This is a genomic window from Streptomyces sp. NPDC028991, assembly GCF_055564775.1.
Genome location: NZ_JBVHVP010000001.1, coordinates 452970 through 568312, shown reverse-complemented (window position 1 = coordinate 568312; position 115343 = coordinate 452970). Strand labels below are relative to the sequence as shown.

The following is a 115343-nucleotide window of genomic DNA, read 5'->3' as shown; positions in this document are numbered from 1 at the left end:
ACGAGCCTCGACGCGAGGTACCCCTCGATCTGGTCCAGCGACACGCGTTCCTGCTTCATGGTGTCCCGCTCCCGCACGGTCACCGCGTTGTCGTCGAGCGTGTCGAAGTCGACGGTCACGCAGAACGGCGTACCGATCTCGTCCTGGCGCCGGTAACGGCGCCCGATCGCACCGGCGTCGTCGAAGTCGATGTTCCAGTTCTGCCGCAGCGCCTGGGCGAGCCCCTTCGCCTTGGGCGACAGCTCCGGGTTGCGGGACAGCGGCAGGACGGCGACCTTCACCGGCGCGAGGCGCGGGTCGAGGCGCAGCACCGTGCGCTTCTCCAGCTTGCCCTTGGCGTTCGGGGCCTCGTCCTCGATGTACGCGTCGAGCAGGAAGGCGAGCATCGCGCGCCCGACACCGGCCGCCGGCTCGATGACGTACGGCGTCCAGCGCTCGCCGGCCTCCTGGTCGAAGTAGGAGAGGTCCTGGCCGCTGGCCTTGGCGTGCGAGGAGAGGTCGTAGTCCGTCCGGTTGGCGACGCCCTCCAGCTCGCCCCACTCGCTGCCGCCGAAGGAGAAGCGGTACTCGATGTCGGCGGTGCGCTTGGAGTAGTGGGAGAGCTTCTCGGCCGGGTGCTCGTACCAGCGCATGTTCTCTTCACGCATGCCCAGGCCGGTGTACCAGTTCCAGCGCTGCTCCATCCAGTACTCCTGCCACTTCTCGTCCTCGCCCGGCTTGACGAAGAACTCCATCTCCATCTGCTCGAACTCGCGGGTGCGGAAGATGAAGTTGCCGGGCGTGATCTCGTTGCGGAAGGACTTGCCCATCTGGGCGATGCCGAACGGCGGCTTGCGGCGCGACGTGGTCTGCACCTGGGCGAAGTTGGTGAAGATGCCCTGCGCGGTCTCGGGCCGCAGGTAGGCGACGGAGCCGCTGTCCTGGGTCGGGCCGAGGTGCGTGGAGAGCAGACCGGAGAACTGCTTGGGCTCGGTGAAGGTGCCCTTGTTGCCGCAGTTGGGGCAGTTGAGGTCCGCGAGGCCGTTCTCCGGGGCGCGGCCCTTCTTCTCCTCGTAGGCCTCCTCCAGGTGGTCCGCGCGGAACCGCTTGTGGCAGGAGGTGCACTCGGTCAGCGGGTCCGTGAAGGTGGCGACGTGGCCGGAGGCCACCCAGACCTCGGGGGCCAGGATCACGGACGAGTCGAGACCGACGACGTCCTCGCGCGAGGTGACCATGTAGCGCCACCACTGGCGCTTGAGGTTCTCCTTGAGCTCGACACCCAGCGGCCCGTAGTCCCAGGCGGCGCGCTGACCGCCGTAGATCTCACTGCACGGGAATACGAAGCCACGGCGCTTGCTCAGGCTGACGATGGTGTCGATCTTGTCGGCGGCCACGGTGCTCTCTTCATTACGACGACGGGCGACGAAGCGAGATGCTTCCAGAGAATGCCTCAGGTTACCGGCGTGGACTGCCCCTCAACCAAATCGGGGGCCCACCTGGCCGCCCGCCCTCCGAACCGCCCGTTTGTTGACAACGGTTTCCATATTTGTTGAAAATGAATGCCATGAACGTACGACGACGCCACATATCCGGCATAGCAGTCACCGCGGCCGCCGCGCTCGGTCTCGGGACCCTCTCCGCCTGCTCCAGCGACAGCGCGGCGGCGGGCAACACGGACAAGTTCGACGTCGTCGCGTCGTTCTATCCCATGGCCTTCCTCGCCGAGCAGATCGGCGGCGAGCACGTCAACGTCAACAGCCTCACCCAGCCCGGCCAGGAGCCGCACGACCTGGAGCTCAGCACCAAGCAGCGCGCCCAGCTCGAGGAGACCGACGCGGCGCTCTTCCTCAAGGGTCTCCAGCCCGCCGTCGACGAGGCCATCGGCCAGTCCGGCGTCAAGACGAAGATCGACGCGGCCACGCTGACCTCCCTGGAGGAGCACGGCACCGAGGTCGGCGGCCACGCGCCCGAGCACGAGGACGAGCACGCCGGTGAAGAGCACGCCGAGGAGGAGCACGGCCACGACCACGGCGCCGAGGCCGGTGGCGAGGACCCCCACATCTGGCTCGACCCGGTCAAGTACGCCGAGGTCGCCGAGGGCGTCGGCAAGGCCTTCGAGAAGGCCGACCCCGACCACGCCGCCGACTACAAGAAGAACACCGAGGCCCTGGTCGAGAAGCTCGGCGACCTGAACACGAAGTTCGAGACCGGCCTGAGGGACACGGACAGCAAGGTCTTCATCACCACGCACGCCGCCTTCGGCTACCTCGCCGAGCGCTACGGCCTGACCGAGGAGGCCATCAGCGGCCTCAGCCCCGAGTCCGAGCCCAGCGCCGCCCGGGTCAAGGAGCTTGAGAAGATGGCCCAGGCCGACGGCGTCTCCACGGTCTTCTACGAGACGCTCGTCAGCGACAAGACCGCGAAGACGGTCGCCAAGGACGCGAACCTCAAGACGGACGTCCTCGACCCGCTCGAGGGCATCACCGACAAGTCCCGCGGCGACGACTACTTCCAGGTCATGGAAGCCAACCTCAAGGCCCTGCGAACGGCCCTGGGAGCCAAATGATCAACTCACCGGAGGGCGGCATGAGCGAGCCCGTCAACGAGCCCGTCGTCTCGCTGCGCGGAGTCCGCGCCGAACTCGGCTCACGCCCCGTCCTGCGCGGCATCGACCTCGCCGTGGGAAGCGGCGAGGTCGTGGCGCTGCTCGGCGCCAACGGCTCGGGCAAGTCCACGGCCGTGCGCACCGTCATCGGCCAGGTGCCGGTGACGGCCGGGGAGGTCAAGCTCTTCGGCACCCCGCGCCGCCGCTTCCGCGACTGGGCGCGCGTGGGCTACGTCCCGCAGCGCACCACGGCCGCGGGCGGCGTCCCCGCGACGGTGACCGAGGTCGTCTCCGCCGGCCGGCTCTCCCGGGCCCGCTTCGGCGTCCTGCGCAAGGCCGACCACGAGGCCGTACGCAGGGCCCTGGAGCTGGTCGGCATGGCGGACAGGGCCAAGGACTCGGTGAACGCCCTCTCCGGTGGCCAGCACCAGCGCGTACTGATCGCCCGCGCGCTCGCCGCCGAACCCGAGCTGCTGATCATGGACGAGCCGATGGCGGGCGTCGACCTGGCCAGCCAGGAGGTGCTGGCCGCGACCCTGCGCGAGCAGGTCTCCACCGGCTCCACCGTCCTGCTCGTCCTGCACGAGCTGGGCCCCCTGGAGCCCCTGATCGACCGGGCCGTGGTGCTCCGCGACGGCTGTGTCACGCACGACGGCCCGCCCCCCGAGGCGGTCGGCCAGCACGCGCTGCCCGGCCACGACCACGTACACCCGCACGCACCGGCGGGCGCCGAACCGATCCGCACAGGACTGCTGAGCTGAGAAGGCCCCCATGGAAATCCTGAACTACGCCTTCATGCAGCGGGCACTGCTGGCCGCCGTCCTGGTCGGCATCACCGCCCCCGCCGTCGGCATCTACCTGGTCCAGCGCCGCCAGGCCCTCATGGGCGACGGCATCGGCCACGTGGCGATGACCGGCGTCGGCCTCGGCTTCCTGCTCACCTGGTCCCCCGTGTGGATGGCCACCCTGGTCGCCGTGCTCGGCGCGGTCCTCATGGAGCTGATCCGCTGGTACGGCAAGACCCGCGGCGACATCGCCCTCGCCATGCTCTTCTACGGCGGCATGGCCGGCGGCGTGATGTTCATCAACCTCGCGCCGACGGGCTCCAACGCCAACCTCAACTCGTACCTCTTCGGCTCGCTGTCGACGGTGAGCGAGTCCGACGTCACGGCGATCTGCGTGCTGGCCGCCTTCGTGGTCCTGGTCACCCTCGGCCTGCGCCGCCAGCTGTTCGCGGTCAGTCAGGACGAGGAGTTCGCCCGGGTCACCGGCCTGCCGGTGCGCGCGCTGAACCTGCTGACGGCCGTCACGGCGGCGGTGACGGTGACGGTCGCGATGCGCGTCGTCGGCCTGCTGCTGGTGTCGGCGCTGATGGTGGTCCCGGTGGCCGCCGCCCAGCAGCTCACCCGCAGCTTCGCCGCCACCTTCGCGGTCGCCGTCGCGATCGGCGTCAGCGTGACGATCGGCGGCACGGTCACGTCGTACTACCAGGACGTACCGCCCGGCGCGACCATCGTGCTGCTCACCATCGGCGCGTTCGTCCTGCTCACCGCGCTGGCGGCGCCGATGGCCCGGCGACGCGCGCGGGCGGTCACCCTGGCGCAGGCCGCCGCGGATCCGGCGGAGTGCAAGATTCCGGCCACCAGGGGGGCCATCGACGAGGTCGGCGTCTGACTGCCGGCCGGCCGGGCTGGCACAATGGCCCGGCAAGCCGCAGACGGCAGACGTGAGGAGGAACCCGGTGACGACCGCTGGACCGCCCGTGAAGGGCCGCGCCACCCGGCAGCGGGCCGCCGTGTCGGCGGCCCTCCAGGAGGTCGAGGAGTTCCGCAGCGCTCAGGAGCTCCACGACATGCTCAAGCACAAGGGCGACTCGGTCGGGCTCACCACGGTCTACCGCACCCTGCAATCCCTCGCCGACGCCGGCGAGGTCGACGTCCTGCGCACCGCCGACGGCGAGTCCGTGTACCGCCGCTGCTCCACCGACGACCATCACCACCACCTGGTCTGCCGCGCCTGCGGCAAGGCGGTCGAGGTCGAGGGCCCCGCGGTCGAGAAGTGGGCGGAGGCCATCGCCGCCGAGCACGGCTACGTCAACGTGGCGCACACGGTGGAGATCTTCGGCACCTGCGAGGACTGCGCGGGTGCCTCCGGCGGCTGAGCCGTGGGGCCGGGGCTTCGCCCCGGGCCCTCTTGTCGGCCTGAACGGCCTCGTCCTCAAACGCCGGACGGGCTGGAGCCTTCCGTCCCCTCCATGGCGAGGAGTTCCTCGTTCGGGATCGCGCCGCCGAAGCGGCGGTCCCGGGAGGCGAACTCCAGGCAGGCCCGCCACAGGTCGCGGCGGTCGAAGTCGGGCCACAGCACGTCCTGGAACACCATCTCGGCGTACGCGCTCTGCCAGAGCAGGTAGTTCGACGTCCGCTGCTCCCCGCTCGGCCGCAGGAACAGGTCCACGTCCGGCATGTCCGGGTAGTACAGGTACTTCGCGAGCGTCTTCTCGTTGACCTTCGACGGGTCGAGCCGCCCCGCCCGCACGTCCTCGGCGAGGGCCTGCGCCGCGTCGGCGATCTCGGCGCGCCCGCCGTAGTTCATGCAGAAGTACAGGGTGAGCCGGTCATTGTCCTTGGTCTGCTCCTGGGCGACCTGGAGCTCCTTGGCGACCGACTTCCACAGCTTGGGCATCCGCCCGACCCAGCGCACCCGGATCCCCAGCTCGTCGAGCTGGTCGCGGGTCTTGCGGATGAAGTCCCGGTTGAAGTTCATCAGGAAGCGCACCTCGTCCGGCGACCGCTTCCAGTTCTCGGTGGAGAAGGCGTACAGGGAGATGTTCTGCACGCCCATCTCGATCGCGCCCTGGAGCACGTCCAGCACCCGCTCGGCACCGACCTTGTGCCCCTCGGTGCGGGGCAGCCCGCGCTCCTTGGCCCAGCGCCCGTTGCCGTCCATGACGATCGCCACATGCTCCGGTACCAGCTCACCGAGGTTCGGGGGCCGCGCGCCGGACGGGTGCGGCTCCGGCGTCCTGTAGTCCCGGCGCTGACGCCCCAGGAACCCGCGTACGGCCATGTGTCTCTCGTCTCCTTCAGGATTTCTCTACGTATCGCAGGGAGCGCAGGCCGCGCTCCAGGTGCCAGTGCAGGTACGCGGACACCAGCCCGCCGCCCTCCCGGACGTACCGCGGCTCGCACGCGTCCGCGGTCTCCCAGTCTCCCGTGAGCAGCGCCCCGAGCAGTTCCAGGGCCTGCGGCGAGGGCACGACGCTGCCGGGCACCCGGCAGTCGGCGCAGACGGAGCCGCCCGAGCCGACCGAGAAGAACCGGTTCGGACCGGGCAGGCCGCACTTCGCGCAGTCGCCGAAGGTCGGGGCGTACCCGTTCACGGCGAGGGAGCGCAGCAGGAACGCGTCCAGCACGAGGTTCGGCGCGTGCTCGCCCCGGGAGAGGGTCCGCAGCGCGCCGACCAGCAGCAGGTACTGCTGCACCGCCGGCTCGCCCTCGTGGTCGGTGAACCGCTCGGCCGTCTCCAGCATGGCCGTCCCGGCGGTGTACCGCCCGTAGTCGGTGACGATCCCGCCGCCGTACGGCGCGATGGTCTCGCTCTGCGTGCACAGCGGCAGCCCGCGCCCGACCAGCTCGCTCCCCTTGGAGAAGAACTGCACGTCCACGTGCGAGAACGGCTCCAGCCGCGCCCCGAACTTCGACTTCGTCCGCCGCACCCCGCGAGCCACGGCGCGTACGCGTCCGTGACCGCGCGTGAGCAACGTGATGATCCGGTCCGCCTCACCCAGCTTCTGGGTGCGCAGCACGATGCCGTCGTCGCGGAACAGACTCATGGGGCCCATTCTCGCGCATCCTTCAAGGCACCTCGCCACGGCTTCGGGCGTTGGTGTACGCCGTCGCCGCGCTGAGCCGCTCGGACGGTGTGGCGTGGCGTACGTCACCCGGCTCGGCGTCCCACTCCCGGCCCCCGCCGTACGGGCGCATCTGCACGTACGGCCCCTCGTGCCCCATGACGACGCCGACCCGTCCGCTGCGGGTGTCGACGGCGTAGGACCCGATCGGCGGCATCATCGCAGCGCCGCCGCGAGCCGCTGCGCGGTCTCGACGGAACACCGCCCCAATTCGACGAGTGGACAGGGTGCCTCCCGCGCAAGACTCACCGGGTCGAGCCCGAGGGAGGGAAGAGTAATTCCTGCCTCCGCGAGTGCTGCGCGCAATTCTTTCACCGTGTCCTCCGCTTCTTCGACGCAGAGCGCCGAGTGTGGTGCTTCCACCGTGCTCCCCTTCCCTTTACGGTTTCACGCTTCGTGTCCCCAGAATGCCGCGTCGTGACTACACTCGGCAGGAGTACGTGCACTACAAGTGCGGTTCAGTACAGGGTGGTTGGTTATGGCCAATGGTTCGCGGCAGGCGGCGTGGGAGTTCTTCGGAACGGAACTCAAACGTCGGCGGGAGGACGCGGGAATCACCCAAGTGGAGCTTGGGGCTCGGGTTTTCGTGTCCGGGGGTTACATCGGACAGTTCGAACAGGCAATTCGGAAACCGCAGTTGGATGTGGCTCAGCGGATTGACGAGTCACTACAAACCGACGGTTTTTTCGAACGGCTTTGGCGCAAGCTCATCAAGGAGCAGCGGTTCGCGGAGTACTTCGCGCACGCCGCGGAGCTGGAGCGGCTGGCGACGGGCATCTGCGAGTGGGCGCCTTCAGTCGTGCCCGGGCTGTTGCAGACGCCGGAGTACGCTCGCGCCATCTATTTCGCAAGCAACCCGCTCTCCCCGGACGAGTACGTAGAGGAGATGGTCGGCCTCCGCATGGAGCGGACGCGGCTCCTCAAGGACGCCGCACGGCCCGTGTACTGGGTGCTTCTGCACGAGGCCGTACTCCGCGTTCAGGTCGGACCGCCCGCAGTGATGGCCGAGCAACTCGAGCACATCGCGGAGACGGTACACAGCCGCAGGGCCCTGGTCCTGGTAGTGCCCTTCTCCGCCGGGGCTCATCCGCAGATGGGCAAGCTGACGAGACTGATGGAGTTCGACGATGCACCCCCGACCGTCTATACAGAGGCCGTGCTGTCGGGCAATCTGCTGGACGATCCGGCAGTAGTGAAGCAGGTGCGTGCGGATTACGATCTTCTCAGGGCCGCAGCACTGACACTGAACGCGTCCCTGGCCATGATCGAGGCGGCGGCGGAAGGCTACAGACGATGCGCGGGTACGACCTGACCAACGCATGCTGGCGCAAGAGCAGCTACAGCGGCGGCAACGGCGGCGAGGAATGCCTGGAGGTCGCCGACGGAGTCCCCGGCCTCGTGCCCGTCCGGGACAGCAAGGTGACCGGCGGCCCGGTGGTCGTCGTCGGGCGTGCCGCCTGGACTGGATTCGTACGTTTCCTCGTCTGACGGCCCGGCCGGTCCGGGAGAACCCCGAGCCACGCACTGGGGTAATCGCCCCTCTGACTCAGGTTGTTGCCCGGATGGGGAGACCCCCGCGGAACCGCGAGGCTCCTCACATGACGCAGCCCACGCGCATCCTCCGTAACGCCGCCCTCGTCGGCGTGTCCACCGCCCTCCTCGGCATCACCGCGCCGGCCACGGCCTCCGCGACCGGCGGCCCGTCCAAGTCACTCACCTGGACCGCCTGCGAGGGCGGCGCCGTCGACCCTCGTCAGCAGTGCGCCACCCTCCAGGTCCCCATGGACTACGCCGATCCCGACAGCCCGCTCATCGACATCGCCGTCTCGCGCATCCCGAGCGAGAAACCGGACGCCCGGCGCGGGGCGCTGCTGCTCATCGCCGGGGGGCCGGGCGGCTCCAGCCTGAACGACCCCTCGGGGAAGGGGCAGAAGCTGCCGCAGGAGGTACGGGACACCCACGACCTGATCGGGTTCGCGCCGCGCGGCCTCGCCCCGTCCACCTCCGTCAGCTGCGGGCTGGAGTACGGCGACCTCGCCACCTCCAGGCTCCGCCCCTGGCCCGCCCCCGACGGCTCCGTGGACGGCAACATGGTCACCGCCCGACGCATGGCCGACGCCTGCGCACGCAACGGCGGCGAACTGATCCGGCACCTCAGCACCGCCAACGAGGCCCGCGACATCGACCGGCTCCGGGCCGCGCTCGGCGAGCGGAAGCTCTCCGCGTGGGGCGTGTCGTACGGGACGTACGTCGGCGCGGTGTACGCGCAGCTCTTCCCGCACCGCACCGACCGCATCGTGCTGGACAGCGTCGACAACCCCGACCCCGCCCGCGTCTCCCGCGCCTGGCTGGCCGGGCACGAACAGGGTGTCGAGGACACCTTCCCGCACTTCGCCGCCTGGGCTTCGAAGCCCGGCAACCCCGACCGCGTGGCGCGCAGGGCCGCCGACGTGCGGCCGATGTTCCTGCGGCTCGCCGCCCGGCTCGACCGCGAGCCGATCCCCTGGCCCGGCGCCAACCCGGAGGAGCTGAACGGCAACGTGCTGCGCCAGGCGATGCTGGACGGCCTCTACCGCCCCGGCCGCTACCCGACGCTCGCCAAGCTGATGCTGGCCGCGCGGAAGGGCACCGTGCCGCCCGCGCCCGAGGCGCCGCCCGAGGCCGCGCTGCAGAACGTCGCCGCCGTGGGCGCCGGGACGCTCTGCAACGACGTCGCCTGGCCGAAGTCCGCCACGGTGTACCGGAAGGCGGTCGCCGAGAGCCGCGCCAAGTTCCCGCTGACCGCGGGGATGCCCCGCAACGCGATGCTGTGCGCCGCCTGGCCGTACCCGCCGCGTGAGGCGCCGGTGCGGATCACCGACCGGGGGCCGTCCAACATCCTGCTCGTCCAGAACGAGCGGGACGTCGCCACCCCGCTCAGCGGCGCCCTGAAGATGCGGGAGGCGCTCGGCCGGCGCGCGGTCATGGTCACCGTGGACTCCACCGGCCACGACGCCTACCTCGCCGAGGGCAACGAGTGCGGCGACCGCACCGTCTCCCGCTTCCTGGCGACCGGGCAGCGGCCGGACGCGGACACCTACTGCGACTAGCGGACGCCCGGCGCCACCAGCCCCGTCTCGTAGCCCACGATGACCAGTTGGGCCCGGTCCCGGGCGCCCAGCTTGCCCATGATGCGGCTGACGTGGGTCTTCGCGGTCAGTGGGCTCAGTCCCAGGGAATCGGCGATCTCCGTGTTGTTGAGGCCGCGCGCGACGAGCGTGAGCACCTGGCGCTCGCGGTCCGACAGGCAGTCGGGGCCGCCGCCGCCCGCCACCGGAGCGGAGGGGCTGCGCAGGAAGCGCTCGATCAGCCGTGCCGTCGGGCCGGGCGACAGAAGGGCGTCGCCCGCCGTCACGGTGCGTATGGCGTCGAGGAGTTCGGCGGGCTTCGTGTCCTTGACCAGGAATCCGGAGGCGCCCGCGCGGAGGGCTTCCACGATGTTGTCGTCGGTGTCGTAGGTGGTGAGGACCAGCACCTTCACGCCCGCGAGGTCCTCGTCGGCCGCGATGAGCCGGGTCGCCTCGATCCCGTCCAGGTCGGGCATGCGGATGTCCATGACGACGAGGTCGGCGCGTTCGGCGCGGGCCAGTTCCACGGCCTGGCGGCCGGTGCCCGCCTCGCCGACCACCTCCATGTCCGGGGCCGACGCGACGAGCAGGGCGAACGCGGCACGGACGAGGTTCTGGTCGTCCGCGAGCAGCACTCGTATGGTCATCCGTCTCTCTCCGCACTCCAGGTCACAGTCGTCAGGGGCGCGGCGGACGCCAAAGGCACCGGGGACGGCGCCGTCGGCGTCGGCAGTACCGCCGTCACCTCGAAGCCGCTGGCGCCCCCGGCCCGCGGCCCGGCGTCGAGTGTGCCACCCACGCTGCGGGCCCGCTCGCGCATGCCGACGAGACCGAAGCCGGGGGTGCCGTCGGGGTCGGGTCCGGTGCCGTCGTCGGTCACCGCCAGGCGCAGAGCGCCCCGCTCGGCGTGTACCCCGACGCGGACGGACGGTTCCGGCCCCGCGTGGCGTACGGCGTTGGTCAGCGCCTCCTGCACGATGCGGTAGGCGGCAGCGCCGACCGCGGGCGGGACGTCGTCGGCGCGTACCGACAGGTCCACCCGTGCTCCGGCGAGCCGGGCGGCCTCGGCCAGGTCGGGCAGGCCGTGCAGTCCGGGCAGTGGGCCGCGGGCGTCGGGGGCGCCCTGCTCCCGGAGGACCTCCAGCGTGCTGCGCAGTTCGCCGCGCGCGGTCCGGCAGGTCTCGGCGATGTCGTCGAGGGCCTTGGCGACGGCGGCCCGGTCCAGGCGCCCGGGGTCGGCGGTCAGGACGTGGGCGGCGACGGAGGTCTGCACGCCGATGAGGGTGATGCTGTGCGCGAGCAGGTCGTGCAGGTCCCGGGCGACGCGCAGGCGCTCCTCGGCGACGCGGCGCCGGGCCTCCTCCTCGCGGGTGCGTTCGGCGCGCTCGGCCCGTTCGACGATGGAGGCGACGTACTGGCGGTAGTAGCGGACGTCTATGCCGCAGAACAGGACGGCCACGACCCAGCCGGTGATCCGCAGCAGTTCGACCATGCCCTCGGGGTTGGTGAGGGCGTTCATGGTCAGCCCCAGGCCGATGACGGCGGCGCCGATGGCCAGGGTGCGGCGCACGGTGCCGGTCGTGGCGATCGTGTAGAGGGCCACCATGGTCGCGGGCACGGGAGCGGAGTGGTTGTGGTCGAGGGCGTGGAAGGCCGCGATCGGGGCGGCCACCAGGCAGAGCACCAGCAGGGGGCGGCGCCTGCGACGTGCCAGCGGCGCGTGGCAGGCGACCAGCAGGATCCAGCCCGCCGCGTCCGGGCGGCAGCCCTCGTCGGTGAGCAGCGCGATGCAGGCCGCCGCGGTGAAGAGGGCCGCGGCGAGCATGGTGTCGTTTCGGTCGCGGTGCGGGGCGGCGAGCGGGTCGCGGTTGACGACGGCCATGACGCGCTCGCCGATACGGGGCCGGGGCGCTGACTCGGTGGTTGCCTGCACGCGTCCATCCTCCGTGACGGGTCCGCCCCTCCGGGAGGGGAGGGGCGTACTCCGGTCGTCGGACGCCTCAGACACCGACGGGCTCCCGCTCTCCCGCCGGCACCGGCTCCTCGGGCGCCCGGGACAGCCGGCCCGGCCACCACACCCGGCGGCGCAGGGCGACGCTCGCGCTGGTGACCAGGTAGGTGCGGACGAGGAAGGTGTCGAGGAGGACGCCGACCGCGATGACGAAGCCGAGCTCGACGAGTTGCACCATCGGCATGTTGGTGAGCACCGCGAAGGTGGCCGCGAGGACGAGTCCGGCGGAGGCGATGACGCCGCCGGTGGTGCGCAGCGCGGTGAGCGCGGCCCGCGTGGGTTCGGCGCCGTGCAGGGACTCCTCGCGCATGCGGTGCATCAGGAAGATGCCGTAGTCGACGCCCAGCGCCACCAGGAAGACGAAGGACAGCAGGCCCAGGCCCGGGTCGGTGCCCTCGAAGCCGAACAGGGGGCCGAAGACGAGTCCGCCGATCCCGAGGGCGGCGCCCCACACGGCGACGACGGCGGCGACCAGGATCAGCGGCGCGACGAGGGACCGCAGGAGGACGACCAGGATCAGCAGGACCGAGAGCAGCACGATCGGTACGACGATGGCGGTGTCCCGGGCGCTGGTGTCCTCCAGGTCGATCTGCTGGGCGCTGGGACCGCCGACGTAGGAGTCGTCGAGCGTGTCGCGCAGGGCGTCGATGGTGGCGGTCTCGGCCGCCGACTGGGGCGGGGCGGAGGCCAGTACGGTCAGCTCGGTCCATCCGCCGCCGCTGCGGCCCCGCTCGGCGCTCTTGACGCCGCGGGTGTCGCGGGCCTCGGCGAGGGCGGCGTCGGCACGGTCGGCGGGGGTGATGACGGTGATGGGCTGGGTGCCCCGCTCCGGGTAGGCGGCGGCGAGGGTCTCCATGGCGGCGATCGCCTCGGGCCTGGTGGTGAAGGAGTCCTCCTGCTTGAGGGAGCCGGGGAGGTTGAGCGAGCCTAGGGCGAGGGCGCCGAGGAGTACGGCGCCGCCGGCGAGGACGGTGCGGGGACGGCGTTCGGCGGAGCCGCCCATCGCGGTGAACAGCGACCTGCGGGCCTTGGGGGTGCTGCCGTAGCGGGGTATGAGGGGCCAGAAGACGCGGCGGCCCAGCAGGACCAGGAGCGCGGGGAGCAGGGTCAGCATGGCGGCCAGCGCGCACAGCACGCCGACGGTGCCGAGCGGGCCCATGCCCCGGCTGGAGTTGAGGTCGGCGGCGAGCAGGCAGAGCAGTCCGGCGGCGACGGTGCCGGAGGAGGCGAGCACGGCGGGACCGCAGCCGCGCAGGGCGGCGGCCATGGCGTCGTACGGGCGCTCGATGCGGCGCAGTTCCTCGCGGTAGCGGGAGATCAGCAGCAGCGCGTAGTCGGTGCCGACGCCGAAGACGAGGATGGTCATGATGCCGGTGCTCTGGCCGGAGACCGAGGTGCCGAACCACTGGTTGAGGCCGTAGGCGACGCCCATGGAGAGGTAGTCGGCGATACCGGCGACGGCGAGCGGGACCAGCCACAGGAACGGGCTGCGGTAGATGAGGATCAGCAGGAGGGCGACGACCGCGGCGGTGGTGTAGAGCAGCGGTCCGTCGAGGGAGTTGTAGACCTCGGCCGCGTCGGTGGCGAGGGCGCCCGCGCCGCCGACCTCGACGCTCAGCCCGGCGCCGCCCTCGGCGACGTCCCGTACGGCGTTGACCAGTGCGTCGCGGGCCTCCTCGTCCTGGCCGGGCTCGGTGCTGGCGACCGGGTACACGAGGGTGGTGCCGTCCTCGGACGGGATGCCGGCCGGGCGGTCGGTCAGCCGGTGCGCGCCCGCGATCTCGGCGATCTGGTCGGCGGCGGTGGCCTTGTCGGCGGCGGTCAGTCCGGCGTCGCGGTGGTAGACGACGACCATCTCGGTGGCCTCGCCGCCCGGCAGCCGGTCCTGGATCTTCGCCACCTGGGTCGAGTCGGCGCTCGCCGGCAGGTAGTCGACGGCGCGGTCGCGCTGCACGTCCGACAGTTGCGACGCGAACGGCGAGGCGATCGCCAGTACGGCGATCCACAGTCCGAGCACCAGCCAGGGCACGGCCCGCCGTCGCCGGCCGCTCGTCCCCCTGCCCGTCCCCTCGCTCGTCCCCCCGCTTGTCCTTGCTGCCCCCATGTGACGGGCTCCCCTCCGGTCGGATGTCTGGGTAGGTCTCCAGACTTCCGGTGGCGGGGCGCCGATACGTCGGGCCCGAGGGCGAGTCGGCGGCTACTGCCCAGGGTGGCGCCCGGCCGCCGTTACTCCCCGGGGAGTACGCGGGAGCGGGGCGGCGATCAGGCCCGGTCCACCATCCAGTTGCCGTCCTGCTCGGCGTCGACCCGCACCTCGAGTTCACGCAGGCCCATGCCCGCGTCCCAGAGTTCCCTGAAGCGCTTGAGCCGGTCCCGCACGTAGTCCTGGCGCGCGGTCAGCCGGGTGCGGACGTTGACGTCGCGCAGGTCCTGCTCGATCTCGAACGACACCTCCTCGTCGTAGAGGATGAAGTCGTTGGTGGTGCCGCGCTGGAGGTGCGGGGGCAGTTCGGGCAGGACCGCCGCGCGTACGTCGATGCGGCGCAGTTCCTGCTCCTCGCACAGCCGCAGCAGCCGGTCGTCGAGTTCCCGGGCGCTCTCGAGCAGGAACAGCCGGCGTACCGACACACCCTGTTCGTCGATCGCCGCCTGCTGGGCGTCGAGGTAGCGGCCGGCGGGCTCGCTGTTCCAGAACTCGCGGTCGACGGAGGTGCTGGTGGCGCAGATGGATTGTTCGGCGGCGCGGGTGAGGGTGAGCATCCAGTCGTGGTTCTCGCCGGGGCACTCGGCGCTCTGGTTGGTGAGGTCCGCCATGTGACCGACCACCCGCGCCATCTCCAGGTGGACGAAGGTGTGCAGGATCGAGGGTTCCGGCAGCAGTACGTCGGCGAAGCCCTTGGCGAGGTCGGGCACGCTGTCGATGCGGGCGCGGTCCAGTCGCGGGTAGGGCTCGGCGGGCCGGTGGTCCACCTGGGTGACGTGGGTCTCGACGAGCTGCTTCACGTCCTCGGTGTGCCGGGTCAGACCGGTTTTCAGCTCGTCGTCGTACCGGTTCAGTCCTTCTCGTACGGCGGCGGTGTTCTCGGCCAGTGCGCTCTCCACCCGGCGGGTGTGTTCCTCCAGCCGGATGTGACCCGGCCGCGGGGCCAGGCCCAGCACGTACTGGACCAGCACCGCGGCGCCGGCGCAGAGCACGGCGGCCACGAACTGCCGCAGCGTGCCGTCCTCGGGGCTGAGCAGGGCCGTGACGCTCCAGAAGAGGGCGCCGACGACGAGGGCGACCAGCAGCATGCGTGCCCATGGGGACTCCCCCCTCAGGTCGGCCGGGCCCGGTGTACGGGCCGTGTCGTCGGGCTGGGGTGACTGTGCCGTGCTCATCTCGCTTCTCCCCCCGTTGGGATACGCGTCGGATCGGGGTGCGGGGATGTGCGTGGGAGGTGCCGGCGCCCGGTCAGGGAACCGCTTCCACCTCCCGGTGGGGCGCGGGAATGGCGTGCAGCGTGAGCTGGTCGCGGATGCGCTGCACCAGGGCCTGCCACTGCCGCGTGAAGCCGGGCCGTTCCTCCAGCGGGTCCCAGAGCGGAGCCAGTTCCCCGGCCACCCTGGCGCGGGGCATCCACAGGTGCAGCAGATGGTCGACGGCCGGGCGCAGCGTTCGGACGACGGCGGTGGCGTCCTCGGCGGCCCCCGTGCCGAGGCGCAGGCCGTCGAGCATGCGGACGACGGTGGTGAGCAGCCAGTCGTGCAGGGCCAGGTCGCCGCAGAGCGCGGCGAGGTCGGCGCCGGTGGTGTCCTCGGGCACGCGCAGGCTCACGGTGCGCAGTTCGTCCTCGGCGAGGGTGAACCGTTCGATGGACGGGCCGTCGCCCGGGTCCGCGGGCAGGGCGGCCCAGCGCAGCCGGGTGGGGCGGGACCGGAAGGGCGGGCGCTGGTCGAGCAGGGCGTGGCGCAGCAGCCGGGTGAGCAGTCCGTCGGCGATCAGCCCGACGTCGAGGTCGCCGTGGCGCGGGCCGTCGAGCACGCCCCGCGCGACCGCCTCCTGGCTCGGCTTGCCGAGCGGCTCGACCACTCCGGGGCGTACCAGGTACTCGCCCCACGGCCGCCGCTGGTCGGGCCCGGTGGCGGGGACGCGGAAGTGGGCGGAGGTCTGCAGGACGCGCCCCTCGGTGAGCGCGGCGTGTGCGGTGACGGTGCCGACCGCGCGGATCCGGGCGCCGTTGGCGCTGGGCAGCGGGCAGTCGACGCCGGTGAGGGTGTCGGGGGAACGCGCGTAGAGGCCGGGGCGTTCGGAGAGCAGGACGCGTTCGTCGGCGCGCAGGGCCAGGAGTTGGGCGGCGGACCGGCTGTCGAGGGCCTGCCGGGCGGGCAGCAGGCAGGTGCGGACCTCGCCGCAGGCGAGTGCGGCGCGCGGTGTGCTCTCCCGCGGCGCCATGTCAGAGCCCCGGGTAGTAGACGTAGGAGACGCGGTCGGCGACCGAGTCGGGGACGGGTGTGCGTTCGCGGCCGGAGCGTTCGGCGACCTGTGCCAGTGCTCCCGGGTCGACCTCGATCTGGTCGAGGATCACGCGGACGGCGTGCTCGACGGGGAGGAAGCGGGTGGGCAGGACGGAGCAGGTCCGGTAGGCGGCGAAGGGGTCGGCGCGGTCGTCGAGCCGGAGCAGGGAGGGCAGTTCGTCCCAGTCGTCGGGGAAGCCGGTGGCGGTGTGCGGCTGGGGGACGAGGACGGGCTCGCCCTCGTCGCGCAGGAGTCCGAGGCGGGCGAGCTGCCACACGGCGGCGAGGAAGGGGCAGGACCAGGTGCGGTGCCCGTCGGCGTCGTCGCTCCACAGTTCGACGTCGAGGAAGACGGAGTGGCGGCGGGCGGCGGTCTCCCGGGGCGGCTGCCAGGCGGTGGCGCGCTTCATGGCCTGCGGGGCGCGGGCGACGGGGCTGCGCTCGCCGTTGGCCAGCCAGCCGGTCTGCGCGGCGGGCGGGCGCAGTCCGTAGCTGCCGGGCGGCGGCGACTCGACGATGCGGCCGGCCACCGCCTCGGCGACGGGCACCTTGCCGGCGGTGGCGCAGCCGGACTCGCGGGCCAGGTAGTCGATGCTCAGCCCGGCCCGCTCGGCCTCCGCGAGCAGCATGGGGACGACTTCGGCGGGGGTGGAGAAGCGGGTGAAGTAGTCGTCGATCAGGAAGCAGGTGCTGATCCGGGCGCGTTTGCCGCCGGCGCGGGCGGTGGCGGCGGTGCGGGCCGCGTCCACCCAGGGGCGTACTTCGGTGAAGTGCCGGCGCAGGCGTTCGGGGCCGGCCTCGAAGTCCTCCATGTAGAGGTGGCCCAGCTCCAGGGAGAGGTGGGCGAGCGGCACCGACTGGGTGCGTGGCTCGGCGGCGGTCTCCCGGAACACCGCGTCCGTCATGGCCGCCCCCAGTGCGAGTCGTCCGTCAGGCGCCGGGCGATCTCCTCCAGCGCCTCCAGGGTTTCCTTGTTGGCGATCTGGGTGGAGAGCACGTCCTCTTCGGTGATGAGCTGCTCGCGCCACTGGAGTATGGGCTCCAGCGGTACGACGCCGAGGACGACGCTGTCGCCGATGCGGTGCTCGGCGGCGAGCCGGCGCAGCGCCTCGTCGCAGGCCTGCATCCAGGCGGCCTGGGCGGGTGAGCCCTGGGACCACAGCGGCGAGTCGGGGTCGGGTACGGCGGCCCGTACGAAGCGGACCGCGGCGCGCAGGCTCTCCTCGTCGTGCCCGCGTTCGACGCCGCCGCCGATGATGCCGTGGTCGGCGTGGACGAGTCCGGAGGCGGCGATGACGTGCTGCCGGGTCCAGCGGTGGAAGACGAGCCAGCGGAAGGGGATGTTGCGCATCCGGGGGTGGGCGGTGGCCGCGAGGACCATGTCGACGGCGTAGCTGCGGCCGGCGCTGAGGTCGACGACGGTGACGTCGAACTCGCCGTTGAGCCGCAGCAGCAGGTCGATGCACCGCTCCAGGGACTCCTCGCCGACGGCGAACTCGCCGCCCCCGGCGTCGCCGGGGAACAGGACGAGGCGGCCGGACTGGTTGGGGCGGGCGCGCAGCAGGGGGTGCTCGGTCTGCCGCCACACGTCGATCCTGGCGGGCTCGGCGGTCTCGCCCTCCAGGTAGGAGTGGAGGCCGCGTTCCACGGTGCCGCGCATCGCGCCGGGCACGTCGAAGACGGCGGCGGCGGTGGGCGAGCCGAAGTCGAAGTCCACGTAGGCCACGTGGTCGCCGGTGAGGGCGCGCTGGTACGCCAGGTTGGCGCTGGTCACCGAGCGCCCCGTGCCTCCTTTGTCGGAGGCTGCGAAGACGAGCACCCTCACACCTCCTGCGCGGCGGCGCCCCTGGCCTGGGCCAGGGTGTCGAGTTCCTGGAGCACGGGCAGGGCCAGGGCGAAGGCGGTGGCGGGCCGGTCGTCGACGAGGCCGCGGGCGTGGTCGAGGCGGCTCTCGATGCTCCGCATGGCCCGGGCTCTGCTGCCGTCGGCGGCCGCGGAGGCCTCCAGTTGCTCCTTGCCGAACAGGTGGGTGGCCTCGCTGAGCAGTTCGCGGGCCAGTTCGGCCAGTTCGGGGCTGCGGATGGGCTGCTGCTCGTACAGGTTGCGGGCGGCGACGAGGCATTCGGTGACGCGCTCGGTGATGCTCCAGGACATGCGCTTGCCGACGTCGTGTGCCTCTGGGAAGACGGCCTGGACGTTGTCCCACAGGCCGGCGCCGTCGTCGTCCTCGTCGATGCGCCGTGACCACAGGTGCTCGAAGGTCTGCTCGGACAGGCGCAGGAGCCGGTCCTGCGCGCCGATGTTCCGGGAGAGTTCGGCGAGTTGGATGCTCCGTTTGAGGAGCTGTGCCGAGAAGTCGGGCATGCGCCACAGCAGTTGCCCGCCGGCGCGCTCGGATCCGGCGAGCGGCATGGTGACGCCCGGGTTGTGCAGCCGGATGGTGGGGTCCCGCCTGGTCATGCGGCTGGTGATCCGGCCGCGGTCGGCGAGGCGCTCCATGACGGCGACGGTGCGGGTGAGGTCGTCGTCGGTCGCCTTGCGGCGGATCAGGTCGTGGACGACGATGGCCGCGACGGTCAGGGAGAAGTACTCGGACTCCAGGCGCAGGCCGGTGGTCTGCCAGGGCAGGTCCTCCAGGGGCCAGCGCTCGGTGCCGAAGCGGGCGATCGCGGACCAGTACTGCTGGCTGAGTTCCCAGCGCAGGCGCAGTGCCTCGGCGAGTTTCTGCTGGTCGGCGTCGAGCAGGCCGAGGGTGAGGGTGCGGTCGGAGAACAGGTCCTGGATGCCGTCGAGGGCGACGACGGTGAAGTACACGTAGGGCAGCCGGTCGGCGATGCCTGCGGGCTGGCCGGGGACCGGGACGCTCAGGTCGGTGATCTGCGGGGCGTCCTGCACGACGCCCCAGGCCCAGCCGCACTCGAAGAGCTGGCTCTCGTCGCGGATGCCCTCGTCGACCTCGATGCCGCGGCTGAGGCTCTCGATGATGGTGGCGCGCAGGGGGCGTAACTTGTGGGAGAACTGCTGGAGGACGGCCCGGTCGGACTGTCTGCCCTGTCCCACGACCTGGATCAGCCGCTTGCCCTGTTCGGACTCGGCGTCGAAGACGTTGACGGTGAAGGAGCGCAGCAGGCTGACCATGGCGGCGGTCAGCCGGGCGTTCGTGGCCTCTCTCAGCTCGGTGATCGCCCTGCGCACCTCGGGGCGGGTCGTGGTGCCCTCGTAGACCTTGAGGAATCCGAGGGTGGCCAGGCAGAGGGTGACGGACATGGAGTAGGAGTCGACCACGCCCAGCTGGCTCTGCTCGTGCGTGATCTCACCGCCGGGTTCGGCGGGCCGGAAGTAGTGTCCGCCGGCGAAGGTGGGACTGTCGTCCGTCCCGGTGTGGGTGCGCATGAACTGGGTCAGCGCGCTGATCAGGTTGGGCGGGATCTCCAGCCGGCTGCCGATCCGCTCGAGGGCGCGCAGGACGTCGCGTTCGGTGGTGTCGGGCTGGTCGAGGCGGAAGGCGGGGACCTCGGTGGCCGGGTACAGCAGGCAGAGCAGGCGTTCGGCGTCGGCGACGCTGCTCAGCCCGTCGGTGTCACCCCACAGGAGTTTCCCGTCGTCGAACGAATGACGGGCCATGGCCTGCCAGATCTCCAGCATGTGCTGGCGTGGCTTGATCTGCATCCCCGCACCCCTCGTACAGATCTCGTTGCCCTGTGTTCAGCATGGTCCCCGTTCCTATGGGGCGGCAACCTCCGAATTGCGCCGCCCCAGGGCGAGGATCATTCCCTCGTGTCCCGGCCGCACCATGTGGTGCAGATCGTGGATTTCCAGCTCTCCGGTGTACGGTTCCAGGCTCTCCCTGACCTGGTCCTCGTTCACCCGGTAGGCCGGGTAGTCGTGTTCGCCCACGCGGTAACCGACCGACTCCTTCATGAAGGCGGCGGCGAACGGCGCGCCCGCGCTGAGCGCGTTCATGAAGCACCGCACTCCCCGGTGGAACTCCTCGGGGCACTCGGACATCGAGTCGGCGACGAAGAACATGGTGCCGATGTCCCAGCGCCGGTGCCCGTGCTCCAGGTCGAAGAGGTTGCCGCGCTCCACCCGGACGATCTCGCTGACCAGGTTCCTCGGTTCGACGGCGCGGTACGCGGGGGACTCGCGCAGCACTTCCCAGAAGGCGTCCCAGGCGGTGTCGTAACCTCCCGGGGAAACCTGCTTCTCCAGGTATTCGACGTTCGGGTGCGCGTATTCCAGCAGGAGCACCTTCTCGCACCACGGCAGCATGGAGAGCGCGGGATAGAGATTCGCACCGGCGCCGACGTCGACGCCACGCACCGAATCCGGGACGCCCCCGGTGAAACAGCGGCCGAAGTAGTCGCGCATCAACCGGACGATCAGCAGATCGACTTGGAGCGGTGTCCGGTAATTGTTGTCGACGTACACCTCTGGATCGAACTTCGACCAAGGTGCGTCGGCGTTGTGATCCATAGTCACCCTGCCGCGTTCCATTCGATTCCGGACAAGCCCCAGTGTCGTGCACGGTAGGCCACCAGGACACGTCGAGACAGCCGGGAACACGCCAGTCCTCTTCCGCCGGGCGCACGTCCGGCGCACCGTCGCACACCCGAACTCGCCCTTGCACGGCGGAAGTTGGAAGCTCACTCTAGCCAGGAGAAGTCACCGGCCGCCACATGGAGGCTCATTCCTTTGTGGGCGGCGCCGGTGTCGTCGAGTTGACGTCCGCATGTCCTGACTGGGGGTGGCATGACCGCCGAACCGCTGGAACGCTCCTTGGACCGCCACGAGCAGCTCACCGGGCCGGATCCGTACCAGGTCGACCGGCCGCTGGTCCTGCGGACGGCACGGGAGTCCGACCTGCCCGAACTGCGGCGGCTCGACGAGGAGGTCTTCCAGGAGGTCGCCTATCCCGGTTTCCTCCTGCGCCAGCTCTTCGACATGTACGAGGAGCACTTCCTGGTACTCGACGACGGCACCGGCCGGCTGCGCGGCTACGTGCTGGCCGCCACGAGGGCGCGCGGCGGGGACAGCTGGATCCTCGGCCTGTGCGTCACCCAGGACCGGCGCCGGCACGGGCTGGGCCGGGAGCTGATGACGGAGGTCCTGACCCGGTTGCGCCGGGACGGCATAGGTGTGGTCCGCCTCACCGTGGAACCCGCCAACCTCGCCGCCATCCTGCTCTACCGCTCCCTGGGCTTCCGTCCCGAGGAACCCGACGGCGGCCTGCGCCCGGACTACTTCGGCCCGGGCATGCACCGCCAGGTCATGCGGCTGGACATTCCCGCCTAGGAGGGCGTGCCCGCCGACTCCAGCAGGCGGGTCACGTCGTCGGAGCAGATGGTGAGGGCCGCGCCGACCGTCGCCAGGGCGTCGCGTTCGGCGGGTGTGTAGGGGCCGTCGGCCAGGGCGATGCGGGCACCCTGGAGCAGGATCGATTCGCGGCCGACGGCGGCGAGGTGCGGGGCCAGCGGGTCCAGCGCCTCGTGCAGCTCTATGGCCAGGCCGGGTACGCAGGGCTCGCCACGGACCCGGCCGGTGTCCGCCTCCAGCGCTTCGACCAGCGCGTTCAGCTGGTCCTCGGTGCAGTCCTCGAAGCCGGCCGCGCGCACCGCGACGGCCGCCGTCTCCAGCGACGTACGCGAGCAGGTGCCGCCGGCGGCCAGGACCGCGAGGGCGACGGTGTGGACGGCGTCGCGGAGCATCGCGGAGAAGCGGGTGGTGGTCGGGTGGTCGAGGACGTCGGTGCCGTAGTGGCGGCGGCAGGCCGCGCACTCGACGGTGGGCGCCGACTCGCCGCGCGGGAGCACGGGGACGCCGAGCAGGGTGAAGCGGCGACGGCCGGTGAGCCGCTGGTAGTTGCGGTCGCCTCCGCAGCCGGGGCAGAAGAACTCGCCGTCGCCGACGGGTGTCCACGCGGTGCGTGTGCCCAGGATGCGCGGCAGCCGGGCAGCTCGGCCGTTTCGTCCCCGTCCAGGCAGCACGTCGCACCTCCGTAACCGCGCGACAGCATCGTCGCGCTTGCGTGATGTTAGCCACATCACGGACGTGGAGTCAGTACCCGGGAAGAGACCTTTCCGTGACCTGCGCACGGAGATGGCCGGTATACGACGGGGCCCCGCCCGCCGTTTTCCGGCGAGCGGGGCCTCAAACCGCCGATTCGGCTGGTCAGCGAGTTGCGCGGTTGACGGCGGAGACGACGGCCTTGAGCGAGGCGCGCGTGGTGTTCGCGTCGATTCCGATGCCCCACAGCACCTTGTCGCCGATGGCGCACTCGATGTAGGAGGCGGCCTGCGCGGAGGCGCCCTCGCTCATCGTGTGCTCCTGGTAGTCCAGCAGGCGTACGTCGATGCCGACGCCCTGCAGCGCGTGGAAGAACGCCGAGATCGGGCCGTTGCCGGTGCCGACCAGGGTGGTCTCCGCGCCGTCGACCGTGGCGTCGACGGTGAGGGTGTCGATGCCGTCGCGGTCGGTCGTGGTCTGGCCGTTGGCGACCTGGATGCGGCCCCAGGGGTTGTCCGGGTTGGGCAGGTACTCGTCCTGGAAGACCTCCCAGATCGCCGTCGGCGTGATCTCGCCGCCCTCGGCGTCGGTCTTGGCCTGGATCAGCTTGGAGAACTCGATCTGCATGCGGCGCGGCAGGTCCAGCTTGTGGTCGTTCTTCAGGACGTAGGCGATGCCGCCCTTGCCGGACTGCGAGTTGACCCGGATGACCGCCTCGTAGGAGCGGCCGACGTCCTTGGGGTCGATCGGCAGGTAGGGGACCGCCCACTCGATGTCGTCGACGGTGACGCCCTTGACCTTCGCGTCGGCCTCCATGGCGTCGAAGCCCTTCTTGATGGCGTCCTGGTGGGAGCCGGAGAAGGACGTGTAGACCAGGTCGCCCACGTACGGGTGGCGCGGGTGGACCTGCATCTGGTTGCAGTACTCCCACGTGCGACGGATCTCGTCGATGTCGGAGAAGTCGATCTGCGGGTCGACGCCCTGGGAGAACAGGTTCATGCCCAGGGTGACCAGGTCCACGTTGCCGGTGCGCTCGCCCTGCCCGAACAGGCAGCCCTCGACGCGGTCGGCGCCGGCCATGACCGCCAGCTCGGCCGCGGCCACCGCCGTACCGCGGTCGTTGTGCGGGTGGACGGACAGCACCACGTGCTCGCGGCGGGAGAGGTTGCGGTGCATCCACTCGAAGCGGTCCGCGTGCGTGGACGGCGTGGAACGCTCCACGGTGGCGGGCAGGTTGAGGATGATCTCGCGGCCGGGACCGGGCTGGTAGGTGTCCATCACCGCCTCGCAGACCTCCAGGGCGAAGTCCAGCTCGGTGTCGGTGAAGATCTCGGGGCTGTACTGGTAGCCGAACTCCGTCTCGGGGCCCAGCAGCTTCTCCGCGTACTCCATGACCAGGCGGGTGCCGTCCACGGCGATCTGCTTGATGTCGTCGCGCGAGCCGCGGAAGACGACCCGGCGGAAGACCGGGGCGGTCGCGTTGTACAGGTGGACGGTGGCCCTCTTGGCGCCTTGCAGGGACTCGACCGTGCGCTCGATCAGGTCCTCGCGGGCCTGGGTCAGTACGGAGATCGTCACGTCGTCGGGGATGGCGTCCGGGTCCTCGATGATCGACCGTACGAAGTCGAAGTCGGTCTGGCCGGAGGCCGGGAAGCCGACCTCGATCTCCTTGTAGCCCATCTTGACCAGCAGGTCGAACATCGCGCGCTTGCGGGCGGGCGACATGGGGTCGATCAGCGCCTGGTTGCCGTCGCGCAGGTCGGTGGAGAGCCAGCGGGGGGCGGTGGTGATGCGCCGGTTCGGCCAGGTGCGGTCGGGGATGTCGACCTGCTCGTACCCGCGGTACTTGGCGGTCGGCATGGAAGTGGGCTGCTGGCGGTTGGCCATGATGGCGTGGGCTCCTCGTGATGTCCGCGGTGTGCGCGACGTCCGCGACGTCCGCGTGTTCCGGAAGGACGGCCGACGGCACCACCAAGCTCCGCGGGGAGGGAGTCGGCCTCTACAGGCCCTCGCCGCGGCAGCTAAGGAGAAGCAGCCCGAAACGCATGATGCCCAGCACCCTAGCCGAGTCACGCCGGTCACGCGGGTCCGTATCAGTATGCGGGACCACGGAGGGAATCGGGACAAAAAGTGCCGTATACCACTCGCGACTCACCACGGGGCCGTCTTGGCGCCGCTTTTCACCAATCGTGGTTGCGGGTGGTGACAGCAACATCACACAGTGCAAGGGTGCCGGACATGACGACATACGGGGGCTTCGAGCCCGTCTTCTGCACCATCGTGCCGCCCCACGTCCTCGACAAGCTCGCCCAGCACGAGGACCCCGTGCTCGCCGGACCCGCCCGCCGGACCCTCCAGCGCGACGCCTTCGAGCGCACCCACCGCTCGCTGACCACGGTCATCGGCGCCCCTGCCGTCGCCCCGCGGGCCGGCGCCGGGCCCGGGCAGCCGCAGCGCACGGTCTTCGACGCCCGGCACGGCACCGACCTGCCGGGCAAGAAGGTGCGCGGCGAGGGCGAGGAGCCCGGCAAGGACGCCACCGTGAACCGCGCCTACGCGGGACTCGGGGCCACCTTCGAGCACTTCCTGAAGGTGTACGGGCGCGACTCCATCGACGGCGCCGGACTGCCGCTGGACGCGACCGTGCACTACGACCGCGAGTACAACAACGCCTTCTGGAACGGCGAGCAGATGGTCTTCGGCGACGGGGACGGGGAGATCTTCCTCGACTTCACCCTCCCCCTCGACGTCATCGGCCACGAGCTGACCCACGGCGTCACCCAGCACACCGCCAACCTGACCTACTACGGCCAGCCCGGCGCCCTCAACGAGTCGGTCTCCGACGTCTTCGGCGCCCTCATCAAGCAGTACTCGCTCGGCCAGACCGCCGCCGAGGCCGACTGGCTGATCGGCGCCGGGCTGCTCGCCCCGCGCGTGACGGGAGTCGCGCTGCGCTCCATGAAGGCGCCGGGCACGGCGTACGACGACGACGTCCTCGGCAAGGACCCGCAGCCCGCGACGATGGACGACTTCGTCCGCACCGGCCGCGACAACGGCGGCGTCCACATCAACTCCGGCATCCCCAACCACGCCTTCCACCTCGTCGCCACCGCGCTCGGCGGGCACGCCTGGGAGCGGGCGGGACAGGTCTGGTACGACGTGCTGACCGGCGGCGAGCTGGCGCAGGACGCGCTGTTCGCGGACTTCGCGACACTGACCGTGAAGGCCGCCCGGGAGCGCTACGGCGACGCCGAGGAACTGGAGGCGGTACGCAAGGCCTGGGAGCAGGTCGGGGTGCGCACGCTGTAGTTCCGTACTAGACACGGACCCATGCGGATTCAGGTGAGGCGCACAGGAGGCTTCGCGGGCATCGAACGCCACGCGGAGATCGACACCGCGGGACGCCCCGACGCGGACGAGTGGCACGCCCTGGCGCAGCGGGCGGCCGCCGACGGCCGGGGCACGCCGCCCGTCGGGGTGCCGGACGGCTTCAGCTACCAGATCACCGTGGACGGGAGGACGGTGTACGCCGCCGATCCCCGGCTGACGGACGAGCAGCGGCGGCTGATCTCGCGGGTACTGAAGGAGGGTGCGTAACGCCGTCGCCGGGCAGGGGCGTTGACTTCCCTCACGGGCGGTACGGATGATCCGCGCATGGCGACTGATCCGAGCACGGTGACGAACCCGGTACCCCGGTTCCCGGACGGCTTCCTGTGGGGCGTGTCGACCTCGGCGCACCAGATCGAGGGCGCGGCCGAGACGCGGGGACCGTCCGTGTGGGACGTCTTCACGTCCGAGCCGGGACGGGTGAAGGACGGCTCGACGGCGGCGGTGGCCTGCGACCACTACCACCGCTACCGCGAGGACGTGGCGCTGCTGGCGGACCTGGGCGTGGACGCGTACCGCTTCTCGGTCTCCTGGCCGCGGGTGGACTCCCCCGGTGGCCTCGACTTCTACGACCGGCTGGTCGACGAACTGTGCGCGGCGGGCATCCGGCCGGTGCCGACGCTCTTCCACTGGGATCTGCCGGTGGGCCTGGACTGGCTGGAACGGGACACGGCGTCGCGTTTCGCGGAGTACGTGACGCGGGTCGCGGACCGGCTCGGCGACCGCGTCGGCAAGTGGATCACCCTGAACGAGCCCGCCGAGCACACCCTGCTGGGCCACGCCCTCGGCGCGCACGCCCCCGGCCGGGAGCTGCTGTTCGGCGCCCTGCCGGTGGCCCACCACCAGCTGCTCGCGCACGGCCTGGCGGTACGGGCCCTGCGCGCGTCCGGCGCCGCCGACATCGGGATCGCCAACTCGCACGGTCCGACCTGGCCGGCGTCGGACGAGGCGGCCGACCGGGAGGCGGCGGACTTCCACGACGTCCTCCTGAACCGCCTGTTCGCCGACCCGGTGCTGACCGGGCGGTACCCGGACGGCGTCGGGGAGCTGATGCCGGGGGACGTCCAGGCCGACCTGGAGGTCATCGCCGAGCCGCTGGACTGGTACGGCGTGAACTACTACGCGCCGACCCGGGTGGGCGCCCCGCAGGGTGCGGAGACCGAGTCCGGGGGCCTGACGCTCCCCGCGGAACTGCCCTTCTCGGTGCGCGAGATCGAGGGCCGGCCGCTGACCGACTTCGGCTGGCCCGTCGTCCCCGAGGGGCTGACGGAGCTGCTCACCGGCTTCCGCGACCGCTACGGCGACCGGCTCCCGCCCGTCGTCATCACCGAGAACGGCTGCTCCTACGACGGGCTCGACGACCAGGACCGCATCACCTACCTCGACGGGCACGTCCGCGCCCTGCACCGGGCGCTGGAGGCGGGCGTGGACGTGCGCGGCTACTTCGTGTGGTCGCTGCTGGACAACTTCGAGTGGGCGGAGGGGTACGCGCGCCGGTTCGGGCTGGTGCACGTCGACTTCGCCACGCAGAAGCGCACGCCCAAGGCGTCGTACGGCTGGTTCCGGGAGATGGTCCGCGCCCAGCGGTGAGCGCCGGTCGGATAAAAGCCTCGGCGCTGTCGGCGGGGAGTCGTACGCTGGAGGGAGCAGAGCACACCCGTCACGCGGCACACGCCGTAGAGGAGGACGAGCAGGCCTAGAGCGCCGGCCCATGACTCAGACACCCTCAGCTCAGCCCCCCGCGCAGGGACAGGCGAGAGCACGCATCGCCGTTCCCGCCCAGCACCCGATGGTGACCGTACTGGGCTCCGGAGACTCACTCCTGCGCGTGATCGAGAAGGCCTTCCCGGCGGCCGACATCCACGTCCGGGGAAACGAGATCAGCGCGGTCGGCGACACCCATGACGTCGCCCTCGTACAGCGCGTGTTCGACGAGATGATGCTGGTGCTCCGCACCGGACAGCCGATGACGGAGGACGCAGTGGAACGCTCGATCGCCATGCTCAAGGCGAGCGAGAACGGGGAGAGCGACGGCCAGGAGACCCCGGCCGAGGTGCTCACACAGAACATCCTGTCCTCTCGCGGCCGCACGATCCGCCCCAAGACGCTGAACCAGAAGCGGTACGTCGACGCGATCGACAAGCACACCATCGTCTTCGGCATCGGCCCCGCGGGCACCGGAAAGACCTACCTGGCGATGGCCAAGGCGGTGCAGGCCCTGCAGTCCAAGCAGGTCAACCGCATCATCCTGACCCGCCCGGCGGTCGAGGCAGGCGAGCGGCTCGGCTTCCTGCCGGGCACGCTCTACGAGAAGATCGACCCGTATCTGCGCCCGCTGTACGACGCGCTGCACGACATGCTCGACCCGGACTCGATCCCGCGGCTGATGGCGGCGGGGACGATCGAGGTCGCGCCGCTGGCGTACATGAGGGGCAGAAGCCAGCCGCTCTTCACGAACGTCCTCACGCCTGACGGCTGGCGCCCCATCGGCGACCTCCAGGTCGGTGACCTGGTCGTCGGCTCGAACGGCGAGCCGACCCCGGTCCTCGGTGTCTATCCGCAGGGCGAGCGGGACGTCTACCGCGTCACCGCTCAGGACGGCTCCTGGACCCTGTGCTGCGGCGAGCACCTGTGGACGGTCCGTACCGCCTCCGACAAGCGCCGCGGCGAACCGTGGCGTGTCCTCGAGACCCAGGAGATGATCGGCAACCTGCGGGCGGCCCACGCGCGACGGTATGAGCTGCCCCTGCTCACGGCACCGGTGCAGCTTCCCGAGCGTGAGGTTCCCATGGACCCGTACGCGCTGGGCCTACTGCTCGGTGACGGGTGCCTGACGGGCTCCACCACACCCTCCTCCGCCACAGAGGACGCCACAGAGGACGAGGAACTGGCACGCGCTCTGGAGGCCGTGCTGCCAGGTGTCAAGGCCCGGCACCGTGGTGGCCCGGACCACGTACTCAACCGGATCAAGGCTCCCGGGGACGTCATCACCGTGGAGAACCCGGTCACCCGAGTTCTGCGCGAACTGGACCTGCTGCGTACCCGGTCCCACAGCAAGTTCATCCCGGACGACTACCTCGGCAATTCCGCCGATGTCCGGCTGGCGGTGCTCCAGGGCCTGCTCGACGCCGACGGGAGCCCGGTCACCCAGAAGGACGGGTCCTGCCGCATCCAGTACACGACGACCTCGGTCCTGCTGCGTGACGACGTGATCTCGCTGGTGAGATCGCTGGGCGGAGTGGCGCACACGCGTCGCCGCCCTGCCGAGGGCCGTAGGCCGGGCCTCGCGAAGAGCCGCGAGGTCGCTCACCGCCATGACGCCCACATCATCGACATCCGGCTCCCGGAAGGCATCGAACCTTTCCGGCTGGCCCGCAAGCGCGACATGTACCACGCGGCCGGAGGCGGCGGACGTCCGATGCGGTTCATCGACAGCATCGAGCCCGCGGGGCGGGAGGAGACCGTCTGCATCCAGGTGGCGGCCGAGGACTCGCTGTACGTCACGCAGGACTACCTGCTGACACACAACACCCTCAATGACGCCTTCATCATCCTGGACGAGGCCCAGAACACCAGCCCCGAGCAGATGAAGATGTTCCTGACCCGCCTTGGCTTCGACTCGAAGATCGTGATCACGGGTGACGTGACGCAGGTCGACCTGCCCGGCGGCACCAAGTCCGGTCTGCGGCAGGTGCAGGACATCCTGGAGGGCGTCGACGACGTCCACTTCTCCCGGCTGTCGTCCCAGGACGTCGTCCGGCACAAGCTGGTGGGCCGTATCGTCGACGCGTACGAGCAGTACGACAGCAGGAACGGCACCGAGAACGGCGGCCACAACGGCGGCCGTGCGCCCAGGCACGGTGCCAAGGCCAAGGGGAAGTAGACCAGCACGACCATGTCGATCGACGTCAACAACGAGTCCGGAACCGAGGTCGACGAGCAGGCGATCCTCGACATCGCCCGCCACGCCCTCGCGCGGATGCGCATCCACCCGCTCTCCGAGCTCTCGGTGATCGTCGTGGACGCCGACGCCATGGAGCAGCTCCACATCCAGTGGATGGACCTGCCGGGTCCGACGGATGTCATGTCCTTCCCGATGGACGAGCTGCGTCCGCCGGCGAAGGACGAGGACGAGCCGCCGCAGGGGCTGCTCGGCGACATCGTGCTCTGCCCGGAGGTCGCCGCCAGGCAGGGCACCGAGGCACCGACGCAGCACTCCATGGACGAGGAGCTCCAGTTGCTCACCGTCCACGGGGTGCTGCACCTGCTCGGCTACGACCACGAGGAGCCGGACGAGAAGGCCGAGATGTTCGGCCTCCAGGCCGCCATCGTGGACGGCTGGCGTGCGGAGAAGGGCCTGACCGGCCCGTCCCCGGCCCCGACCGTCTCATGAGCCTCCCGCTAATCGCCGGCGCGGTCGCCCTGGTCGTGATCGCCTGGCTCGCCGCGTGCGCGGAGGCGGGGCTCGCGAGGGTCTCCAGCTTCCGCGCCGAGGAGGCGGTACGGTCCGGGCGGCGCGGCGCCGAGAAGCTCGCCAAGGTCGCCGCCGACCCGACGCGCTACCTCAACGTGGCGCTGCTGGTCCGCGTCGCCTGCGAGATGTCGGCCGCCGCGCTGGTCACGTACGCCTGTCTGAAGCAGTTCGACGGCACCGGCGAGGCGCTGGCGATCGCCATCGCGGTCATGGTGCTCGTCTCCTACGTCGCCGTCGGGGTCTCCCCGCGCACCATCGGACGCCAGCACCCGCTGAACACGGCGACCGCGGCGGCGTACATCCTGGTGCCGCTGGCCCGGATCATGGGCCCGGTCCCGTCGCTGCTCATCCTCATCGGCAACGCCCTCACCCCCGGCAAGGGCTTCCGCCGCGGCCCCTTCGCCTCCGAGGCCGAGCTGCGCGCGCTGGTCGACTACGCCGAGAAGGAGTCCCTGATCGAGGCCGAGGAGCGCCGCATGGTGCACTCGGTGTTCGAGCTGGGCGACACGCTGGTGCGGGAGGTCATGGTCCCGCGCACCGACCTCGTCGTCATCGAGCGCTACAAGACCATCCGGCAGGCGCTCACCCTCGCCCTGCGCTCCGGTTTCTCGCGGATACCGGTCACCGGTGACAGCGAGGACGACATCGTCGGCATCGTGTACCTGAAGGACCTGGTCCGCAGGACGCACATCAGCCGGGACGCGGAGAGCGACCTCGTCTCCACGGCGATGCGCCCGGCGTTCTTCGTGCCCGACACCAAGAACGCCGGTGACCTGCTGCGCGAGATGCAGAAGGAGCGCAACCACGTCGCCGTCGTCATCGACGAGTACGGCGGCACGGCGGGCATCGTCACCATCGAGGACATCCTGGAGGAGATCGTCGGCGAGATCACCGACGAGTACGACCGGGAGCTGCCTCCCGTCGAGGAACTGGGCGAGGACCGCTTCCGGGTCACCGCCCGCCTCGACATCGGCGACCTGGGCGAGCTGTACGGCCTGGAGGAGTTCGACGACGAGGACGTGGAGACCGTGGGCGGTCTGCTGGCGAAGGCGCTCGGCCGGGTGCCGATCGCCGGGGCCTCGTCGATCGTGGAGCTGCCGGACGGCCGCGAGCTGCGGCTGACGGCGGAGGCCGCGGCGGGCCGCCGGAACAAGATCGTGACGGTGCTGGTGGAGCCGGTGGGCGCGGTGAAGCGCGCCGAGGAGGCCGTGTCGGAATGACCCCCGGGGAACTGCGCGACTTCTGTCTGTCCTTCGACGCCGCGGTGGAGGACTTCCCCTTCAGCCCCGAGATCTCGGTCTTCAAGGTGCTGGGCAAGATGTTCGCGCTGTCCTTCCTGGACGCGCGCCCCCTCACCGTCAACCTGAAGTGCGACCCGGACGACGCGATCCGGCTGCGGGCCGGCCACCCGGGTCTGATCGTGCCGGGCTGGCACATGAACAAGCGGCACTGGAACACGGTGACCGTGGACGGCGGACCCGACGGCGAACCCGGTGGCGGGCTCCCGGACCGGGTCGTCCGGGAGCTGGTCGAGGACTCGTACGATCTGGTGGTCGCCGGCCTACCGCGCGCGGACAGGCTTCGCCTCGACCGTCCCTGAGCGCCCGGCCCGGACGTGATCGCGCGGACCGAGGCGGCGGCGACGGGCAGCGACCGTCGCCGCAGTGAGCTGCGGGAGTTCCTGATGAGCCGGCGGGCCCGGGTCTCCCCGGCCGAGGTCGGCCTGCCGGACGGCGGGGCACGGCGCCGGACGCCGGGACTGCGCCGCGAGGAGGTGGCCGTACTCGCCGGGGTGGGCGCCTCCTGGTACCAGTGGCTGGAGCAGGGCCGCGACATCTCCGTCTCCCCGCAGGTCCTGGACGCCGTGGCCCGGGTGCTGCGGCTCAGCAACGCCGAACGCCGTCATCTGTACGTGCTGGCCGGGCTGAACCCGCCGGCGCCCGAGGTGGAGCCGGCGAAGCGGGACATGTGCGAGGGGCTGCGGCGGCTGATCGACACGTGGATGCCGTATCCGGCGCACATCATGGACCGGTACTACAACTGCGTGATGTACAACGACGCGGCGGCGACGGTGCTGGGCATGCGGCCCGGGACGACGTGGAACTGCATCGTCGACTTCTTCACCGACCCCCTCTACCGCGTCCGTGCCCGGAGCTGGGAGGAGAACGCGCGCACGGTCGTCGCCCAGTTCCGTGCCACCTGCGCGGCCAATCCCGACGACGAGGGCTTCCAGCAGGTGCTGACGGACCTGACGGCGGCCAGCGGCGAGTTCGCGGCGCTGTGGGAGGAGCGGGACATCGAGGACGCCGGGCAGATCCGCAAGGAGCTGGACCATCCGCTGGTCGGGCTGCTCAGCCTGGAGTCGACGGCGCTGAAGGTACCGGCGCGGCCCGATCTGACGATCGTGCTGCACACGCCGCTGGACGAGGCGAACAGCGCGGCGAAGCTGGAGTGGCTGGCCTCGCCGGAGGGCCGGCGCGGGGCGATGTACCCGGTGGCGGGGTGACCGGCCCGCGGTCGGCGGTGCTACGTATGCTCGCCTCATGACCGAGACTCCCGCCCTCGACCCCGAGGACCGCAAGATCGTGACCCTGGCCCGTTCCGCGCGGGCCCGCAACGGTGTGCCCGAGGGCGCGGCCGTACGCGACGAGACCGGCCGTACCTACGTCGCCGGGACCGTCGGCCTGGATTCGCTGCGGCTCAGCGCGCTGCGGACGGCGGTGGCGATGGCGGTGGCGTCCGGCGCGAAGTCGCTGGAGGCGGCGGCCGTCGTGACGGAGGCCGAATCGGCGTCGGAGGAGGACCGGGCGGCGGTGCGGGACCTGGGCGGCCCCGGAACGCCGGTTCTCGTCGCCGGGCCGGACGGCACGGTGCGCGACACGGTACGCGCGGGCTGACCCGGGTGTCGCGGGCCCGGTGGGCGACCGTGGTACGGCGGGGCTTCGACGATCAGGGACAATGGGCGCCATGAGCGTTCGTACCCAGTCATCCGAAGAGTCGGCCGAGGCTGTCCACAGGGCCGGTTTCGCCTGCTTCGTGGGCCGCCCCAACGCGGGCAAGTCCACCCTCACGAACGCTCTGGTCGGGCAGAAGGTGGCGATCACCTCGAACCGTCCGCAGACGACCCGGCACACCGTGCGGGGCATCGTGCACCGCCCGGAGGCGCAGCTGATCCTGGTGGACACCCCGGGGCTGCACAAGCCGCGCACGCTGCTGGGCGAGCGGCTCAACGACGTCGTGCGGACGACGTGGGCCGAGGTGGACGTCATCGGCTTCTGCCTGCCGGCCAACGAGAAGCTGGGCCCCGGCGACCGCTTCATCGCCAAGGAACTGGCCGGGATCAAGAAGACCCCGAAGGTCGCGATCGTCACCAAGACCGACCTGGTGGACTCCAAGACCCTGGCCGAGCAGCTGATCGCGATCGATCAGCTCGGCCAGGAGCTGGGGATCACCTGGGCGGAGATCGTCCCGGTGTCGGCCACCGCCAACCAGCAGGTCGACCTGCTCGCGGACCTGCTGACCCCGCTGCTGCCCGAGGGCCCCGCGCTCTACCCCGAGGGTGACCTGACCGACGAGCCCGAGCAGGTCATGGTCGCCGAGCTGATCCGGGAGGCCGCGCTGGAGGGCGTACGGGACGAGCTGCCGCACTCCATCGCGGTGGTCGTCGAGGAGATGCTCCCGCGCGAGGACCGCCCCGCCGACAAGCCGCTCCTGGACATCCACGCCAACGTCTTCATCGAGCGCCCCAGCCAGAAGGGCATCATCATCGGCCCCAAGGGCAAGCGCCTGAAGGACGTGGGCATCAAGTCCCGCAAGCAGATCGAGGCGCTGCTCGGCACGCCTGTCTTCCTCGATCTGCACGTGAAGGTCGCCAAGGACTGGCAGCGCGACCCGAAACAGCTGCGGCGGCTCGGGTTCTGAGACCGCCCGGCAGCCTCCCGGCCCCACGTCCCGGACCCGACCCGACACGCCGGCCATGCGGCCGCAGCCGCACATGGACCCAGCCTCGATCTGCACGTGAACGTCGCCAAGGACTGGCAGCGCGACCCGAAGCAGCCGCGGCGGCTCGGGTTCTGAGCCTTCCGGGGAGCGGGTCCGGTCAGCCCGGGGGGCGGAAGCCGATGGTCGGGACGGCGCGGCGCAGGGGCCACGGTGCCACCAGGTCGGCCGGGACCAGGTCCGCGAGGAAAGCGTAGCGGCGCAGGGCCGTCGGGTCCTGGCCCTCGACGGACTGGACCTTGCGCCACCAGGTGGCGATCTCGCACCAGCCGGGCGCCGACAGCGAGCCGCCGAACTCCTGGACGGAGAGGGCGGCGGTCAGCCCGGCGAAGGCCAGGCGGTCGGCCAGCGGCCAGCCGGCCAGGGTGCCGGTGACGAATCCGGCGACGAAGACGTCCCCGGCACCGGTCGGGTCCAGGGCCTCGACCTCGATGGCCGGAACCTCGGCGCTCTCCCCCGTACGCCGGTCCACCGCGTAGGCGCCGTCCGCGCCGAGGGTGACCACGGCGAGCGGCACGTGCTCGGTCAGGGCGTGCGCGGCGGCGCGCGGGCAGGTGGCGCCGGTGTAGCGCATGGCCTCCTCCGCGTTCGGCAGGAAGGCCTCGCAGTGCGCGAGGTCGGGCAGCCCGGCCAGGTCCCAGGCGCCGGTGTCGTCCCAGCCGACGTCCGCGAAGACGCGGGTGCCGCGCGCGGCGGCCTGGGCGATCCAGGGGGCGCGGACGCCGGGTGTGAGGGAGGCGACGGCGGCACGCGCGCGGGGCGGGCAGTCGGGGGACGGTTCCTCGGGCGGCGGCTCGTGGCCGTGGGAGACCATCGTGCGCTCGCCCTCGTACGCCATCGAGACCGTCACTGGCGAGTGCCAGCCGGGCACGGTGCGCGAGGGGGTCAGGTCGATGCCCTCGCCCTGTGCGAGGGCGTCCCAGCAGTAGTCGCCGTAGTGGTCGTCGCCGAAGGCCGCGGCCAGCGAGGTGCGCAGCCCGAGGCGGGCCAGCGCGGTCGCCATGTTCGCCACGCCGCCGGGGCTCGACCCCATCCCCCGTGCCCAGGACTCGGTCCCGCGCACGGGTGCGGAGTCCAGCCCGGTGAAGACGACGTCGAGGAAGACGGTGCCCGTCAGGTACACGTCCCAGGGCGGGTCCTGCGGTGTGCGCAGGGCGGCGAGGGGATCGACCTGGGGACGGTGGTGCGATCCCTCGTCCGGGACGTGGCGGTGTGTTCTCTCGGCGGCCGGCATGACGGGCATGGCGGGCACGCCGGACGCGGTGGACACGGTGGACGCTGTCACGGTGCGCTCCCTGGCATGGTGCGGACCCCGCCAGTGTGCACCACGCCACTGACAACCCGACGGCGTCGGGGCCGGTGGCACCGGAGCGCGGCCGCCGCGGCCGCCGCCGCCGAGGACTGGCACTCCGGGCAGGGCGCGCAGCCGCTCGGCAGCGGTGCGGCCGGTTACCAGCGCGGGACGGGAGGCGCCACCCACTCCGGGTCGGCGACCCGCATGGCGGCCGCGTCGTCGCGGTCCCGGAGCGTGCCGTCGTCGTCGAGCCAGCGGCGGTGGAGGAACTCCAGCCGGTCCCGGTCGAGTTCGACGCCGAGGCCGGGCGCGTCGGAGACGGTGACGCTGCCGCCGTCGAAGGTGAGCCGTTCGGTGAGCACGTCCTCGGACTGCCAGGGGTAGTGGGAGTCGCAGGCGTGGTGGAGGTCCGGGACGGTGGCCGCCACGTGGGTCATGGCGGCGAGGCTGATGCCCAGGTGGGTGTTGGAGTGCATGGAGATCCCGACGCCGAAGGTGCGGCAGACGGCGGCGAGTTGCTGGGTGTTGCGCAGCCCGCCCCAGTAGTGGTGGTCCGAGAGCACGACCTGCACGGCGCCCGTCGTGAACGCCTCCTGGATCTCGGCGAACGTCGTCACACACATGTTGGTCGCGAGCGGCACCCCGGTCCTCGCGGCGACCTCCGCCATGGCCGGGGCGCCGAGCGCGGGGTCCTCCAGGTACTCCAGGACGTCGGCGAGTTCCGCGGCGACCTTGAGGGAGGTCTCCACGGACCAGGCGCCGTTGGGGTCCAGGCGCAGCGGGCGGCCGGGGAAGGCCTCGGCGAGCGCCCTGATCGCGGCGATCTCCTCCTCGGGCGGGAAGACGCCGCCCTTGAGTTTGAAGGAGGCGAAGCCGTACCGCTCGGCGAAGGTACGGGCCTGGGCGACGATCCCGGCCGGGTCGACGGCGGCGCCCCAGTCGTCCCGCTCGCTCGCCACGCCCGCCGGATGGCCGGCCCACTTGTAGAAGAGGTACGCGCTGTACTCGACGGCGTCGCGCACCTTGCCGCCCAGCAGCGCGTGCACGGGCAGGCCGAGCGCCTTGCCGAGGGCGTCGAGGCAGGCGACCTCGAAGCCGGAGACGACGGACAGGCGGAGCTTGTCGGCGGTCTGGACACCGCGCAGTCCGCCGACGTCCACCCGTCCGGAGACCCGGGAGGCGTCGACGGCCACCTCGTCCGCGGTCGTGAACAGGCCGTTGAGGTCGCAGACCTGTCGGCCGACCAGTCCCGCGGCGAGCGGGCGGGCCAGTTCCAGGTACTTGGCGTCGCCGTAGGTCTCGCCGATCCCGGTGATCCCGTCGGCGGTCTCCACCTCGATGATCAGGCGGGGGGTGTACGGCTGGTGGACGCCCTGCGTGTTGAGCAGGGGCGGGTCGGCGACCAGGACCGGCGTGAGGCGGACGTCGGCGATGGCGAGATCGCGGGTCACAGGGCTGCTCCTACGAGGTCGGTCCGGAACCGTCTCTGTATGTAAATGGCATCCACGTATGGAGTTGGAGATTAGGCAGGCGGGCGGGAGCCGTCAATGGGGCGGGGAGATCCGCGCGAGACGCGAGCACCCCGCCTCGCTCGGCCCGCGCGGCCGCCGGGCGGTCCTCGTCGGGTCGGCGTCCTCGCTGGGCACGGCGGCCGGGCCGCTGACCGGCAGTGTGCTGTCGGCGCAGGCCGGCCACCCGGTGATGGGCCTGGTCCTCGGCGCCGGTCCGCTGCTGGTCGCCGTCCCGATGACGGCCGTCGCCCTGCACACCGGCGGGCGCCCGCTGCTGCCCGGCGCGATCCGCCGCCGCGGTGGCACCCCGGCCGCCCTGGTCGCCGCCGCCACCGGCACGCCCAGCGGTGCGGTACCGGAGGCCGGCGCCACGGAGCAGCCGGCCGTGGAGATCGGCATGGCCGCCCCCGCCGTCCCGGTCCAGCGCGACTACGACACGGCGGGACCCCGGGCGGCCGCGGCCGCACCGGGGTCCGGGACGGGCCGAGCCGGGCCGGCTACCCGAACTCGTACGCCTCCACCTCGGCCAGGTAGCGCGCCCGCAGTTCCTCCTCGTCCTCCAGGAAGGAGGCGAGGAAGGAGTTGCGGGCGAGCTGCCGCAGCCGCTCCTCGGTGAGGCCCAGGGCCTCGCGTACGGCGTCGAAGTTGTCGCCCGCGTAGCCGCCGAAGTAGGCCGGGTCGTCGGAGTTCACCGTGCACATGAGACCCGCGTCGAGCATCGCGGGCAGCGGGTGGCCGGCGAGGGTGTCGACCGTGCGCAGCCGGACGTTGGACAGCGGGCACAGGGTGAGCGGGACGCGCTCGCGCACCAGCCGCTCGACCAGCGCGGGGTCCTCGACCGAGCGCAGGCCGTGGTCGATCCGTTCGACGCCGAGGACGTCCAGGGCCTCGACGACGTACTCCGGCGGCCCCTCCTCGCCCGCGTGCGCGACCCTGCGCAGCCCGAGGGCGGCGGCGGCCTCGTACACCTCGCGGAACTTGACGGGCGGGTGGCCGACCTCGGCGGAGTCCAGGCCGACGCCGGTGATCCGGTCGAGGTACGGCTTCGCGGCGTCGAGGGTCGCGAGCGCCGACTCGGCGGACTCGTCGCGCAGGAAGCACATGATCAGCCGGGTGGAGACGCCGTGGTTGTCGCGGCCGGCGCTCAGCGCCCGCCACAGGCCCTCCACGACCGTGCCCATCCCCACCCCCCGGGCGAGGTGCGCCTGCGGGTCGAAGAAGATCTCCGCGTGCCGCACGCCCTGCGCGGCGGCGCGGGCGAGGTAGGCGTTCGCGAGGTCCTCGAAGTCCCGCTCGGTGCGCAGGACGGCCATGAGTTCGTAGTACAGGTTCAGGAAGGACTGGAGGTCCTCGAACCGGTACGCCTCGCGCAGCGCGTCCGTGTCCGCGTACGGCAGGGACACGCCGTTGCGGGCGGCCAGCTCGAAGGCCAGCTCCGGCTCCAGGGTGCCTTCGATGTGGAGGTGCAGTTCAGCTTTGGGCAAGGGCATCAGAGAATCGTACGACCGGTTTACCGACGTTTCGGAAGCGGGACTCGGAGGAGGTCGTGGGCCACGGTCAGCTCCCCCTCGTAACCGGCCGCCCGCGCCTGCCGCTCGAACTCCTCCGGGTCCGGGTAGCGCTGGCTGAAGTGGGTGAGGACCAGGTGCCGTACGCCCGCGTCGCGGGCCACCCGCGCCGCCTGGCCCGCGGTGAGGTGGCCGTGGTCGGTGGCGAGGGGCTCGTCCTCGTCCAGGAACGTGGACTCGATGACCAGCAGGTCGCAGCCCTCGGCGAGCGCGTGCACGCCCTCGCACAGCCGGGTGTCCATGACGAACGCGAACCGCTGCCCGCGCCGGATCTCGCTGACCTCGTCGAGCGGCACGCCGTTCAGCGAGCCCTCGCGCTGGATGCGGCCCACGTCGGGGCCCTCGATGCCGTGCGCGGCGAGGCGATCGGGCAGCATGCGGCGGCCGTCGGGCTCGGTGAGGCGGTAGCCGTACGACTCGACGGGGTGGGAGAGCTTGCGGGCGTCCAGGGTGTAGGCGGGGGTGACCGCGAGGGCGCCGTCGGTGGCGACCGGGGCCTCGGTGAGGGCGACCGTCTCGCGGTAGGCGGTGGCGTACCGCAGGCGCTCGAAGAAGCGCCGGCCGGAGCGCGGGTAGTGGGCGGTGATCTCGTGCGGGACCTGGTCGAGGTTGATGCGCTGGATGACGCCGGCGAGGCCGAGGCTGTGGTCGCCGTGGAAGTGCGTGACGCAGATCCGGTTCAGGTCGTGGGCGGCGACCCCGGCGCGCAGCATCTGGCGCTGCGTGCCCTCGCCGGGGTCGAACAGGATGCCCTCGCCGTCCCAGCGCAGCAGGTAGCCGTTGTGGTTGCGGTGCCGGGTCGGGACCTGGCTGGCGGTGCCGAGGACCACCAGTTCGCGTACGGACACGGGATGCCTATCCGGGAGGCCATTCGAGGCCGCGGCCGCCGAGGACGTGGGCGTGGGCGTGCCAGACGGTCTGGCCCGCGCCGGTGCCGGTGTTGAAGATCGTGCGGTAGCTGTCCAGCTTCTCCTGGTCGGCGACCGCCTGGGTCTCGCGCAGGACGTCCGCGGCGATCTCCGGGGCGCCGGCGGCGAGGGCGGCGGCGTCCCGGTGGTGGGCCTTGGGGATCACCAGGACGTGGGTGGGCGCCTGGGGGTTTATGTCCCGGAAGGCGACGGTCGTGTCCGTCTCGCGGACGATCGTCGCGGGGATCTGGCCTGCGACGATCTTGCAGAACAGGCAGTCGTCCTGTGGTTCCCCCGTCATGGGGCTCTCCTCACGCCGGTGATCTTCTACGGCATCGTATCCGTCGGGCCGCGGGCAGTCGTGCCTCCCCGGCTTCCGGCTGCGGCTGCGGCTACGGCTACGGCTGCGGCTACGGCTACGGCTACGGCTACGGCAGGCTCGGCGGCGTCTTCGCCGGGGTCTCCTCCAGTGCCGCCAGCGCGAGCCTGATCGCCTCGTCCAGCTGGGGGTCCCGGCCCGCCGCGTGGTCCTGGGGGCGCTGGGGGACCTCCACGTCGGGGTCGACGCCGTGGTTCTCCACGCCCCAGCCGTAACCCTCCAGCCAGAAGGCGTACTTGGGCTGGGTGATCAGCGTGCCGTCGACGAGGCGGTAGCGGCTGTCGATGCCGATGACGCCGCCCCAGGTGCGGGTGCCGACGACCGGGCCGATGCCGAGTGCCTTGATCGCGGCGTTGACGATGTCGCCGTCGGAGCCGGAGAACTCGTTGGCGACGGCGACGACCGGTCCGCGGGGGGCGTCCAGCGGGTAGCTGGACGGCCGCATGCCGCGCGGCAGGTCCCAGCCGACGATGCGCCGGGCGAGCTTCTCGACGACCAGTTGGGAGGTGTGGCCGCCGCGGTTCTCGCGGACGTCGACGACCAGGCCCTCCCGGGCCACCTCGACGCGCAGGTCGCGGTGGATCTGCGCCCAGCCGGGGGCCTGCATGTCGGGGACGTGGAGGTAGCCGAGCCGGCCGCCGGACTTCTCGTGGACGTAGGCGCGGCGGTCGGCGACCCACGCGTGGTAGCGCAGGGGCTCCTCGTCGGCGAGGGGAACGACGACGGCGTGCCGCAGGTCCCCGCCGCCGGAGGGGGAGATGGTCAGTTCGACCGGCTTGCCCGCCGTGCCGACCAGCAGCGGGCCGGGCCCGGTGACCGGGTCGACGCCCTGTCCGGCGACCGCGACGATCGCGTCCCCGGCGCGCACGGCGACGCCGGGCGCGGCGAGCGGTGAACGGGCGTCCGGATCGGAGGTCTCCGAGGGCAGGACGCGGTCGATGCGCCAGGCGCCGTCCTCGTGCCGGGAGAGGTCGGCGCCCAGCAGGCCCTGCCGGGCGCCGCCGCCGTGGCCGCCGCGTGGGGTGACGTAGGCGTGCGAGGTGCCGAGTTCGCCGTGCACCTCCCACAGGAGGTCGACCAGGTCGTCGTGGGTGGCGAGGCGGTCGAGGACGGGCCGGTAGCGGTCGAGGACGCCGTCCCAGTCGACACCGCTCATGTCGGGCCGCCAGAAGTGGTCCCGCATGATGCGGCCGGTCTCGTCGTACATCTGGCGCCACTCGGCGGCCGGGTCGACGGTCTGCCGCACGCGGCTCAGGTCGACGGTGATGTTGGTGTCGCTGTCCTCGTCGCCGGAGGCCCGCCGGTCGCTGGGGACGACCTTGAGGCGTCCGTCGGTCCACAGCAGCACCCGCTTGCCGTCGCCGCTGACCTCGAAGTGGTCGGCGTCGGCGGCGAGGTGCTCGACGCGCTGCTGGGCGAGGTCGTAGCGCTCCAGCTCGGTGTGCGGGTCGGGGTCGTCCGGGGCGGCGCGGGAGGCGCCGAGGACCCCGGTGACCGGGTGGCGCAGCCACAGCACGCCGTCCTTGGCGGCGCGCAGCCGGGAGTACCGGGCGGCCTCGACGGGGAACGGCACGATGCGGTCGGCGAGGCCCTCGATGTCGATCCGGGTGGTCGGGGTGCCCTCGCTGTCGGGGGTCTCGTCCCGGTCCGGGGTCTCGAAGGGGCGGCCGTGGCGCTGCGGGCCGAAGGGCGACGGGGTGGTCGCGGCGAGCGTGATCAGGTACGGGCGGGCGCCCTCGACGAAGGCCAGGTCGAAGACGTGCTCGTCGTAGACGGGGTCGAAGGAGCGGGTGGAGAGGAAGGCGAGGTGCTTGCCGTCCAGGGTGAAGGCCGGCGAGTAGTCCTTGAAGCGCAGCGGGGTCGCCTCGCTCACCGACAGGTCGGTGGTGCCCGCGAGCTTGAGCTGGCGCAGCGGGTCGGGGCCGGGGTGGGACCAGGCGAGCCAGGCGGAGTCGGGCGAGAAGACCAGCCCGGAGGCGTCCCCGTGGTCGCTGCGGTCGACCTCGCGGACCTCGCCGCTCTCGCGCTCGACGAGCAGGACCCGCCCGTCGTGCGAGGCGACGGCGGCGCGGCTGCCGTCCGGTGCCATGGCGAGGGCGAGCACCCGGCCGAGCTGTCCGGCGGCGAGGCGCCGCGCGGTGGCGCCGGGCGCGAGTCCGGTGGCGGGGGCGAACTCCAGGGCGTCGTCGCCCTCGGCGTCCGTCACCCACACCACCCACTCCTCGCCGTCCGCGCGGAAGGCGCGCGGCAGCCGGGTCCGTACGCCGGGCCGCGCGGCCAGCGCGCGGGCCGGCCCGGCGCGGTGGGTGACCCAGTGCACGCCGCCGCGTACGGCGACGGCACTGCCGCGCGCGGTGTGGTCGGGGGACGCGGAGCCGAACCAGCGGGCGGCGTTGACGGGGTAGGCCTGGAGGTCGACGCGGGCACCGCCGAGCCGGATGTCGAGCCGGCGCGGCTCGGCGCCGTCGAGGTCGTCCAGCGTCCACAGTTCACCGGCGCTGGAGTAGACGACGCGGACGCCGTCGGTGGCGGCCTGCCGGGCGTAGAAACCGTCGAGGGGGGTGTGGCGGCGCAGTTCGGAACCGTCGGCGAGGGAGGAGTAGAGGGCGCCGGTGCCCTCGTGGTCGGAGAGGAAGGCGATCCGGTCGCCGACCCAGAACGGGTACTCGATGTTGCCGTCGAGGTCGCCGTGCAGCCGCACGAACTCGCCGTCGCCCTCGGCACCGTCGATCCACAGCTTGCCCGCCGTGCCGCCCCGGTAGCGCTTCCACCAGGCGGCCTCGCGGCCCATCGGCGCGGACAGCAGCACGGTGCGCGGCCCGTACGCGACGTCCCCGACGGGCCCGTACGGCAGGGTGGTGGCCGGCCCCCCGTCGAGCGGGACGGCGCGGGCCCAGCTGCGGCGCAGGCTGGCCTGGCCGTAGGTGCTGAGGGCGAGGACCCGCCCTTGCGGGGTCCAGCCGCGTACCTGGGTCTTCAGGCTGCCCCAGTGCGTGAGTCGCTTGGCGGGGCCGCCGTCGGCGGGGGCGATGTGCACCTCGGGGGCGCCGTCGCGGGTGGAGGACCAGGCGACCGTGGTGCCGTCGGGCGAGATACGCGGGTGGTTCACCGGCACGTTGTCGGCACTGACCCGCCAGGCCCGGCCGCCGTCGAGCGGGGCGAGCCACACGTCGTCCTCGGCGGTGAAGGCGACCAACTCGCCGTGCGGGTGCGGAAAGCGGAGGTAGGCAGGCGCTGCGGGCTGTGTCACCCTCTCACCCTATGCAGGGGCGGGGTCCGCCGACAGAGGTTTGGATCACTTACCGGCCACGGCACGCGGGTGCGGCTACTTGCCCTCCACCGGCCGGCAGTGCGGATCGTCCGGGCACCAGATGGTGCGGGTGACGGTCACGGTGGGCCCGGGCCCGTGCTGGGAGGGCCGGTTCGCGGGCGGGGCGCTCGTGGCGTCGCAGTCGCCCAGCCCCTTGACCCGGAACCACTCCTCGCCGTCGACCTTGGCGGTGAGATCGCCGCGCACGCAGGCGCCGTTGACGACGCGGGTCACCTCGCCGTCGACGGTGATGTCCTGTCCGCCGTCGGTCTTCCCCTCGCAGTGGACGGACGCGACGGTGTCCTCGCCCGCCGAGGCGGTGGCACCGTCGTCCCCGAAGGAGGCGGTGCAGGTGAGCCACCGCACCTCCGCCTTCTGCCGCTCCAGCTCGCGTGTCACGGTCTGGTCCGTCGTGTACGCCACCGACGCGGAACTGAGCCCGCCCGGTTCGCAAGCGACGACACCGCCGACGGCGACGACCGCGCCGACGGCCGCCGGAGCCACACGCCGAATCCGCCTCAACGCCCCCATGGAGGGCAGCCTGCCACCGGTGCGTGGCCCGCGGTAGGGCGCATACGGCCACTCCTCACTACCCTTGGCGGATGCACAGTGGACGTCGGCGCAGACGGCTCGTCGTGGACGAAACCACGGCCTACGTGTGGTCGGTACGGCACCGGCACAGTGTCACGGGGCCCTGCCAGGAGGTACTCAGCCTCTCCCGGGACGGGACGAGGACGAGGATTCTGCTGCTGTTCCGGGGCGGCGAGGGACGGTTCGTCCCCGACGGCTTCCTGCCTTCGGGCTGCGTGGCCGTGGGGAACGAGTCGCTCAACCTGCACGAACCCGGTGTCGTACGGGGTTTCGTCGACGAGGCGGCCCGGCGCGGGCTGCTCGACCGGTCCGCGGACCTGGACGGCTGGGAACTGTTCCCGGCGGTCGCCGCCGCCCGCGCGGCGGACGGCTGAACGGTGCGGCCGGGGGCTCCTGCGGTCGGTGCCGGGGAGGCTCCGGCCGTGGTGCCGGCGGCGCCGTCGTCGGACCGGCGGCGTCGCCGTCAGGACCAGCGGCCGGTGCGGGCCAGGAGTACCGCCGTCGCCGCCGTGCCTGCGGTGGAGGTGCGCAGGACGCTGTGTCCCAGTCGGTAGGGCTTGGCCCCAGCCTGGGCGAAGAGGGCCAGCTCCTCCGGGGAGACCCCGCCTTCGGGGCCGACGACCAGCACGATGTCACCGGCGGCGGGGAGTTCGGCGGTGGCCAGGGGCTCCTCACCGCTCTCGTGGAGTACGGCGGCGAAGTCGGCGTCGGCCAGAAACGAGGCAACCTGCTTGCTCGTCGCCGCGTCCGCGACGTCGGGGAAGCGGACCCGGCGGGACTGCTTGCCGGCCTCCCGGGCCGTGGCCCGCCACTTGCCGAGCGCCTTCAGGCCGCGGTCGCCCTTCCACTGCGTGACGCAGCGGGACGCCGCCCACGGCACGATCGCGTCGACCCCGACCTCGGTCATCGTCTCGACGGCCAGCTCCCCGCGATCGCCCTTGGGCAGGGCCTGGACGACGGTGACGCGGGGCCGCTCCGGCGGTTCCTCGTGGACCGTCGCCAGCCCCGTGACGACCAGCCGGTCCTTGCCCTCGGCGGCCTTCACCACGCCCTCCGCCCAGCGTCCGCGTCCGTCGGTGAGAACGACGTCCTCGCCGGCCCGCAGCCGCTTCACGGAGACGGCGTGCCGTCCCTCGGGGCCGTCCAGGACGTACTCCCCTCCGGGCAGGTCCCCCGGCTGGAGGGAGTCGACCACGAACACCGGCGCCGTCATCGGCCCGTCCCTCCCGTCACGAACCCTGACAACGCTGTCCCGGCGGACGCGAGTTCGGCCGCCAGCACCTCCACCAGCTGCCCGGCGGGCAGCTCCCGGGCCATCCGGTGGCCCTGCCCCGCCCAGAGCGCCATGCCCTGCGCGTCGCCCGCCTTCGCCGCCGCCTTGCGCAGCGGCGCGGTGAGGTGGTGCACCTCCGGGTAGGCGGCGGGGGCGTAGGGGCCGTGCTCGCGCAGGAAGCGGTTGACCAGGCCGCGGGCGGGGCGGCCGGAGAAGGCGCGGGTCAGTTCGGTGCGTACGAACAGGGGGTTGGTCAGGCCCTGTTTGTGCAGGGCGTGCGCGCCGGACTCGGGGGTGGCGAGGAAGGCGGTGCCGAGCTGGGCCGCGCTCGCGCCGGCCGCGAGGACGGCGGCGATCTGCCCGCCCCGCATGATGCCGCCCGCGGCGACGATCGGCAGGCTCACCGCCTCCCGGACCTGGGCGACCAGCGACAGCAGTCCGGTGCCGGAGCCGCCCGTCTCGGGGTGGTCCCGGTGGGTGCCCTGGTGTCCGCCGGCCTCGGCGCCCTGTGCGATCACCGCGTCCGCGCCGGACCGCTCGACGGCCCTGGCCTCCTCCGCCGTGGTCGCTGTGACCAGGGCGAAGGTGCCGACGCGGTGCAGGGAGTCGACGACCTCGCGGCTCGGGACGCCGAAGTGGAACGACACCACCGGCACCGGGTTGTCCAGCAGCACGGCGATTTTGGTGTCGTAGCCGTCGTCCCTGCCGCACTCGGGGTCGCCTAGCTCCGTCTCGTACCAGGCGGCCTCGCCGGCGAGCTGGTGGGCGTAGACGCCGACGGCGGCGGGGTCGGCCGTCTCGGGCTGCGGCATGAAGAGGTTGACGCCGAAGGGGCGGCTCGTCAGTCCCCGCAGCTGCTTGATCTCCTGGTACATCCCGTCCGCGGTCTTGTACCCGGCGGCGAGGAATCCCAGCCCGCCCGCCTCGCAGACCGCGGCGGCGAGCTGCGGCACGGAGACGCCGCCCGCCATGGGCGCCTGCACGATCGGATAGGGGAAAAGATCGGTCAGTGCGGAGGACATGACCGCATGTTGTCACGTCCTCCGAGCGAGTCCGAATCCGGGCTTCCGTTGGCATACGCCAGGAGCATCCGCATCGGAACGCCCCTGGCGGTGGCCGGCGGTGGCCGATGTCAGCGCCCGTTGAAGGCGTCCTTCAGACGCGAGAACAGCCCCTGCTGCCCGGGCTGGAACTGCCCCGTCGGACGCTCCTCGCCGCGCAGCTTGGCCAGCTCGCGGAGCAGGCGTTCCTGCTCGGCGTCGAGCTTGCTCGGGGTCATGACCTCGACGTGGACGATGAGGTCGCCCCGGCCGCCGCCGCGCAGGTGGGTGACACCGCGGCCGTGCAGCGGGATCGACTGGCCGGACTGGGTGCCCGGGCGGATGTCGACCTCCTCCATGCCGTCGAGCGTCTCCAGCGGCACCTTCGTGCCGAGGGACGCCGCCGTCATCGGGATCGTGACCGTGCAGTGCAGGTCGTCGCCGCGCCGCTGGAAGGTCGAGTGCGGCAGCTCGTGGATCTCGACGTACAGGTCGCCGGCGGGGCCGCCGCCGGGGCCGACCTCGCCCTCGCCCGCGAGCTGGATCCGCGTGCCGTTGTCGACACCGGCCGGGATCTTCACGGTCAGGGTGCGCCGGGAGCGGACCCGGCCGTCGCCCGCGCACTCGGGGCACGGGGTCGGGACCACGGTGCCGAAGCCCTGGCACTGCGGGCAGGGGCGGGAGGTCATGACCTGGCCCAGGAAGGACCGGGTGACCTGCGAGACCTCGCCGCGGCCGCGGCACATGTCACACGTCTGGGCCGACGTGCCGGGGGCCGCGCCCTCACCGTTGCAGGTGTTGCAGACAACCGCGGTGTCGACCTGGATGTCCTTGGTCGTACCGAACGCGGCCTCGTCCAGCTCGACCTCGATGCGGATCATCGCGTCCTGGCCCCGGCGGGTGCGCGAGCGCGGCCCGCGCTGCGACGCCGTACCGAAGAACGCGTCCATGATGTCCGAGAAGTTCCCGAAGCCACCCGCGCCGAAGCCGCCCGCGCCGCCGCCGGCCGCCTGCGAGATGGGGTCGCCGCCGAGGTCGTAGACCTGCTTCTTCTGCGGGTCCGACAGCACCTCGTAGGCGGCGTTGATCTCCTTGAACCGCTCCTGGGTCTTCGGATCGGGGTTGACGTCCGGGTGCAGCTCGCGGGCGAGCCTCCGGAACGCCTTCTTGATCTCGTCCTGGGAAGCGTCGCGGCGCACGCCGAGTACGGCGTAGTAGTCCGTGGCCACCTACGACTCCGCCAGGATCTGTCCGACGTACCGTGCCACTGCGCGTACCGCTCCCATCGTTCCCGGGTAGTCCATGCGGGTCGGTCCGACCACGCCGAGCTTGGCAACCGCCTCGCCGCCCGAACCGTAGCCCACCGACACGACGGACGTGGAGTTGAGTCCTTCGTGGGCGTTCTCATGACCGATACGGACGGTCACGCCCGGATCCTTCGCCTCGCCGAGCAGCTTGAGGAGCACGACCTGCTCCTCCAGCGCCTCGAGGACGGGTCGGATCACCAAGGGGAAGTCGTGCCCGAAGCGGGTCAGATTGGCGGTGCCGCCGATCATCAACCGCTCCTCGTTCTCCTCGACCAGCGTCTCCAGGAGAGTGGAGAGCACGGTGGAGACCGTACCGCGGTCCTCGGCCTCGAAGGCCTCCGCCAGATCCTCCACCAGGCTCGGCACGTCCGAGAACCGCCGCCCGGCGACCCGGCTGTTGAGCCGCGCGCGCAGGTCCGCCAGGGACGCCTCGCCGAACGGCGCCGGGCAGTCCACCATCCGCTGCTCGACCCGGCCGGTGTCCGTGATCAGCACGAGCATCAGCCGCGCGGGCGCCAGGGAGAGCAACTCCACGTGCCGCACGGTCGAGCGGGTCAGCGACGGATACTGCACGACGGCGACCTGCCGGGTCAGCTGCGCGAGCAGCCGCACCGTGCGGGCCACCACGTCGTCGAGGTCGACGGCGCCCTCCAGGAAGTTCTGGATGGCGCGCCGCTCGGGCCCGGTCATCGGCTTGACGCCGGCCAGCTTGTCGACGAAGAGCCGGTAGCCCTTGTCGGTCGGGATACGCCCGGCGCTGGTGTGCGGCTGGGCGATGAACCCCTCGTCCTCCAGGGCCGCCATGTCATTGCGCACGGTGGCCGGGGAGACGCCGAGGTTGTGCCGCTCGGTGAGCGCCTTGGAGCCGACCGGCTCCTCGGTGCCGACGTAGTCCTGGACGATGGCGCGCAGCACCTGGAGCCTGCGTTCACTCAGCATTCGCGCGCACCTCCAGAATGTCGTCCGCCCGGCTTCCCGCCCGGCTCGCCGCCGTGTCCCTGGCACTCACGGCGCGCGAGTGCCAGACTTCCCCGGCCCAGTGTACGGCCGTGGGGTACGCCCCCGGCAAGGCCGGGGGCACGCCGCCGTGCACGGAGGTGTCACGGCGCTAGCGTCGTCGTCGTGACGGTGACTTGGGAAGACCTGGGATGGGAGCGACTGGCGGCCGGGGTGGGGCGGTGCCGGCTGCCGGGGTGGGACTGCACGGCGGGGCTGGTCGTCGGCGCGGGCGCGGCGCTGGTGGTGGACGCGGGATCGAGCCTCGACGAGGGCGCCCGGCTGCGCGCGGGGGCGCGGGAGCTCGCCGGTCACCGTGTGACACATCTCGCGCTGACCCATCCGCACTTCGACCACGTCTTCGGCGCGGCGGCGTTCGCGGACGCGGAGGTCTACGGCGCGGTGGGCACGGACGCGGTGTTCGCGCCGGGCGGACACGGGCGGGAGGCGCTGCGGTCGGAGGCGGTGGCGGAGGGCCTGGACGCACGGCAGGCGGCGGAGGCGGCCGACGCGCTCGTCCGCGTCCGCCACGAGGTCCGCGGCGAGTGGACGCTCGACCTGGGCGGCGGCCGGCAGGCGCTGCTCGCCGACGTGGGCCCGGGGCACACCGGCCACGACCTCGCGGTGCTGGTGCCCGGCGAGGTGGCGGTCGTCTTCTGCGGCGACCTGGTCGAGGAGTCCGGTGAGCCGCAGGCGGGCCCCGACGCCGTACCGTCGCACTGGCCGGCCGCCCTGGACCGGCTGCTCGGCCTGGGCGGCGAGGACGCGCTGTACGTCCCCGGTCACGGAGCGGTGGTGGACGCGGCGTTCGTCCGGGCCCAACGGGACGCGCTGGCCGCGCGGTTCGGCGTGTCGCGCTGATCACGGCGGGTCGACTCCTCGTATCGTCGTGAGAATGCGCCAGTACTCCGCCGACCTGACCCCTTCGTGGAAGAAGCCGCAGCCCGTACCGGAGGTCCCGGCCGACCCCGGCCGTGTGGTCGAGGAGTCCGGCACCGGCTTCTGCGGCGCGGTGATCGGCTGCGAGGCGGGCACGGTGACCCTGGAGGACCGCTTCGGCAAGCACCGGGTCTTCCCGATGGAGCCGCGGGGCTTCCTGCTGGAGGGGCGGGTGGTCACGCTGGTCCGGCCGTCGTCCGGTCCGGTGCGCCCCACCCGTACGGCGTCGGGCTCGGTGGCGGTCCCGGGGGCACGCGCGCGTGTGGCCCGCGCCGGGCGCATCTACGTCGAGGGACGGCACGACGCCGAGCTGGTCGAGAAGGTCTGGGGCGACGACCTGCGTGTCGAGGGCGTGGTCGTGGAGTACCTGGAGGGCGTGGACGACCTGCCGTCGATCGTCGCCGACTTCGCGCCCGGGCCCGACGCACGGCTGGGCGTCCTGGTGGACCACCTGGTGCCGGGCTCGAAGGAGTGGCGGATCGCGGAGGCGGTGACGAGCGAGCACGCGCTGGTCGTCGGCCATCCCTACATCGACATCTGGGAGGCGGTGAAGCCGTCGTCCCTGGGGATCCCCGGCTGGCCGCGAGTGCCGCGCGGGCAGGACTGGAAGACGGGGGTGTGCCGGGCGCTGGGGTGGCCGCCGGAGAACACGGGGGCGGTGTGGCAGGCGATCCTGGCGCGGGTGGGGTCCTACAGGGACCTGGAGCCGGAGCTGCTGGGCAGTGTGGAGCGACTCATCGATCACGTGACCGTGCCCTGACCGTCGCCCGGGCGCCGGCGGGCCGGGCCTGACGGGCCGGACCTGACGGGCCGGACCTGACGGGCCGGGCTCCGCCGCCGCGGAGGCCGGCCCGTCGATCAGCTCGTCCACACGGCCGGGCAGTCCGCGCTCCCCGCCGCAGCGGGGGCCCGTCCCCCGTCGGTCCGCCGAAGGGGGATCCTCCCTCAGTCCACCAGGTCCCGCACCACCGCGTCCGCCAGCAGCCGCCCGCGCAGGGTCAGCACCGCGCGTCCGCCCTCGTACGGCCCCTCCTGGAGAAGTCCGTCGGACAGGGCCCGTCGGGAGGCCGCGAGGCCCTCTTCCCGCAGCAGCGACAGCGGGGCCCCTTCCCGCAGCCTCAGCTCGAGCAGGATCCGCTCCACCCTGCGGTCCTCGTCCGTCAGAAGCTCCCGCCCGGCCCCCGGTGACGTCCCCGCCGCCAGGGCCCCCGCGTACGCCCCCGGATGCTTCACGTTCCACCACCGCACCCCGCCCACGTGGCTGTGCGCTCCCGGTCCGGCGCCCCACCAGTCGGCGCCCCGCCAGTACAGCTCGTTGTGCAGGCAGCGCGCCGCGTCGGAGGCGGCCCAGTTCGACACCTCGTACCAGTCGAAGCCCGCCGCGGACAGCGTCTCCTCGGCGATCAGGTAGCGGTCGGCGTGGACGTCGTCGTCGGTCATGGGGACCTCGCCGCGCCGGATGCGCCGGGCCAGCTGGGTGCCCTCCTCGACGATCAGCGCGTACGCCGAGACGTGGTCCGGTCCGGCCCCGAGCGCCGCCTCCAGCGAGGCGCGCCAGTCGTCGTCGGTCTCGCCGGGGGTGCCGTAGATCAGGTCGAGGTTGACGTGCTCGAAGCCGGCCGCGCGGGCCTCGGCGACGCAGGCCTCGGGGCGGCCCGGGGTGTGGGTGCGGTCCAGCACCTTCAGGACGTGCCGCTTCGCGCTCTGCATGCCGAAGGAGATCCGGTTGAAGCCGCCCTCACGGAGGGTGGCGAGGTACGCCGGGTCGACCGACTCCGGGTTGGCCTCCGTCGTGATCTCCGCGTCCGCCGCCAGGCCGAACTCGCCGCGGACCGCGTGCAGCATCCGCACCAGGTCGCCGGCGGCCAGCAGCGTGGGCGTACCGCCGCCGACGAAGACCGTGCGGACCTCGCGGGCATCGTCGCCGAGCACCTTGCGGGCCAGGCGGACCTCGTCGACGAGCGTCTCCGCGTAGTTGTCGCGGGAGGCGAGGACGCCGCCGGTGCCGCGCAGCTCGGTCGCGGTGTAGGTGTTGAAGTCGCAGTAGCCGCAGCGGGTCGCGCAGTACGGCACGTGCAGGTAGAAACCGAGGGGGCGGTCGGCGGCGCCGGCGAGCGCGGACGCCGGGAGGGCGCCGTCGGCGGGGACGGGTTCGCCGTCGGGGAGTGCGGAGGGCATGCGTCCATTGTCCCGTACGGCGACGGCTACTCGGCCTGGAGCACCAGCAGGGCCAGATCGTCCTCCGGGGGCCGGGGCCCGAACTCGTGCACCAACCGCCTGATGCGCTCGGCGACGAGCCCGGCGTCCAGTCCCGCGCATCCGGCGAGCGCGGCGGCGAGCCCGTCCCCGTCGTCGAACTGGCGGGACCCGCTGCGCCGCTCGGTGATCCCGTCCGTGACGCAGAGCAGGGTGTCGCCGGACCCCAGCTCGAAGGTCTCGCTGGTGTACGTCGCGTCCTCGACGACCCCGAGCAGGGTCTGCGGCTGCGCGACCGCCCGCACCGTGCCGTCGGGGCCGAGGAGCAGCGGCAGAGGGTGTCCGGCGGAGGCGAGGGTGCAGCGGACGGCGCCGCCGCCGACCGGGACCAGCTCGCCGTAGAGCAGGGACAGGAAGCGGGTCTGCGGTCCGTCGCCCGGGGCAACCGGAGGGCCGCTGGCGACCAGGGCGCGGGCGGCGGCGTCCGCGGCCTCGGTGGCGTCGTCGAGGAGGAGCTGGTTGAGGCGGTCGAGGACGTCGGGGACGTCGTACTCCTCGCGGGCCAGCAACCGCAGCCAGGGCCGGGCCAGGCCGATGACGACGGCGGCCTCGGGGCCCTTGCCCTGGACATCGCCGACGGCGAAGCACCAGCGGCCCTCGCCGGCCGGGAAGAGGTCGTAGAAGTCGCCGCTGGGGCCGCCCTTGTCGCACGGTTCGTAGACGAGCGCGCTGCGCACGCCGGGGATCTCGGCGACGGCGCCGGGCAGCAGGCCGCGCTGGAGGACGGCGCTGATGGTGGCCTGCCGGGCGTACTGGCGGGCGGCGCCGATGGCCAGCGCCACCCGGCGGCTGAGGTCCTCGACCAGGCCGGTGATCTCGTCGGGGAAGCCGGGGGCGCCGGGGGCGCCGGTCCGCCCGATGACCAGGGTGCCCAGGGGCCGGCCGCCGGCGACCAGGCGGTACGCGAGCGCGGCGCCGTGCGGGCCGTCCGGGCCGAGCGCCTCGCCGGGCCAGGGGTGCGCGACGGGGCCCGAGCGCCACGGGTCACGCGGGCGGGGCGGGTCCTTCTCCAGGGCCCGGCGCAGTTCCTCGATGCAGCTCTCGCTGCCGTGCCAGACGCGGGCCAGCCGGGCCCCCACGGCCGCCCCCGGGTCGTCGCTCCAGGCGCCCCGGCCCAGGGACTCGTCCTCCAGCCACACGGCGCACCAGTCGGCGAGCCGGGGCACGATCAGCTGGCCGGTGAGGGAGGCGACCAGATCCTCGTCCAGTTGTCCGGCCAGGAGGTCGGAGGCCTCGGCGAGGAAGGACAGGGCACCGCGGCCCAGCCACTCCCGGTCGCGGATGCCGCGCCGACCGGCCCCGGCCGTCCCGCCCCCGCCCCTGCCCCTGCCCCTGCCCCTGCCCCTGCCTCCGCCCTGCCAGTACGCCGCGCCGTCCGGGCCGTCCGGGCCGTCCGGGCCGTCCGGGCCGTCCTGACGGTCTCCGCCACCGCGGCCGTCCGGGCCATCCGAATCGTCCAGGCCGCCCCGGAACTCCCGGGGAACGCCGTGGTCCGGGGCACTCTGAACGTCCGAGCCCTCCTGGCCACCCCGGCTGTCCCAGCCACCCCGGCGGTCCCAGCCACCACCCCGGCCGTCCCAGGCGCCACCCCGGCCGTCCCAGGCGCCACCCCGGCCGTCCCAGGCACCGCCCCGGCCATCCCAGGCACCACCCCGGCCGCCCCAGGCATCCCGGCCGTCCCAGGCATCCCGGCCGTCCGGGCCACCAGTACCGCCCTGTGCGTCGGGGCCATCCGCGGCTGTCGAACCACCCGGGCTTTCCGGGACCACGGGAGCATCCCGGCCACCCGAGCCGTCCAGGACCGCCACCGGGCCGCTCGGGGAGCCGGAGCCGGTCGGGGAGCCCGGGCCCGTCGGGGAGCCCGGGCCGGTCGGGGTGCCCGCGGCGCCCGGCCCGTCGGCCGCCTTCCCCGGCAGCTCCATGCCCGCCGCCGGCTCGGCGTGCCGTGCCCCACGACTCCCGGCGTACGCCTCGATCTGTTCGGCGGCCTCGGCGCCCGCGGCCGGCAGTCGCGCCCACACCGTCTTGGTGCCAGGGCGGTACGTGATGCCCCAGGCCTCCGAGACCGCGGCGACGAGCCGCAGGCCGCGCCCGTACTCGGGTGGCTCGTACGGCGACTCGTGGTCACCGCTCCTGGGCGCCCGGGAGGGGTGGTGGTCGGTGGCCTCGACGACGAGGGTGCCCGTCTCCTCCAGCCGGCAGGCCACCTGCACGTCGGTGCCGGCGTGCACGACGGCGTTGGTGACCAGCTCGCTGACGACCACCAGGGCGTCGGCGGCGAGATGCTCGGTCAGTTGTTCCGTGCCGGGCAGGGCGAGCTCGGACCAGTCGGCGAGCGCGGCCCGCACCATCGCGCGGGCCGCGCCAGGCGCCAGGGAGCTCCCGAGCAGGGTCACGTGAGCCCGCGCGCACTCCTGGGCGGATGCCTCAGCAGTGTGCGCGGGCACTCCACTGGCGCGGGAGACGGTCTCCCGTTGCGTCGGAATGGCCCCCATGGACGGCTCCCCGGGCAGTTCGTGCGAGTACTTCGCAGTCGATGCCGACAGAGTGACAGACCGGCCCCGTCCATAAGCGCGGAGTTACCGAAGTGGGCCGCCATGAGTGAGGACCGTGCTAGGCGAACGTTCGAAGACAGCCGTAAGACGGACAGTTTCGAGCATCGGCCGAACGGACCGCGCCCCTCGCCCGCCCGGCGCCTCGCCCGTTCCGGGCCGCCTCGCCCGCTCTACGCCTCGCGCGAGCCGTCGTACATCTCCTCGATCAGGTGCTTGTACTCCCGCTCCACCACCGGCCGCTTCAGCTTCAGGCTCGGCGTGATCTCCCCGTGCTCGACGTCGAGGTCGCGGGGCAGCAGGCGGAACTTCTTGATGGTCTGCCAGCGCTGGAGGCCCTCGTTGAGCTGCTTGACGTAGCCGTCGACCATCTCGACGGTCACGGGCGCCGCGACGATCTCCGCGTACGGCTTGCCCTCCAGGCCGTTCTCCTTGGCCCACTCGGTGATCGCGATCTCGTCGAGGGCGATGAGGGCGGTGCAGAAGTTCCGGTCGGCGCCGTGCACCAGGATGTTGGAGACGTAGGGGCAGACCGCCTTGAACTGGCCCTCGACCTCGGCGGGCGCGATGTACTTGCCGCCCGAGGTCTTGATGAGGTCCTTCTTGCGGTCGGTGATGCGCAGGTAGCCGTCGGGCGAGAGCTCGCCGATGTCGCCGGTGTGGAACCAGCCGTCGGCCTCCAGCACCTCGGCGGTCTTCTCGGGCAGCTTGTGGTAGCCCTCCATGATGCCGGGGCCGCGCAGCAGGATCTCGCCGTCGTCCGCGATGCGCACCTCGGTGCCGGGCAGCGGCTTGCCGACCGTGCCGGTGCGGTAGGCCTCGCCGGGGTTGACGAAGGACGCGGCGGAGGACTCGGTGAGGCCGTAGCCCTCGAGGATGTGGATGCCGGCGCCGGCGAAGAAGTAGCCGATGTCGGGGGCGAGGGCGGCCGAGCCCGAGACGCAGGCGCGCAGGCGGCCGCCGAAGGCCTCACGGATCTTGGCGTAGACGAGCTTGTCGGCGATGCCGTGTTTGGTGGACAGGCCGAAGGGCGCGTTCGCGGTGCCGGTGCGCTTGAAGTTGTCCTGGGTGGCCTTGGCGTATTCGCGGGCGACGTCGGCGGCCCACTGGAAGATCTTGTACTTGGCTCCGCCGCCCGCGCGGGCCTTGGCGGCGACGCCGTTGTAGACCTTCTCGAAGATGCGCGGCACGGCCGCCATGTAGGTCGGCTGGACGACCGGCAGATTCTCGATGATCTTGTCGACGCGGCCGTCGACGGCGGTGACGTGACCGACCTCGATCTGGCCGGAGGTCAGCACCTTGCCGAAGACGTGCGCGAGCGGCAGCCACAGGTACTGCACGTCGTCGCCGGTGACCAGGCCGGTCGCGGCGATCGCCTTCGCCATGTACGACCAGTTGTCGTGCGGGAGGCGGACGCCCTTGGGCCGGCCGGTGGTGCCGGAGGTGTAGATGAGGGTGGCGAGGTGGTCCTTGGTGAGGGCGCCGACCCGCTTCGTGACCAGCTCCGGGTCCTTCTCCAGGCGGGCCGCGCCGAGGGCCTCCAGCGCGCCGAGGGTGAGGATCCAGTCCTCGCCGGTGTCGGCGCCGGCCGCGTCGATCACGACGACGTGGGTGAGGTCGGGCAGCTCCGCCTTCTTCTCCCGGGCCTTGGCCAGCTGCGTGGCGTCCTCCGCGATCAGCACCCGGCTCTCGGAGTCGGAGAGGATGTACGCCGACTCGTCGGCGTTGGTCTGCGGATAGACGGTGGTCGTCGCCGCGCCCGCGCACATGATGCCGAGGTCGGCCAGGATCCACTCCAGCCGCGTGGCGGAGGCCAGGGCCACGCGCTGCTGCGGCTGGATGCCCAGCTCGATCAGGCCGGCCGCGATCGCGTAGACCCGATCGGCCGCCTGCGCCCAGGTCAGCGACTTCCAGTCGTCCGGGCCCTCGCCCGAGGCCGACGGGACCGGGTAGCGATAGGCCTCGGCGTCCGGCGTGGCCGCCACCCGCTCCAGGAAGAGTCCCGCCACGGAGGGCGGACGGTTCTCGATCAGTGTCTGTGTGTCGCTCACGACATCCTCCGTGGGCCCGCGACGGTGCGGCCGGGTCGGTGCGGCCGACTCAGGTGCGGCTGGTTCAGGTGCGGCTGGCTCAGGTGTGCTGGTTCCGGTGTGGCTGGACCGCTCTCGGGCGGTTGTTCAGGCGTTGTTTAACTCGCGAGTAACTAGCGAGCAGGCATCAGAGTAAAGGGCGACCGGCCCGTGCGTAAGTCTCCGCGCCCTGTCACTTCGTACAGACGCACACCCGTGACATGCGAAGGGGCCCGCCGCGCTTTCGCACGGCGGGCCCTTCGTGTCCGTTTCGCCGGGGTGGGCGGGACGCGCCGCGAGGGCGGTCTCGGCTACTTCTTGCCCTTGCCCGACCCCGCGCTGTCATCGCTGGACAGGACCGCGATGAAGGCCTCCTGCGGAACCTCCACGGAACCCACCATCTTCATCCGCTTCTTGCCTTCCTTCTGCTTCTCCAGCAGCTTCCGCTTACGGGAGATGTCACCGCCGTAGCACTTGGCAAGGACGTCCTTGCGGATGGCGCGGATGGTCTCGCGGGCGATCACCCGGGAGCCGATGGCGGCCTGGATGGGCACCTCGAAGGCCTGGCGCGGGATGAGCTCGCGCAGCTTGGCGACGAGCCGCACGCCGTACGCGTACGCCTGGTCCTTGTGGGTGATCGCCGAGAAGGCGTCCACCTTGTCGCCGTGCAGCAGGATGTCGACCTTGACCAGGCTGGAGGTCTGCTCGCCGGTGGGCTCGTAGTCCAGCGACGCGTAGCCGCGCGTCTTCGACTTCAGCTGGTCGAAGAAGTCGAAGACGATCTCGGCGAGCGGGAGGGTGTAGCGGATCTCCACCCGGTCCTCGGAGAGGTAGTCCATGCCGAGCAGGGTGCCGCGCCGGGTCTGGCACAGCTCCATGATCGCGCCGATGAACTCGGTCGGCGCGAGGATGGTGGCGCGTACGACCGGCTCGTACACCTCGTTGATCTTGCCCTCGGGGAACTCGCTCGGGTTGGTGACGGTGTGCTCGACGCCGTCCTCCATGATCACGCGGTAGACCACGTTGGGCGCGGTGGCGATCAGATCGAGGCCGAACTCGCGCTCCAGCCGCTCCCGGATCACGTCGAGGTGCAGCAGACCCAGGAAACCGACCCGGAAGCCGAAGCCGAGGGCCGCGGAGGTCTCCGGCTCGTAGACGAGGGCGGCGTCGTTGAGCAGGAGCTTGTCCAGGGCCTCGCGCAGCAGGGGGTAATCCGAGCCGTCCAGCGGATACAGACCGGAGAAGACCATGGGCCTGGGGTCCTTGTAGCCGCCGAGCGCCTCCTCGGCGCCCTTGTGCATGCTGGTGACGGTGTCACCGACCTTGGACTGGCGGACGTCCTTCACGCCGGTGATCAGGTATCCCACCTCGCCGACGCCGAGGCCGTCGGCGGACAGCATCTCCGGCGAGTTGGTGCCGATCTCCAGCAGCTCGTGCGTGGCGCCGGTGGACATCATCCGGATCCGCTCGCGCCTGTTGAGCTGGCCGTCGATGACACGGACGTACGTCACGACACCGCGGTAGGAGTCGTAGACGGAGTCGAAGATCATCGCGCGGGCGGGGGCGTCCTTGACGCCGACCGGGGGCGGGACCTCGGCGACGACCTTGTCCAGCAGCGCCTCGACCCCGAGGCCGGTCTTGGCGGATACCTTGAGCACGTCGTCGGGGTCGCAGCCGATCAGGTTGGCGAGTTCCTCGGCGAACTTCTCGGGCTGCGCGGCCGGCAGGTCGATCTTGTTCAGCACGGGGATGATCGTGAGGTCGTTCTCCATCGCCAGGTAGAGGTTGGCGAGGGTCTGGGCCTCGATGCCCTGGGCGGCGTCGACGAGGAGGATGGTGCCCTCGCACGCGGCCAGCGACCGCGAGACCTCGTAGGTGAAGTCGACGTGCCCCGGCGTGTCGATCATGTTGAGGATGTGCGTACTGGTCTTGTCGTGGGTGGGGGCCCACGGCAATCGCACCGCCTGGGACTTGATCGTGATGCCGCGCTCGCGCTCGATGTCCATGCGGTCGAGGTACTGGGCGCGCATCTGCCGCTGCTCCACCACACCGGTCAGCTGGAGCATCCGGTCGGCGAGCGTGGACTTGCCGTGGTCGATGTGCGCGATGATGCAGAAATTGCGGATCAGCGCCGGGTCTGTACGGCTCGGCTCGGGCACATGGCTGGGGATCGCGGGCACGCAGGGTCCTGATTCTTGAGGCGTCCGCAGTGTCTGCGGTCTCGGGTCGGATCGATACGTAGCTTCCATCGTCCCACGGGTGGGGAGCTGGGATGGGTTTGGGACGGGTCGAGGGCGGGCGCGGGGCCGGATCAGGGCCGTGGCGAGGCCGGACCGGGGCCGGACCGGGGCCGGACGGGGCTGGGGCAAGGGCGGGATCGGGCCGGACCGGGGCCGTGGCGAGGGCGGCGTTCGGGCCGGAGCGGGGCGGGGCGAGGGCGAGGGCGATCGGGACCGGAGCGGGGCCGTGGCGAGGGCCGGATTGGGTGGCCCGTCGGGCCGCTGGTAGTGTGGGGGGCTGTGTCTCTTGCCCTCTCAGCGCGAGGCACTCCTTCAAGAAATCATCGGCACGGGACCTTCGCGGCCTCGTGCCTGAACCTGCAAAGGCTCATTCGTGGCGAACATCAAGTCCCAGATCAAGCGGAACAAGACCAACGAGAAGGCCCGGCTGCGCAACAAGGCCGTCAAGTCCTCTCTGAAGACCGCGATCCGCAAGGCCCGCGAGGCCGCTGCCGCGGGTGACGTCGAGAAGGCCACCGAGTACCAGCGCGTCGCTTCGCGCCAGCTCGACAAGGCCGTCTCCAAGGGCGTCATCCACAAGAACCAGGCCGCCAACAAGAAGTCGGCGCTGTCGACGAAGGTCGGCGCTCTCAAGGGCTGAACCCCTCATCTGGTCTGATCGCCGGAAGGACCCAGAGCGGGCCCTCTCTCATCCGCTCCCGTCCGGCACCCAAGGATCCATGCGCGGCCTGCGTTCGCCACGCGGGCATGGATCCGCGAGCTTGATCCGAAGGCCCCGGTGGCCGTCCTTCCCCAGGACGGACGCCGGGGCCTTCGGTATGCGCACGCGCCGGGGCCTTCGGTCTGCGCACGCCCCTGACGCCCGGCCTCGCGGGGCTGTGCGCGCCCATGACGCCCCGCGCCTCGCGGTTCTCCGCACGCCCCTGACACCCGGCCTCGCGGGTCCGCGCACGGCCCTGACGCCCGGCCTCGCGGATCTGGACGCGGCCCCTACGCTCGGCCTCGCGACCGCGCCGCCCGCGCGATGGTCACCACGGCCTTCTCCAGGACGTACTCGGGATCGTCTCCGCCGCCCTTGACCCCGGCGTCCGCCTCGGCCACCGCGCGCAGGGCCACGGAGACGCCGTCCGGTGTCCAGCCGCGCATCTGCTGCCGGACGCGGTCGATCTTCCACGGCGGCATCCCCAGCTCGCGGGCGAGGTCGGCGGGGCGTCCGCCGCGGGCGGAGGACAACTTGCCGATCGCCCGCACGCCCTGGGCCAGTGCGCTGGTGATCAGCACCGGTGCCACTCCGGTCGCCAGCGACCAGCGCAGCGCCTCCAGCGCCTCCGCCGCCCGTCCCTCGACCGCCCGGTCGGCGACCGTGAAGCTGGAGGCCTCGGCCCGTCCGGTGTAGTACCGCCCGACGATCGCCTCGTCGATGGTGCCCTCGACGTCCGCGGTCAGCTGGGACACCGCCGAGGCCAGCTCCCGCAGGTCGCTGCCGATCGCGTCGACCAGCGCCTGGCAGGCCTCCGGGGTGGCCGACCGCCCGGCGGTGCGGAACTCAGTCCGGACGAAGGCCAGCCGGTCGGCGGGCTTCGTCATCTTCGGACACGCCACCTCGCGCGCCCCCGCCTTGCGGGCGGCGTCCAGCAGACCCTTGCCCTTCGCACCGCCGGCGTGCAGCAGGACCAGGGTGATCTCCTCAGCGGGCGCGCCGAGGTAGGCCTTCACGTCCTTGACCGTGTCGGCGGACAGGTCCTGCGCGTTGCGTACGACCACGACCTTGCGCTCGGCGAAGAGCGAGGGGCTGGTGAGCTCGGCGAGCGTGCCGGGCTGCAACTGGTCGGGGGTCAGGTCGCGTACGTCCGTGTCGGCGTCGGCGGCCTTCGCGGCGGCCACCACCTCCTGCACGGCACGGTCGAGCAGGAGGTCCTCCTGGCCCACTGCAAGGGTCACCGGGGCGAGAGGGTCGTCATTCGCAGTCTTCCTGGCCATCGCGACAAGCATCGCACGCACCACTGACAACGAACCCCGCCCGGAGCACCGGCAGGGTCAGGGTCAGGGCTCCTCGCGCCAGCCCTCCCACTCCCCGGCGAACTCGTCGAGCGCGCCGGGGTCCAGCCGCTCCTTCTCGTCGCGCAGGACGACGAGCCACTGGGCGTCCTCGGCGTCGTCCTCGCCGGCGAGGGCGTCCCGGACCAGCTGGGGTTCCTCGTCGAGCCCGAACCGCTCCCCGAGTGCCTGGGCCACCTCCTCCGCGGCGTCGCGGTCGGGCAGCACCAGCACATGTCTCACATCACTCACGGGTGCCATTGTCGGACACCGCGCGGCGGGCGGACCATCGGGGCGGTGACAGGTCAGCCCTCGGCCGCGGTCAGGCCGGCCGCGGTCAGCCCTCGGCCGCGGTCAGGTCAGCCTTGGGCAGGGTCGGTTCAGCCTTCGGCAGGGCCGGTTCAGCCCTTGGGCACGATCTGCACGTCGAGGTCGATCCTGATGCTGGGCCCGACCACCGCGATGCCGCGCGCCAGCATCGTCTGCCAGCTCACCGTGAAGTCGTCGCGGTGCAGTTCGGTGGTGGCGCGGCAGGCCGCCCGCACCTCGTTCTCCATGCCGTTGCCGAGGCCGAGGTACTCGGTGTCCAGGGTCACCGTGCGGGTCACGCCGTGCAGCGACAGCGCCCCCGTGACGGCCCATCGGCTGCCGCCCCGGTGCGTGAACCGGTCGCTGTAGAACTCAAGCGTCGGAAACCTCTGCACGTCCAGGAAGTCCCCCGACCTCAGGTGGTCGTCGCGCATCTTCACGTTGGTGTCGATGGACGCCGCGTCGATCACCACGTGCATCGCCGACCGGTCCATGTCGTCGGCTATCCGCACCGCGCCCGCGAAGGAGTTGAACCGGCCGTGGATCCGGGCCAGCCCGATGTGCCGGGCGGTGAACGCGATCGACGAGTGCGCCGGCTCGATCTCCCAGTCGCCCTGCGCGGGCAGCTCCGGGGGCTGGGCCACTTGCAGGGTCACGTCGCCGAGCGAGGCCAGCGCGTCCTCGGTGACGGTCGCGGACGCCCGGTACGGCGTGTAGCCCTCGGCGGACACCGCGAGCCGGTACTCGCCCGTGGGAACCGTCGCCACGAACGACCCGAAGGGGTCCGTCCCCCCGCTGACCACCTTGCGCCCCATGGTGTCGCTGACCGCGAACTCCGCGTGCGGAATGGGCTCGTTGACGGGGTCGAGGACCCGGCAGCTCAGCACTCCCGCGTTCGGCGGGGTTCGCACCGACGCCAGGGGACCCGTCCGTTGCACCCGCTTCGTTCGGCTTCCCAGCCAGCGGCCGATCATCTTCGACACCCTCTGCACGACGTGGCAAAACTAGTTGACGAAGAAACATTCGATCACTGATGAGGCTTTCGAGGCAACACAGGACCACATCACGGGAAACCGGCGCATGTGCTGGGACTACACACGAGTGGCCCCCTGTCGCCCGAATTTGCCGCTACGGGCGGAATTCCCCCAGGGACAGTCGGGACCGGGTCGCCTCACAGCGGGCGCGCGGTCGGCACCCGGTCGAGGGCGATGCCGAAGCGGTCCCGGTACGCCGCGAGTACCTCCTCGTCCGTGGCCGGCTCACGCTCCACCCGCCTGCCGTCGGCCGTCGTGAACGTGAGCCTGCGGCCGCTGAGCGTGATCCTCCCTCCGTCCTCCGTGACCCGCGAGCAGACCGGCGACTGGAGAAAGTGCGACTGCGGCGAGGTGCTGTGCCACCACGCCCCGGACACGAAGTCGCCGAGCACCCGCGGGCGTGGCTCCACCCGGTACACGGGCTTCCCGTCACGCAGCACGTCCAGGTCGGCCGCCCGCGCCGAATCGTGCCCGCCGCGCACGCCGGCCGCGTCCGGACCCGCCTCGACGACCCGGAACGTGCCGCCGGGATCCTCCTGCTCGCCCCGCTCCCCGAACGCCAGCGGACCGTGGCTGTGCGCCCCGAACCCGACGTCGGCGAGCACGTCGCCCCCGTCCACCGTCCGCACCCGCAGGGCCAGATGGTCGTACGGGATCCCCAGCCTGCCCCCGTCCCCGTACACCCGCGCCGCGAGCAGGGTGACCTCGTACCCGAGCGCCGTGAGCAACGCCCCGAAGAGCCCGTTGAGTTCGTAGCAGAACCCGCCCCTTCGCGCGCCCACCACCTTGTCGAGCAGCTGCTTCTCCTCGAGCACGATCTCCTCGCCCAGATGGACGGAGAGGTTCTCGAACGGCACTGTCCGCAGATGGCACAGGTGCAGCTCGCGCAGGGCGTCGACGGTGGGCCACGCCGGATACTCGACGCCCAGCCGGCTGAGGTAGGCGTCGACCTGTAGGGGATCCATGTCCTCAGTCTCCCGCGACCCGCAGCGCCCCGCCCGTGCCGACGACCGCCAGGGCACCGTCCCGGTCCGTCCGCAGCACCATCGCGCCCTGGGCGCGCAGCGCCTCGACGGTGCCGGGGGCCGGGTGCCCGTAGGTGTTGTCCTCACCGCAGCTGATGAGCGCCAGGCGTGGGGCCACCTTCCGTATCAGGTCGGGGTCCTGGTGGGCGGAGCCATGATGGGCCACCTTCAGCACGTCGACTCCTTCCAGTGCCGCTGCCGCCGGTGAGCGCGCCAGCCGCTGCTGGGCCGGCGGCTCCAGGTCCCCCAGCAGCAGCAGACGCAGCCCCGCCGTCCGCACCAGGAGGGTGACGCTGGCGTCATTGGCGCCTTCCGCGGCCGGTGCTGTGCTCGTCGGTGGGCTCGGTGGTGGCCACACCACCTGCCAGGAGAGCGGACCGGCCCGCCGCTGTTCTCCCGCGGCGGCGTGCCGCAGGGGAATCCCCCGTGCCGCCGCCTGTCCGCGGACGGACCGCGCCTGGTCCGCGGGCTCTTCGAGGGCGGTGGTCTCGATCGCGCCCACCGAACGCCCCCGCAACACCCCGGGCAGGCCCGCCACGTGGTCGGCGTGGAAGTGGGTCAGCACCACGAGCGGGACGCGGGTGATGCCGAGCGAGCGCAGGCAGTGGTCGACCAGCGCAGGGTCCGGGCCGGTGTCCACCACGATGCCCGCGCCCTTCCCCGCCGCGAGCACCATGGCGTCGCCCTGGCCGACGTCGCACATCACCATCCGCCAGCCCGGCGGAGGCCACCCCGTGAGCACCCGGGCCAGTGGCGGCGGCCGTACCACCGCCAGTACCAGCAGCACCGCACACACACCGCACCACCAGGGATGCCTCAGCAACCGCCGGCCGACGAGCAGCGCGCCCACCGTGACGACGGCGAGCAGCGCCGCCCCGGTCCAGCTGCCCGGCCAGTCCACTCCCGCGCCGGGCAGCGCGGCCCCGGTGCGGGCGATCCCCGCGATCCACTCGGCCGGCCATCCCCCGCACCAGGCCAGTCCCTTGGCAACCGGCATCGCCGCCGGTGCCGTGGCCAGCGCCGCGAAGCCCAGCACCGTGGCCGGCGCGACCGCGAACTCCGCGAGCAGATTGCACGGCACCCCCACCAGGCTCACCCGCGCCGACAGCACGGCGACGACAGGCGCGCACAGTGCCTGCGCCGCGCAGGCGGCTGCCAGCGCCTCGGCGATCCGGGGCGGGACCCCGCGCCTGCGCAACGCCCTGCTCCACCGCGGGGCGAGCGTGAGCAGCGCCCCGGTGGCCAGCACCGAGAGCAGGAACCCGTAACTACGGGCCAGCCCCGGGTCGTACAGCACCAGGAGCAACACGGCCGTCGCCAGCGCCGGGAGCAGCGATCTGCGCCGTCCGGTGGCCAGGGCCAGCAGGGCGACGGCCCCGCAGGCGGCGGCCCGCAGCACGCTCGGGTCGGGCCGGCAGACGACGACGAAGCCGAGGGCGAGCACCCCGCCGAGCACCGCGGTCGTCCGCAGGGAGATACCGAGACGGGGCGCCAGGCCCCGGCGCTCACTGCGCTGGGCCAGTCCGGGCGGTCCGAGCAGCAGGGCGAGCACGATCGTGAAGTTGGCTCCGGAGACCGCCAGGGTGTGCGCGAGGTCGGTCTCCTTGAATGCCTCCTCCAGCTCCGGCGTGATACGCGAGGTGTCCCCGACGACCAGCCCCGGCAGCAGCGCCCGCGCGTCCGCCGGCAGAGCGTCGGTGGCCTCCCGCAGCCCGGCCCGCAGCCCGCCCGCGAGTCGCTGGGCCCCCGACGGCCCGGCCACCACCTCGGGCGCTCCCCGGCCGTCCCGCACGCGCAGCACGGCGGCGATCCGGTCCCCGCTCGTCCTCGGCGGCGCTGCCCGGGCGGTGACGCGGATCCTGGTGGTCGGCAGCAGCCCCAGCCAGCGCGGGGCACCCGGCCCGGCTCGGGTGGGCCCCGAATCGTCCGGGGCCCACCCGAGCCGGGAGGTGCGGCTCCGGTCTTCCCGGCCCACGTCGACGAGCACCAGCACGGGTGTGCGGGTGATCACGGGCGTTCCGCCCGCCTCCGCCACTCGTCGTACGTCGGCTTCGAGCAGCACGGTGGGCGGCACGGTCCGGTTTCCCCGGACACGGGGCCGGGTGAGGCGGGGGTCGGCGGTGATCTCCACCTCGGCGGTGACGGTGGCGTACTGCCGCGCCAGCGCCGGTACGGGACCCCGGCGCAGGTCCGCGCCGTGCAGTGCCGCCGAGGTGGCGGACGCGGCGACGCAGAGGAGCAGGGCGGCGACCGCTACCCGGGGCCGTTCGTGCGGCGCACGGGACCTCCGTGCCCTCAGCAGCAGGCCGGCCAGGGCCAGAGCGCCGATCACTCCCCCCACGGCCCACCGTGCCGGCACGTCCGGGATCAGCGCCGCCGTCGCCCAGGCCGCGAGCGCGGGCGGCACCAGCCGCAGGTCGGTGGGCCCGTCCTGCCGGGGGTGGGCCGCGCCGAGCCGGTGCCCGGAGGCGGCGTGCACGGCTGCGCGTGGGGGCGCCGTCCGGTCGTGGGGCTCCCCCGACCCGCCCCGCCGCCACGTCTCCGTACTCGTCTCGGCGCTCGCCTCCCTACTCGTCTCGGCGCTCGCCTCCCTGCCCGCCTCCCTGCTCGTCTCGGCACCCGACTGCGTGCTCGTCTGCCTGCTCGTCTCGGCACCCGACTGCGTGCTCGTCTGCCTGCTCGTCGGCGTGCTCATGGCCGCACGAGGTCGCGTAGGTCGGCGAATCGGCGCTCTCCGATGCCGTTCACCTCGCGCAACTCGTCCACCGAGCGGAAACCGCCGTGCCGGGTGCGGTAGTCGATGATGTGCCGGGCCAGCACGGGGCCGACGCCCGGCAGAGTGTCGAGCTGGGCGGCGGTCGCCGTGTTGAGGGAGACCGGTGTCCCGGGAGCGGCTCCCGCCGCCGACCCGCCTGGGACACCTGGCCCGCCTGGGACACCTGGCCCGCCTGGGACGCCTGGGACGCCTGGGACGCCTGGGACGGTGCCGTCCGGGCCGGGTCCCGTGACCGGCGTGGGAGCTCCGACGATCACCTGCTCGCCGTCCACCAGGAAGCGCGCCTGGTTCAGCCCGTCGGTCTTGGTTCCGGATCGCACGCCTCCCGCGGCCCGCAGGGCGTCCGCGACGCGTGACCCTGCCGGAAGGCGGTGGACTCCGGGCTTGCGGACCTTGCCGCCGACGTCCACCACGATCTCAGCCCCGGCCGTGGCCGTGGCCGAGACCCTGGGCGCACCGGTCGTGGGACCGCCCCCTGCCGCCTGGTCTCCTCCTGCCGCGCCGTAGGCCGCCGCCTCCCGCACCATCTCGGGTGCCGGGACGGGCTGGGTGCGGCCGGTCCAGAAGTGCTGCGCGGCGACGACCGCCGCGACGACGAGCAGCACCGTGAGCGCTGCCACGCTGCGCCGCTCCAGCCCGCACCGCGTCTGCAGCCACACCGGCATCCGCTCCCGGAGCGCCTGACCGACCCGCTCGCGCCAGGGCGCCGCGGCGGCGTCCCGTGGCACCTCCTCTCCTCGCACTCCGACTGCTTGCACCCCGTCCGCTTGCGACCCGTCCGCTAGCACCTCCTCTGCTCGGACCCCCTTCTCCCGCGCCGCCTTCTCCTCCCTCCAGGACGGCGGCCCCTTCCCCGGTTCGCCCCGCCACCCGGTGCTTTCGACGCGTCCGGTGCTTTCGACGCGTCCGGCGGGTTCGACGCGTCCGGCGGGTTCGACGCGTCCCGTGTGTTCGCCGAGGAGCGCCTCCGCGCGTCGACGGAGCTCCTCCTCCGACGCGTGACGGCGCCCGTGCCGTGCCCGGCCGAGGGACCGGGAGCGAGAACGGGAGGAGGAGCGGGACGCGCGCTGGTGGCGGAGCCGGCCGTCGGAGGCCGGGGCGCGGCCCGGGCCGCTGGTCGCGGTCGCTGTGCGTGGGCGTGATCGAAGAGCCATGTGGCGAGGATCGGACACCTCGGCACACCCGCGACGATCATGCTCAATTCCCGGGGACTACCCCCGGGTTGTGGAAAACTCCGGCCCCCGCGCGGGTGACGCGCAACGGCCCCTCACCGCGAAGAGACCACAACTCCCAGCAACCCGGGTCCCGTGTGCGCCCCGATCACCGCGCCGACCTCGCTCACATGCAGGTCGGCCAGGCCGGGCACCCGGTCCCGCAGGCGGTCCGCCAGGGCAGACGCCCGGTCGGGGGCGGCGAGATGGTGGACGGCGATGTCGACGGGGGCGGTGCCCGCCCGGTCGGCGGCGATCTCCTCCAGCCGAGCGATGGCCTTGGACGCGGTCCGGACCTTTTCCAGGGGCTCGATGCGGCCGCCGTCCAGCCGCAGCAGCGGTTTCACCGCGAGCGCGGAACCGAACAGCGCCTGGGCCGCTCCGATCCGCCCGCCGCGACGCAGATAGTCGAGGGTGTCGACGTAGAAGTAGGCGGAGGTGCCCGCGGCACGCTTCTCCGCGGCCGTGACGGCTTCGTCCACCGTGTCGCCCGCCTCCGCGGCCTCCGCCGCGGCGAGCGCGCAGAATCCGAGGGCCATCGCGATCATCCCGGTGTCCACCACGCGCACCGGTACCGGCGCCTCACGTGCCGCGACGACGGCCGCGTCGTGCGTCCCGGAGAGCTCGGCGGAGAGGTGGAGGGAGACGATGCCGTCCGCGCCGGACTCGGCGATCCTGCGGTAGGTCTCGGCGAAGACTTCGGGACTGGGGCGGGAGGTGGTGACGGGCCGCCGCTTCTGCAGGGCCTGGGCCAGCGAGCGGGTCGAGATCTCGGTGCCCTCCTCCAGCGCCCGGTCGCCCAGGACGACGGTCAGGGGTACCGCGGTGATGCCGTGCCGCTCCATCGTCCGGGCCGGGAGGTAGGCCGTTGAATCCGTGACGATAGCGACATGGCGGGACATGAGCTGGAGGTTACCTGGCGTAGCGCCCGTCCGGCAGCCCGGCCCCGACGACCCGGCTCACAAGGTGATGGTCAGGTCGTGTTCTCCGGGCGGGCCTGCTTCTGCCAGGGATACACGGGATCCGGGGCGGGCGGGGTGATGGCGGGCCGCCCGGATTCCTCTGCCTGGTCCTGCCGCGAGGACCGCGAGGACTGCGGTGTCTGCGGTGTCTGCGGTGTCTGCGAGGGGTCCGGCGTCTCCGGCGTCTCCGGCCAACTCTGCCGGGCGGCCGGGGCGTCGGTGGCCGGCGCCTCGGGCCAGGGCGGCGGCGCGGCGGCGGGTTCCGTCTCCGTCCAGTGCCGCAGGGCACCGGCCTCGACGTCGATCTGTGCGCTCAGGGAGTCCAGGTCGTCGTCGGCGAAACGGTGGGCCCGGTCGCGGGCCGCCCAGCGCAGGGACTCGGCCGACTGGATGATGCGCTCGGTGCGCTCGCGCAGCGTGGGAAGCCGCTCGGCGAGTGTGGGGCGGTCCGGCTCGGACTCCAGCCGCCTGAGCTCGCCGTCCAGTTCGAACCCGTGCGCGCTGAGCCGCTCGAAGAGGGCGAGGGACTCCTTGAGGGACTCGTCCTCGGCCACGCCCGCGTGCAGCGCGTCCTGCGTGGCCCGCATCGACGTACGCAGCGTCAGCCGCAGCTGTGCGAGCTCGCCCGCCGGCCCCATCTGGACGAAAGACTTGGCCCGCAGTGTGTGGTCCTCGACCGTGCGCCGGGCCTGGGTGATGCCTCGGTCCACGCTGCGCTTGGCCGCGCCGACGGCCTTCACCGTGGCGTAGACGCCCAGCACGAGGGCGAGCACGAAAAGCAGACCGAGGACTGCGATCACTGCTTCCACGAAGCTCCTCCTCCGAGCGTCCGGCCCACTGATCGGCGGGCCGCGGCACGGCACCCGCCGCACCGCTCTTCCACGGTAAACGCAACGGGCAGGCCCAGGGTTCCGAGAGAACCCCGAACCTGCCCGCACCGAACCCTGAACCTGCCCGCACCGGACCCCGGGCCCGCCCGTAGGGGACTCCCCTGAGCCACCCTGAGCGCGCCGCCCCCGCCACCCGGAGCGCGCCGCCCCCGCTTAGGCGGGGACGATGTTCACCAGCTTCGGCGCCCGCACGATCACCTTGCGGATCCCGGCCCCGCCCAGCGCGGCCACGACCTTCTCGTCGGCCAGCGCCGCCTTCTCCAGGTCGTCCTCGGAGATGGACGGGGCGACCTCCAGCCGCGCCTTGACCTTGCCCTTGATCTGCACGACGCAGGTCACGGTCTCGTCGACGACGTAGGCCGGGTCGGCGACCGGGAAGTCCTGGTGGACGACCGAGTCCGGGTGCCCCAGCTTGCGCCACAGCTCCTCGGCGACGTGCGGGGCCAGCGGCGCGATCAGCAGCACCAGCCGCTCGGCGACCGACCGGGGAACCACGCCGCCGACCTTGGTCAGGTGGTTGTTCAGCTCGGTGACCTTGGCGATGGCGGTGTTGAACCGCATGCCCTCCAGGTCCTGCCGTACGCCGTCGATGGCCTTGTGCAGGGCGCGCAGGGTGTCCGCGTCGATGTCGGCGTCAGCGACGTCCGCGACCGTCACCGCGCCGGTGTTCTCGTCGACGACGTTGCGCCACAGCCGCTGCAGCAGCCGGAACTGGCCCACCACCGCGCGCGTGTCCCACGGCCGGGAGACGTCCAGCGGGCCCATCGCCATCTCGTACAGCCGCAGGGTGTCGGCACCGTACTCGGCGCAGATCTCGTCGGGAGTGACCGCGTTCTTCAGGGACTTGCCCATCTTGCCCAGCAGCCGGGAGACCTTCTCGCCCTGGTGGTAAAAGGCGCCGTCGCGCTCCTCCACCTCGGCGGCCGGCACCGCGATGCCGCGGCTGTCCCGGTAGACGTAGGCCTGGATCATGCCCTGGTTGAACAGCTTGTGGAACGGCTCGGCCGAGGACACGTGCCCCAGGTCGAACAGGACCTTGGACCAGAAGCGCGCGTACAGCAGGTGCAGCACGGCGTGCTCGGCGCCGCCGACGTACAGGTCGACGCCGCCGTGCGGCAGTCCCTCGCGCGGGCCCATCCAGTACTGCTCGATCTCCGGGTCGACCAGCCGCTCGCCGTTGTGCGGGTCCAGGTAGCGCAGTTCGTACCAGCAGGAGCCCGCCCAGTTGGGCATGGTGTTGGTCTCGCGACGGTACTTGCGGGGGCCGCGGCCGTCGCCCAGGTCCAGGGTGACGTTCACCCAGTCCTCGTTGCGCGACAGCGGGGTCTCGGGCCGGGTGTCGGCGTCGTCCGGGTCGAAGGTGCGCGGGGAGTAGTCCTCGACCTCGGGCAGCTCCAGCGGCAGCATCGACTCGGGCAGGGCGTGCGCGATGCCGTCCTCGTCGTAGACGATCGGGAAGGGCTCGCCCCAGTAGCGCTGGCGGCTGAACAGCCAGTCGCGCAGGCGGAAGTTGACGGTGCCCTCGCCGGCGCCGGTGCGCTCCAGCCACTCGGTGATGCGCTCCTTGGCCTCGACGACGGGCAGGCCGTCCAGGCTGATCTCGCCGTTCGACGAGTTCATGATCTTCGCGTCGTACGACCCGAAGGCGTCCTCCCACGTGGCCGGGTCGGTGCCCCGGCCGTCGGTCGGCTCGACGATGCAGCGGATCGGCAGCTCGAAGGCGCGCGCGAACTCGAAGTCGCGCTGGTCACCGGCCGGGACGGCCATGATCGCGCCGGTGCCGTAGCCCATCAGCACGTAGTCGGCGATGAAGACCGGGACCTGCTCGCCGTTGACCGGGTTGGTCGCGTAGGCGCCGATGAAGACGCCGGTCTTGTCCTTGGCCTCGGCCTGCCGCTCGACGTCGGACTTGGACGCGGCCTGCGCGCGGTAGGCCGCGACGGCCTCGGTCGGGGTCGCGTGGCCGCCGGTCCACACGTCGTGCGTGCCCTCGGGCCAGGCGGCCGGGGTGAACTTCTCGACCAGCGGGTGCTCGGGCGCCAGCACCATGTACGTCGCGCCGAACAGGGTGTCCTGGCGGGTGGTGAAGACGGTGATGCGCTCGCCGTCGACGGGGAAGTCGACGCGGGCGCCCTCGGAGCGGCCGATCCAGTTGCGCTGCTGCAGCTTGATGGCCTCGGGCCAGTCCAGCTCGTCCAGATCGTCCAGCAGCCGGTCGGCGTAGGCGGTGATGCGCATGTTCCACTGGCGCAGCTTGGACTTGAAGACGGGGAAGTTGCCGCGCTCGGAGCGGCCGTCGGCGGTGACCTCCTCGTTGGCCAGCACCGTGCCCAGGCCGGGGCACCAGTTGACGGGCGCGTCGGAGGCGTAGGCCAGGCGGAACCCGCCCAGCACGTCGGCGCGCTCGGCGTCGCTCAGGGCGCTCCACGCGCGCCCGGGGTGGCCCGGTACCGCCCGCTCACCGGACTCGAACTGGGCGACCAGCTCGGCGATCGGGCGGGCCTTCTTCGCCTCGTCGTCGTACCAGGAGTTGAAGATCTGCAGGAAGATCCACTGGGTCCACTTGTAGTACTCGGGGTCGATCGTGGCGAACGACCGGCGCTTGTCGTGGCCCAGACCCAGCCGGCGCAGCTGGCTCTGCATGTTCTTCATGTTGGCCTCGGTGGACACGCGCGGGTGCGTGCCGGTCTGCACGGCGTACTGCTCCGCGGGCAGGCCGAAGGCGTCGAAGCCCAGGGTGTGCAGGACGTTGTGGCCGGTCATCCGCTGGAAGCGGGCGAAGACGTCGGTGGCGATGTAGCCCAGGGGGTGGCCGACGTGCAGGCCCGCACCGGAGGGGTACGGGAACATGTCCATGATGAACTTCTTGGGCTTGGCGACCAGCTCCGGGTCGCCCGCCAGGTCACCCCTGGGGTTCGGCGCGGCGTACGTCCCCTCGGCGTCCCAGAAGTCCTGCCAGCGTGCCTCGATCTCGGCGGCCATGGCAGCCGTGTAGCGGTGCGGCGCGGCGTCCGCCGGCACAGGGGCGGTCGCCGCGGGGTTCGTCTCGCTCATGATCCTCAAAGCTCCATCGATCGTCTCTGCCAGCGGCTGCGACATTCAAGACCAGCGGCTGCGACTGCCGGGAAATGAAAAATCCCCTCGCACAGGAGGGGACGCCGCGCCGATTCCGGCCACCGGACTACGACCGGGGTCGGGACTGATCAGCGCGGCTCGCTAAGCAGAAGGCGTACGGCACGCATGGCGTCAGGGTACCGCAGTCGCCGATCGGGCCGCGACGGGACTTCCGGCCGCCTTCCGCGCCGCCCGCACCACGCCTCACGGCCGACAAACCTGAACCAAGGTCAAAGATTACTTCGCGTAACGACTGCTAAAGGACATCGCCACGGGCGCATTGTCATTTGATAACAACGCAATAACTCAAACCTCGTACCCGCGGGTATGGCGCCACTTAGAGTGCGGCAGCGGGACCGCTTTTCCCGAACCGCTCCGGAGTTGCCCCCATGAACCCTCCCCTGATCCGCCCCCGCAGCAACAGCTCGCCCCCTCCCCTCGCGTCCGTGACACGGGGAGGTCTGCCGTGGTGACGAACGACAGCACGGCGGACGACACCTTCGCGGAGTTCCTCAACTTCGGCGCCGGCGTCCTCTCCCTCGTCTTCCTCAGCTGCTCGGTGATCTGGGGTCTCATCGCCCAGGACCGGATCGTCCTCGACACCCGCCAGCGGATCCTGGCGCAGGCGGTACACCGGATCACCGCGGTCGCGTCGGTCGTGTTCCTGCTGGTGCACATCGGGGTGAAGCTGGCGCTGGAGCACACCACCTGGGTCGCCGCGGTGGTTCCGTTCGGGCTGCTGGCCACGGACGACGAGTCGTTCGGCGGCCGGGGCGTCCTCATCGGTTTCGGCACCCTGGCCAGCATGCTCATGATCTTCGTGGGCGTCACCGGTGCCCTGCGCAACCGCTTCGCGTCCGCGCCCCCCGTGGCCGCCCGCTGGCGGGCCATGCACATGCTGGCCTACCCGGCGTGGTGCCTGGCCCTGCTGCACGGGCTCTACGCGGGTCGCGCGGCGAAACCGGTCTTCCTGGTCCTGTACGGACTGTCCGTGCTCGGCGTCATGGCGGCCCTGGCACTGCGCGCGGCGCCCCGCCCGGTCAAGCGCAGGGTCGCCGACAGGATCGCCGGGTTCCTCGGGACCGGGGAGCGGTTGGCCCGCGAGGAACTCGAGGAGAGCCGGGCCCGGACGACGGCCGGCTCCGCGCTGCCGGGCTACGAGGACGCCGGGGCGCCGCGACCGCGCGCGGCACCCCCGTCCGCACCCCTGTACGAGCCCGCGGAGCGCCTCGCGCCCCCGGAGCCCGCGGGCGGCTTCGCGGCGGCCTACCGTGCCGTGTCCGGCTCCTCCGGCACGCGCCGGAGGCCGCTGACGGCCGAGGCGACAGCGGCCGCCCAGCTGCCGCCGGACATGCGGCCCACCGAGTCGATGCCCCTCGCGGACGGCGGCGGCAGCACCTCGGGCAGCTGGCCCGTCCCGTCGCCGCCACCGGTCGGCGAGGCACCCCCGTCGGCCTACGACCCGCTCAACGACACCGGACACACCATCCCGGTCTACGGCAATACGGACGCCTCGGGCTACGGCTCGAGTGACGTGTACGACACCAGTGAGACGAACACCGTCTACGACACGTACTACCCCAACGACACGTACAACAGCGGTCCCGCCACTGAACCAACCCCCGGTGCGTCCCCCGGCGCGTCGCCCTACGACGCGTCCTACGACTTCGACGCACCGGGTTCGGGCGAACCTTGGAACACGCCTTCCGGAGGCTTTTAAGTGAACGAGGCCCTGCCCGACGTCCCCGAAGTCCGCGTGGTCGGTCTTCCCCAGCTCACGTCGGGCTTCGACCTTGTCGAGCGCCTGGATCTGCCCATGCACCTCAAGGTGCACGGGCCGCTCGAACCGCTGGGCGGCGAACAGCTCGCGCAGCTCTCCGAGCGCATCAACCTGAAGGGCCGCGGCGGCGCGGGCTTCCCCTTCCACAAGAAGCTGCGCTCGGTCGCCGAGGCGGCGATCAAGCGCGGCGTACGGCCGGTCGTGGTCGTCAACGGCAGCGAGGACGAGCCGGCCTGCCGCAAGGACACGGTGCTCATCAACCGTGCGCCGCACCTGATCCTGGACGGCGCGCTGCTGTGCGCCGAGGCCATGGGCGCCCGCACCCTCGTCATCGGCGTCACCCGCGAGTCCACGCAGCGCTCCATGGAGGCCGCCCTCGCCGAGCGCGGCCTGAGCAACGGACGCCGCTCCGCCCTCCGCGCGCGCGTGCAGCGCAATCCGGTCCGCATGGTCACCGGCGCCGCGGCCTCCCTGGTCCGCTCCATCGACGGTGGCCCGGCGATCCCGCCCGGCCGCAAGATCAGCGCGTCCAGGAGCGGCGTCGGCGGCGCGCCGACCCTGCTGTCCAACGCCGAGACGTTCGCCCAGCTGGCGATCGCCGCCCGCATCGGCCCGGAGCGCTACGGCAACACCGGCCTGTACGACGAGCCGGGCACCGTCATGCTCACGGTCTCCGGCGCGGTGGCCCGCCCCATGGTCATCGAGGTGCCGACGGGCGTGCCGCTGCGCTACGTCCTCCAGCTCGCCGGCGCCCCGCCGGTGCCGCAGGGGGTGCTGACCGGCGGCTACCACGGCAAGTGGATCGACGCGGCGACCATCGACGAGGCCATCGTCTCCCGCAACTCCCTGCAGCAGGTGGGCGGCTCGCTGGGCGCGGGCGCGATCCTGCCGATCAGTCAGGACACCTGCCCGCTGGGCGAGTCGCTGCGGGTGGCGCAGTGGCTGGCCGAGGAGAGCGCGGGCCAGTGCGGCCCCTGCTACCTGGGCCTGCCGGCCGCCGCGCGCGGCCTGGAGGACATCCTGAACGGCGGCGGCCCGGCCGCCCTGGAGGCGGTCAAGCAGGTGGCGAAGAACGTGAAGCGGCGCGGCGCCTGCTCGCACCCGGACGGCTCGGCGATGTTCCTCGAGTCGACCCTCAAGGCCTTCACGGACGACCTCGCCGCCCATGTCCTCGGCAACGGCTGCGGACGGCCCGTGGAGGGCGTTCTGCCGCTCTTCGAAGGGGGCAGGGCCCCCACGGGCATCCCGGGCGGCGGCGGGGAGGAGAACGGGCCCAGCCGCCAGAAGATCTACGTCGACTGGACGCTGTGCCGGGGCCACGGCCTGTGCGCGGACATCCTCCCGGAGGTCTTCCAGCTCGGCGCCGACGGCTTCCCGACCGTCGCGCAGGCCGAGGTGCCGCGCTTCGCGGAGGCCAAGGCGGTCCGCGCGGTGCGCCGCTGCCCGGCGCTCGCCCTGCGCATCGAGGAGGACACCCGCGGACAGGCACCGTCCTCGCGCACCAACCTGCCGGTCCTGTCCCAGGGCCAGGGCCGTGGCCGCCGGGCGCTGGGCCGCTGAGCCGGGCACGAAGAAACCCCCGGATCGCTGATCCGGGGGTTTCCCTGTGTTCCTGTGGAGCTAAGGAGAATTGAACTCCTGACCTCCTGCATGCCATGCAGGCGCTCTACCAACTGAGCTATAGCCCCTTGCCGTCTGCCACCCGGTCTCCCCGGCGGCGACGCCAACATTACACGGTCGACCGGGCACAACACCAAATCGTTTCCAGTTTGCCCGTTTTACCCCTTGCGTAGGCCGCTACGTCATGACGCCCGGGGCCGCTACGCCGTGACGAACGAATAGAACCGCTTGAGTGTGCAGTGCTCCTCGAGAAGCCGGCCGTAGATCGGCTCACCCTCGAGTTCGCGGTACGTCTCGATCGGGTCGCCTTTTATGATCAGCGCCCGCGCGCACTCCTCGCACCAGTACTGGTAGTCCGGATTGACCGGCTCCATGTCCCGCACGATCGGGGTGCCACTGCCGCACCAATCGCACTTTCGCCTGTGTGCACCCATCGATCAGCTCCAGCTGTGGCCGCAGGCCGTGCACACGTACGAGATTCCGCCGTTGTCACCGAGGACTTGGGCCACGTGCCCGGAACCGCAGGAAGGGCAGCTGAGACGGGTGACCGTGTTCCGTGTCACCGCTCCGCCGAGGAGGTGACCGACCTCCTCGAGGATGCTCGCAGGCATCGCCACTCCCTCCCGTCGGGTCGCGGTCCCCTTCCGGCCGTTTGATTCTGCCACGACCGGGCCAATACGGTCAGCGACGCCTCAGTACCAGTCCGGACACGGAGTCCCACAGGGGTATACGCCCGTGGGACGCCTGCTGCTCAAGTGGGCGCAAACGAAAAATCCCGCCCCCCGAGGGGGACGGGATTCGTCCGTGGGCTGTGGAGCTAAGGAGAATTGAACTCCTGACCTCCTGCATGCCATGCAGGCGCTCTACCAACTGAGCTATAGCCCCTGGTGCCACGCGGCTGAGCCGCATGGTCTTTCGCTCCGCTCGGCGGGGCGAACAAGAAGAACTTTAGCCTGCGACCTGCCGGAAAGTGAAATCCGGGTACCGGGCCCGGCCGGCCCCTCCTCAGTCGTCGTCGCCGAGCACCGGTTCCGGCAGGGTGCCGGCGTTGTGCTCCAGCAGACGCCAGCCGCGGGCCCCCTCGCCCAGGACGGACCAGCAGCAGTTGGTGAGGCCGCCGAGGCTCTCCCAGCTGCGCGGTTCCAGCCCGAGCAGGCGGCCGATGGTGGTGCGGATCGTGCCGCCGTGGCTGACCACGACGAGGGTGCCGTCCTCGGCGAGCTTCTCGGCGTGCCGGAGGACCACGGGGGCGGCGCGGTCGGCCACCTCGGTCTCCAGCTCGCCACCGCCGCGGCGGACCGGCTCGCCGCGCTTCCACGCGGCGTACTCCTCGCCGTGCCGGGCGATGATCTCGTCGTGGGTCAGCCCCTGCCAGACACCCGCGTACGTCTCCCGCAGGCCCTCTTCGAGAGTCACGTCCAGGCCGGTGAGCGCGGCGAGCTCGGCGGCCGTGTTCGCGGCGCGCGCCAGGTCGGAGGCGACGATGGCGTCGGGGCGGAGGCCGACCAGCAGCCGGGCGGCGCGGCGGGCCTGGGCGACGCCGGTCTCGGTGAGCTCGACGTCCGTGGTGCCCTGGAAGCGGCGCTCCACGTTCCACGAGGTCTGGCCGTGCCGCCAGAGGATGACGCGCCGGCCGCGGCCGGGCTGCCCGGCCGTGACCTCGCCGGTGGCGCTCATCGCCAGTCCCCGTCGGTCTCCGTCGCCTCCTCGGCGGCCCGGAGCCTGGCGTGCTCCTCCGCCTTGCCGCGGGTCTCCTTGGCGTCGGCGGGCAGCTCCAGCTCGGGGCAGTCCTTCCACAGCCGCTCCAGGGCGTAGAAGACGCGCTCCTCGCTGTGCTGGACGTGGACGACGATGTCGACGTAGTCGAGCAGGACCCAGCGGGCCTCGCGGTCGCCCTCGCGGCGTACCGGCTTGGCGCCGAGTTCCTTGCTGAGCCGCTCCTCGATCTCGTCGACGATCGACTTGACCTGGCGGTCGTTGGGCGCGGAGGCCAGCAGGAAGGCGTCCGTGATCGACAGCACGTCGCTGACGTCGTAGGCGATGATGTCGTGGGCGAGCTTGTCGGCCGCCGCCTGCGCGGCGGTGTTGATGAGTTCGATGGAGCGGTCGGTCGCGGTCACTGCCTGGCTTTCGGGTCGGCGGTCGGTTGACCTCAAGGGTCTCACGACCGCCGACGGCAGCCCACGTGATAATCACCCGCCCCTAGGAAGCCGGTTCGTAGTCCTGGCCCAGCACCACCGAGACCCTCGCGTTCGCGGAGACCTCACCCTGGATGACGGAGTCGGTGGGCAGGCCCAGCGTCTTGGCGACCTGGACGGCGTTCTCCTTGTCGGCCGCCTCCGCGTAGACGACCTTCGACGTCGCCTCGCTGCCGGACGCGGTGCCGCCCGACAGGAAGGTGAAGCCGCCGTTGAGGAGGACGACGCGGGCCTTGCCGGTGCGGTCCTCCACGCCGGTGGCGTTGCGGACGGAGACGCTGACGGCCGCGTCCTTGTCGGGGCTCTTGGCGGTGCCGCCGAGGACGTCCTTGACGACGCTGTCACTCGCCTCCGCGCTGAGCCTGCCGTCCTTCTGGACGGGCAGCAGCGCGGTCTCGAAGTCGCCGCCCTTGGCGAGGTCGGAGAGCCCGGCGAGGAAGGAGCCGAGGTCCTTCTCGGTCAGCGGCGGGTCGAGGATCAGCCCGAGGGTCTGGACGGTGGTCGTCGCGCCCGCGGGATCCGAGGAGAGCTTGCGCAGCACCCCCTGCATGACCTGTCCGAACCGCCGCAGCTGGGCGTCCGCCTCCTCCCCGGAGCCGCGGTGGGTGGCGTAGGCCACGGCCATCTTGCCGCTGAGGGTCTGCCCCTCGCCCATACGTACGAGGGGCGCGGCCCCCTTGTCCTTGGCCTCCGGGTCGGGGACGTCGGTGTCGGTGTCCACCTCGATGTTGCCGACCAGGTCGACCAGGATCTGGAGGTAGGGCGTGTCCAGGCGCCAGGTGCCCTCGATGTCGGTACCGAGGGCCGAGTCGAGCGCGGTCCGGGTGGCGTCGGGGCCGTCCTCGTCGACGGACTTGGCGAGCGTCGTGGTGCTGCCGTCGTCGCCGGTCAGAGCGAGGGAGTTGGGCACCAGCACGGCGGTGCCCCGCTTGGTGGTGGCGTTGTCCACGAGCAGCGCGGTGGAGGTGCCGCCGCCTTTGGTGTCGTGCAGGTGGACGGCGATCACGTCGCGCTTCTGGGCGCCCGCCGCCGTCGTACCGCCCGTCTTGTCGTCCGAGGAGGACAGGCCGGGCAGCTGCCCGGCGTACCAGAGGTAGCCGACGCCGCCGGCCGCGACCAGTGCCAGGACGACGACCAGGGCGACGACACGCGCGCGTGCGCGCCGCCGGGCCTCCTCGCGGCGCTCGGTGCGGTTCTCCGTGAACTTCATCCAGTCGATGACGTCCTCGGAGTCGTCGGTCGGCTCCTCGACGAAGGCGAACTGCTCGGTGTGGTACTCCCGGCCGGGTTCCGTCCCCTCCGCGGGGGCTTGCGCCTCCGGTTCACCGGGCGGGCCCGCCTGCTGCGGGATGTAGGCGGTCTGCTCGGCGACCCGGGGCTGCCTGCCACTGGTCGCCGCCTGCCCGTACGGGTCGTACGAGGGCTGGGCGTGCGTGCCGGAGGCGTAGCCGTCGTAGGCGTCGTAGCCGGGGGTGGGCGGCTGCCCGCCGGTGTCGTAGCCGGTCTGGGATGCGTAGCCGGTCTGGGAGGCGTAGCCGTCATACGGCTCGTAGGGCTGTGCGGCGGGCTGCGGACCGCCCGTGGCGTACGGGTCGTAACCGTAGCCCTGCTGTCCGTACTGCCGGCCTTCCCGGTCCTGCTGTCCCCGCTGCTGCGCGTACGGGTCGTACGCCTGCTGCCCGCCGGGCTGGGCCGGGGCCTGGCCCTGGGCCTGGCGGTACACCGGCCGGCCGTACTCGTCGTAGCCGACGAGTTCGTACTGGTCGCCGCCGTCGCCGTAGCCCGGGTCGTATCCGTCGTTCACCGGTGCCCCTCTCGGTTCACTCGCCGCGGTACAGCTGGCGTTTGTCGATGTAGCGCACGACCCCGTCCGGCACCAGATACCAGACGGGGTCGCCCTTGGCGACTCTCGCACGGCAGTCCGTGGAGGAGATGGCGAGGGCGGGGACCTCGACGAGCGAGACGCCCCCCTTGGGGAGCCCGGCGTCGGTCAGCGTGTGGCCGGGCCGGGTGACGCCGATGAAGTGCGCGAGGGAGAACAGCTCCTCGCTGTCGCGCCAGGTGAGGATCTGGGCGAGGGCGTCGGCGCCGGTGATGAAGAACAGGTCGGCGTCCGGGTTGAGCTCGCGCAGGTCGCGCAGGGTGTCCACGGTGTATGTGGGGCCGCCGCGGTCGATGTCGATGCGGCTGACCGAGAACTGCGGGTTCTCGACGGTCGCCACTACCGTCATCAGGTAGCGGTCCTCGGCCGCGGAGACCGTGCGGTGGCTCTTCTGCCACGGTTGCCCGGTGGGCACGAACACCACCTCGTCGAGGTGGAACTGCGCGGCGACCTCACTGGCCGCCACGAGGTGCCCGTGGTGGATCGGGTCGAAGGTGCCGCCCATGACGCCGAGGCGGCGCTTGCCCGACGGCGTCGGGCCGTTGCCCAGGCCGGCGGCGCGGGCGGGCACCGCGCGGCTCTGCGCGCCCCGCGCCGGCGCGTGCGCGGTGTCGTGCGCCGGACCGGTAGGCATGTCCTGCTCTCCCATGCGTGCAGACCCTACCGGCCCGGTCCGGGGGCTCCTGCCGGGCCCACGGCCCCCGCGCTCAGCGGTCGCGGTTGAACCGGGTGGTGATCCACAGCAGGAGCATCAGGATGACGAAGGCGCCGATGCCGGTGACGTAGGGGCTGAGACTCTCGTGGTTGCCGCTGTGCTCCTCGCCGCCCTCGGAGGCGAGGGTCACGAACTGGGCAGCGGTGCTGTGGAAGCTCATCTTCGGCAGGACCTATCCGGTGTGGGCGGAATAAAGACGTCGGCCCATCGTATGCGGGCGCCTCTCGGGCGATCACGCCGACTCCGCCGTTGGGGACGGGGCCGGGGGGTCCGGGGAACCTTCGGATCTCCTCAGTCGTCCTTCCGCTTGTACCCCCGCAGCAGGAACCACGCGGTCAGCACACAGCCCAGCACCATCACGATCAGCACGACCCGGAGCAGATTCCCCGCCCCTTGCTGCTCGGCCGCCGTCGCCGCGGTGGCGAGCCAGTCGGTGTGGGGGGTGTGCGCCATGACGTGGACTCCTTCGTTGCACTGCCCGTCCACGGTATCTCCGCCTAGGCTGGGCTCGGCTTCGGGGGCGCAAAGGGCCGCACAAGGGTTCGCAAAGGGCCGGACACACGCACAGGCCGCACAGACGCACAGGCCACACACACGCACATGGGGGAAGACATGTCCGACGGCCACCAGCACAACGGGCACGAGAACGTGCCGAGCAGGCAGCGCAGGCGCTTCCCCGGAATCTCCTCGCGTGCGTACGAGCACCCCGCCGACCGGTCCGCCCTGGTGGCGCTGCGCAAACTGAGCGGCTTCGACACGGTCTTCAAGGCACTGAGCGGCCTGTTGCCGGAGCGGAGCCTGAGGCTGCTGTTCCTGTCCGACTCGGTACGGGTCTCGGACCGGCAGTTCGCCCATCTGAACGTCATGCTGCGCGACGCCTGCTACATCCTGGACCTGGAGAAGGTCCCCCCGATGTACGTCAACCAGGACCCGACTCCGAACGCGATGTGCATCGGCCTGGACGAGCCGATCATCGTCGTCACCACGGGCCTCGTCGAGCTGCTGGACGAGGAGGAGATGCGGGCGGTCGTCGGGCACGAGGTCGGGCACGCGCTGTCCGGACACTCCGTCTACCGGACCATCCTGCTCTTCCTGACGTCCCTCGCGGTCCGGGTCGCCTGGATTCCGCTGGGCAACATCGCGATCATGGCGATCGTGACCGGGCTGCGCGAGTGGTTCCGCAAGTCGGAGCTGTCCGCGGACCGCGCGGGTCTGCTGGTGGGCCAGGATCTGCAGGCCTCCATGCGCGGCCTGATGAAGATCGCGGGCGGCAACCACCTGCACGAGATGAACGTGGACGCGTTCCTCGAGCAGGCCGACGAGTACGAGGCCGGGGGCGACCTGCGCGACTCCGTGCTGAAGATCCTGAACGTGCTGCCCCGCTCCCACCCCTTCACCACGGTGCGCGCCGCCGAGCTCAAGAAGTGGGCCGCGTCCCGGGACTACCAGCGGATCATGGACGGCCACTACCCGCGGCGCGACGAGGACAAGGACACCTCGGTCCGGGACTCCTTCCGCGAGTCGGCGTCCAGCTACGCCACGCATGTGCGCGGCTCCAAGGACCCGCTGATGAAGCTGGTGAACGACATCGCGGGCGGTGCCGGTGACCTCGGTGACCGGATGCGGCGGGGATTCGGCGGCTTCACGTCCTCCCAGCCGAGGCCGCCGAAGGACGCGGACGGACCCGCGGGGCCGGAAGGGACGGACAGGACGGACGGGACGGGGGGACAGCCGGGCGGCGGGTCCGGCGGACCGGAGGGTTCCGGCGGACCGGGCGCGCCGGACGACCGCCCGCCGCGCGACGGCGCCTGAGCCGGGGCGGGCGCGGACGACCCGCCCGAGCCCGACCGCTCCGGCGGCCGGCGGCCTCCTGCCCCTGCCTCACACCCTCGGCTGGGCCTCGGCCGCGAGGGTGCCGCACAGGGCCGTGGCGTCGTCCGTGGTGTACGGGTCGGTGCCGGCGGGGGCACCGGTCCCGGCCGTCTGGCCCGCGAGCAGCGGGCGGAGGTGGTTCGCCGAGTCCTCGGCACAGGAGAGCGGCCCGGCCTGGACGTAGGCGGCGACGAGCTGCGCCTGGTGCAGCCGCAGGTCGTCCCGGTCGAAGCGGAAGTGCAGCTCGCGCCGGACGGTGAACAGCGACGTCTCGGCCCCCTCGTCGCCGGCCGGCCGCAGCGGGTACACCATGGTGTGGTCGGCCGCGACTTCCAGTGTGGACGCGTCGCTCTCCACGGCCCGCAGGCTGCCGCTCACCCGGATCTCCGCGTCGGTCAGCTCGGCACGGGCCGGGTCGAAGCGGACCAGCCATCCGGTGGGCGCGTGCCGGCCGTCCGCGGCGGGCCTCTCCAAGCTCTCGTCGAACTGGTCGAGCTGGTCCGGGGCGAGCAGCACCCTTACCGGGCGGACCTCACCGCCGCCGAGCACGTCCCGGTCGAGCGCCGAGCGGTCGATGTAGTTCTTGGCGGTGGTCAGCGCGCTCAGCACCTGGTCGTCCGAGAAGTGCGCGGTGCGCCGGTGGCCCGGCAGCGGGACGCCCTCGGCGGCGGAGCGGAAGTGCGCGGCGGGGCTGCGCTCGTACAGGTGCACGGCGTCGTCGGCGCCGGGCACCCTGCCCTCGGGTGCCAGCGGGACGACGGTCATCCGTACCGGCTCTGCGGCCCGCTGCGCGTCGGGACCCTGGTAGGGATGCCGTACGCCCATGAAGATGGCGGTGCCGAAGGCGACGGCGATCAGCATGACGAGGACCAGCGCCTGCCGGGACAGTCCGGCCCGGCGCAGCGGCGTACGGCGGCGTACGGCGGGCGCGTGGTCGGCGATGCGCTCCTGCGCGGAGAACTCCTGGAGCCGGGCAGCGCGGACGAACGACTCGTCGAAGACGACGGATCGGTACTCGTCCTCTCCGCCTCCGGGGGCGCCTTCGGGCGTCCCACCGGGCGGACCGCCAAGCCCTGCCATACCTTCAGGGTAGGTCCGCGGAAGCTCGGGTAAACGCGCCGGTGCAGGTCAAGTTGGGCCGGTTTCTCAGCGGTCGGAGAGCAGGTCAGGGGCTGCGCGGGATCACCGAGACGGCCGGCTGGGAGAAGTCGGCGGAGGCCGACGGGGTCACCGTGCCGCCCTGCTCGGGACCGGTCGAGGCGGGGGGCGGTACCTGCTCTGTGCCGCCCTCCGAGGAGGCGCCCCGGTAGACGGCCACGAAGGCCAGCGCGACCATGCCCACGCCCATCACCAGGGCGAGCATCCAGGCGACCGGCCGGTGCCAGCGGACCTGCTTGCCGTACGCCGCTGGAGCGCCGTACGGGCGGTCGAGGGGGTCGCGGTCGTCGTCCGGGTCGTCGAGGTCGGGATCATGGCCGAAATCGCCGTACCCGTCGTCGTAGCGCTCGCCTCTGATGCGGCCGCGGCGGGCCGCTTCCGCCTCGGTGGCCTCGGCTCTGGCCTGCGCGGCGGCCAGGAGGCGTTCGACGGCGGTCGGCTCGTGCAGCGCGGCCGCCTGTACGAAGGCCTCGTCGAAGACCACGGAGGCGAACTCTTCGTCCGACACCCCGCGGTCGTGGTCGTCGTCGGGCTCCCAGCCGTCAGGGAACGGCCTACCCCCCACGTCCTCCGGCACGGGTCCAGACTAGACCCGGTCGGTCGTTTTGGGCAGACGGCGGGGAAATTCATCCGGTGGGTGAGATGCCCCGATCGGTACATGAGCGCGGTCGAGGGCGCGTGCGGATCGCGTATGCCCCCGGCGTGTGCCCAAGGGCGCGGACTCGCACGCAGGCGCGCCCCGCCCGTCGGCGCGCGACCCCGCCTGTCAGCGCCGTACGCGCCCGTCAGCGCCGTACGCGCCGTACCTGCCCGTCAGCGCCGTACGTGCCCGTCACCGGTGACGATGTACTTGGTGCTGGTCAGCTCCGGCAGTCCCATCGGGCCGCGGGCGTGCAGCTTCTGCGTGGAGATGCCGATCTCGGCGCCGAAGCCGAACTGGCCGCCGTCGGTGAACCGGGTGGAGGTGTTCACCGCGACCGTGGTGGAGTCGACCAGCTGGGTGAAGCGCCGGGCGGCCTGCTGGGAGGTCGTCACGATGGCCTCGGTGTGGCCGGAGGTCCACAGCCGGATGTGCTCGACGGCCTTGTCGAGGGAGTCGACGACCGCCGCGGCGATGTCGTAGGACAGGTACTCCGTCTCCCAGTCCTCCGGCGTGGCCTCGACGGCCGTCACCTTGGACTCCTCGGCGTACGCCAGCACGCGCTCGTCGCCGTGCACGGTGACCCCGGCCTCGGCGAGGGCGTCCAGCGCGCGGGGCAGGAATTCGGCGGCGACGTCCTGGTGGACCAGGAGGGTCTCGGCGGCGTTGCAGACGCTCACGCGCTGCGCCTTGGAGTTGATCAGGATGTCGACGGCCATGTCGAGGTCGGCCTGCGCATCGACGTAGACGTGGCAGTTGCCGGTGCCGGTCTCGATGACGGGGACGGTGGACTCCTGGACGACCGTGTTGATCAGGGAGGCGCCGCCGCGCGGGATGAGCACGTCGACCAGGCCGCGGGCCCGCATCAGCTCGCGCACGCTCTCGCGGCTCTCGCCGGGCACCAGCTGCACGGCGTCGGCGGGCAGCCCGGCTCCGCCCACGGCGTCGCGGACGACCCGGACGAGGGCGGTGTTGGACTGGTAGGCCGAGGAGGAGCCGCGCAGCAGGACGGCGTTGCCGGACTTCAGGCACAGGGCGGCGGCGTCGACCGTCACGTTGGGCCGGCCCTCGTAGATGATGCCGACCACGCCGAGCGGCACACGGACCTGGCGCAGGTCGATGCCGTTGGGAAGGGTGGAGCCGCGCACGACCTCGCCGACGGGGTCGGGCAGCGCGACGACGTCCCGCACGTCGGAGGCGATGGCGCGGACCCGTTCCGGGGTCAGCGTCAGCCGGTCGATGATGGCCTCGCTGATCCCGGCGGCGCGGGCCTTGGCCACGTCCTGGGCGTTGGCCTCGACGATCTCGCTGGTCCGGACCTCCAGCGCGTCCGCGACGGCGAGCAGCGCGTCGTCCTTCGCGGCCCGCGGCAACGGCGCGAGGTCGGCCGCGGCGGACTTGGCCCGGTAGGCGGCCCGGGTGACCGGGGACATCGAGTCGTACGGCGAGAGCGTGGTCATAGGGGAAGCGTAATAGGCCGGGCGGGGCCGTTCACCGGCCGTCCCGAACCGCGAGACGTGCGCCGGACCGGAACAAGTGGGCCGGAAGGACGGGCCGGAGGGGGCGGGCCGGAACAGGCGGACCGGAACAGGCGGACCGGAGGGGGCGGGCCGGAGGGGGCGGGCCGGAGGGGGCGGGCCGGAGGGGGCGGGCCGGAAACGGGTGGAGGGCGGCTAGAAGGGGTGCACCCCGACCGGTGTCGCGGGGGCCGGTCCGTACCCGGCGGCGATGCGCTGGTGGTAGGTCGCCCGGTCGATGACCTCCAGGCCGACGATCTCCCAGGGCGGCAGTCCCGCGGTCTGCCGGTGCTCGCCCCACAGGCGCAGGGCGACGGCGGCGGCGTCGTGCAGGTCGCGGGCCTCCTCCCAGTACCGGATCTCCGCGTGGTCGTCGGCGTAGCGGCTGGTCAGCAGAAAGGGGTGGTCGTGGGCGAGCTGCTCCAGGGCGCGCCGGACCTCGGTGAGCGGGGCCCGGGCGCCGGAGACGCTGAGGGTGACGTGCCACAGTCGCGGGGTGTGCTCGGGCTCGCCGCCCCGGAACCGGTCACCGGCCGCGACGCTGGTCAGGGCGCGCTCCTCGCCGGCCGGGCGGGATCCGCCGCGGGCGCCGCGGGAGCCGGTGACACCGCGGGAGCCATTACCACCGCGGGACGCCGCCGTTCCAGGGCGCACTCCGCTCACGACGGCCTCCTTCACGCACACGGCTCGGCCCGGTGGTCGGCCGGGCTTGTCCCTGAGGAAAGTTGAGCAGGCCGCGCGGGATCGCGGGGCGGTTTTGCGGAACGTCCACCGCCGATTCGGGGACGTTTCGACCCATTACGGGTGCAGGATCACCAGATCGTCCCTGTGTACGACCTCGCGTTCGTACGCCGGTCCGAGCTCGCGCGCCAGTTCCCGGGTGGAGCGGCCGAGCAGCCGGGGCAGTTCCTTGGCGTCGAAGCTCACGAGCCCCCGGGCCACCGCGCGCCCCGCGCCGTCCCGCAACTCGACGGGGTCGCCCGCGGCGAACTCGCCCTCGACGCCGGCGATCCCGGCCGGCAGCAGCGACTTGCGGCCCTCGACGACCGCGCGCACCGCCCCGTCGTCGAGGACGAGCGCGCCCTGCGGGGTGGACGCGTGCTGGAGCCACAGCAGCCGGTCGGCGGAGCGCTTGCCGGTGGTGTGGAAGTAGGTGCCGGTGTCCTTGCCGGCCAGGGCGTCGGCCGCGTGGACCGCGCTGGTCAGGACCACGGGGATGCCCGCGGCGGCGGCGATCCGGGCGGCCTCGACCTTGGTGACCATGCCTCCGGTGCCGACGCCGGCCTTGCCCGCGCTGCCGATGTCCACGCCCGCGAGGTCGGCCGTCTCCCGCACCTCCGCCAGCCGCGACGTGCCCGGCCTGCTCGGGTCGCCGTCGTACACGCCGTCCACGTCGGACAGCAGCACCAGCAGGTCGGCCCGGACCAGGTGGGCGACGAGGGCGGCGAGCCGGTCGTTGTCGCCGAAGCGGATCTCGTCGGTGGCGACGGTGTCGTTCTCGTTGACGATGGGGAACGCGCCCATCGCCAGCAGTTTGTCGAGGGTGCGGGAGGCGTTGCGGTGGTGGGCGCGGCGGCTCATGTCGTCGCTGGTCAGCAGCACCTGGCCGACGCGGACGCCGTAGCGGGCGAAGGAGGCGGTGTAGCGGGCGACCAGCAGGCCCTGGCCGACGCTGGCGGCGGCCTGCTGGCGGGCCAGGTCCCTGGGGCGGCGGCGCAGGCCCAGCGGGGCGAGTCCGGCGGCGATGGCACCGGAGGAGACGAGGACGATCTCCTTGTCCGTACCCCGCACCTTGGCCAGGACGTCGACGAGGGCGTCGACCCGGTCGGCGTCCAGGCCGCCCGACGCGGTGGTCAGCGAGGAGGAGCCGATTTTGACGACGATCCTGCGGGCCTCGCCCACGGCCTGCCTTGCCCCAGCCACTGTGCCGTCCGCCCTCTCCCGTCGACGCGCGCCGATCCGGGCGCTCGCCAGGCAATCTACGCGAACGGGGCCGCGCCCCGCGCCGGGGTCCAGGCTGCGGACGGGCAGCGGCGTTGCCCACCGCGTCAGGGCGCGGTCAACACGCGCGTGTCGTCCGGAGGTCGGCCGGCGTTAACCCGGATGTCCGATGCGCGACGAGCAAGCCTGGAGCGACCGCAGTGCCCCTATCCCTGCCCCGCCGCAGTCTTTCCCGCCGTCGTCCTCCCCGCCGAGGTCCCCGCCGGCCACGCCTCCTCGGCCGCGGGCCCCTCCCGCTGCCGCTCCTCCGCCCCGGCCCCCTCCGGCTCCGTCTCCCCCGCCCCGGCCCCTCCCGGCTCCGTCCTCCCCGCCGCGGTCCCCGCCGGCTCGGCCCCCCGGGCCGGCGTCTGCTGCGTCTCGGTCTCCCCCACCGGCGGACCGCCGTGAAGCTGCTCGTCCTCGGCGTGCTGGCGGCCGCCTTCGCCGCGCAGGCCGTGGGCGCGCTGCTGCCGCACGTGCCGCTGCTGCTGGCCGCGACCGCCGGTTCGCTGGCCGCCGAGGCGGTGCTGTACCGCTGGCAGCGGGGCATGGTGTCGCTGTTCGCCAAGACGCACGCCGACGTCACCGTGCGGCACGTGCTGCGGGACCTGCTGCTCGTGGTGGGCCTCCTGCGGCTCGGCGAGCAGCACCGGGAGACGGTGTACGCCCCGCTCGTCGCCGCCCTGCTCGCCTTCTACGGGCTGCACTGGGCGATCCAGGCGGTGTCCGTCCTGGTCCGGCGTACCCGGACGCTGCCCGTGGTGACCCGGAACATCGACGTCTCGCCGCTGCGCCTGTCCCCGGCGCCGCCGCTGCTGCTGCGCCGCCCCGGGCACCGGCTGGCCGCCTTCGGGCTGCCGGCGACGGCGGGGCTGCTGGCGACGGCGGCCACCGACGCGCCGGTGTACGGCGCGGTCGGCCTCGCGCTGTCCCTGGCGGTGGCGCTGACGGGCCTCGGCGCGCTGCTGCTGCGGCTGCTGCCGGGGCGCCGGCCGGCGGGCGAGCGGGAGGTGCTCGACTGGTTCGAGGCGTGGCTGGCGGAGTACCGGCCCACCGTCGGCCTGTACTTCTCGGGCGGGGCGTCCTCGGCCTACCAGGCCAACATGTGGCTGGAGGCCCTCGCGCGGCTGGACGGGCGGCCGGTGATCGTACTGCGGGAGCGGTTCATGGTGCAGCGGATCGCGGCGACCGACATCCCCATCGTGTGCCTGCCGAAGGTGTCCACGCTGATGCGCCTGGAGCACTCCGCCCTCCGGGTCCTGCTGCACCCCTCCAACTCCGGGAAGACCTCGCAGGTCCTGCGCATCCCGACGCTCAAGCACGCCTTCGTCAACCACGGGGAGAGCGACAAGCTGTCCTCCTGCAACCCGTACGCGAAGGCGTACGACGAGGTGTGGGTGGCCGGTCCGGCGGCGCGCGAGCGGTACGCGCTGGCGGAGGTCGGCGTCGAGGACAAGGACGTGGTGGAGATCGGCCGCCCGCAGCTGCACGCCGTACGGCCGTACGCGGGGCCGCCCGCCCCCGGGGCGTTCACGACGGTGCTGTACGCGCCGACGTGGGAGGGCTGGGACGGCAACCCCGGCAACACGTCGCTGGTCGAGGCCGGCGAGAACCTCGTACGGGCGCTCCTCGCGGACCCGGGGGTGCGGCTGCTGTACAAGCCCCATCCGCTGACGGGGTCGGTGGACCCGCGGGCCGGGGCCGCCGACGTGCGCATCCGGGAGCTGGTGCGGGCCGCGAACCGGGAGCGGAGCGGGCCCCGGCCGGACGCGTCGGCGGCCGGGGAACTGGCCCGGCGGACGGCGGAGCTGGACCGGCTGACGACGGCCTGCTTCCGCTCCGCGGCGGACCAGGTGGAGCGGATGCTGCGGCAACCGGCGCCGGAGCCGGGGCGGGCCTCGGCCGTGACGCGGGCGGCGGCTGCCTGGGAGGAGGCGTACTGGTCCTCGCTGCCCGAGTGGGAGCACCAGGTCGTCACGGACGCCCGGCCGCCGCTCTACGCCTGCTTCAACCGGGCCGACCTGCTGATCAGCGACGTGTCCAGCGTGATCAGCGACTTCCTGGCGAGCGGCAAGCCGTACGCGGTGGCCAACACCAGCGGACTGGCCGAGGACGGGTTCCGCAAGTCGTTCCCGACGGTGGCGGCGGCGACCGTGCTGGCGCCGGACGCGGCCGGGGTGCCGGAGCTGCTGGACGCGGTCCGGCACCCGGAACGCGACGAACTGTCCGGGGCGCGCACCGCGTTGGCCCTGCGTCTGCTGGGCCCGGCCGAACGGCCCTCCCAGGAGCGCTTCGCCGGTGCCGTACGGGCCCTGTGCGCGGCGGCCGGAGAGCACCGGGCGCGGATGGCGGAGCGTCTCGCCACCGAACTGGCACTCCCCGGCCCACGACAGCGGCCCGAACCCTTGAGCTCGGACAGCCACGGCAGGCCCCCGGCCGGGGCCCGCTGAGCCGGGGGCGGCCCTGGAACGACGCGGGTCAGCCGTGGTGGTGGCGCCAGCCCTGCCAGGCGGAGTCGATCATGTCGTCCAGGTCGTGGCGTGCCGACCAGCCGAGTTCGTCGTGGGCGCGGTCGGCGGAGGCGACGACGCGGGCCGGGTCGCCGGGGCGGCGGCCGGTCACGTGCGGGGCGACGTCCTGCCTGCCGGTGACCTTGAGGATGCGGTCCACCATCTCCCGGACCGAACTGCCCTCACCGCGTCCGATGTTGAGGGTGAGTGACGTCCCCTCGGGGGCGTCCGTCAGACGCCGGGCCGCCGCGAGATGGGCGGAGGCCACGTCCTGGACGTGGATGTAGTCCCGTACGCAGGTGCCGTCCGGCGTGGCGTAGTCGTCGCCGAAGACGCGCGGGGCGTCGCCCGCCTCGAGGCGCTCGAAGACCATGGGGACGAGGTTGAAGACGCCGGAGTCGGCCAGCTCGGGGGCGGCCGCGCCCGCGACGTTGAAGTAGCGCAGGGACGCGGCGCGGATGCCGTGGGCCCGGGCGGCGGCGTTGATCAGCCACTCGCCGATCAGCTTGGTCTCGCCGTAGGGGCTCATCGGCAGGCAGGGGGTGTCCTCCGTGACGAGGTCCACATCGGGCATGCCGTAGACGGCGGCGGAGGAGGAGAAGACGAGGCAGCCGACGCCGGTGGACGTCATGGCCTCCAGGAGGGTCGCCAGGCCGGTCACGTTCTCCCGGTAGTAGTGGAGCGGCCGCTCCACCGACTCCCCGACCTGTTTCTTGGCCGCGATGTGCACCACACCTGTCACAGCATGGTCACGAATCGCGTCCTCCAGCGCCGCCCGGTCCAGCACGCTGCCGACGACCAGCGGCACCCCGTCGGGCACGCGGCCGGTGCTGCCGGTGGACAGGTCGTCGTACACGACGACGCGTTCGCCGCCGTCGGCCAGGGCGCGCACCACATGCGCGCCGATGTATCCGGCTCCGCCCGTGACCAGCCAGCTCATCCTCATGCCTCCCAGGTCTCCGTCAGTGGGTGCAGACTCGTCCGTGCGCGCCGGAAAATCGAGTCGGGCAGATGGGACGGAAGGCTACGGAAGTAAATAAAGAGGACAGGGGGGCCGAATGTGAGGAAGTTCTCCAGGCGCTTCCATGCGATGGATTCGGGCGCCCCGCTCCGGGCATTTCCCGCTGTGACAGGGCACAGTCGGCCCGACTACCGTGCCAGCGGAAACTCCGCGTGAATCCTTTACGCTGATGCGGCGGCGCGCTCCAGGCCCCAACGGCGCCCGGAGCGCGTTCCGGTCCCAGCCCGCGGTCCCGTGGTCAGTTCTCGGAACAGGTTGTAAGGATGCCCAAGCTCTCTCTCGTTGTCCCCGTGTACAAGGTGCAGGGCTATCTGCCCGAGTGCCTTGACTCCGTACTCGGGCAGGACTGCACGGACTTCGAGATCATCGCGGTCGACGACTGTTCGCCGGACGGGTCAGGGGCCATTCTCGACGAGTACGCGAAACGGGACTCCCGGATTCATGTGATTCACCTCACGGAAAACGTGGGCCTGGGGGGTGCCCGCAACGCCGGGCTGGAAAAGGCCACGGGCGATTACGTGTTGTTCCTGGACAGTGACGACACGTTGTCCACCGGTGCCTTGTCGGCCATTTGCGACCGGCTCGACGCCACCGGGAATCCCGAGATCCTGGTCTTCGACTACGCCCGCACCTACTGGGACGGCAGGGTCCGCCCGAACCTGCGGGCCGGCCTCCTCAAGGAGGACGGCCCGGACGTCTTCCCGCTCACCGAGCGCCCGCGGCTGCTCGACCTGCTCCAGATCGTCTGGAACAAGGCCTACCGGCGCGACTTCGTCACCCGGACCGGGCTCACCTTCCCGCCCGGGTACTACGAGGACGCCCCCTGGACGTTCTGCTCCCTGATCAGCGCCGAGCGGATCGCCGTACTGGACCGGGTCTGCGTCCACTACCGGCAGCGCCGCGAGGGCGGCAACATCCTCAAGACGGTCAGCCGCAAGCACTTCGACGTCTTCGACCAGTACCAGCGCGTCTTCGACTACCTCGACGCGCACGAGGAACTCAGCGAGTGGCGCGGCCCGTTGTTCCGCAAGATGGCCGACCACTACCTGACCATCCTGGAGCGCCCGGGCCGCCTGCCGCAGGAAGCTCGGGCGGAGTTCTTCCACCGCGCCTCGGCGGACTACCGCGCCCGCCTGCCCAAGGGCTTCACCCGGCCGGCCGGCGGTCGAGGGCACAAGTACGGGATGCTGGAGCGCGACGCGTACACGACCATGGTCAGCGCCCTGGCGGCGGTGAAGTTCCGCCAGCGGGTCAAGAGCCGCACTCGCACCGCGATCAACCGGTCCAAGCGCGGCGCGATGGGCGCCTTCTACCAGTCGCAGCTCAGGCTGCCCCTGGACGACAACCTGGTGCTGTTCTCCGCCTACTGGAGCCGCAGCGTCTCCTGCAACCCCGCCGCCATCGACGCCGAACTGGCCCGGCTGGCCCCGCACATGCGTCGCGTGTGGGCGATCCGCACGGAGGACGCGGCCCGGGTACCCAAGGGCGTGCGGGCCGTGCGGGTGGGCTCGCGCGAGTACTGGGCGGCCCTGGCCCGCGCCAAGTATCTCGTGAACAACGTGAACTTCGCGGACTCCGTGGTGAAGCGGGAGGGCCAGGTCCATGTGCAGACCCACCACGGCACCCCGCTGAAGACCATGGGCCTGGACCAGCAGAAGTACCCCGCCTCGACCGACATGGACTTCGAGAAGCTCCTGGAGCGGTGCGACCGCTGGGACTTCAGCCTCAGCTCCAACCAGTTCTCGACGGTGGTCTGGGAGCGGGTCTACCCCTGCTCGTACACGACGCTGGAGACCGGCTACCCGCGCAACGACGTCCTCGTCAACGCCACCGCCGAGGACGTGCGCGCGGCGCGCGGCGCGCTCGGACTGGCCGACGGCACCAGGGCGTTCCTGTACATGCCGACGCACCGCGAGTACCAGCCGGGCTTCACCCCGCCGCTGGACCTGGCGCGGATCGCCGACGAACTCGGCCCCGACGTGACCCTGCTGGTGCGCGGCCACTACTTCTACGGCAGCTCCCCGCACGTCGCCGAACTGCGCCGCACCGGCCGGATCGTCGACGTGTCCGGGCACGACCGGGTCGAGGAGCTGTACCTCGCCGCGGACGCCCTGATCACGGACTACTCCTCGGCGATGTTCGACTACGCGGTACTGGACCGCCCGGTCATCAGCTACGTTCCCGACTGGGACGTCTACTCGGCGGTGCGCGGCACCTACTTCGACCTGCTCCAGGAACCGCCCGGCGCGGTGGCCACCACGCAGGCGGAGCTGCTGCGGCTGCTCACCTCGGGCGACTACGACAGCCGGGACACCACCGAGCGCCGGGACGCCTTCCGCCGGCGTTTCTGCGAATTCGACGACGGACACGCAGCCGAACGCGTCGTGCGACGCGTCTTCCTCGGTGAAGAGAGCCTGCTGCCCATCGTCCCGTTCGACGAACGCCCTCACGCCCCGACCCCCGCCCAGTCGCTCGAACTGGTCGAGCGGGCCTGACCCCGAAAGGAGATCACCAAGCCATGGCCCCTCGGCTCAGTGTCATCGTCCCCATCTACGACGTGGAGCGTTACCTCCCCGCCTGTCTGGACTCGCTCGCGGCACAGACCTTCCGCGACTTCGAGGTCCTGATGGTGGACGACGGTTCACCGGACGGCTCCGCCGCCATCGCCGAGGAGTACGCCTCCCGCGACCCGCGCTTCAAGCTCATACGCAAGGAGAACGGCGGCCTCGGCGCCGCCCGCAACACCGGCATGGCCCACCTGGCGCCGCAGTCCGAGTTCCTGACCTTCGTCGACAGCGACGACCTGATACCGCCGGACGCCTACCGGCTCATGGTCGGCAGCCTCGACGAGAGCGGCTCGGACTTCGCCACCGGCAACGTCTTCCACCTCAGGGGCGAGAAGTCCTGGCAGGTCCCGCTGATGCGGATGCTGGCCGGCGAGGCCCGCGTGCGCACCCACATATCCCGCTACGCCAAGCTCGTCGCCGACCGCATCGCGTGCAACAAGGTCTTCCGCCGCGCCTTCTGGGAGAAGAACGGCTTCGCCTTCCCCGAGGGCCGGCTGTACGAGGACACCCCGGTCACCATGCGGGCCCACTACCTGGCCGAGAGCGTCGACGTCATCTCGGAGCCCTGCTACTACTGGCGGCTGCGCGAGGGCGAGTCCGCCCCGTCGATCACGCAGCGCCGCACCGACCCGGCCGGCGTACGCGACCGCGTCACCTCCGTGATGGAGATCAGCGCCTTCCTCGCCGAGCAGCCCGGCGAGACCTACGCCCGCCTCAAGCGCGAGTACGACACCCGCGTCCTCCGTGACGACCTGCGGCTGTTCCTCAACGTGGTGCCGGACGGCGACGAGGAGTACCGGGCCGAGTTCCTGCGCTCGGCGAACCGATTCCTCGACAGCATCGACCCCAAGGTCGTCATGGACCTCCCGGCCGAACTGCGCGTGCAGTGGCTGCTGGTGCGCAAGCACCAGATGGAGGAGCTGATCGCCCTGCTGGCCGGCCAGCGCCGCCGCGAGACGCCCGAGGTCAGCGGTCTGGTCCGCAAGTACGCCTCGTGGCCCTCCCTGGCAGGTGCCGACCTGCACCTGCCCAAGGAAGCGCTGCGCATCGACCAGCACCTGAACATGCGCGCGCCGCTGCAGGAGGTGAGCTGGTCCGGGGGCAAGCTCCTGCTGTCCGGCAACGCCTGGATCGACAAGATCGAGCAGCCGACGCGCAAGTCCTCGGTCAAGGTGCTCCAGCTGCGCAAGGACCGCTCCCGCCGCCGCATCCTGCTGCCGGCCCGCAATCTGCCGCGCCCCGAGGTCACCACCGACTCCGGCCAGGACCGCTACAACTACGACTGGGCGGGCTGGGAGGTCACCATCGACCCCGCCCGGCTCCGCAAGGGCGGCGAGTGGCAGGAGTCCGTGTGGCACGTGGGCCTCGGCATCTTCTCCTCCGGCCTGGTGCGGCGCCACGCCGTCCACTCCAGCGGCGGCGCGGCCTGCAACTTCCCGCCGTACCACTGGCTGAGCCCGGACTTCCGGATGCTGCCGTCCGTCGAGCGCGGCGCGCTGAAGCTGCGGATCGAGAAGGTCCGCGCCCTGATCACCGGCCGCGCCCTGGAGGGCGACCGGATCAGGGTCACCGGTGAGATCCGCGAGCCCCTCGCGGCGGACGAGCAGGTGACCCTGCGGGTCAAGAACCAGAAGGGCGCCGAGACCCTCGAGTACCCCGTCACCGTGACGCGCGAGGGCGGCGCACAGGCGTTCTCGGTCGAGGTGCCGGTGGCCGACGTGGCGCTCGTCTTCCACGAGGGCGTCGACGAGAAGGCCCAGCCGGAGAAGCGCACCTGGTCCACGGTGCTGGTCGCGACCGACCCGCAGGGCAAGGAGCGCCGGTTCGGCACCGTGATGCAGGAGGGGCTGTCCGACGCCGAGTTCCCGCTGCCCGCCTCGCTCGGCAGTCAGGCGCACCTGGTCGAGCTCGCCGTGGTGGCGGGCCACACCGGCTTCCTGAAGTTCTCCGGCCGCACCCGCCGGGCCCTGATCGACACCGCCACCGTGCGCGACGGCCGGATCGCCCTCACCGGGCACGCCGACCCGCGGCTGACCGGCTCCCGCTTCCTGCTCAAGCCGCGCAACCGCTACGAGGAGCGGTTCGTCGAGACCCGCTGGCTGGAGGGCGGCCGCTTCGAGGTGTCCTTCGACCCCTCCCGGCTCGGCGGCAACGGCGGCGTCCCGCTGCGCGCCGGCCGCTGGAACCTCTTCCTGCGGCCCGAGGAGGAGGGCGCGCCCGACGTGCCCTTCGTGGTCGACCGCCTGGCCGCGGACTCCTTCCCGGTCCAGGCCGAGCTCGGCGGCCGCCGCTACTGGCTGGAGAACCGCTGGGGCGACTTCCCGCAGCTCAACGCCCGCTCCGAGCTGAGCGACCTGGAGCGCGGCCCGTTCCGCCAGCGGCAGCTGCGCAAGGAGGTCTACGAGCCGCTGTTCCGGCAGCCGCTCAAGGACCAGGTCTTCTACCTGAGCTACAACGGCAAGCAGTTCTCGGACAGCCCCCGCGCCATGTACGAGGAACTGGTGCGCCGCGACTCCGGTCTGAAGCACCTGTGGGCGGTCCGTGACGGCCAGGTCGCGCTGCCGGAGGGCGTCGAGCCGGTCCGCATGTGGGGCCGGGAGTGGTACGAGGCGCTGGCCTCCAGCCGCTACATCGTCACCAACGCCCACCTTCCCGACTGGATCGAGCGCCGGCCCGGCCAGTCCATCGTGCAGACCTGGCACGGCACGATGCTGAAGAAGATCGGCCACGACATCGACACGCTGCACTTCGACCGGCGCTACCAGGAGAAGCTGGCGCTGGAGGCCAAGCAGTGGAGCCTGCTCGTCTCCTCCAACCGCTTCAGCACGCCGATCCTCAAGCGCGCGTTCTCCTACGACGGTGAGATCCAGGAGGCGGGCTACCCCCGCAACGACTACCTGTACTCGCCCGACAAGGACGCGATCGCGGCGCGGGTCAGGAAGGCGCTCGGCCTGCCCGAGGGCAAGAAGGTCGTCCTGTACGCGCCGACCTGGCGCGACGACCAGTCGCACAGCGCCGGCCAGTACCTGTTCGACCTGCGCATCGACCTCGAGGACGCCCAGCGCCGCCTGGGCGACGACCACGTGCTGCTGATCCGCCGCCACTCCAACGTGGTGGACGCGGTGCCGGGCGCGGGCAACGGGTTCGTGTGGGACGCCTCGGAGTACCCGGACATCGCCGACCTGTACCTCGCGGCGGACATCATGATCACGGACTACTCGTCGGTGATGTTCGACTACGCGCACCTGAAGCGGCCGATGCTGTTCTTCACGTACGACCTGGAGCACTACCGGGACACGCTGCGCGGGTTCTACTTCGACTTCGAGCAGGACTCCCCCGGCCCGCTGATCGACAACTCCAAGGAACTGGTCGACGCGATCCGGGACATCGACCAGGTCCAGGCGGAGTACCAGGACCGGTTCGACCGCTTCCACCACCTGTTCTGCGACCTGGACGACGGTAACGCGTCCGCGCGGGTCGTCGACCGGATGCTGGAGCAGGCCCGGGAGAGCTGAGCGGTACCCGACGCGAGGGGGGGGGGGGGGGGGGGGGGGGGGGGGGGGGGGGGGGGGGGGGGGGGGGGGGGGGGGGGGGGGGGGAGGGGGGGGGGAGGGGAGGGAGAGTTCGGGGAAACCCACCCCCCCCCCCCCCCCCCCCCCCCCCCCCCCCCCCCCCTCCCGCCCTCCCCCCCCCCCCCCCCCCCCCCCCCCCCCCCCCCCCCCCTCGCGTCGGGTACCGGGAGTCAGAGCCGCACGGTCTTCACCGCGAACTGGCAGGCGGCGGTGAAGTAGGGCCGCAGTTCCGTACGCCGGCGGGTGGGCAGCAGCGGCGCGGGGGTCTGGCCGAGTGCCCGGCGGGACTTGCGCACCGCCCGGGTCAGTACCGTCGGCCCCGCCGCCACGGTCTCGCTGATCACCGGGCGCGGGAAGGTGAACACGTTGATCGGCGCCAGTACGTCGGTCGCGAGCTTGGCCAGCTGCACCCGGGGCGCGCCGGTCGCCGGGCGCAGCGAGAAGTCCCAGATGACTTCCTTCTCGTCGGCGTCGGTGTGCTCGCGCACCAGCGCGGCGCAGTCGACGTCCACCGCCACCCGGCCGTCGCCCTCGTCGCGCAGCGGGAAGGTCAGCACCCGCTTCTTGTCCCTGCGGTGCACGGCCTCCACGACGGCTCCCGCGGCCGGCCGGGCGCCCCACAGCTCGGCGCGCACGGCGATGGTCCGCTCGTCGACCCTGACCGGGCCGACCTCGGCGTGGACGTCGCGCAGCGCGCTGCGCAGCCGCAGCCCGCCGTCCTCGTGCACGTGCGGCAGCAGCACCGCCAGGGACGGCCCCTGCGGGCGCGGCAGCTCCACGGCGAGCAGGTCCCGGGTGTCGCAGCCGTAGCCGTCGGTGCCGAGTGCCACCTCGCGGTCGCCGTCACGGGTGGCCAGGGTCAGCTCCCACGTGCCGTGCGGCAGCCCCGCGTCCCAGGGCACGACGGCGTCGCCGTCGGCGGAGATCGGGAAGCGGTGCTCCTCGGCGCCGGCGGCGCCCTTGCGCAGTACGAGGTCGGCCTGCCCGGCGCTCGGCGGCAGCGTGCCCACGGCGACGTGGACGGAGCCCTGCCGGTCCACGCGGGCCGTGGCGTGCCGGGGCAGCTCCTTGCGGGCGAGGGCCTCCTCGACGATGGCCTCGAAGCGTTCGCGGCTGGCCCGCTCGTGGAAGCGCTCGGCGTTGCGGATGGCGGCGGCGGCCATCTTCAGCCGCAGCCCGTCGTCCTGGACCAGGCTCCGGATCGCCTCGGCCATCGCCTCCACGTCATCGCGCGGGACGATCAGCCCGTCCTCGCCGTCGGTGAGGATGTTGCGCGGCCCGTGGTCGGCGTCCGTGGCGACGACCGGCAGCCCGGCGGCCATCGCCTCGACGAGGACGTTGCCGAACGCCTCCCGCTTGGAGGGCAGGACGAAGATCGAGCCCTTGCCGAACTCCGGGGTGACCGGCGAGGTCTGGCCCATCAGCAGGATGCTGTTGGACAGCCCCAGTTCCTCGATGCGGGCGCGCAGCTTGTTCTTCTCGGCGCCGTGGCCGTAGATGCGCAGCGTCCAGTCCGGGGCCACGGCGTGGACCTTGGCGAAGGCCTCGATCAGGAGGGCGTGGTTCTTGTTGCCGGTCAGGTGGCCGGCCGAGACCACGACCTTGTTGGTGCCGGTGGAGCGGATGGTGGAGGCGGGTACGCAGTTGGGCATCACCGCGAGGCGGTTGCGGACCGCGGGCACCTGCTTGCCGATGGCGGCGACCTCCTCCGGCGTGAGCGCCGTGAGGACGTCCAGGGACCGGTAGGCCGGGAAGAGGCGTTCCTTGATGTCCGTGGCGTAGATGGCGGGCATCGAGTGTTCCTGAGTGACCTTCAGGTAGTCACCGCGCGCCTGCGCCAGCATGATCGTGTTCCGCGGGCTGGAGCTGACGACCACGTCGGCGTCGGTGGTGTCGAGGTACTCCAGGAGCCTGAGCTCGGCGAGCCTGCTCACCACCGGCGTCTTGGCACCGGCGTTGAGCGGGTAGATCAGCGGGAACTTGTCGGACAGCGGGTCGTCCACGTCGGAGACCGGCGAGTGCGGACGCATGTCGCTGAGCACCCGGACGGACACCCGCGGGTCCAGTGGGAAGTACGACTCGTCGCGCACCTTGCGCAGGGCCACGATCTCGACGTCGTGCCGCTCGGCGAGCGCTCCCGCGAGGTTCTGCGTCGCACTGACCACGCCCCCCATGTGGCACAGGTCCCGGACGAGGAATGCGATCTTCACTTGGCGGCTTCTCTCTGCTTTCGGGGAAACGGCTGGTCAGTCCGTTCACCCACCCCTGGCCACACATCTGTGGCCACATCCTCCTCACAACGTACACATCGATGTTCGACAGCGGATCACGGCCCAGACACACCTGTGTAACCCTGCGGGCAGCGTGCTGCCGCCGCCCGCAGGGCCAGGCCGAACCCCAGGGGGCCGGGTACCGAGCCTAGAACGGCTCGAAACCGTCGAACTCCTGCTCCGCCTCGTCGCGTTCGGCGTCCCGGTCGCGGCGGCGCTGGGCGGCCGGGCGGGGTGCCTCGAAGCGGTGGTCCTCGCCGCGGCGGCCGAGCATCTCGGCGCCGGCCGTCACCGACGGCTCCCAGTCGAAGACGACCGCGTTGTCCTCGGGGCCGATGGCCACGCCGTCGCCGTTGCGCGCGCCCGCCTTCATCAACCGCTCCTCGACACCGAGGCGGTTGAGCCGGTCTGAGAGGTAGCCGACGGCCTCGTCGTTGTTGAAGTCGGTCTGGCGCACCCAGCGTTCGGGCTTCTCGCCGCGCACCCGGAACAGGCCGTCCTCCTCGCGGGTGACGGTGAAGCCGACGTCGTCCACGGCCTTGGGCCGGATGACGATCCGCGTGGCCTCCTCCTTGGGGCGGGCGGCGCGCGCGTCGGCGACCAGCTCGGCCAGCGCGAAGGACAGCTCCTTCAGCCCCATGTGGGCCACCGCGGACACCTCGAAGACGCGGTAGCCGCGCGCCTCCAGGTCCGGGCGGACCATCTCGGCGAGGTCCTTGCCGTCGGGCACGTCGATCTTGTTGAGAACGACGATCCGGGGCCGGTTGTCCAGCCCGCCGTACTCGCTGAGCTCCGCCTCGATGATGTCCAGGTCGGAGACCGGGTCGCGCTCGGACTCCAGCGTCGCCGTGTCCAGGACGTGTACCAGCACGCTGCACCGCTCCACGTGCCGCAGGAACTCCAGGCCGAGCCCCTTGCCCTGGCTGGCGCCGGGGATGAGGCCGGGGACGTCCGCGACGGTGTAGACCGTCTCGCCCGCCGTCACCACGCCCAGATTCGGCACGAGCGTCGTGAAGGGGTAGTCGGCGATCTTCGGCTTGGCCGCGCTCAGTACGGAGATCAGCGAGGACTTGCCGGCGCTCGGGTAGCCGACCAGTGCCACGTCGGCGACGGTCTTCAGCTCCAGGTGGATGTCCTGGAGGTCGCCGGGCTCACCGAGCAGTGCGAAGCCGGGCGCCTTGCGCCTCGCGGAGGCCAGCGCCGCGTTGCCGAGGCCGCCCCGGCCGCCCTGCGCGGCGACGTAGGAGGTGCCGTGGCCGACCATGTCGGCCAGCACGTTGCCCTCCTTGTCGAGGACCACGGTGCCGTCGGGCACGGGCAGGACCAGGTCCTGACCGTCCTTGCCGGAGCGGTTGCCGCCCTCGCCGGGCTTGCCGTTGGTGGCCTTGCGGTGCGGGGAGTGGTGGTATTCGAGGAGCGTGGTCACCGACTGGTCGACGGTGAGGATCACGTCGCCGCCCCGGCCGCCGTTGCCGCCGTCCGGGCCGCCGAGCGGCTTGAACTTCTCACGGTGGACGGAGGCACAGCCGTGGCCCCCGCTACCCGCGGCGACGTGCAGCTCGACGCGGTCCACGAAGGTGGTCATGGGATGTGCCTCCAGTTACCGGTTACTACTTACTACGGGAATGTCTCTTGGTTAACACGCGAAAGGCGGACCCGCTTCCCCTGGGGGAAGTGAGGCCCGCCTCGCGAAAGTTTCCGATCAGGCGACCGGAACGATGTTCACGACCTTGCGGCCACGGTGGGTGCCGAACTGCACCGCACCGGCCTGCAGGGCGAACAGCGTGTCGTCGCCGCCACGGCCGACGCCCGCGCCCGGGTGGAAGTGGGTGCCGCGCTGGCGGACCAGGATCTCACCCGCGTTGACGGCCTGACCGCCGAAGCGCTTCACGCCGAGCCGCTGGGCATTGGAGTCGCGACCGTTCCGAGTGGACGATGCGCCCTTCTTGTGTGCCATCTGTTCTCAGTCCCTTACTTCGCAGCCGCGGGGATCTCAGTGACCTTGATCGCCGTGTACTGCTGGCGGTGGCCCTGACGACGGCGGTAGCCGGTCTTGTTCTTGTAGCGCAGAATGTCGATCTTCTGGCCCTTGTGGTGGTCCACGACCTCGGCCTGGACCTTGATGCCGGCCAGCACCCACGGGTCGCTGGTCACAGCGTCGCCGTCAACGACGAGCAGGGTCGAGAGCTCGACCGTGTCGCCGACCTGGGCGGTGGAAATCTTGTCAACCTCAACGATGTCGCCGACAGCAACCTTGTGCTGGCGACCACCGCTGCGCACGATGGCGTACACGCGGATCTCACTCTCTCGCTCGGGAACGGCACCCCCGCAGTCCAGCCGCCCGGTGAACACGCGGACAGCCTCTCCCGGCCGCGGCCCGTCAGGGCCCGCACCCGGAAGGAAAAAGGTTTACGGGGATGTGACGCGTCAGTCGACACGCCGACGCTCAAGATTACGGGGCCGCACGACAGGGGTCAAACCGGGCTCCGGCGCCCCTGCCGCCGCCTCAGTCGGCGACCGCCGCGGCGTACTCCGCGTACGCCTGCCCGGCCCGCGCCGGCGACAGGTCGAGGTGCTCCAGGACCGTGTACCGGCCCGGCCGGGTCTGCGGGGCGAACTCCACGGCCCGTACGAACTCGTCGTCGCCGAACCCGATCTCCCGGGCCACCACCGGCAACCCGTGCCGGCGCAGCGTCCCGGCCATCAGCAGGGCGCCCTCGTGGTCGCCGCGCAGATACGTCGCGAAGGCCGCGCCGATGCCCACCTGCTCACCGTGGCTCGCGGCGCGCCGGGGATAGAGCAGGTCGAGCGCGTGGCTGATCTCGTGGCAGGCGCCGGACGAGGGACGGGTGTGCCCGGCGATCGTCATGGCGATGCCGGACAGCACCAGGCCCTCGGTCAGCACGGTCAGGAACCCGTCGTCACCGCAGCCGCCGGGGTGGCGCAGCACCGCCTCGCCGGCCTGCCGGGCCAGGGCCGCGGCGAGGCCGTCGACCTTCTCGCCGTTGACCCGGTGGGCCAGCTCCCAGTCGGCCACCGCGGAGATGTTGGAGACGGCGTCGCCGATCCCGGAGCGGACGAAACGGATCGGCGCCTCGCGGATCACCGCGAGGTCGACGACGAGCCCGATGGGCGTCGGCACACCGTACGAACCGCGGCCCGCGTCGTTGTCCAGTATCGACACCGGCGAGCAGATACCGTCGTGGGAGAGGTTGGTGGCCACGGCGACCATGGGCAGGCCGACGCGGGCCGCGGCGAACTTGGCGCAGTCGATCACCTTGCCGCCGCCCAGACCCACGATCGCGTCGTAGCGGCTCGCCTTCACGCCGTCCGCCAGCCGCACCGCGTCGTCGATGGTGCCGCCGCCGACCTCGAACCAGTCGGCGCCGGGCAGGGACGGCTCCAGTCTCCGGCGCAGACGTGCTCCGGAGCCGTCGCTGATGGCCACGGCGAGCTTTCCGGACTGGGAGATCCGCTGGTCCGCGAGGACGCTCGCCAGGTCGTCCAGCGCGCCCGGGCGGATGTCCACTACGAGCGGCGAGGGGATGAGCCTCGTCAGTACCGGCACGTGATCTTCTCTCCTCGCGAGGACGGGAACGGGGACAGGGACGGGGACAGAGACGAGGACAGGGACGAGGACGGGCATCGCGACGGGAACGGCTCGGTGGCACGCTTCCGGTGATGATGCGCCCGGAGACGTCCGGGGAAACGTGTGGTCCTGTCCGAACGGACTCCTGGCGGAATCCGGTCCGGACAGGACCACACGTTCTTCGACTGGCGGCCGGATCAGCCCTCGTCGGTGGCGGCCGTGACCGAGGACGACGCCTGCTGGGCAGCCGCCGCGGTCTTCTTCGACGCCGTCTTCTTGGCCGTGGCCTTCTTGGCGGTCGTCGTCTTGGCCGCCTTCTTGGCCGTGGCCTTCTTCGCGGTCGTCGTCTTCTTGGCCGCGGTCTTCTTGGTGGCGGCCTTCTTCGCCGTCGCCTTCTTGGCCGTCTTGCGGGCCGCCGCCTTCTTGGCCGGGGCGGCCTCCTCGGCGGCGTCCGCCTCGGGCGCCGCCTGCTCGGCCGCCGCCTGCTCGCCCGCGTCCTCCGCCGGGGCCGACGGGACGACCATGACGGCCGCCTCCTCGGACGCGGTGGACGTGGTGGGCTTGCGCACGGCCCGGCGCCGCGGACGGGCCGGGGCGGCGCTCTCGGCGGCCGCACCGGACGGCTCCGCGGGAACTTCGGCCGCCTCGGCGGCCACCGGTGCCTCCGGAGCCTGTTCGGCCTGCGGTGCCTGGGCGGCCCGCTCCGGCTGAACGGTCTCCGGGACCGTCAGCACGGCGGCCTCGGCGCCCGCGGGCGAACCGGCCGGTGCGGACACCTTCCGGGTGGCCCGGCGGCGCGTGCGGCCCTTGGGCGCGGCCTCCTCGGCAGCCGGTGCCCCGGTGACTTCCGGGGCTTCCTCGGCGGCCGGGGCAGGGGCGCCGGAGACGGCGTCCTCGATGGCGGCCGGCTCGGCCAGCACCTCGGCGGCGGGCTCCTGCCGCACCGGACGCTCGACCTCCTCCTCGACCGTGACGTCCTGCGCCGTCGGGGCCCCGGCGCGCCGGGACTCGCCCTTCGCGGCCTTCGGGGCACCCGCCGGAGCCGACGCCCGCCGGCTGGTGCGGCGCCGGCCGCGACCGCGCGTGGCGGCAGCCTCGGCCTCGGCGGCGCTGCTGTACAGCTCCTCGTCCGCGCTGAAGTCGGGCGCCGGGAGGGCGACCGGCTCGGCCACCTCTGCGGCGATCTCGGACTCGGACTCGGTGTCCGCCTCCTGCTCCGCGGTCACACCGGTCTCGACACCGTCCACGGCCTCGTGCTCGTGCGGCTGCTCGCCGCCGCCGGCCCGCGCCCGCTTGCGGCGCTTGCCACCGCCGCCACCGGCGGCGGCGGTCGGCTGGTCCAGGTGGACGATGACGCCGCGGCCGTTGCAGTGCACGCAGGTCTCGGAGAACGACTCCAGCAGTCCCTGCCCGACCCGCTTCCGCGTCATCTGTACGAGCCCCAGCGAGGTCACCTCCGCGACCTGGTGCTTCGTACGGTCACGGCCCAGGCACTCCAGCAGGCGCCGCAGCACCAGGTCCCGGTTGGACTCCAGGACCATGTCGATGAAGTCGATGACGATGATGCCGCCGAGGTCGCGCAGCCTGAGCTGGCGCACGATCTCCTCGGCCGCCTCCAGGTTGTTCCTGGTGACCGTCTCCTCGAGGTTGCCGCCCTGACCGGTGAACTTGCCGGTGTTGACGTCGACGACGACCATCGCCTCGGTCCGGTCGATCACCAGCGAACCGCCGCTGGGCAGCCAGACCTTGCGGTCCAGCGCCTTGGCGAGCTGCTCGTCGATCCGGTACGTGGCGAAGACGTCGACCTCGCTGGTCCACTTGGACAGCCGGTCGGCGAGGTCCGGCGCGACGTGGGAGACGTAGCCGTGGATGGTCTGCCAGGCGTCGTCACCGCTGACGACGACCTTGGTGAAGTCCTCGTTGAAGATGTCGCGCACGACCCGGACGGTCATGTCCGGCTCGCCGTAGAGCAGCGTGGGCGCGTTCGAGCTGCCGCCGCTCTTCGCCTTCTTCCGGATCTCCTCCCACTGCCCCTGGAGCCGCTCGACGTCGCGTCGCAGCTCGTCCTCGCTCGCGCCCTCCGCGGCGGTGCGCACGATGACGCCCGCGTCCTCGGGGACGATCTTCTTGAGGATGGTCTTCAGGCGGGACCGCTCGGTGTCGGGCAGCTTGCGGCTGATGCCGGTCATCGAGCCCTCGGGCACGTAGACCAGGTAGCGGCCGGGCAGCGAGACCTGGCTGGTCAGGCGGGCGCCCTTGTGGCCGATCGGGTCCTTGGTGACCTGCACCAGGACCGACTGGCCGGACTTGAGGGCGGACTCGATGCGGCGCGGCCCGCCGGACATGCCGAGGGCCTCGAAGTTGACCTCACCGGCGTACAGGACGGCGTTGCGGCCCTTGCCGATGTCGATGAAGGCGGCCTCCATCGACGGCAGCACGTTCTGCACCTTGCCGAGGTAGACGTTGCCGACGTACGAGGTCGCCTGCTCCTTGTTGACGTAGTGCTCGACGAGCACGCCGTCCTCCAGGACGCCGATCTGGGTGCGCTCGCCGTGCTGGCGGACGACCATGACGCGCTCGACGGCCTCGCGGCGGGCCAGGAACTCGGCCTCGGTGATGATCGGAACGCGTCGGCGCCCCTGCTCGCGGCCTTCCCGGCGGCGCTGCTTCTTGGCCTCCAGGCGGGTCGAGCCCTTGATGGACTGGACCTCGTCGGACGGCTCGGAGCTCTTCTCCCGCGCGGGGCGGGGCTCGCGGACCTTGACGACGGTGCGCTCGGGGTCGTCGGCGGACGACTCGCCGTCACCGGAGCCGTCACCGGCACGGCGGCGACGGCGCCGGCGGCGACGGCTGCTGCTGGAGCCACCGCTCTCGCCCGAGGCGTCCTCGCCCTCCTCGGTGTCGTCCTCGGCCTGCTCGGCGGTGTCCTCGGCGTCCTGGGCGGCCTGTTCCGCGGCGGTGTGCTCGGTGTCGCCTTCGAGGGACTCACCGGCGTCACCGTCGGCGGCATCGCCCCGGCGACGGCGACGGCCGCCCCGGCGACGGCGACGGCGCGAACCGGACTCCTCGGAGCCCTCGGCGTCGTCGTGGTCCTCGCCGGACTCGTCGGCGTCGGAGTCGGCATCGGAGTCGGCGTCGGCGTCGGCCTCGCTCTCGGCCTCCGGCGCCTCCTGCTTCGGGGCGGCGGTGGCCCGCTCCTCGGTGGCCTCCTCGGCGGCGGCGCCCCGGCGCTTGCGACGGCGGCGCGACCCGGCGGGCGGCTCCTCCGCGAGCTCCTCGGTCTCCTCCGGCGCCTTCGCCTGTCCGGCCCCGGCGGCCTCGGCGGCGGCCTCGGCGGCGGCCCGCTCGGGCGTCTGGAACTGGGGCTCGGCGAACACGGGCGCCTGGAACACGGCGACGGCGGGACGGGACGGGCGCTTGGGGGCGTCCGCCTCGTCGGAGGCCGCGGCGGCGGTCTGCGCCGGCGCGGCGAAACCGGTGGCGGCCTTACGGGTGGACCGGCGGCGCGCACGGCGCGGAGCGGCGTCCTCGACGGGCGCGGCAGGCGCGGCGGGCGCGGCCGTCTCTTCCGGCGCCTCGGGGGCCGCCTGCGCGGTCTCGGGTGCCTGAGCGGGCTCGCTCGCCTCCGCGCCGGCGTCGGCGGGCGCGCCGGTCGGGGCGGCGACACTCCGCGTGGCACGGCGGCGGGTACGGCGGGGCGTGGCGTCCTCGGTCGCGGCGGGGGCGGGCTCGGCCGATGCCCCGGGGGCCTCGGTGTCCGTCACGGGAGCGGCGGGAGCCTCCACGGCGGCCGGCTCGCCGGACGAGGCCACACTGCGCGTGGCGCGACGGCGGCTACGACGCGGAGCCGCGTCCCCGGCCTCGGCGGGCGCGGGCGTCTCGGTGTCCGTCGCCGGAGCGACGGGGGCCTGTGCGGCGGCCGGCTCGGTGGGCGAGGTCGTACTGCGCGTGGCGCGACGGCGGGTGCGGCGCGGAGCCGCGTCCTCGGCCTCGGCGGGCTCGGGCGCGGCGGCCGGCGTCTCGGCGGCGGACGCCGGTACGACGGTCTCGGCCGTCCCCGCCGACGTCGGGGTACCGGCGGGCGCGGAGGCGCGGCGCACCGCACGGCGCCGCGGTCGGCCCGCGGGCTCCGGAGCCGTCTCCGGCACCGCTGCGGCAGCCTCTTCGGCCGCCGTCTCTTCCGTCTCTTCCGCCTCGTCGGTCACGGCGGTCACCTCTGCCGGTGCGACGCTCTCCGCCTGCGCCTCGGGGGCACCGGACGGCGGTCCCGCCGGGCGGGACGCGGCCCTGCGCCGCCGACGCGGCGGCAGGGTGTCGCTGGGGGTGTTCGCTTCGGAGCCCGTCGAGGTGGTCGAGGACTCTGTGGGTTCGGTCGGTTCGAGCATGCGGGGGTTTCTCCCGTCAGGCTCCCGGGCGCCGCGCCTGGTCCGGCATCGATCATGTCGACCGCCGGTGACGTCCGCGGCTCGCGCGATGCGCGGTCGCCGCCGTCCGGGGCGCGGGCGCCGCTCGGAAGCTCTCCGTGTCTTGTCTCGCCGGTTCCGTACCCCTTGTCGTGCACGGCCTGGCGAAAGTCTTGTGGTCGGTGCGCTGCCCGACCCAGGTGGCTCCCGAGTTCGAGGGCGGCGCTACGACGTCCGTCCCTGAGCGGAACCTTCCTTACGCCGACGCCTTCGCGGCGGCGGAAGCGGCGGCCGGTTGCGGCTCGGGCACTTCTGCCTCGCGGTCGGGCGCGAGCGGGTCGGTCACCGCACCGGTCTCTTCATCGAACAGCCCCTGCGCCAGCCTGGTCACCGCTGCGGGGACCGGCGGCGCCAGGTCGGCCACGGCGCGAAGACCGGACAGGACGTCGTCGGGTCGTACGGCAGGCGTCACGTGCCGAACAACCAGCCGCAGTATCGCACAGGGCTGGTCGGTCGGCCTATCAGCCGGTGAACCGTACGTGGTGACGCTCTCGAGGTGCACGACGGCGGAGCGGGCGTCGAAGGTACGGACGCCGTTCTTCGTCTTGCGCTGGACCTCCACGGCCGGGGCCGCGTTGAACGACTCCACGGCGCGCTCGGCGTCCGCGGACTCCACACCGGCCAGCCGCAGCTCCCACACGGAAGCCGTCAGCCGGTCGGCGAGCCCGGAGGCCCGGGCCTCGACCGCCTCGACGATGTCGAGCCCGGCGGGCAGCGACTCGTCGAGAAGCAGCCTGAGCCGCTCCGGGTCGCGCGCTTCGGTGAGCGCGATCTCCAGGTACTCCGCCTCACTGCCCGTGCCGGTGGGTGCGGCATTGGCGTACGACACCTTCGGGTGCGGCGTGAACCCCGCCGAGTACGCCATGGGCACCTCGGCACGGCGCAGGGCACGCTCGAAGGCGCGCTGGAAGTCACGGTGGCTGGTGAACCGGAGGCGGCCGCGCTTGGTGTAACGCAGTCGGATGCGCTGCACCGCGGGTACGGGCGGCGGGCCTTCGGGCTGTCGCTTGCCCAGTGTCGTTCAGTCCTTCGTGAGAGCGGTCGTACTGCTACCAAGAGTACGTGCCTCGGCCGCGGATGGTTCCCGCCGGGCCACCGGCCGCGCCTTGACCGGCTCCCCGAAAAGCATTCTGCGCACGTCGGCGCGGGCCTGCCGCGCGGACAGCCGGGCGGAGCCGAGCACCTGCCTGGCGGCCCTCCCCGCCCCCCGCGCGGCCTCGGCCAGCGGCCGCAGGACGCCGTCCCGCACGGCGTGCCCCACCGGCGTCAGGACACCGCGGTACACCCAGCGCGCCGGCTCGGCGACCGTCCACCGGAAGAGGGTGCCGAGGAACCGCCCGACGGCGCGCGAGACGTACCCGGCGATCCTCCATACGTGCCCGAGGGCGTCCCATACCTCCCTCACGGCGACGGCGAGCACCCGGCCGACCGGAGCGAGCACCCACCGCCACAGCGCGAGGGCCGGCAGCACCAGCAGCACCCGGACGATCCAGTACACGGCCGTGCCGACGCCGGTGACGACAACGCCGAGGCACCAGGCCAGTCCCCTGCCGCACCAGGCGAGCCCCTTGCCGCACCAGGCGAGCGCGTGCCCGACCGGGGTGAGCACCCAGGCGTACGACCACGCGGCCGGTACGACGACGAGATACCGCGCGAGCCAGGAAAGACCGGCGTACAGCCCGCGGCCGACGGCGGCGGACACGGCGCCCACCCCCCGGAAGAACCAGCCGAGCGCGTGCCCCACCGGTGTGAGCAACCACCGGTACACCCACACCGCCGGGACCACGACCAGCACGTTCCCGAGCCAGGCCACGCCCCTGGCCAGCGGCACGACGGCATACCGCCACGCACCGACCAGCGGCCACACGAAGACGGCCCGCCCCAGCCACGCCAGCGCCCGCCCGAACGGCCGCAGCACCGTGTCCCGCAGGAACCGCCCGCCCACGACCAGCGCGTCCCACACCATCCGCACCGGCAAGACCAGCACCAGCACGACGATCCGCACGGGAATCCGGACCGCCACGACGAGACACCCCTCGGCATCCGACCGCGGCGCCGGCTCCGCCCGCGTGCCCGCGACGGGCGCCTTCTCCAGATCCACCATGACCATGAAGACGCCGCGGGGACCGTTTCGGATCCCCGCGGCGTTCGATCGCCGTGGGCTGTCAGCGGCTCGCCGCTCGGCCGCAGCCGGCGATGCGAGCGCCACCGGCCGCGCACGGCCCGCACCGCGACCGCTCAGGCTCGCCGCAGGGAAAGGGACAGCCGGCGTCGCTCGCGGTCGATGTCCGTGACCATGACCGTAAGCTCCTCGCCCAGCTGTACGACATCCTCCGGTGCCTCGACCGGCGCCGGACTCAGCTCGGGCAAGCGCACCAGGCCCTCGACGTCATCCGCGACCTGCACGAAGGCACCGAACGGGAGCAACTTGGTCACCCGCCCACTCAGTCTCTGTCCCACCGCGACGCCTTCGGCGAACCCCATGAAGGGGTCCGGCCGGGTAGCCCGCAGAGACAGCCGGGCCTCCCCTTGCCATGTGTCGAACTGCAAGAACTCGCAACACACCCGCTGCCCGACCTCAACGACCTCCGACACCTCCTCGAAGCGCCCCCAGGACAGCTCGGGATACGTGATGAAGCCGACGCCGGGATAGACCGGGTGATCGGGGCCCTCGTCCAGCGCCACGAACACGCCGAACGACTCGACCGCCGCCACCGTGCCGGTGAGACGTCGGCCGAAGCCGAGCCGCTTGAGGAACGCCCAGAGCTCCGGGTTCTCGGTGGCCGCCATCGACAGCCGTACCCGGCTCTCCTCCAAGTCGACGGCGAGCACCTCGGCGGTGATCCGCCGGCCGACCGCGACGGCATCGGCCATACGCCGTTGCCAGGAGACGTCCAGCGGCCCCGCCACCCCGAGTGGACGAGCGGCGAACCCGTCCAGGGTCACGGTCACCTCGGACCGGGTGACCGCCGCCACCACTCCGCTACAGCGATCACCGACCCGGATCGGTACCAGAAAACTTCTGATGGCCTGATCAACCGACGCGTCCCCCATGCCGGCCAGGATCCCACGTGGCCGGCTGGCCCCACTCCCGTACGGCCTCAGCGGTACACCGCTGTGGCCCGGTCAGCCCCGCTCCGCCGTTTCAGCCGGCAGGAGCGCTGTTCTTGACCGTCAACGGCAGCAGCTTCTTGCCGGTCGGGCCGACCTGGATCTCGGTGTCCATCGCCGGGCATATGGAAAAACGCTTAAAACTATCCGCGAACTGCGCCACGCTGTCTGACATGAGGAAACGAGGACAGCGGCGGCTCGCGGCAGATCGAGCGGCCTACAGCGTGGAAGCCGAGTGGACAGAAGCCGACCTTGCCCTGCTGGAGGAGCTCAAACGGGCTGAGGCCCTACTCCCCCAGGACGCACCCCGGGCGCTCTTATCCATCCGCCTGTCCGTACTGACGGACGACACGACGTCACCGGTACGGCAGGAGCTCGATCTCCGCATCCTGGCGAGGGAGCGAGGGTGCCGAGTCGTCGGTGTCGCCTCAGACCTGAACGTGTCGGCGACGAAGGTTCCGCCGTGGAAGCGGAAGGAGCTCGGGGAGTGGCTGAACAACCGCTCCCCCGAGTTCGACGAGCTCTTGTTCTGGAAGCTCGACCGCTTCGTACGTCGTCTCTCCGATCTCTCGACGATGATCGAGTGGAGCCTGAAGCGCGGGAAGAACCTGGTCTCGAAGAACGACAGCCTCGACCTCACGACGACCGCCGGAAAGATCATGGTCACGATCATCGGCGGCATCGCCGAGATCGAGGCGGTCAACACCTCGACCCGCGTCGCGAGCCTGTGGGACTACGCGAAGTCGCAGGAAGACTGGATCATCGGGAAGCCGGCGTACGGCTACGTCACGGACGAGGACGACACGGGGAAGGTCGTTCTCGTCATCGATCCCGAGGCGGCCAAGGCCCTGCACTGGGCCCGACGCATGGCGCTTCGTGGACGCTCCGCAGGGTTCATGGTGCGCTGCTTGAAGCGGTCCGGCCTGATGACCCAAGGGCTCACCGTGGCAACGCTCCACCGACGCCTGCGCAACCCTGCGCTCCTCGGCTACCGAGTGGAGGAGGACAGGAACGGCGGGCAGCGACGATCGAAGCCGCTCCTCGGCAAGGACGGCAGGCCGATCAGAGTCGCCCCTCCCCTCTTTACTGAGGAGGAGTTCGAGACCCTCGGCGCCGCTCTCGACAAGCGCAAGAAGAACCAGCCGCCGCGTCGTGTCGGAGGAGCGACACAGTTCCTCGGCGTCCTGCTGTGCGCCGACTGCAAGACGAACATGACCGTGCAGATCACGAACAACACGCACGGGACGTACCAGTACCTGCGGTGCCGCAACTGCAAGAGCGGCGGACTCGGAGCGCCCAACCCCGAGCGAGTCTACGAGCGCCTGGTGCAGGACGTGCTCAAGGTCCTCGGAGACTTCCCCGTACAGGTTCGCCAGTACGCAGAGGGCGCCGAGGCCCGCAAGGAGATCAAGCGCCTTCAAGAGACCATCGCGCTGTACATGAAGGACCTCGAACCCGGGGGTCGGTACACGAAGACGCGGTTCACGAAGGAGCAGGCGGAAGCAACGTTGGACAAGCTCATCAGTGAGCTCGAAGCGATCGACCCCGAGACGGCGAAGGATCGATGGGTCAACGTCCACGGCGGCAAGACGTTCCGTGAGCACTGGCAGGAAGGCGGCATGGAGGCCATGTCCGCGGACCTGTACCGGGTAGGGATCCGCTGCGAGGTGACCCGCACGAAGGTGCCGAAGGTCCGAGCACCGAAGGTGCACCTCCGACTACTGATCCCGAAGGACGTACGCGAGCGACTCGTGATCCGAGAGGACGACTTCGCGCAAGCCTTCTGATCCAGCCCTCGCACGAACGAAGCCGCCTTCCCGTCATCTGAGGGAGGCGGCTTCGTCGGTTACTCGAACCATGCAGCAGGGTCAAACGGTTCTTCCGCGCCGTCCTCACTCACAATCACAATCTCGCTGTCGATCAGAGACATCGCTTCGTCGTTCGCAGGCTCAGGCTTGGGCAGAGGAGTTATCGACCCCACCCCCCTGTTGGCTGGCTTCTGAACTGAGTCGCCGAGACTCCGCGAGGTCTTCAGCGACTCCGGCAGCGATGAGAGCGGCGCCCGGTGTGTGGCCGGAGCCGATATAGCGCCAGTGCGCGTCTGTGATCGCGTCGGGGATGTCGGTGTGGCCGACGTGGTGGGCGCGTTCGGCACGTAGTGCGGCGTAGGTGGTGGAGTAGACGCGGGATTTCGTGAGGATGTGGCCCCGGTAGCCGAGGGTGTGGGTCCAGGTACGTAGGCGCAGCGGTGCGTATTCGGGGAGGCCGCCGAGTCGCCAACAGGTGTGCATGAGGGCGCGGACGTGTCGGCTGACGGGTGCCGTGTCGATGTCGTCCCTGGTGGTGACCTTATGGTCGGTGCCGGCGCCGGTCTCGTCGGTGCCCTTGGTGACGTACTTCGCGACGTAGGCGGCCACGGCGTCGTCGTCAGGGCCGTCACCATCGGCGTTCAGGGCACGGACGTCGGTCTGTATGCCCCAGCGCAGTTCCAGTTCGCCGACGGCTGGGCTGTAGGTGGTGTGGACGGTGACCCGCTGGGCGGATGCGTACACGGCGCGGGTGAGCCGGTCCGGGGTGCCCCAGGGCGGGGGTTCGTCGGTGGGTCCGTCCGGGCCGTCGAGGCGGATGACGGCGTGCACGTGGACGGCCGCCCTCTTCTGGTACTCGGCGATACGAGCGAAAGACAACCGGGCGTGCCGGGCGAAGCGCGACTGCACGATGCCGGCCGAGGAGGCGAGGCGGCGGCGGACGTCGATGACGAACCGGTCCCACAGCTTGGCAGCGTGCGCGTGCCAGAGGACGTGGCTGGTGTGGTCGTAGCAGTCCGGGCAGACGGGTTGGCCGACGAGCGGGTCGGCCGGGGCGTGGACGGTGTGGCAGCCGAGGGGACGGCCGTGCTCGCAGGCACCGCCGTTACGGCGGGGGCGGCACGTTGTGCCCACGCGGTGTACCGGTCCGAAGGAGGGGGCGGTGAGGGTGACGAAGAGGCGAGGCCGCGTGCGCACCGTGGTCGGGACGTTCTTGCCGCCGACGAGGCCCGCGCGGACGAGGTGGAAGGTGTCTCCCGCGTGGAGTCGGGAGCAGGCGGGGCAGATGGTTGCGCGGCGGTTGCGGCAGCGGACGAGGAGGCGTTCGCCGGGTTCGTTGCGGGTGTCGTAGTGGTGGAGGATCTCGCCGGTTGCGTGGTCCAGGGTGGTGGTGTGGCCGGAGAGGTGGACGGGGTGGGCGCAGCCGCCGGTTTGGGTGATCTGCTGCAGCCAGCGGGGGAAGTCGGGGTCTTGGGCGATGCGGAGGGCGTCTCGGTCTGCTTCGGGGAGGTGGCGCAGGCGCGCCGCGTGGTCGAGGGCGGCGCGCCGGTCAGCCGGGGTGGTGGGGTGCGGGGTGATGGTGGTGACCTTCCGGGGTGGGCCGCCGCAGCGGCCGGGATGGTGGGTGGTGGCGCGTCGTCGTTCATGGGGATCACTCCTGGTCGGGTCGGTCGTGGGTGGTGGGTTAGCGGATGGTGCCGGTGCCCCGGCAGACGCGGCAGCGGCGCAGTCGTCCGGTCCAGGTCTTGCGGGCTCCGTCGCCCTTGCAGTGGGGGCACCTCACGCGGCGCATGGTCATGCGATGGGGTCCTTGTCTTTCAGGTGTGGGAGAAGCCGCTGATGACCCAGGTGACGAGGCCATGGATGGTGAAGAGGACGGGGGTCTGTCCGAGGTAGAGGCCGAAGAGGCCGACGCAGACCGCTTCCCAGCCGCGTACGTCGCGGGAGCGGACGAGGAGGACGGTGATGATCCCGAAGACCACCGCGAAGCCGAATGCCGTACCTTCGCTGATCACTTGCCGTCTCCTTCTAGCGTCACCAGGGCGCGGTCAAGGGCGGGGAGTTGGGGGGTCATGCCGGAGTGCTTCCGGGCCGTGGCCACGGCTTCATCGGTGGGGGTGAGGTGGGAGCGGGCACGGGCCCAGCCGCCGTCAGGTCCGGTGCAGACGGCCACGCCGCGTTCCTGGGCCGTGATGGCTTGAGCGACGGTTACGGCGTCCTTGTTGAGGTCGCCGAGGGTCATTTCTGCGGTGCCGGGGTCGTTGACGCGGTGGCAGATCCGGCCGCCGAGCTGGGCGCGCAGGGCGGTGACGCCGGGGCCGAGGTCGGAGCCGACGCGTTGGCCGGCCACGACCAGGTGCAGGCCGAGTGCGGCGCCGAGCTGCGCCAGCCGCAGCAGGAGCGTGGAGCACTGCTCTGCTTCCGCCTTGCTCTGGCGGGTGCCGTCGGACAGGTACAGTTCCGCGATCTCGTCGACCAGGACCACGACCGGCACCGGACGGAGCTTGTCCGGCAGCTCCCAGATCGAGCGGACCCCAGCCGTACGGCAAGCGCTCATCCGGTCCTGCATGTCGACCACGAGGGCCGTGAGCACGGCGACTGCTTCGCGCCTGCACGTGGCGAGGGCGCTGAGGCGTTCGGTGAAGAGGCCGAGTTCCATGCCGCCCTTGCAGTCGATGCCGACCAGGGCGACGGGTTGGGATGCGAGTTGGGTGATGAGCCGGGCGAGGAGGGTGGACTTGCCGGAGCGGGTGGCCCCGGCGATGAGCCAGTGCGGGACCAGGCGCAGGTTCATCACCCACGCCCCGCCCGTCTCCAGCGCGCCGATGAGGGCGGAGAGCAGTTCGGCCGGTGCGCTGGCTAAGCCGGGGCGTTCCAGTGGGTCTGTGGCGGTGGCGGTCAGCAGCACGAGGCCGCGTTCCGGCGAGGCCACCCGCACCGCGTGGACCTTCCACGCGTGGACCAGAGCGTCAGCCGCCTGCATGTACGCGGCCGGGGTCTGGCCCGCGTGCAGCCGCACAACCACGCTCAGCCCCATGCGGGTGGCGCGGGGGAAGGAGATCCGCGGAGCCACAGGCCGCACCGGGTCGCCCTTGACCAGCAGATGCCCGACCACCGTCCGCGCGGGGAGCCGGGACACGGCGAGGTCGTTGAGCAGGGCGACCCGACGCCAGGTGAACACCACCCGCCAGGCCGCCGCCGGGTATCCGGTGAGGTACCAGTGCCAGGCCGGACGGTGCCGGCGCACCAGGTCACCGACGACCAGCAGCCAGGCCGCCACGGCGAGGGCGAAGGCGAGGAAGAGGGGTCCCATCAGGCGTCACCGCCCTTGCCGTGCGCCGTCGCCGTACCGGAGATGGGGGTGATGGCCTCGGCACGGAAGCTGATGCCGTGCCGGTCTCCCATCGCCCAGGCGAACGCGATCAGGCCGGTGACCTTGACGATCTGGCCCTCTTGGATGCCCTTCGGTTCGCCGCTCACGGCGATCTCGATGACGGAGATCCGCCG

The 115343-nt window shown here is 72.1% G+C and carries 97 protein-coding genes, 2 tRNA genes and 1 pseudogene (2 of these 100 cut by a window edge); 30 read left to right on the top strand and 70 right to left on the bottom strand.

Features of this window, described 5'->3' with window-relative positions:
• Positions 1–1373 carry the 5' portion of a glycine--tRNA ligase gene (locus tag ACZ4V1_RS02485; RefSeq protein WP_468328293.1) on the bottom strand. Its footprint begins 10 nt before the window's first position, so the window shows 1373 of its 1383 coding nt (coding positions 1–1373); the start codon lies at positions 1371–1373; the stop codon falls past the left edge of the window.
• A 170-nt stretch (positions 1374–1543) separates the two neighbouring features.
• On the opposite strand from ACZ4V1_RS02485, the gene ACZ4V1_RS02480 reads away from it, so the two are divergent.
• The 4 genes from ACZ4V1_RS02480 to ACZ4V1_RS02465 all read left to right on the top strand — a co-directional run bounded on the left by ACZ4V1_RS02480 (position 1544) and on the right by ACZ4V1_RS02465 (position 4745).
• Positions 1544–2545, top strand: a complete 1002-nt coding sequence (locus ACZ4V1_RS02480) for a metal ABC transporter substrate-binding protein (protein WP_468328291.1) — start codon at positions 1544–1546, stop codon at positions 2543–2545.
• On the top strand, positions 2542–3345 hold the full coding sequence (locus tag ACZ4V1_RS02475; protein ID WP_468328289.1) for a metal ABC transporter ATP-binding protein: 804 nt from the start codon (positions 2542–2544) through the stop codon (positions 3343–3345). The genes ACZ4V1_RS02480 and ACZ4V1_RS02475 overlap by 4 nt, the downstream gene beginning before the upstream one ends.
• 10 nt (positions 3346–3355) lie before the next feature.
• Positions 3356–4258 (top strand): metal ABC transporter permease, encoded by a 903-nt coding sequence (locus tag ACZ4V1_RS02470; protein ID WP_468328287.1) that lies wholly within the window; start codon positions 3356–3358, stop codon positions 4256–4258.
• 67 nt (positions 4259–4325) lie between these two features.
• Entirely contained in the window at positions 4326–4745 is a 420-nt protein-coding gene (locus ACZ4V1_RS02465; protein WP_468328285.1) for a Fur family transcriptional regulator, read from the top strand.
• A gap of 56 nt (positions 4746–4801) precedes the next feature.
• Here the strand turns inward: ACZ4V1_RS02465 and ACZ4V1_RS02460 are convergent, their stop codons facing one another.
• The 4 genes from ACZ4V1_RS02460 to ACZ4V1_RS02445 are packed head-to-tail and all read right to left on the bottom strand — an operon-like array spanning position 4802 to position 6857.
• Positions 4802–5650, bottom strand: coding sequence for an isoprenyl transferase (locus tag ACZ4V1_RS02460; RefSeq protein WP_468328283.1), 849 nt, complete (start codon positions 5648–5650; stop codon positions 4802–4804).
• 16 nt (positions 5651–5666) lie between these two features.
• Positions 5667–6416, bottom strand: a complete 750-nt coding sequence (gene recO, locus ACZ4V1_RS02455; RefSeq protein ID WP_468328281.1) for a DNA repair protein RecO — start codon at positions 6414–6416, stop codon at positions 5667–5669.
• Between the two features lie 22 nt (positions 6417–6438).
• On the bottom strand, positions 6439–6654 hold the full coding sequence (locus ACZ4V1_RS02450; protein WP_468328279.1) for a hypothetical protein: 216 nt from the start codon (positions 6652–6654) through the stop codon (positions 6439–6441).
• The gene (locus tag ACZ4V1_RS02445; RefSeq protein ID WP_468328277.1) at positions 6651–6857 is read right to left on the bottom strand and encodes a hypothetical protein; all 207 of its coding nucleotides are present in this window, start codon (positions 6855–6857) and stop codon (positions 6651–6653) included. The genes ACZ4V1_RS02450 and ACZ4V1_RS02445 overlap by 4 nt, the downstream gene beginning before the upstream one ends.
• 115 nt (positions 6858–6972) lie before the next feature.
• Here ACZ4V1_RS02445 and ACZ4V1_RS02440 point away from each other — a divergent pair, with 115 nt between their 5' ends.
• From ACZ4V1_RS02440 to ACZ4V1_RS02430, 3 genes are all read left to right on the top strand, one after another.
• A complete protein-coding gene (locus ACZ4V1_RS02440; protein ID WP_468328275.1) occupies positions 6973–7806 on the top strand; it encodes a helix-turn-helix domain-containing protein in 834 nt (277 codons plus the stop codon).
• Positions 7788–7982 carry a DUF397 domain-containing protein gene (locus ACZ4V1_RS02435; RefSeq protein WP_468328273.1) on the top strand — a complete coding sequence of 65 codons (195 nt, stop codon included), beginning with the start codon at positions 7788–7790 and terminating at the stop codon, positions 7980–7982. The genes ACZ4V1_RS02440 and ACZ4V1_RS02435 overlap by 19 nt, the downstream gene beginning before the upstream one ends.
• A 110-nt stretch (positions 7983–8092) precedes the next feature.
• Entirely contained in the window at positions 8093–9583 is a 1491-nt protein-coding gene (locus ACZ4V1_RS02430; RefSeq protein WP_468328271.1) for an alpha/beta hydrolase, read from the top strand.
• Here the strand turns inward: ACZ4V1_RS02430 and ACZ4V1_RS02425 are convergent.
• The 9 genes from ACZ4V1_RS02425 to ACZ4V1_RS02385 form a co-directional block, all read right to left on the bottom strand.
• Complete coding sequence (locus ACZ4V1_RS02425; protein WP_468328269.1) at positions 9580–10248, bottom strand: response regulator transcription factor; 669 nt, start codon at positions 10246–10248, stop codon at positions 9580–9582. The two genes, ACZ4V1_RS02430 and ACZ4V1_RS02425, sit on opposite strands and share 4 nt — an antisense overlap.
• Complete coding sequence (locus ACZ4V1_RS02420; RefSeq protein ID WP_468328267.1) at positions 10245–11534, bottom strand: sensor histidine kinase; 1290 nt, start codon at positions 11532–11534, stop codon at positions 10245–10247. The genes ACZ4V1_RS02425 and ACZ4V1_RS02420 overlap by 4 nt, the downstream gene beginning before the upstream one ends.
• 67 nt (positions 11535–11601) lie before the next feature.
• Positions 11602–13716: an MMPL family transporter gene (locus ACZ4V1_RS02415; protein WP_468328265.1), complete on the bottom strand. Its 2115-nt coding sequence runs from the start codon at positions 13714–13716 to the stop codon at positions 11602–11604.
• Positions 13717–13874: 158 nt separating this feature from the next.
• The gene (locus ACZ4V1_RS02410; protein WP_468328263.1) at positions 13875–14990 is read right to left on the bottom strand and encodes a hypothetical protein; all 1116 of its coding nucleotides are present in this window, start codon (positions 14988–14990) and stop codon (positions 13875–13877) included.
• 73 nt (positions 14991–15063) lie between these two features.
• Positions 15064–16044 (bottom strand): SCO2521 family protein, encoded by a 981-nt coding sequence (locus ACZ4V1_RS02405; protein ID WP_468328261.1) that lies wholly within the window; start codon positions 16042–16044, stop codon positions 15064–15066.
• Between the two features lies 1 nt (position 16045).
• On the bottom strand, positions 16046–17011 hold the full coding sequence (locus ACZ4V1_RS02400; protein WP_468328259.1) for an SCO2522 family protein: 966 nt from the start codon (positions 17009–17011) through the stop codon (positions 16046–16048).
• Positions 17008–17925, bottom strand: coding sequence for an SCO2523 family variant P-loop protein (locus tag ACZ4V1_RS02395; RefSeq protein ID WP_468328257.1), 918 nt, complete (start codon positions 17923–17925; stop codon positions 17008–17010). The genes ACZ4V1_RS02400 and ACZ4V1_RS02395 overlap by 4 nt, the downstream gene beginning before the upstream one ends.
• 2 nt (positions 17926–17927) lie before the next feature.
• On the bottom strand, positions 17928–19775 hold the full coding sequence (locus ACZ4V1_RS02390; protein ID WP_468328255.1) for an SCO2524 family protein: 1848 nt from the start codon (positions 19773–19775) through the stop codon (positions 17928–17930).
• Between the two features lie 54 nt (positions 19776–19829).
• A complete protein-coding gene (locus ACZ4V1_RS02385) occupies positions 19830–20603 on the bottom strand; it encodes an SCO2525 family SAM-dependent methyltransferase (protein ID WP_468328253.1) in 774 nt (257 codons plus the stop codon).
• Positions 20604–20858: 255 nt separating this feature from the next.
• Here ACZ4V1_RS02385 and ACZ4V1_RS02380 point away from each other — a divergent pair, with 255 nt between their 5' ends.
• Positions 20859–21401 (top strand): GNAT family N-acetyltransferase, encoded by a 543-nt coding sequence (locus tag ACZ4V1_RS02380; RefSeq protein ID WP_468328251.1) that lies wholly within the window; start codon positions 20859–20861, stop codon positions 21399–21401.
• Here ACZ4V1_RS02380 and ACZ4V1_RS02375 read toward each other — a convergent pair.
• Positions 21398–22093: a TerB family tellurite resistance protein gene (locus tag ACZ4V1_RS02375; RefSeq protein WP_468328249.1), complete on the bottom strand. Its 696-nt coding sequence runs from the start codon at positions 22091–22093 to the stop codon at positions 21398–21400. The two genes, ACZ4V1_RS02380 and ACZ4V1_RS02375, sit on opposite strands and share 4 nt — an antisense overlap.
• Positions 22094–22277: 184 nt before the next feature.
• Positions 22278–23999 (bottom strand): 2-isopropylmalate synthase, encoded by a 1722-nt coding sequence (leuA, locus tag ACZ4V1_RS02370; protein ID WP_468328247.1) that lies wholly within the window; start codon positions 23997–23999, stop codon positions 22278–22280.
• 351 nt (positions 24000–24350) lie between these two features.
• Between leuA and ACZ4V1_RS02365 the strand changes: the two genes are divergently transcribed.
• The 10 genes from ACZ4V1_RS02365 to era all read left to right on the top strand — a co-directional run bounded on the left by ACZ4V1_RS02365 (position 24351) and on the right by era (position 33894).
• Positions 24351–25421: a M4 family metallopeptidase gene (locus ACZ4V1_RS02365; RefSeq protein WP_468328245.1), complete on the top strand. Its 1071-nt coding sequence runs from the start codon at positions 24351–24353 to the stop codon at positions 25419–25421.
• A gap of 21 nt (positions 25422–25442) precedes the next feature.
• Entirely contained in the window at positions 25443–25709 is a 267-nt protein-coding gene (locus tag ACZ4V1_RS02360) for a protealysin inhibitor emfourin (protein WP_468328243.1), read from the top strand.
• A 57-nt stretch (positions 25710–25766) separates the two neighbouring features.
• The gene (locus ACZ4V1_RS02355; RefSeq protein WP_468328241.1) at positions 25767–27089 is read left to right on the top strand and encodes a GH1 family beta-glucosidase; all 1323 of its coding nucleotides are present in this window, start codon (positions 25767–25769) and stop codon (positions 27087–27089) included.
• Positions 27090–27210: 121 nt separating this feature from the next.
• Positions 27211–29382, top strand: coding sequence for a PhoH family protein (locus ACZ4V1_RS02350; protein ID WP_468328239.1), 2172 nt, complete (start codon positions 27211–27213; stop codon positions 29380–29382).
• Positions 29383–29394: 12 nt separating this feature from the next.
• Positions 29395–29892, top strand: coding sequence for an rRNA maturation RNase YbeY (gene ybeY, locus ACZ4V1_RS02345; RefSeq protein WP_468328237.1), 498 nt, complete (start codon positions 29395–29397; stop codon positions 29890–29892).
• The gene (locus ACZ4V1_RS02340) at positions 29889–31193 is read left to right on the top strand and encodes a hemolysin family protein (RefSeq protein WP_468328235.1); all 1305 of its coding nucleotides are present in this window, start codon (positions 29889–29891) and stop codon (positions 31191–31193) included. Before ybeY ends, ACZ4V1_RS02340 begins: the two co-directional genes overlap by 4 nt.
• Positions 31190–31573, top strand: coding sequence for an MmcQ/YjbR family DNA-binding protein (locus ACZ4V1_RS02335; protein ID WP_468328233.1), 384 nt, complete (start codon positions 31190–31192; stop codon positions 31571–31573). Before ACZ4V1_RS02340 ends, ACZ4V1_RS02335 begins: the two co-directional genes overlap by 4 nt.
• 84 nt (positions 31574–31657) lie before the next feature.
• Complete coding sequence (locus ACZ4V1_RS02330; RefSeq protein ID WP_468328931.1) at positions 31658–32479, top strand: helix-turn-helix transcriptional regulator; 822 nt, start codon at positions 31658–31660, stop codon at positions 32477–32479.
• A gap of 37 nt (positions 32480–32516) precedes the next feature.
• Positions 32517–32870 carry a cytidine deaminase gene (locus ACZ4V1_RS02325; protein WP_468328231.1) on the top strand — a complete coding sequence of 118 codons (354 nt, stop codon included), beginning with the start codon at positions 32517–32519 and terminating at the stop codon, positions 32868–32870.
• 70 nt (positions 32871–32940) lie between these two features.
• Positions 32941–33894 (top strand): GTPase Era, encoded by a 954-nt coding sequence (gene era / locus ACZ4V1_RS02320; RefSeq protein ID WP_193776243.1) that lies wholly within the window; start codon positions 32941–32943, stop codon positions 33892–33894.
• Between the two features lie 178 nt (positions 33895–34072).
• Here era and ACZ4V1_RS02315 read toward each other — a convergent pair whose 3' ends face one another.
• On the bottom strand, positions 34073–35206 hold the full coding sequence (locus ACZ4V1_RS02315) for a carbohydrate kinase family protein (RefSeq protein ID WP_468328928.1): 1134 nt from the start codon (positions 35204–35206) through the stop codon (positions 34073–34075).
• A gap of 215 nt (positions 35207–35421) precedes the next feature.
• Positions 35422–36717, bottom strand: coding sequence for a glucarate dehydratase family protein (locus tag ACZ4V1_RS02310; protein ID WP_468328229.1), 1296 nt, complete (start codon positions 36715–36717; stop codon positions 35422–35424).
• A gap of 133 nt (positions 36718–36850) precedes the next feature.
• On the opposite strand from ACZ4V1_RS02310, the pseudogene ACZ4V1_RS02305 reads away from it, so the two are divergent.
• Positions 36851–37255: pseudogene (locus ACZ4V1_RS02305) on the top strand (MFS transporter); the annotation flags it as partial.
• Positions 37256–37274: 19 nt separating this feature from the next.
• Here the strand turns inward: ACZ4V1_RS02305 and ACZ4V1_RS02300 are convergent.
• The 5 genes from ACZ4V1_RS02300 to ACZ4V1_RS02280 form a co-directional block, all read right to left on the bottom strand.
• Complete coding sequence (locus ACZ4V1_RS02300; RefSeq protein WP_468328227.1) at positions 37275–38267, bottom strand: adenosine deaminase; 993 nt, start codon at positions 38265–38267, stop codon at positions 37275–37277.
• 20 nt (positions 38268–38287) lie between these two features.
• The gene (locus ACZ4V1_RS02295) at positions 38288–39193 is read right to left on the bottom strand and encodes a ribonuclease Z (protein ID WP_468328225.1); all 906 of its coding nucleotides are present in this window, start codon (positions 39191–39193) and stop codon (positions 38288–38290) included.
• Between the two features lie 7 nt (positions 39194–39200).
• Entirely contained in the window at positions 39201–39554 is a 354-nt protein-coding gene (locus ACZ4V1_RS02290; RefSeq protein WP_468328223.1) for a histidine triad nucleotide-binding protein, read from the bottom strand.
• 127 nt (positions 39555–39681) lie between these two features.
• Positions 39682–42882 (bottom strand): S41 family peptidase, encoded by a 3201-nt coding sequence (locus tag ACZ4V1_RS02285; protein ID WP_468328221.1) that lies wholly within the window; start codon positions 42880–42882, stop codon positions 39682–39684.
• Between the two features lie 75 nt (positions 42883–42957).
• Positions 42958–43473 (bottom strand): hypothetical protein, encoded by a 516-nt coding sequence (locus tag ACZ4V1_RS02280; RefSeq protein ID WP_468328219.1) that lies wholly within the window; start codon positions 43471–43473, stop codon positions 42958–42960.
• 71 nt (positions 43474–43544) lie between these two features.
• On the opposite strand from ACZ4V1_RS02280, the gene ACZ4V1_RS02275 reads away from it, so the two are divergent.
• The gene (locus tag ACZ4V1_RS02275; RefSeq protein WP_468328217.1) at positions 43545–43907 is read left to right on the top strand and encodes a hypothetical protein; all 363 of its coding nucleotides are present in this window, start codon (positions 43545–43547) and stop codon (positions 43905–43907) included.
• An 89-nt stretch (positions 43908–43996) separates the two neighbouring features.
• On the opposite strand, the gene ACZ4V1_RS02270 is transcribed toward ACZ4V1_RS02275, so the two are convergent.
• The 4 genes from ACZ4V1_RS02270 to hrcA form a co-directional block, all read right to left on the bottom strand.
• The gene (locus tag ACZ4V1_RS02270) at positions 43997–44746 is read right to left on the bottom strand and encodes a 16S rRNA (uracil(1498)-N(3))-methyltransferase (protein ID WP_468328215.1); all 750 of its coding nucleotides are present in this window, start codon (positions 44744–44746) and stop codon (positions 43997–43999) included.
• On the bottom strand, positions 44743–45828 hold the full coding sequence (locus tag ACZ4V1_RS02265; RefSeq protein WP_468328213.1) for a nitronate monooxygenase: 1086 nt from the start codon (positions 45826–45828) through the stop codon (positions 44743–44745). Before ACZ4V1_RS02265 ends, ACZ4V1_RS02270 begins: the two co-directional genes overlap by 4 nt.
• Before the next feature lie 110 nt (positions 45829–45938).
• Positions 45939–47075 carry a molecular chaperone DnaJ gene (dnaJ, locus tag ACZ4V1_RS02260; RefSeq protein ID WP_468328211.1) on the bottom strand — a complete coding sequence of 379 codons (1137 nt, stop codon included), beginning with the start codon at positions 47073–47075 and terminating at the stop codon, positions 45939–45941.
• Entirely contained in the window at positions 47076–48092 is a 1017-nt protein-coding gene (gene hrcA / locus ACZ4V1_RS02255) for a heat-inducible transcriptional repressor HrcA (RefSeq protein ID WP_468328209.1), read from the bottom strand.
• A gap of 183 nt (positions 48093–48275) precedes the next feature.
• Here hrcA and ACZ4V1_RS02250 point away from each other — a divergent pair, with 183 nt between their 5' ends.
• Together ACZ4V1_RS02250 and ACZ4V1_RS02245 are read left to right on the top strand one after the other, a co-directional pair.
• A complete protein-coding gene (locus ACZ4V1_RS02250; RefSeq protein ID WP_468328207.1) occupies positions 48276–49010 on the top strand; it encodes an MBL fold metallo-hydrolase in 735 nt (244 codons plus the stop codon).
• 34 nt (positions 49011–49044) lie between these two features.
• Positions 49045–49848 carry a DUF3097 domain-containing protein gene (locus ACZ4V1_RS02245; protein WP_468328205.1) on the top strand — a complete coding sequence of 268 codons (804 nt, stop codon included), beginning with the start codon at positions 49045–49047 and terminating at the stop codon, positions 49846–49848.
• A 185-nt stretch (positions 49849–50033) separates the two neighbouring features.
• Here ACZ4V1_RS02245 and hemW read toward each other — a convergent pair whose 3' ends face one another.
• The 4 genes from hemW to lepA form a co-directional block, all read right to left on the bottom strand.
• On the bottom strand, positions 50034–51266 hold the full coding sequence (gene hemW, locus ACZ4V1_RS02240) for a radical SAM family heme chaperone HemW (RefSeq protein ID WP_468328203.1): 1233 nt from the start codon (positions 51264–51266) through the stop codon (positions 50034–50036).
• Positions 51267–51292: 26 nt separating this feature from the next.
• Positions 51293–53839: a SpoIIE family protein phosphatase gene (locus ACZ4V1_RS02235; RefSeq protein ID WP_468328201.1), complete on the bottom strand. Its 2547-nt coding sequence runs from the start codon at positions 53837–53839 to the stop codon at positions 51293–51295.
• 230 nt (positions 53840–54069) lie between these two features.
• Positions 54070–55947 (bottom strand): AMP-dependent synthetase/ligase, encoded by a 1878-nt coding sequence (locus ACZ4V1_RS02230; RefSeq protein WP_468328199.1) that lies wholly within the window; start codon positions 55945–55947, stop codon positions 54070–54072.
• A 329-nt stretch (positions 55948–56276) separates the two neighbouring features.
• Positions 56277–58145 carry a translation elongation factor 4 gene (gene lepA, locus ACZ4V1_RS02225; protein WP_468328197.1) on the bottom strand — a complete coding sequence of 623 codons (1869 nt, stop codon included), beginning with the start codon at positions 58143–58145 and terminating at the stop codon, positions 56277–56279.
• Between the two features lie 433 nt (positions 58146–58578).
• On the opposite strand from lepA, the gene rpsT reads away from it, so the two are divergent.
• Positions 58579–58845, top strand: coding sequence for a 30S ribosomal protein S20 (rpsT, locus tag ACZ4V1_RS02220; protein WP_468328195.1), 267 nt, complete (start codon positions 58579–58581; stop codon positions 58843–58845).
• Between the two features lie 350 nt (positions 58846–59195).
• Here the strand turns inward: rpsT and holA are convergent, their stop codons facing one another.
• From holA to leuS, 9 genes are all read right to left on the bottom strand, one after another.
• Positions 59196–60185 carry a DNA polymerase III subunit delta gene (gene holA, locus ACZ4V1_RS02215; RefSeq protein WP_468328193.1) on the bottom strand — a complete coding sequence of 330 codons (990 nt, stop codon included), beginning with the start codon at positions 60183–60185 and terminating at the stop codon, positions 59196–59198.
• A gap of 63 nt (positions 60186–60248) precedes the next feature.
• A complete protein-coding gene (locus ACZ4V1_RS02210) occupies positions 60249–60494 on the bottom strand; it encodes a hypothetical protein (protein WP_468328191.1) in 246 nt (81 codons plus the stop codon).
• 149 nt (positions 60495–60643) lie between these two features.
• Positions 60644–61525 (bottom strand): YceI family protein, encoded by an 882-nt coding sequence (locus ACZ4V1_RS02205; RefSeq protein WP_468328925.1) that lies wholly within the window; start codon positions 61523–61525, stop codon positions 60644–60646.
• Positions 61526–61722: 197 nt separating this feature from the next.
• Positions 61723–62550, bottom strand: a complete 828-nt coding sequence (locus ACZ4V1_RS02200; RefSeq protein ID WP_468328189.1) for an arylamine N-acetyltransferase family protein — start codon at positions 62548–62550, stop codon at positions 61723–61725.
• A gap of 4 nt (positions 62551–62554) precedes the next feature.
• Entirely contained in the window at positions 62555–65305 is a 2751-nt protein-coding gene (locus ACZ4V1_RS02195; protein WP_468328187.1) for a ComEC/Rec2 family competence protein, read from the bottom strand.
• Positions 65302–66114 (bottom strand): ComEA family DNA-binding protein, encoded by an 813-nt coding sequence (locus ACZ4V1_RS02190; protein WP_468328185.1) that lies wholly within the window; start codon positions 66112–66114, stop codon positions 65302–65304. Before ACZ4V1_RS02190 ends, ACZ4V1_RS02195 begins: the two co-directional genes overlap by 4 nt.
• 539 nt (positions 66115–66653) lie before the next feature.
• On the bottom strand, positions 66654–67499 hold the full coding sequence (locus ACZ4V1_RS02185; protein WP_468328183.1) for a DegV family protein: 846 nt from the start codon (positions 67497–67499) through the stop codon (positions 66654–66656).
• Between the two features lie 71 nt (positions 67500–67570).
• Positions 67571–68368 carry a hypothetical protein gene (locus tag ACZ4V1_RS02180; RefSeq protein WP_468328181.1) on the bottom strand — a complete coding sequence of 266 codons (798 nt, stop codon included), beginning with the start codon at positions 68366–68368 and terminating at the stop codon, positions 67571–67573.
• Positions 68369–68602: 234 nt separating this feature from the next.
• Positions 68603–71503 carry a leucine--tRNA ligase gene (leuS, locus tag ACZ4V1_RS02175; RefSeq protein WP_468328179.1) on the bottom strand — a complete coding sequence of 967 codons (2901 nt, stop codon included), beginning with the start codon at positions 71501–71503 and terminating at the stop codon, positions 68603–68605.
• 526 nt (positions 71504–72029) lie between these two features.
• Here leuS and ACZ4V1_RS02170 point away from each other — a divergent pair.
• Together ACZ4V1_RS02170 and ACZ4V1_RS02165 are read left to right on the top strand one after the other, a co-directional pair.
• Positions 72030–73283, top strand: a complete 1254-nt coding sequence (locus ACZ4V1_RS02170) for a cytochrome b/b6 domain-containing protein (RefSeq protein ID WP_468328177.1) — start codon at positions 72030–72032, stop codon at positions 73281–73283.
• Entirely contained in the window at positions 73284–74903 is a 1620-nt protein-coding gene (locus ACZ4V1_RS02165) for an NADH-ubiquinone oxidoreductase-F iron-sulfur binding region domain-containing protein (protein ID WP_468328175.1), read from the top strand. It abuts the gene before it with no gap.
• 55 nt (positions 74904–74958) lie between these two features.
• Here ACZ4V1_RS02165 and ACZ4V1_RS02160 read toward each other — a convergent pair.
• From ACZ4V1_RS02160 to ACZ4V1_RS02115, 10 genes are all read right to left on the bottom strand, one after another.
• Positions 74959–75031, bottom strand: a tRNA-Ala gene (locus ACZ4V1_RS02160).
• 132 nt (positions 75032–75163) lie between these two features.
• The gene (locus ACZ4V1_RS02155; RefSeq protein ID WP_003976229.1) at positions 75164–75397 is read right to left on the bottom strand and encodes a hypothetical protein; all 234 of its coding nucleotides are present in this window, start codon (positions 75395–75397) and stop codon (positions 75164–75166) included.
• A gap of 3 nt (positions 75398–75400) precedes the next feature.
• The gene (locus ACZ4V1_RS02150; RefSeq protein ID WP_107095222.1) at positions 75401–75574 is read right to left on the bottom strand and encodes a hypothetical protein; all 174 of its coding nucleotides are present in this window, start codon (positions 75572–75574) and stop codon (positions 75401–75403) included.
• Positions 75575–75775: 201 nt separating this feature from the next.
• Positions 75776–75848, bottom strand: a tRNA-Ala gene (locus tag ACZ4V1_RS02145).
• Between the two features lie 120 nt (positions 75849–75968).
• Positions 75969–76640, bottom strand: coding sequence for a histidine phosphatase family protein (locus ACZ4V1_RS02140; protein WP_468328172.1), 672 nt, complete (start codon positions 76638–76640; stop codon positions 75969–75971).
• Entirely contained in the window at positions 76637–77083 is a 447-nt protein-coding gene (gene rsfS / locus ACZ4V1_RS02135) for a ribosome silencing factor (protein WP_121746980.1), read from the bottom strand. The genes ACZ4V1_RS02140 and rsfS overlap by 4 nt, the downstream gene beginning before the upstream one ends.
• Before the next feature lie 82 nt (positions 77084–77165).
• Positions 77166–78965, bottom strand: coding sequence for an LCP family protein (locus ACZ4V1_RS02130; protein WP_468328169.1), 1800 nt, complete (start codon positions 78963–78965; stop codon positions 77166–77168).
• A gap of 16 nt (positions 78966–78981) precedes the next feature.
• Entirely contained in the window at positions 78982–79692 is a 711-nt protein-coding gene (gene nadD, locus ACZ4V1_RS02125; RefSeq protein WP_468328167.1) for a nicotinate-nucleotide adenylyltransferase, read from the bottom strand.
• Between the two features lie 58 nt (positions 79693–79750).
• The gene (locus ACZ4V1_RS02120; RefSeq protein WP_121746983.1) at positions 79751–79918 is read right to left on the bottom strand and encodes a hypothetical protein; all 168 of its coding nucleotides are present in this window, start codon (positions 79916–79918) and stop codon (positions 79751–79753) included.
• A gap of 131 nt (positions 79919–80049) precedes the next feature.
• On the bottom strand, positions 80050–80211 hold the full coding sequence (locus ACZ4V1_RS02115) for a hypothetical protein (RefSeq protein WP_468328165.1): 162 nt from the start codon (positions 80209–80211) through the stop codon (positions 80050–80052).
• Positions 80212–80370: 159 nt separating this feature from the next.
• Between ACZ4V1_RS02115 and ACZ4V1_RS02110 the strand changes: the two genes are divergently transcribed.
• A complete protein-coding gene (locus tag ACZ4V1_RS02110; protein WP_468328922.1) occupies positions 80371–81570 on the top strand; it encodes a M48 family metallopeptidase in 1200 nt (399 codons plus the stop codon).
• 69 nt (positions 81571–81639) lie between these two features.
• On the opposite strand, the gene ACZ4V1_RS02105 is transcribed toward ACZ4V1_RS02110, so the two are convergent.
• From ACZ4V1_RS02105 to proB, 5 genes are all read right to left on the bottom strand, one after another.
• Positions 81640–82710: an SCO2583 family membrane protein gene (locus ACZ4V1_RS02105; protein ID WP_468328163.1), complete on the bottom strand. Its 1071-nt coding sequence runs from the start codon at positions 82708–82710 to the stop codon at positions 81640–81642.
• Between the two features lie 85 nt (positions 82711–82795).
• Positions 82796–83365: an SCO2584 family spore wall biosynthesis protein gene (locus tag ACZ4V1_RS02100; RefSeq protein WP_468328161.1), complete on the bottom strand. Its 570-nt coding sequence runs from the start codon at positions 83363–83365 to the stop codon at positions 82796–82798.
• A gap of 236 nt (positions 83366–83601) precedes the next feature.
• On the bottom strand, positions 83602–84888 hold the full coding sequence (locus ACZ4V1_RS02095) for a glutamate-5-semialdehyde dehydrogenase (protein WP_468328159.1): 1287 nt from the start codon (positions 84886–84888) through the stop codon (positions 83602–83604).
• A 213-nt stretch (positions 84889–85101) separates the two neighbouring features.
• Complete coding sequence (locus tag ACZ4V1_RS02090; RefSeq protein ID WP_468328157.1) at positions 85102–85608, bottom strand: hypothetical protein; 507 nt, start codon at positions 85606–85608, stop codon at positions 85102–85104.
• A gap of 135 nt (positions 85609–85743) precedes the next feature.
• The gene (proB, locus tag ACZ4V1_RS02085) at positions 85744–86868 is read right to left on the bottom strand and encodes a glutamate 5-kinase (protein ID WP_468328155.1); all 1125 of its coding nucleotides are present in this window, start codon (positions 86866–86868) and stop codon (positions 85744–85746) included.
• A 461-nt stretch (positions 86869–87329) separates the two neighbouring features.
• Here proB and ACZ4V1_RS02080 point away from each other — a divergent pair, with 461 nt between their 5' ends.
• The gene (locus ACZ4V1_RS02080; RefSeq protein WP_468328153.1) at positions 87330–89375 is read left to right on the top strand and encodes a hypothetical protein; all 2046 of its coding nucleotides are present in this window, start codon (positions 87330–87332) and stop codon (positions 89373–89375) included.
• Between the two features lie 28 nt (positions 89376–89403).
• Here ACZ4V1_RS02080 and galE read toward each other — a convergent pair whose 3' ends face one another.
• Positions 89404–90375, bottom strand: a complete 972-nt coding sequence (gene galE, locus ACZ4V1_RS02075; RefSeq protein ID WP_468328919.1) for a UDP-glucose 4-epimerase GalE — start codon at positions 90373–90375, stop codon at positions 89404–89406.
• A gap of 344 nt (positions 90376–90719) precedes the next feature.
• Between galE and ACZ4V1_RS02070 the strand changes: the two genes are divergently transcribed.
• Together ACZ4V1_RS02070 and ACZ4V1_RS02065 are read left to right on the top strand one after the other, a co-directional pair.
• On the top strand, positions 90720–92951 hold the full coding sequence (locus ACZ4V1_RS02070) for a bifunctional glycosyltransferase/CDP-glycerol:glycerophosphate glycerophosphotransferase (RefSeq protein ID WP_468328151.1): 2232 nt from the start codon (positions 90720–90722) through the stop codon (positions 92949–92951).
• A gap of 23 nt (positions 92952–92974) precedes the next feature.
• A complete protein-coding gene (locus ACZ4V1_RS02065; RefSeq protein ID WP_468328149.1) occupies positions 92975–96538 on the top strand; it encodes a bifunctional glycosyltransferase/CDP-glycerol:glycerophosphate glycerophosphotransferase in 3564 nt (1187 codons plus the stop codon).
• 227 nt (positions 96539–96765) lie between these two features.
• Here the strand turns inward: ACZ4V1_RS02065 and ACZ4V1_RS02060 are convergent, their stop codons facing one another.
• From ACZ4V1_RS02060 to ACZ4V1_RS02015, 10 genes are all read right to left on the bottom strand, one after another.
• On the bottom strand, positions 96766–98805 hold the full coding sequence (locus ACZ4V1_RS02060) for a glycosyltransferase family 4 protein (protein ID WP_468328147.1): 2040 nt from the start codon (positions 98803–98805) through the stop codon (positions 96766–96768).
• Between the two features lie 208 nt (positions 98806–99013).
• Positions 99014–100450, bottom strand: coding sequence for a GTPase ObgE (obgE, locus tag ACZ4V1_RS02055; RefSeq protein ID WP_468328145.1), 1437 nt, complete (start codon positions 100448–100450; stop codon positions 99014–99016).
• A 117-nt stretch (positions 100451–100567) separates the two neighbouring features.
• Entirely contained in the window at positions 100568–100822 is a 255-nt protein-coding gene (rpmA, locus tag ACZ4V1_RS02050) for a 50S ribosomal protein L27 (protein ID WP_003976205.1), read from the bottom strand.
• A 14-nt stretch (positions 100823–100836) separates the two neighbouring features.
• A complete protein-coding gene (gene rplU, locus ACZ4V1_RS02045) occupies positions 100837–101157 on the bottom strand; it encodes a 50S ribosomal protein L21 (protein WP_007449531.1) in 321 nt (106 codons plus the stop codon).
• A gap of 214 nt (positions 101158–101371) precedes the next feature.
• On the bottom strand, positions 101372–102433 hold the full coding sequence (locus tag ACZ4V1_RS02040) for an iron-containing alcohol dehydrogenase family protein (protein WP_468328143.1): 1062 nt from the start codon (positions 102431–102433) through the stop codon (positions 101372–101374).
• Positions 102434–102651: 218 nt separating this feature from the next.
• The gene (locus tag ACZ4V1_RS02035; protein ID WP_468328141.1) at positions 102652–106839 is read right to left on the bottom strand and encodes an Rne/Rng family ribonuclease; all 4188 of its coding nucleotides are present in this window, start codon (positions 106837–106839) and stop codon (positions 102652–102654) included.
• A gap of 274 nt (positions 106840–107113) precedes the next feature.
• Positions 107114–107890, bottom strand: coding sequence for a TIGR03936 family radical SAM-associated protein (locus tag ACZ4V1_RS02030; RefSeq protein WP_468328139.1), 777 nt, complete (start codon positions 107888–107890; stop codon positions 107114–107116).
• Positions 107891–107938: 48 nt separating this feature from the next.
• Positions 107939–109027: a hypothetical protein gene (locus ACZ4V1_RS02025; protein WP_468328137.1), complete on the bottom strand. Its 1089-nt coding sequence runs from the start codon at positions 109025–109027 to the stop codon at positions 107939–107941.
• 128 nt (positions 109028–109155) lie between these two features.
• Positions 109156–109971 carry a S1 RNA-binding domain-containing protein gene (locus tag ACZ4V1_RS02020; protein ID WP_468328135.1) on the bottom strand — a complete coding sequence of 272 codons (816 nt, stop codon included), beginning with the start codon at positions 109969–109971 and terminating at the stop codon, positions 109156–109158.
• A gap of 91 nt (positions 109972–110062) precedes the next feature.
• On the bottom strand, positions 110063–110203 hold the full coding sequence (locus ACZ4V1_RS02015) for a hypothetical protein (RefSeq protein ID WP_468328985.1): 141 nt from the start codon (positions 110201–110203) through the stop codon (positions 110063–110065).
• Between the two features lie 49 nt (positions 110204–110252).
• Here ACZ4V1_RS02015 and ACZ4V1_RS02010 point away from each other — a divergent pair, with 49 nt between their 5' ends.
• A complete protein-coding gene (locus ACZ4V1_RS02010; RefSeq protein WP_468328916.1) occupies positions 110253–111815 on the top strand; it encodes a recombinase family protein in 1563 nt (520 codons plus the stop codon).
• A 162-nt stretch (positions 111816–111977) separates the two neighbouring features.
• Here ACZ4V1_RS02010 and ACZ4V1_RS02005 read toward each other — a convergent pair whose 3' ends face one another.
• From ACZ4V1_RS02005 to ACZ4V1_RS01990, 4 genes are all read right to left on the bottom strand, one after another.
• Complete coding sequence (locus ACZ4V1_RS02005) at positions 111978–113354, bottom strand: replication initiator (RefSeq protein ID WP_468328912.1); 1377 nt, start codon at positions 113352–113354, stop codon at positions 111978–111980.
• A 299-nt stretch (positions 113355–113653) separates the two neighbouring features.
• Positions 113654–113851 carry a hypothetical protein gene (locus tag ACZ4V1_RS02000; protein WP_011029322.1) on the bottom strand — a complete coding sequence of 66 codons (198 nt, stop codon included), beginning with the start codon at positions 113849–113851 and terminating at the stop codon, positions 113654–113656.
• A complete protein-coding gene (locus ACZ4V1_RS01995) occupies positions 113848–115149 on the bottom strand; it encodes an FtsK/SpoIIIE domain-containing protein (protein ID WP_468328133.1) in 1302 nt (433 codons plus the stop codon). The genes ACZ4V1_RS02000 and ACZ4V1_RS01995 overlap by 4 nt, the downstream gene beginning before the upstream one ends.
• Positions 115149–115343: the 3' portion of an SCO3933 family regulatory protein gene (locus ACZ4V1_RS01990; protein WP_468328131.1), read on the bottom strand. 156 nt of this gene lie beyond the right edge of the window; the window shows 195 of its 351 coding nt (coding positions 157–351); the start codon falls outside the window, past its right edge; its stop codon occupies positions 115149–115151. Before ACZ4V1_RS01990 ends, ACZ4V1_RS01995 begins: the two co-directional genes overlap by 1 nt.

What these genes read in the sequence shown, in the direction of transcription:
- ACZ4V1_RS02480 (WP_468328291.1), top strand. Translation starts at nt 1,544, where the DNA reads ATGAACGTACGACGACGCCACATATCCGGCATAGCAGTCACCGCGGCC.
- ACZ4V1_RS02475 (WP_468328289.1), top strand. Translation starts at nt 2,542, where the DNA reads ATGATCAACTCACCGGAGGGCGGCATGAGCGAGCCCGTCAACGAGCCC.
- ACZ4V1_RS02470 (WP_468328287.1), top strand. Translation starts at nt 3,356, where the DNA reads ATGGAAATCCTGAACTACGCCTTCATGCAGCGGGCACTGCTGGCCGCC.
- ACZ4V1_RS02460 (WP_468328283.1), bottom strand. Translation starts at nt 5,650, where the DNA reads ATGGCCGTACGCGGGTTCCTGGGGCGTCAGCGCCGGGACTACAGGACG.
- recO (WP_468328281.1), bottom strand. Translation starts at nt 6,416, where the DNA reads ATGAGTCTGTTCCGCGACGACGGCATCGTGCTGCGCACCCAGAAGCTG.
- ACZ4V1_RS02450 (WP_468328279.1), bottom strand. Translation starts at nt 6,654, where the DNA reads ATGATGCCGCCGATCGGGTCCTACGCCGTCGACACCCGCAGCGGACGG.
- ACZ4V1_RS02440 (WP_468328275.1), top strand. Translation starts at nt 6,973, where the DNA reads ATGGCCAATGGTTCGCGGCAGGCGGCGTGGGAGTTCTTCGGAACGGAA.
- ACZ4V1_RS02435 (WP_468328273.1), top strand. Translation starts at nt 7,788, where the DNA reads ATGCGCGGGTACGACCTGACCAACGCATGCTGGCGCAAGAGCAGCTAC.
- ACZ4V1_RS02430 (WP_468328271.1), top strand. Translation starts at nt 8,093, where the DNA reads ATGACGCAGCCCACGCGCATCCTCCGTAACGCCGCCCTCGTCGGCGTG.
- ACZ4V1_RS02425 (WP_468328269.1), bottom strand. Translation starts at nt 10,248, where the DNA reads ATGACCATACGAGTGCTGCTCGCGGACGACCAGAACCTCGTCCGTGCC.
- ACZ4V1_RS02415 (WP_468328265.1), bottom strand. Translation starts at nt 13,716, where the DNA reads ATGGGGGCAGCAAGGACAAGCGGGGGGACGAGCGAGGGGACGGGCAGG.
- ACZ4V1_RS02410 (WP_468328263.1), bottom strand. Translation starts at nt 14,990, where the DNA reads ATGAGCACGGCACAGTCACCCCAGCCCGACGACACGGCCCGTACACCG.
- ACZ4V1_RS02405 (WP_468328261.1), bottom strand. Translation starts at nt 16,044, where the DNA reads ATGGCGCCGCGGGAGAGCACACCGCGCGCCGCACTCGCCTGCGGCGAG.
- ACZ4V1_RS02400 (WP_468328259.1), bottom strand. Translation starts at nt 17,011, where the DNA reads ATGACGGACGCGGTGTTCCGGGAGACCGCCGCCGAGCCACGCACCCAG.
- ACZ4V1_RS02390 (WP_468328255.1), bottom strand. Translation starts at nt 19,775, where the DNA reads ATGCAGATCAAGCCACGCCAGCACATGCTGGAGATCTGGCAGGCCATG.
- ACZ4V1_RS02385 (WP_468328253.1), bottom strand. Translation starts at nt 20,603, where the DNA reads ATGGAACGCGGCAGGGTGACTATGGATCACAACGCCGACGCACCTTGG.
- ACZ4V1_RS02380 (WP_468328251.1), top strand. Translation starts at nt 20,859, where the DNA reads ATGACCGCCGAACCGCTGGAACGCTCCTTGGACCGCCACGAGCAGCTC.
- leuA (WP_468328247.1), bottom strand. Translation starts at nt 23,999, where the DNA reads ATGGCCAACCGCCAGCAGCCCACTTCCATGCCGACCGCCAAGTACCGC.
- ACZ4V1_RS02365 (WP_468328245.1), top strand. Translation starts at nt 24,351, where the DNA reads ATGACGACATACGGGGGCTTCGAGCCCGTCTTCTGCACCATCGTGCCG.
- ACZ4V1_RS02360 (WP_468328243.1), top strand. Translation starts at nt 25,443, where the DNA reads ATGCGGATTCAGGTGAGGCGCACAGGAGGCTTCGCGGGCATCGAACGC.
- ACZ4V1_RS02355 (WP_468328241.1), top strand. Translation starts at nt 25,767, where the DNA reads ATGGCGACTGATCCGAGCACGGTGACGAACCCGGTACCCCGGTTCCCG.
- ACZ4V1_RS02350 (WP_468328239.1), top strand. Translation starts at nt 27,211, where the DNA reads ATGACTCAGACACCCTCAGCTCAGCCCCCCGCGCAGGGACAGGCGAGA.
- ybeY (WP_468328237.1), top strand. Translation starts at nt 29,395, where the DNA reads ATGTCGATCGACGTCAACAACGAGTCCGGAACCGAGGTCGACGAGCAG.
- ACZ4V1_RS02340 (WP_468328235.1), top strand. Translation starts at nt 29,889, where the DNA reads ATGAGCCTCCCGCTAATCGCCGGCGCGGTCGCCCTGGTCGTGATCGCC.
- ACZ4V1_RS02335 (WP_468328233.1), top strand. Translation starts at nt 31,190, where the DNA reads ATGACCCCCGGGGAACTGCGCGACTTCTGTCTGTCCTTCGACGCCGCG.
- ACZ4V1_RS02330 (WP_468328931.1), top strand. Translation starts at nt 31,658, where the DNA reads ATGAGCCGGCGGGCCCGGGTCTCCCCGGCCGAGGTCGGCCTGCCGGAC.
- ACZ4V1_RS02325 (WP_468328231.1), top strand. Translation starts at nt 32,517, where the DNA reads ATGACCGAGACTCCCGCCCTCGACCCCGAGGACCGCAAGATCGTGACC.
- era (WP_193776243.1), top strand. Translation starts at nt 32,941, where the DNA reads ATGAGCGTTCGTACCCAGTCATCCGAAGAGTCGGCCGAGGCTGTCCAC.
- ACZ4V1_RS02315 (WP_468328928.1), bottom strand. Translation starts at nt 35,206, where the DNA reads ATGCCGGCCGCCGAGAGAACACACCGCCACGTCCCGGACGAGGGATCG.
- ACZ4V1_RS02300 (WP_468328227.1), bottom strand. Translation starts at nt 38,267, where the DNA reads ATGCCCTTGCCCAAAGCTGAACTGCACCTCCACATCGAAGGCACCCTG.
- ACZ4V1_RS02290 (WP_468328223.1), bottom strand. Translation starts at nt 39,554, where the DNA reads ATGACGGGGGAACCACAGGACGACTGCCTGTTCTGCAAGATCGTCGCA.
- ACZ4V1_RS02280 (WP_468328219.1), bottom strand. Translation starts at nt 43,473, where the DNA reads ATGGGGGCGTTGAGGCGGATTCGGCGTGTGGCTCCGGCGGCCGTCGGC.
- ACZ4V1_RS02275 (WP_468328217.1), top strand. Translation starts at nt 43,545, where the DNA reads ATGCACAGTGGACGTCGGCGCAGACGGCTCGTCGTGGACGAAACCACG.
- ACZ4V1_RS02270 (WP_468328215.1), bottom strand. Translation starts at nt 44,746, where the DNA reads ATGACGGCGCCGGTGTTCGTGGTCGACTCCCTCCAGCCGGGGGACCTG.
- ACZ4V1_RS02265 (WP_468328213.1), bottom strand. Translation starts at nt 45,828, where the DNA reads ATGTCCTCCGCACTGACCGATCTTTTCCCCTATCCGATCGTGCAGGCG.
- hrcA (WP_468328209.1), bottom strand. Translation starts at nt 48,092, where the DNA reads ATGCTGAGTGAACGCAGGCTCCAGGTGCTGCGCGCCATCGTCCAGGAC.
- ACZ4V1_RS02245 (WP_468328205.1), top strand. Translation starts at nt 49,045, where the DNA reads ATGCGCCAGTACTCCGCCGACCTGACCCCTTCGTGGAAGAAGCCGCAG.
- hemW (WP_468328203.1), bottom strand. Translation starts at nt 51,266, where the DNA reads ATGCCCTCCGCACTCCCCGACGGCGAACCCGTCCCCGCCGACGGCGCC.
- ACZ4V1_RS02235 (WP_468328201.1), bottom strand. Translation starts at nt 53,839, where the DNA reads ATGGGGGCCATTCCGACGCAACGGGAGACCGTCTCCCGCGCCAGTGGA.
- holA (WP_468328193.1), bottom strand. Translation starts at nt 60,185, where the DNA reads ATGGCCAGGAAGACTGCGAATGACGACCCTCTCGCCCCGGTGACCCTT.
- ACZ4V1_RS02205 (WP_468328925.1), bottom strand. Translation starts at nt 61,525, where the DNA reads ATGATCGGCCGCTGGCTGGGAAGCCGAACGAAGCGGGTGCAACGGACG.
- ACZ4V1_RS02200 (WP_468328189.1), bottom strand. Translation starts at nt 62,550, where the DNA reads ATGGATCCCCTACAGGTCGACGCCTACCTCAGCCGGCTGGGCGTCGAG.
- ACZ4V1_RS02195 (WP_468328187.1), bottom strand. Translation starts at nt 65,305, where the DNA reads ATGAGCACGCCGACGAGCAGGCAGACGAGCACGCAGTCGGGTGCCGAG.
- ACZ4V1_RS02185 (WP_468328183.1), bottom strand. Translation starts at nt 67,499, where the DNA reads ATGTCCCGCCATGTCGCTATCGTCACGGATTCAACGGCCTACCTCCCG.
- leuS (WP_468328179.1), bottom strand. Translation starts at nt 71,503, where the DNA reads ATGAGCGAGACGAACCCCGCGGCGACCGCCCCTGTGCCGGCGGACGCC.
- ACZ4V1_RS02155 (WP_003976229.1), bottom strand. Translation starts at nt 75,397, where the DNA reads ATGGGTGCACACAGGCGAAAGTGCGATTGGTGCGGCAGTGGCACCCCG.
- ACZ4V1_RS02150 (WP_107095222.1), bottom strand. Translation starts at nt 75,574, where the DNA reads ATGCCTGCGAGCATCCTCGAGGAGGTCGGTCACCTCCTCGGCGGAGCG.
- ACZ4V1_RS02140 (WP_468328172.1), bottom strand. Translation starts at nt 76,640, where the DNA reads ATGAGCGCCACCGGCGAGGTCACGGCCGGGCAGCCCGGCCGCGGCCGG.
- nadD (WP_468328167.1), bottom strand. Translation starts at nt 79,692, where the DNA reads ATGGGAGAGCAGGACATGCCTACCGGTCCGGCGCACGACACCGCGCAC.
- ACZ4V1_RS02120 (WP_121746983.1), bottom strand. Translation starts at nt 79,918, where the DNA reads ATGAGCTTCCACAGCACCGCTGCCCAGTTCGTGACCCTCGCCTCCGAG.
- ACZ4V1_RS02115 (WP_468328165.1), bottom strand. Translation starts at nt 80,211, where the DNA reads ATGGCGCACACCCCCCACACCGACTGGCTCGCCACCGCGGCGACGGCG.
- ACZ4V1_RS02110 (WP_468328922.1), top strand. Translation starts at nt 80,371, where the DNA reads ATGTCCGACGGCCACCAGCACAACGGGCACGAGAACGTGCCGAGCAGG.
- ACZ4V1_RS02105 (WP_468328163.1), bottom strand. Translation starts at nt 82,710, where the DNA reads ATGGCAGGGCTTGGCGGTCCGCCCGGTGGGACGCCCGAAGGCGCCCCC.
- ACZ4V1_RS02095 (WP_468328159.1), bottom strand. Translation starts at nt 84,888, where the DNA reads ATGACCACGCTCTCGCCGTACGACTCGATGTCCCCGGTCACCCGGGCC.
- galE (WP_468328919.1), bottom strand. Translation starts at nt 90,375, where the DNA reads ATGAGCTGGCTGGTCACGGGCGGAGCCGGATACATCGGCGCGCATGTG.
- ACZ4V1_RS02070 (WP_468328151.1), top strand. Translation starts at nt 90,720, where the DNA reads ATGCCCAAGCTCTCTCTCGTTGTCCCCGTGTACAAGGTGCAGGGCTAT.
- ACZ4V1_RS02065 (WP_468328149.1), top strand. Translation starts at nt 92,975, where the DNA reads ATGGCCCCTCGGCTCAGTGTCATCGTCCCCATCTACGACGTGGAGCGT.
- obgE (WP_468328145.1), bottom strand. Translation starts at nt 100,450, where the DNA reads ATGACCACCTTCGTGGACCGCGTCGAGCTGCACGTCGCCGCGGGTAGC.
- rpmA (WP_003976205.1), bottom strand. Translation starts at nt 100,822, where the DNA reads ATGGCACACAAGAAGGGCGCATCGTCCACTCGGAACGGTCGCGACTCC.
- ACZ4V1_RS02035 (WP_468328141.1), bottom strand. Translation starts at nt 106,839, where the DNA reads ATGCTCGAACCGACCGAACCCACAGAGTCCTCGACCACCTCGACGGGC.
- ACZ4V1_RS02025 (WP_468328137.1), bottom strand. Translation starts at nt 109,027, where the DNA reads ATGGTCATGGTGGATCTGGAGAAGGCGCCCGTCGCGGGCACGCGGGCG.
- ACZ4V1_RS02020 (WP_468328135.1), bottom strand. Translation starts at nt 109,971, where the DNA reads ATGGGGGACGCGTCGGTTGATCAGGCCATCAGAAGTTTTCTGGTACCG.
- ACZ4V1_RS02015 (WP_468328985.1), bottom strand. Translation starts at nt 110,203, where the DNA reads ATGTCAGACAGCGTGGCGCAGTTCGCGGATAGTTTTAAGCGTTTTTCC.
- ACZ4V1_RS01995 (WP_468328133.1), bottom strand. Translation starts at nt 115,149, where the DNA reads ATGGGACCCCTCTTCCTCGCCTTCGCCCTCGCCGTGGCGGCCTGGCTG.